The 115,343-nt window shown below is 42.9% G+C and carries 118 protein-coding genes, 8 tRNA genes, 4 rRNA genes and 1 pseudogene (2 of these 131 only partly in view); 19 read left to right on the top strand and 112 right to left on the bottom strand.

The genetic code is table 11. The features are described 5' to 3' along the window. A protein-coding gene (aadD2, locus tag V5G21_RS10680) for an aminoglycoside O-nucleotidyltransferase ANT(4')-Ib (protein WP_073305856.1) crosses the window boundary here: on the top strand, positions 1 to 466 show its 3' portion. It extends 305 nt beyond the left edge of the window; 466 of the gene's 771 nt are visible here — the last part of the coding sequence; its start codon lies off the left edge, out of view; its stop codon occupies positions 464 to 466. Between the two features lie 75 nt (positions 467 to 541). On the opposite strand, the gene blaI is transcribed toward aadD2, so the two are convergent. Together blaI and V5G21_RS10670 are read right to left on the bottom strand one after the other, a co-directional pair. Then, positions 542 to 922 carry a penicillinase repressor BlaI gene (gene blaI, locus V5G21_RS10675; RefSeq protein ID WP_035202389.1) on the bottom strand — a complete coding sequence of 127 codons (381 nt, stop codon included), beginning with the start codon at positions 920 to 922 and terminating at the stop codon, positions 542 to 544. A 27-nt stretch (positions 923 to 949) separates the two neighbouring features. Further along, positions 950 to 2,704, bottom strand: a complete 1,755-nt coding sequence (locus V5G21_RS10670; protein ID WP_073305862.1) for a BlaR1 family beta-lactam sensor/signal transducer — start codon at positions 2,702 to 2,704, stop codon at positions 950 to 952. A 157-nt stretch (positions 2,705 to 2,861) separates the two neighbouring features. Between V5G21_RS10670 and blaBCL the strand changes: the two genes are divergently transcribed. Both blaBCL and gluQRS read left to right on the top strand, forming a co-directional pair. Next, the gene (blaBCL, locus tag V5G21_RS10665; protein ID WP_035202387.1) at positions 2,862 to 3,785 is read left to right on the top strand and encodes a BCL family class A beta-lactamase; all 924 of its coding nucleotides are present in this window, start codon (positions 2,862 to 2,864) and stop codon (positions 3,783 to 3,785) included. A gap of 343 nt (positions 3,786 to 4,128) precedes the next feature. Next, a complete protein-coding gene (gene gluQRS / locus V5G21_RS10660) occupies positions 4,129 to 5,085 on the top strand; it encodes a tRNA glutamyl-Q(34) synthetase GluQRS (protein WP_011245126.1) in 957 nt (318 codons plus the stop codon). Between the two features lie 55 nt (positions 5,086 to 5,140). Here gluQRS and V5G21_RS10655 read toward each other — a convergent pair whose 3' ends face one another. The 27 genes from V5G21_RS10655 to sigW form a co-directional block, all read right to left on the bottom strand. Then, entirely contained in the window at positions 5,141 to 5,746 is a 606-nt protein-coding gene (locus V5G21_RS10655) for an ABC-2 transporter permease (RefSeq protein ID WP_073305855.1), read from the bottom strand. After that, complete coding sequence (locus V5G21_RS10650; RefSeq protein ID WP_011245124.1) at positions 5,739 to 6,605, bottom strand: ABC transporter ATP-binding protein; 867 nt, start codon at positions 6,603 to 6,605, stop codon at positions 5,739 to 5,741. Before V5G21_RS10650 ends, V5G21_RS10655 begins: the two co-directional genes overlap by 8 nt. 4 nt (positions 6,606 to 6,609) lie before the next feature. Beyond that, on the bottom strand, positions 6,610 to 6,981 hold the full coding sequence (locus V5G21_RS10645) for a GntR family transcriptional regulator (protein WP_011245123.1): 372 nt from the start codon (positions 6,979 to 6,981) through the stop codon (positions 6,610 to 6,612). Positions 6,982 to 7,796: 815 nt separating this feature from the next. Beyond that, positions 7,797 to 8,027 (bottom strand): hypothetical protein, encoded by a 231-nt coding sequence (locus V5G21_RS10640; RefSeq protein WP_095317481.1) that lies wholly within the window; start codon positions 8,025 to 8,027, stop codon positions 7,797 to 7,799. Between the two features lie 406 nt (positions 8,028 to 8,433). Then, positions 8,434 to 8,949, bottom strand: a complete 516-nt coding sequence (locus V5G21_RS10635) for an HNH endonuclease (RefSeq protein WP_095317482.1) — start codon at positions 8,947 to 8,949, stop codon at positions 8,434 to 8,436. A gap of 161 nt (positions 8,950 to 9,110) precedes the next feature. Further along, positions 9,111 to 10,094, bottom strand: coding sequence for a hypothetical protein (locus V5G21_RS10630; RefSeq protein WP_095317483.1), 984 nt, complete (start codon positions 10,092 to 10,094; stop codon positions 9,111 to 9,113). Between the two features lie 167 nt (positions 10,095 to 10,261). Next, positions 10,262 to 11,029, bottom strand: a complete 768-nt coding sequence (locus tag V5G21_RS10625; protein WP_095317484.1) for an ABC transporter ATP-binding protein — start codon at positions 11,027 to 11,029, stop codon at positions 10,262 to 10,264. Between the two features lie 55 nt (positions 11,030 to 11,084). Then, positions 11,085 to 13,439, bottom strand: a complete 2,355-nt coding sequence (locus tag V5G21_RS10620) for an ABC transporter permease (protein ID WP_338465504.1) — start codon at positions 13,437 to 13,439, stop codon at positions 11,085 to 11,087. A gap of 38 nt (positions 13,440 to 13,477) precedes the next feature. Beyond that, positions 13,478 to 14,803, bottom strand: a complete 1,326-nt coding sequence (locus V5G21_RS10615) for an MFS transporter (protein ID WP_338465503.1) — start codon at positions 14,801 to 14,803, stop codon at positions 13,478 to 13,480. Then, complete coding sequence (locus V5G21_RS10610; RefSeq protein WP_338465502.1) at positions 14,796 to 15,443, bottom strand: TetR/AcrR family transcriptional regulator; 648 nt, start codon at positions 15,441 to 15,443, stop codon at positions 14,796 to 14,798. The genes V5G21_RS10615 and V5G21_RS10610 overlap by 8 nt, the downstream gene beginning before the upstream one ends. A gap of 166 nt (positions 15,444 to 15,609) precedes the next feature. After that, positions 15,610 to 16,647, bottom strand: a complete 1,038-nt coding sequence (locus tag V5G21_RS10605) for a sensor histidine kinase (RefSeq protein WP_095316738.1) — start codon at positions 16,645 to 16,647, stop codon at positions 15,610 to 15,612. Beyond that, the gene (locus V5G21_RS10600; protein WP_094424247.1) at positions 16,644 to 17,318 is read right to left on the bottom strand and encodes a response regulator transcription factor; all 675 of its coding nucleotides are present in this window, start codon (positions 17,316 to 17,318) and stop codon (positions 16,644 to 16,646) included. The genes V5G21_RS10605 and V5G21_RS10600 overlap by 4 nt, the downstream gene beginning before the upstream one ends. A gap of 28 nt (positions 17,319 to 17,346) precedes the next feature. Further along, positions 17,347 to 19,512, bottom strand: a complete 2,166-nt coding sequence (locus tag V5G21_RS10595) for an ABC transporter permease (protein ID WP_095316737.1) — start codon at positions 19,510 to 19,512, stop codon at positions 17,347 to 17,349. Then, the gene (locus tag V5G21_RS10590) at positions 19,502 to 20,281 is read right to left on the bottom strand and encodes an ABC transporter ATP-binding protein (protein WP_095316736.1); all 780 of its coding nucleotides are present in this window, start codon (positions 20,279 to 20,281) and stop codon (positions 19,502 to 19,504) included. The genes V5G21_RS10595 and V5G21_RS10590 overlap by 11 nt, the downstream gene beginning before the upstream one ends. Positions 20,282 to 20,610: 329 nt before the next feature. After that, positions 20,611 to 20,880 (bottom strand): nucleotide disphospho-sugar-binding domain-containing protein, encoded by a 270-nt coding sequence (locus tag V5G21_RS10585; RefSeq protein ID WP_251225727.1) that lies wholly within the window; start codon positions 20,878 to 20,880, stop codon positions 20,611 to 20,613. Beyond that, entirely contained in the window at positions 20,877 to 21,782 is a 906-nt protein-coding gene (locus tag V5G21_RS10580; RefSeq protein ID WP_257007104.1) for a glucosyltransferase, read from the bottom strand. Before V5G21_RS10580 ends, V5G21_RS10585 begins: the two co-directional genes overlap by 4 nt. Further along, the gene (locus tag V5G21_RS10575) at positions 21,779 to 22,216 is read right to left on the bottom strand and encodes a helix-turn-helix transcriptional regulator (protein ID WP_011245113.1); all 438 of its coding nucleotides are present in this window, start codon (positions 22,214 to 22,216) and stop codon (positions 21,779 to 21,781) included. Before V5G21_RS10575 ends, V5G21_RS10580 begins: the two co-directional genes overlap by 4 nt. A 197-nt stretch (positions 22,217 to 22,413) precedes the next feature. After that, the gene (locus V5G21_RS10570) at positions 22,414 to 23,709 is read right to left on the bottom strand and encodes a phosphotransferase (protein WP_095316735.1); all 1,296 of its coding nucleotides are present in this window, start codon (positions 23,707 to 23,709) and stop codon (positions 22,414 to 22,416) included. Between the two features lie 653 nt (positions 23,710 to 24,362). Then, positions 24,363 to 25,373, bottom strand: coding sequence for a serine hydrolase domain-containing protein (locus tag V5G21_RS10565; RefSeq protein ID WP_095316734.1), 1,011 nt, complete (start codon positions 25,371 to 25,373; stop codon positions 24,363 to 24,365). Between the two features lie 3 nt (positions 25,374 to 25,376). After that, positions 25,377 to 26,324 carry a proline dehydrogenase family protein gene (locus tag V5G21_RS10560; RefSeq protein WP_095316733.1) on the bottom strand — a complete coding sequence of 316 codons (948 nt, stop codon included), beginning with the start codon at positions 26,322 to 26,324 and terminating at the stop codon, positions 25,377 to 25,379. 50 nt (positions 26,325 to 26,374) lie between these two features. After that, entirely contained in the window at positions 26,375 to 27,199 is an 825-nt protein-coding gene (locus V5G21_RS10555; RefSeq protein WP_035202372.1) for an AraC family transcriptional regulator, read from the bottom strand. Positions 27,200 to 27,443: 244 nt separating this feature from the next. Further along, positions 27,444 to 29,246 (bottom strand): glutamine--fructose-6-phosphate transaminase (isomerizing), encoded by a 1,803-nt coding sequence (gene glmS / locus V5G21_RS10550; RefSeq protein WP_011245108.1) that lies wholly within the window; start codon positions 29,244 to 29,246, stop codon positions 27,444 to 27,446. A 420-nt stretch (positions 29,247 to 29,666) separates the two neighbouring features. Beyond that, positions 29,667 to 31,007 (bottom strand): phosphoglucosamine mutase, encoded by a 1,341-nt coding sequence (glmM, locus tag V5G21_RS10545; RefSeq protein WP_338465501.1) that lies wholly within the window; start codon positions 31,005 to 31,007, stop codon positions 29,667 to 29,669. Between the two features lie 36 nt (positions 31,008 to 31,043). Beyond that, on the bottom strand, positions 31,044 to 32,267 hold the full coding sequence (locus tag V5G21_RS10540) for a CdaR family protein (protein ID WP_011245105.1): 1,224 nt from the start codon (positions 32,265 to 32,267) through the stop codon (positions 31,044 to 31,046). Beyond that, positions 32,260 to 33,084 carry a diadenylate cyclase CdaA gene (gene cdaA, locus V5G21_RS10535; protein ID WP_011245104.1) on the bottom strand — a complete coding sequence of 275 codons (825 nt, stop codon included), beginning with the start codon at positions 33,082 to 33,084 and terminating at the stop codon, positions 32,260 to 32,262. Before cdaA ends, V5G21_RS10540 begins: the two co-directional genes overlap by 8 nt. Before the next feature lie 161 nt (positions 33,085 to 33,245). Further along, positions 33,246 to 33,911, bottom strand: coding sequence for an anti-sigma factor family protein (locus V5G21_RS10530; protein WP_035202370.1), 666 nt, complete (start codon positions 33,909 to 33,911; stop codon positions 33,246 to 33,248). Between the two features lie 18 nt (positions 33,912 to 33,929). Further along, positions 33,930 to 34,493, bottom strand: coding sequence for an RNA polymerase sigma factor SigW (gene sigW, locus V5G21_RS10525; protein WP_011245102.1), 564 nt, complete (start codon positions 34,491 to 34,493; stop codon positions 33,930 to 33,932). A 148-nt stretch (positions 34,494 to 34,641) separates the two neighbouring features. On the opposite strand from sigW, the gene V5G21_RS10520 reads away from it, so the two are divergent. Continuing rightward, positions 34,642 to 34,827 (top strand): aspartyl-phosphate phosphatase Spo0E family protein, encoded by a 186-nt coding sequence (locus V5G21_RS10520; RefSeq protein ID WP_035202369.1) that lies wholly within the window; start codon positions 34,642 to 34,644, stop codon positions 34,825 to 34,827. A gap of 53 nt (positions 34,828 to 34,880) precedes the next feature. Here the strand turns inward: V5G21_RS10520 and V5G21_RS10515 are convergent. The 7 genes from V5G21_RS10515 to V5G21_RS10485 all read right to left on the bottom strand — a co-directional run bounded on the left by V5G21_RS10515 (position 34,881) and on the right by V5G21_RS10485 (position 36,025). Further along, positions 34,881 to 34,953 (bottom strand) — tRNA-Ala (locus V5G21_RS10515). A gap of 48 nt (positions 34,954 to 35,001) precedes the next feature. Then, a tRNA-Lys gene (locus tag V5G21_RS10510) sits at positions 35,002 to 35,074 on the bottom strand. 3 nt (positions 35,075 to 35,077) lie between these two features. Further along, positions 35,078 to 35,152: transfer RNA gene (locus V5G21_RS10505), tRNA-Gln, on the bottom strand. 12 nt (positions 35,153 to 35,164) lie between these two features. After that, positions 35,165 to 35,249 (bottom strand) — tRNA-Tyr (locus tag V5G21_RS10500). A gap of 23 nt (positions 35,250 to 35,272) precedes the next feature. Then, positions 35,273 to 35,348, bottom strand: a tRNA-Val gene (locus tag V5G21_RS10495). A 421-nt stretch (positions 35,349 to 35,769) separates the two neighbouring features. Further along, positions 35,770 to 35,885: ribosomal RNA gene (gene rrf / locus V5G21_RS10490) — 5S ribosomal RNA — on the bottom strand. 68 nt (positions 35,886 to 35,953) lie between these two features. Next, positions 35,954 to 36,025, bottom strand: a tRNA-Glu gene (locus tag V5G21_RS10485). A gap of 200 nt (positions 36,026 to 36,225) precedes the next feature. Here V5G21_RS10485 and V5G21_RS10480 point away from each other — a divergent pair. The 3 genes from V5G21_RS10480 (at position 36,226) to V5G21_RS10470 (ending at position 39,057) form a co-directional block, all read left to right on the top strand. After that, positions 36,226 to 36,396: a YjcZ family sporulation protein gene (locus V5G21_RS10480; protein WP_094424268.1), complete on the top strand. Its 171-nt coding sequence runs from the start codon at positions 36,226 to 36,228 to the stop codon at positions 36,394 to 36,396. Positions 36,397 to 36,713: 317 nt separating this feature from the next. Further along, positions 36,714 to 38,285, top strand: a complete 1,572-nt coding sequence (locus V5G21_RS10475; protein WP_338465500.1) for a glutathione ABC transporter substrate-binding protein — start codon at positions 36,714 to 36,716, stop codon at positions 38,283 to 38,285. Positions 38,286 to 38,460: 175 nt separating this feature from the next. Then, positions 38,461 to 39,057 (top strand): SGNH/GDSL hydrolase family protein, encoded by a 597-nt coding sequence (locus V5G21_RS10470; RefSeq protein WP_338465499.1) that lies wholly within the window; start codon positions 38,461 to 38,463, stop codon positions 39,055 to 39,057. 124 nt (positions 39,058 to 39,181) lie between these two features. Here V5G21_RS10470 and V5G21_RS10465 read toward each other — a convergent pair whose 3' ends face one another. The 5 genes from V5G21_RS10465 to V5G21_RS10445 all read right to left on the bottom strand — a co-directional run bounded on the left by V5G21_RS10465 (position 39,182) and on the right by V5G21_RS10445 (position 42,206). Continuing rightward, entirely contained in the window at positions 39,182 to 40,231 is a 1,050-nt protein-coding gene (locus tag V5G21_RS10465; RefSeq protein WP_095295466.1) for a 2,3-butanediol dehydrogenase, read from the bottom strand. Between the two features lie 213 nt (positions 40,232 to 40,444). Beyond that, complete coding sequence (locus V5G21_RS10460; protein WP_035202360.1) at positions 40,445 to 40,993, bottom strand: GNAT family N-acetyltransferase; 549 nt, start codon at positions 40,991 to 40,993, stop codon at positions 40,445 to 40,447. A gap of 123 nt (positions 40,994 to 41,116) precedes the next feature. After that, positions 41,117 to 41,584, bottom strand: coding sequence for a hypothetical protein (locus tag V5G21_RS10455; RefSeq protein WP_095295464.1), 468 nt, complete (start codon positions 41,582 to 41,584; stop codon positions 41,117 to 41,119). 2 nt (positions 41,585 to 41,586) lie between these two features. Then, positions 41,587 to 41,778 carry a helix-turn-helix transcriptional regulator gene (locus tag V5G21_RS10450; RefSeq protein ID WP_035202355.1) on the bottom strand — a complete coding sequence of 64 codons (192 nt, stop codon included), beginning with the start codon at positions 41,776 to 41,778 and terminating at the stop codon, positions 41,587 to 41,589. Between the two features lie 161 nt (positions 41,779 to 41,939). Then, on the bottom strand, positions 41,940 to 42,206 hold the full coding sequence (locus V5G21_RS10445; protein ID WP_073305844.1) for an antibiotic biosynthesis monooxygenase family protein: 267 nt from the start codon (positions 42,204 to 42,206) through the stop codon (positions 41,940 to 41,942). Between the two features lie 345 nt (positions 42,207 to 42,551). On the opposite strand from V5G21_RS10445, the gene V5G21_RS10440 reads away from it, so the two are divergent. Continuing rightward, the gene (locus V5G21_RS10440; protein WP_063609067.1) at positions 42,552 to 42,869 is read left to right on the top strand and encodes a PadR family transcriptional regulator; all 318 of its coding nucleotides are present in this window, start codon (positions 42,552 to 42,554) and stop codon (positions 42,867 to 42,869) included. Continuing rightward, positions 42,866 to 43,588, top strand: coding sequence for a DUF2812 domain-containing protein (locus tag V5G21_RS10435; RefSeq protein WP_073305842.1), 723 nt, complete (start codon positions 42,866 to 42,868; stop codon positions 43,586 to 43,588). Before V5G21_RS10440 ends, V5G21_RS10435 begins: the two co-directional genes overlap by 4 nt. 400 nt (positions 43,589 to 43,988) lie before the next feature. On the opposite strand, the gene V5G21_RS10430 is transcribed toward V5G21_RS10435, so the two are convergent. Beyond that, entirely contained in the window at positions 43,989 to 45,209 is a 1,221-nt protein-coding gene (locus tag V5G21_RS10430; protein ID WP_073305840.1) for an MFS transporter, read from the bottom strand. 385 nt (positions 45,210 to 45,594) lie between these two features. On the opposite strand from V5G21_RS10430, the gene V5G21_RS10425 reads away from it, so the two are divergent. Together V5G21_RS10425 and V5G21_RS10420 are read left to right on the top strand one after the other, a co-directional pair. After that, positions 45,595 to 47,487: a sigma 54-interacting transcriptional regulator gene (locus V5G21_RS10425; RefSeq protein ID WP_073305830.1), complete on the top strand. Its 1,893-nt coding sequence runs from the start codon at positions 45,595 to 45,597 to the stop codon at positions 47,485 to 47,487. Between the two features lie 283 nt (positions 47,488 to 47,770). Then, positions 47,771 to 48,931, top strand: a complete 1,161-nt coding sequence (locus V5G21_RS10420; protein WP_073305829.1) for a mandelate racemase/muconate lactonizing enzyme family protein — start codon at positions 47,771 to 47,773, stop codon at positions 48,929 to 48,931. Between the two features lie 215 nt (positions 48,932 to 49,146). Here V5G21_RS10420 and V5G21_RS10415 read toward each other — a convergent pair whose 3' ends face one another. After that, positions 49,147 to 50,025, bottom strand: a complete 879-nt coding sequence (locus V5G21_RS10415) for a GNAT family N-acetyltransferase (protein WP_073305828.1) — start codon at positions 50,023 to 50,025, stop codon at positions 49,147 to 49,149. Positions 50,026 to 50,326: 301 nt separating this feature from the next. On the opposite strand from V5G21_RS10415, the gene V5G21_RS10410 reads away from it, so the two are divergent. From V5G21_RS10410 to V5G21_RS10395, 4 genes are all read left to right on the top strand, one after another. Beyond that, entirely contained in the window at positions 50,327 to 51,124 is a 798-nt protein-coding gene (locus V5G21_RS10410) for a MerR family transcriptional regulator (protein WP_073305827.1), read from the top strand. Next, positions 51,121 to 51,555: a hypothetical protein gene (locus V5G21_RS10405; RefSeq protein ID WP_073305826.1), complete on the top strand. Its 435-nt coding sequence runs from the start codon at positions 51,121 to 51,123 to the stop codon at positions 51,553 to 51,555. Before V5G21_RS10410 ends, V5G21_RS10405 begins: the two co-directional genes overlap by 4 nt. A 103-nt stretch (positions 51,556 to 51,658) precedes the next feature. Beyond that, positions 51,659 to 52,342: a GAP family protein gene (locus V5G21_RS10400; RefSeq protein ID WP_051881127.1), complete on the top strand. Its 684-nt coding sequence runs from the start codon at positions 51,659 to 51,661 to the stop codon at positions 52,340 to 52,342. 73 nt (positions 52,343 to 52,415) lie between these two features. Continuing rightward, the gene (locus tag V5G21_RS10395) at positions 52,416 to 53,291 is read left to right on the top strand and encodes a phosphotransferase family protein (RefSeq protein ID WP_035202343.1); all 876 of its coding nucleotides are present in this window, start codon (positions 52,416 to 52,418) and stop codon (positions 53,289 to 53,291) included. A 321-nt stretch (positions 53,292 to 53,612) separates the two neighbouring features. Here V5G21_RS10395 and V5G21_RS10390 read toward each other — a convergent pair whose 3' ends face one another. From V5G21_RS10390 to V5G21_RS10350, 10 genes are all read right to left on the bottom strand, one after another. Then, positions 53,613 to 54,398 (bottom strand): MerR family transcriptional regulator, encoded by a 786-nt coding sequence (locus tag V5G21_RS10390; RefSeq protein WP_063609063.1) that lies wholly within the window; start codon positions 54,396 to 54,398, stop codon positions 53,613 to 53,615. 341 nt (positions 54,399 to 54,739) lie between these two features. After that, positions 54,740 to 54,877 (bottom strand): polysaccharide biosynthesis C-terminal domain-containing protein, encoded by a 138-nt coding sequence (locus V5G21_RS21435; protein ID WP_095317491.1) that lies wholly within the window; start codon positions 54,875 to 54,877, stop codon positions 54,740 to 54,742. A 235-nt stretch (positions 54,878 to 55,112) separates the two neighbouring features. Beyond that, the gene (locus V5G21_RS10385; RefSeq protein WP_073305818.1) at positions 55,113 to 55,676 is read right to left on the bottom strand and encodes a class D sortase; all 564 of its coding nucleotides are present in this window, start codon (positions 55,674 to 55,676) and stop codon (positions 55,113 to 55,115) included. Positions 55,677 to 55,695: 19 nt separating this feature from the next. Then, the gene (locus V5G21_RS10380; protein ID WP_338465498.1) at positions 55,696 to 63,192 is read right to left on the bottom strand and encodes a SpaA isopeptide-forming pilin-related protein; all 7,497 of its coding nucleotides are present in this window, start codon (positions 63,190 to 63,192) and stop codon (positions 55,696 to 55,698) included. Positions 63,193 to 63,797: 605 nt separating this feature from the next. Further along, positions 63,798 to 63,870 (bottom strand) — tRNA-Thr (locus V5G21_RS10375). A gap of 7 nt (positions 63,871 to 63,877) precedes the next feature. Continuing rightward, a tRNA-Asn gene (locus V5G21_RS10370) sits at positions 63,878 to 63,952 on the bottom strand. Between the two features lie 22 nt (positions 63,953 to 63,974). Continuing rightward, a 5S ribosomal RNA gene (gene rrf, locus V5G21_RS10365) occupies positions 63,975 to 64,090 on the bottom strand. Between the two features lie 347 nt (positions 64,091 to 64,437). After that, a 23S ribosomal RNA gene (locus V5G21_RS10360) occupies positions 64,438 to 67,374 on the bottom strand. A 459-nt stretch (positions 67,375 to 67,833) separates the two neighbouring features. Next, a 16S ribosomal RNA gene (locus V5G21_RS10355) occupies positions 67,834 to 69,384 on the bottom strand. The 16S, 23S and 5S rRNA genes sit together here with 2 tRNA genes alongside, the layout of an rRNA operon. A 326-nt stretch (positions 69,385 to 69,710) precedes the next feature. Further along, a complete protein-coding gene (locus tag V5G21_RS10350) occupies positions 69,711 to 69,947 on the bottom strand; it encodes a hypothetical protein (protein ID WP_073305892.1) in 237 nt (78 codons plus the stop codon). A gap of 120 nt (positions 69,948 to 70,067) precedes the next feature. Here V5G21_RS10350 and pdaB point away from each other — a divergent pair, with 120 nt between their 5' ends. Further along, positions 70,068 to 70,829, top strand: coding sequence for a polysaccharide deacetylase family sporulation protein PdaB (pdaB, locus tag V5G21_RS10345; protein WP_073305890.1), 762 nt, complete (start codon positions 70,068 to 70,070; stop codon positions 70,827 to 70,829). Positions 70,830 to 70,851: 22 nt separating this feature from the next. Here pdaB and V5G21_RS10340 read toward each other — a convergent pair whose 3' ends face one another. After that, a complete protein-coding gene (locus V5G21_RS10340) occupies positions 70,852 to 71,436 on the bottom strand; it encodes a KinB-signaling pathway activation protein (protein ID WP_073305888.1) in 585 nt (194 codons plus the stop codon). Positions 71,437 to 71,574: 138 nt separating this feature from the next. Here V5G21_RS10340 and gerD point away from each other — a divergent pair, with 138 nt between their 5' ends. Beyond that, on the top strand, positions 71,575 to 72,159 hold the full coding sequence (gerD, locus tag V5G21_RS10335) for a spore germination lipoprotein GerD (RefSeq protein ID WP_011245063.1): 585 nt from the start codon (positions 71,575 to 71,577) through the stop codon (positions 72,157 to 72,159). Between the two features lie 52 nt (positions 72,160 to 72,211). Here the strand turns inward: gerD and V5G21_RS10330 are convergent, their stop codons facing one another. The 12 genes from V5G21_RS10330 to V5G21_RS10275 all read right to left on the bottom strand — a co-directional run bounded on the left by V5G21_RS10330 (position 72,212) and on the right by V5G21_RS10275 (position 83,854). Beyond that, complete coding sequence (locus V5G21_RS10330; protein ID WP_073305886.1) at positions 72,212 to 73,021, bottom strand: MurR/RpiR family transcriptional regulator; 810 nt, start codon at positions 73,019 to 73,021, stop codon at positions 72,212 to 72,214. A 19-nt stretch (positions 73,022 to 73,040) separates the two neighbouring features. Beyond that, positions 73,041 to 74,576, bottom strand: coding sequence for a DUF4127 family protein (locus V5G21_RS10325; RefSeq protein WP_169715913.1), 1,536 nt, complete (start codon positions 74,574 to 74,576; stop codon positions 73,041 to 73,043). A 31-nt stretch (positions 74,577 to 74,607) separates the two neighbouring features. Continuing rightward, positions 74,608 to 75,399 (bottom strand): Cof-type HAD-IIB family hydrolase, encoded by a 792-nt coding sequence (locus V5G21_RS10320; RefSeq protein ID WP_073305884.1) that lies wholly within the window; start codon positions 75,397 to 75,399, stop codon positions 74,608 to 74,610. 87 nt (positions 75,400 to 75,486) lie between these two features. After that, positions 75,487 to 76,797, bottom strand: coding sequence for a PTS sugar transporter subunit IIC (locus tag V5G21_RS10315; RefSeq protein WP_073305882.1), 1,311 nt, complete (start codon positions 76,795 to 76,797; stop codon positions 75,487 to 75,489). A gap of 22 nt (positions 76,798 to 76,819) precedes the next feature. Next, positions 76,820 to 77,140, bottom strand: a complete 321-nt coding sequence (locus tag V5G21_RS10310; protein WP_084140108.1) for a PTS sugar transporter subunit IIB — start codon at positions 77,138 to 77,140, stop codon at positions 76,820 to 76,822. Positions 77,141 to 77,150: 10 nt separating this feature from the next. Beyond that, positions 77,151 to 77,819, bottom strand: a complete 669-nt coding sequence (locus V5G21_RS10305) for an N-acetylmannosamine-6-phosphate 2-epimerase (RefSeq protein WP_073305880.1) — start codon at positions 77,817 to 77,819, stop codon at positions 77,151 to 77,153. Positions 77,820 to 77,831: 12 nt separating this feature from the next. Then, positions 77,832 to 78,143 carry a PTS lactose/cellobiose transporter subunit IIA gene (locus V5G21_RS10300; RefSeq protein ID WP_095253759.1) on the bottom strand — a complete coding sequence of 104 codons (312 nt, stop codon included), beginning with the start codon at positions 78,141 to 78,143 and terminating at the stop codon, positions 77,832 to 77,834. Between the two features lie 244 nt (positions 78,144 to 78,387). Then, the gene (locus tag V5G21_RS10295) at positions 78,388 to 79,440 is read right to left on the bottom strand and encodes an Mrp/NBP35 family ATP-binding protein (RefSeq protein WP_011245058.1); all 1,053 of its coding nucleotides are present in this window, start codon (positions 79,438 to 79,440) and stop codon (positions 78,388 to 78,390) included. Between the two features lie 98 nt (positions 79,441 to 79,538). Further along, positions 79,539 to 81,584: a glucose-specific PTS transporter subunit IIBC gene (gene ptsG / locus V5G21_RS10290; protein WP_073305876.1), complete on the bottom strand. Its 2,046-nt coding sequence runs from the start codon at positions 81,582 to 81,584 to the stop codon at positions 79,539 to 79,541. Between the two features lie 133 nt (positions 81,585 to 81,717). Beyond that, positions 81,718 to 82,557, bottom strand: a complete 840-nt coding sequence (gene glcT / locus V5G21_RS10285; protein ID WP_279626614.1) for a glucose PTS transporter transcription antiterminator GlcT — start codon at positions 82,555 to 82,557, stop codon at positions 81,718 to 81,720. Between the two features lie 68 nt (positions 82,558 to 82,625). Further along, positions 82,626 to 83,357 (bottom strand): N-acetylmuramoyl-L-alanine amidase CwlD, encoded by a 732-nt coding sequence (gene cwlD / locus V5G21_RS10280; protein ID WP_035202245.1) that lies wholly within the window; start codon positions 83,355 to 83,357, stop codon positions 82,626 to 82,628. A gap of 59 nt (positions 83,358 to 83,416) precedes the next feature. Next, on the bottom strand, positions 83,417 to 83,854 hold the full coding sequence (locus V5G21_RS10275; RefSeq protein ID WP_035202244.1) for a YbaK family protein: 438 nt from the start codon (positions 83,852 to 83,854) through the stop codon (positions 83,417 to 83,419). 352 nt (positions 83,855 to 84,206) lie between these two features. Between V5G21_RS10275 and V5G21_RS10270 the strand changes: the two are divergent. Continuing rightward, positions 84,207 to 84,340: pseudogene (locus tag V5G21_RS10270) on the top strand (IS3 family transposase); the annotation flags it as partial. A gap of 435 nt (positions 84,341 to 84,775) precedes the next feature. Here the strand turns inward: V5G21_RS10270 and V5G21_RS10265 are convergent. Then, positions 84,776 to 85,042 carry a hypothetical protein gene (locus V5G21_RS10265; protein ID WP_142237606.1) on the bottom strand — a complete coding sequence of 89 codons (267 nt, stop codon included), beginning with the start codon at positions 85,040 to 85,042 and terminating at the stop codon, positions 84,776 to 84,778. 278 nt (positions 85,043 to 85,320) lie between these two features. On the opposite strand from V5G21_RS10265, the gene V5G21_RS10260 reads away from it, so the two are divergent. Then, positions 85,321 to 86,022, top strand: a complete 702-nt coding sequence (locus tag V5G21_RS10260; RefSeq protein WP_011245051.1) for a ferritin-like domain-containing protein — start codon at positions 85,321 to 85,323, stop codon at positions 86,020 to 86,022. Between the two features lie 17 nt (positions 86,023 to 86,039). Here the strand turns inward: V5G21_RS10260 and V5G21_RS10255 are convergent, their stop codons facing one another. The 45 genes from V5G21_RS10255 to rpoC all read right to left on the bottom strand — a co-directional run. Then, positions 86,040 to 86,315: a hypothetical protein gene (locus V5G21_RS10255; protein WP_011245050.1), complete on the bottom strand. Its 276-nt coding sequence runs from the start codon at positions 86,313 to 86,315 to the stop codon at positions 86,040 to 86,042. A 960-nt stretch (positions 86,316 to 87,275) separates the two neighbouring features. Next, the gene (locus tag V5G21_RS10250; RefSeq protein ID WP_035202239.1) at positions 87,276 to 87,488 is read right to left on the bottom strand and encodes a helix-turn-helix domain-containing protein; all 213 of its coding nucleotides are present in this window, start codon (positions 87,486 to 87,488) and stop codon (positions 87,276 to 87,278) included. 12 nt (positions 87,489 to 87,500) lie between these two features. Beyond that, entirely contained in the window at positions 87,501 to 88,031 is a 531-nt protein-coding gene (locus V5G21_RS10245) for a DUF2975 domain-containing protein (RefSeq protein ID WP_035202238.1), read from the bottom strand. 143 nt (positions 88,032 to 88,174) lie between these two features. Further along, positions 88,175 to 88,567: a 30S ribosomal protein S9 gene (gene rpsI / locus V5G21_RS10240; protein WP_011245047.1), complete on the bottom strand. Its 393-nt coding sequence runs from the start codon at positions 88,565 to 88,567 to the stop codon at positions 88,175 to 88,177. A 19-nt stretch (positions 88,568 to 88,586) separates the two neighbouring features. Beyond that, positions 88,587 to 89,024, bottom strand: a complete 438-nt coding sequence (gene rplM, locus V5G21_RS10235; protein WP_011245046.1) for a 50S ribosomal protein L13 — start codon at positions 89,022 to 89,024, stop codon at positions 88,587 to 88,589. Positions 89,025 to 89,203: 179 nt separating this feature from the next. Further along, positions 89,204 to 89,989, bottom strand: coding sequence for a tRNA pseudouridine(38-40) synthase TruA (gene truA / locus V5G21_RS10230; RefSeq protein ID WP_011245045.1), 786 nt, complete (start codon positions 89,987 to 89,989; stop codon positions 89,204 to 89,206). Positions 89,990 to 90,009: 20 nt separating this feature from the next. Then, entirely contained in the window at positions 90,010 to 90,804 is a 795-nt protein-coding gene (locus V5G21_RS10225) for an energy-coupling factor transporter transmembrane component T family protein (protein WP_073305870.1), read from the bottom strand. Continuing rightward, entirely contained in the window at positions 90,801 to 91,649 is an 849-nt protein-coding gene (locus V5G21_RS10220) for an energy-coupling factor transporter ATPase (RefSeq protein ID WP_073305868.1), read from the bottom strand. The genes V5G21_RS10225 and V5G21_RS10220 overlap by 4 nt, the downstream gene beginning before the upstream one ends. Further along, the gene (locus tag V5G21_RS10215; RefSeq protein ID WP_073305896.1) at positions 91,625 to 92,443 is read right to left on the bottom strand and encodes an energy-coupling factor transporter ATPase; all 819 of its coding nucleotides are present in this window, start codon (positions 92,441 to 92,443) and stop codon (positions 91,625 to 91,627) included. Before V5G21_RS10215 ends, V5G21_RS10220 begins: the two co-directional genes overlap by 25 nt. Positions 92,444 to 92,544: 101 nt before the next feature. Next, positions 92,545 to 92,907, bottom strand: a complete 363-nt coding sequence (rplQ, locus tag V5G21_RS10210) for a 50S ribosomal protein L17 (protein WP_011245041.1) — start codon at positions 92,905 to 92,907, stop codon at positions 92,545 to 92,547. Positions 92,908 to 92,941: 34 nt separating this feature from the next. Then, positions 92,942 to 93,886 (bottom strand): DNA-directed RNA polymerase subunit alpha, encoded by a 945-nt coding sequence (locus V5G21_RS10205; RefSeq protein ID WP_035202235.1) that lies wholly within the window; start codon positions 93,884 to 93,886, stop codon positions 92,942 to 92,944. Between the two features lie 173 nt (positions 93,887 to 94,059). Further along, positions 94,060 to 94,452: a 30S ribosomal protein S11 gene (gene rpsK / locus V5G21_RS10200; RefSeq protein ID WP_035202254.1), complete on the bottom strand. Its 393-nt coding sequence runs from the start codon at positions 94,450 to 94,452 to the stop codon at positions 94,060 to 94,062. A 21-nt stretch (positions 94,453 to 94,473) separates the two neighbouring features. Continuing rightward, positions 94,474 to 94,839: a 30S ribosomal protein S13 gene (rpsM, locus tag V5G21_RS10195; protein WP_011245038.1), complete on the bottom strand. Its 366-nt coding sequence runs from the start codon at positions 94,837 to 94,839 to the stop codon at positions 94,474 to 94,476. A gap of 22 nt (positions 94,840 to 94,861) precedes the next feature. Further along, a complete protein-coding gene (rpmJ, locus tag V5G21_RS10190; protein WP_003333770.1) occupies positions 94,862 to 94,975 on the bottom strand; it encodes a 50S ribosomal protein L36 in 114 nt (37 codons plus the stop codon). Positions 94,976 to 95,007: 32 nt separating this feature from the next. Continuing rightward, complete coding sequence (gene infA / locus V5G21_RS10185) at positions 95,008 to 95,226, bottom strand: translation initiation factor IF-1 (protein ID WP_011245037.1); 219 nt, start codon at positions 95,224 to 95,226, stop codon at positions 95,008 to 95,010. An 84-nt stretch (positions 95,227 to 95,310) separates the two neighbouring features. Continuing rightward, a complete protein-coding gene (gene map / locus V5G21_RS10180) occupies positions 95,311 to 96,057 on the bottom strand; it encodes a type I methionyl aminopeptidase (RefSeq protein ID WP_011245036.1) in 747 nt (248 codons plus the stop codon). After that, on the bottom strand, positions 96,054 to 96,707 hold the full coding sequence (locus tag V5G21_RS10175) for an adenylate kinase (protein WP_011245035.1): 654 nt from the start codon (positions 96,705 to 96,707) through the stop codon (positions 96,054 to 96,056). Before V5G21_RS10175 ends, map begins: the two co-directional genes overlap by 4 nt. Before the next feature lie 66 nt (positions 96,708 to 96,773). Next, entirely contained in the window at positions 96,774 to 98,084 is a 1,311-nt protein-coding gene (gene secY / locus V5G21_RS10170; RefSeq protein ID WP_011245034.1) for a preprotein translocase subunit SecY, read from the bottom strand. Then, complete coding sequence (rplO, locus tag V5G21_RS10165; protein WP_011245033.1) at positions 98,084 to 98,524, bottom strand: 50S ribosomal protein L15; 441 nt, start codon at positions 98,522 to 98,524, stop codon at positions 98,084 to 98,086. Before rplO ends, secY begins: the two co-directional genes overlap by 1 nt. A gap of 36 nt (positions 98,525 to 98,560) precedes the next feature. Next, positions 98,561 to 98,749 carry a 50S ribosomal protein L30 gene (gene rpmD / locus V5G21_RS10160; protein WP_011245032.1) on the bottom strand — a complete coding sequence of 63 codons (189 nt, stop codon included), beginning with the start codon at positions 98,747 to 98,749 and terminating at the stop codon, positions 98,561 to 98,563. Positions 98,750 to 98,762: 13 nt separating this feature from the next. Then, positions 98,763 to 99,263, bottom strand: coding sequence for a 30S ribosomal protein S5 (rpsE, locus tag V5G21_RS10155; RefSeq protein ID WP_011245031.1), 501 nt, complete (start codon positions 99,261 to 99,263; stop codon positions 98,763 to 98,765). Positions 99,264 to 99,287: 24 nt separating this feature from the next. After that, complete coding sequence (gene rplR, locus V5G21_RS10150; RefSeq protein ID WP_011245030.1) at positions 99,288 to 99,650, bottom strand: 50S ribosomal protein L18; 363 nt, start codon at positions 99,648 to 99,650, stop codon at positions 99,288 to 99,290. A gap of 30 nt (positions 99,651 to 99,680) precedes the next feature. Further along, a complete protein-coding gene (gene rplF / locus V5G21_RS10145) occupies positions 99,681 to 100,217 on the bottom strand; it encodes a 50S ribosomal protein L6 (RefSeq protein ID WP_011245029.1) in 537 nt (178 codons plus the stop codon). A gap of 30 nt (positions 100,218 to 100,247) precedes the next feature. Continuing rightward, on the bottom strand, positions 100,248 to 100,646 hold the full coding sequence (gene rpsH / locus V5G21_RS10140) for a 30S ribosomal protein S8 (RefSeq protein WP_011245028.1): 399 nt from the start codon (positions 100,644 to 100,646) through the stop codon (positions 100,248 to 100,250). A 26-nt stretch (positions 100,647 to 100,672) separates the two neighbouring features. Next, positions 100,673 to 100,858: a type Z 30S ribosomal protein S14 gene (locus V5G21_RS10135; RefSeq protein ID WP_011245027.1), complete on the bottom strand. Its 186-nt coding sequence runs from the start codon at positions 100,856 to 100,858 to the stop codon at positions 100,673 to 100,675. A 24-nt stretch (positions 100,859 to 100,882) separates the two neighbouring features. Then, positions 100,883 to 101,422 carry a 50S ribosomal protein L5 gene (gene rplE, locus V5G21_RS10130; RefSeq protein WP_011245026.1) on the bottom strand — a complete coding sequence of 180 codons (540 nt, stop codon included), beginning with the start codon at positions 101,420 to 101,422 and terminating at the stop codon, positions 100,883 to 100,885. 27 nt (positions 101,423 to 101,449) lie between these two features. Next, the gene (gene rplX, locus V5G21_RS10125) at positions 101,450 to 101,758 is read right to left on the bottom strand and encodes a 50S ribosomal protein L24 (protein ID WP_011245025.1); all 309 of its coding nucleotides are present in this window, start codon (positions 101,756 to 101,758) and stop codon (positions 101,450 to 101,452) included. 40 nt (positions 101,759 to 101,798) lie between these two features. Continuing rightward, positions 101,799 to 102,167, bottom strand: a complete 369-nt coding sequence (rplN, locus tag V5G21_RS10120; RefSeq protein ID WP_011245024.1) for a 50S ribosomal protein L14 — start codon at positions 102,165 to 102,167, stop codon at positions 101,799 to 101,801. 31 nt (positions 102,168 to 102,198) lie between these two features. Next, positions 102,199 to 102,459 carry a 30S ribosomal protein S17 gene (gene rpsQ / locus V5G21_RS10115; protein WP_011245023.1) on the bottom strand — a complete coding sequence of 87 codons (261 nt, stop codon included), beginning with the start codon at positions 102,457 to 102,459 and terminating at the stop codon, positions 102,199 to 102,201. Between the two features lie 15 nt (positions 102,460 to 102,474). After that, positions 102,475 to 102,678: a 50S ribosomal protein L29 gene (rpmC, locus tag V5G21_RS10110; protein ID WP_011245022.1), complete on the bottom strand. Its 204-nt coding sequence runs from the start codon at positions 102,676 to 102,678 to the stop codon at positions 102,475 to 102,477. Further along, the gene (gene rplP / locus V5G21_RS10105; RefSeq protein ID WP_011245021.1) at positions 102,665 to 103,102 is read right to left on the bottom strand and encodes a 50S ribosomal protein L16; all 438 of its coding nucleotides are present in this window, start codon (positions 103,100 to 103,102) and stop codon (positions 102,665 to 102,667) included. Before rplP ends, rpmC begins: the two co-directional genes overlap by 14 nt. 2 nt (positions 103,103 to 103,104) lie before the next feature. Further along, a complete protein-coding gene (gene rpsC, locus V5G21_RS10100; RefSeq protein WP_073305866.1) occupies positions 103,105 to 103,767 on the bottom strand; it encodes a 30S ribosomal protein S3 in 663 nt (220 codons plus the stop codon). A 3-nt stretch (positions 103,768 to 103,770) separates the two neighbouring features. Then, positions 103,771 to 104,115 (bottom strand): 50S ribosomal protein L22, encoded by a 345-nt coding sequence (rplV, locus tag V5G21_RS10095; RefSeq protein WP_011245019.1) that lies wholly within the window; start codon positions 104,113 to 104,115, stop codon positions 103,771 to 103,773. A gap of 23 nt (positions 104,116 to 104,138) precedes the next feature. After that, positions 104,139 to 104,414, bottom strand: coding sequence for a 30S ribosomal protein S19 (rpsS, locus tag V5G21_RS10090; protein WP_011245018.1), 276 nt, complete (start codon positions 104,412 to 104,414; stop codon positions 104,139 to 104,141). A gap of 60 nt (positions 104,415 to 104,474) precedes the next feature. Continuing rightward, complete coding sequence (rplB, locus tag V5G21_RS10085; RefSeq protein ID WP_094424298.1) at positions 104,475 to 105,305, bottom strand: 50S ribosomal protein L2; 831 nt, start codon at positions 105,303 to 105,305, stop codon at positions 104,475 to 104,477. A 28-nt stretch (positions 105,306 to 105,333) separates the two neighbouring features. Continuing rightward, positions 105,334 to 105,621 carry a 50S ribosomal protein L23 gene (rplW, locus tag V5G21_RS10080; RefSeq protein WP_011245016.1) on the bottom strand — a complete coding sequence of 96 codons (288 nt, stop codon included), beginning with the start codon at positions 105,619 to 105,621 and terminating at the stop codon, positions 105,334 to 105,336. Continuing rightward, positions 105,621 to 106,244, bottom strand: a complete 624-nt coding sequence (gene rplD, locus V5G21_RS10075) for a 50S ribosomal protein L4 (protein WP_011245015.1) — start codon at positions 106,242 to 106,244, stop codon at positions 105,621 to 105,623. The genes rplW and rplD overlap by 1 nt, the downstream gene beginning before the upstream one ends. Positions 106,245 to 106,268: 24 nt before the next feature. Then, positions 106,269 to 106,889: a 50S ribosomal protein L3 gene (gene rplC / locus V5G21_RS10070; RefSeq protein ID WP_011245014.1), complete on the bottom strand. Its 621-nt coding sequence runs from the start codon at positions 106,887 to 106,889 to the stop codon at positions 106,269 to 106,271. 37 nt (positions 106,890 to 106,926) lie between these two features. Continuing rightward, a complete protein-coding gene (gene rpsJ / locus V5G21_RS10065) occupies positions 106,927 to 107,235 on the bottom strand; it encodes a 30S ribosomal protein S10 (protein WP_011245013.1) in 309 nt (102 codons plus the stop codon). Between the two features lie 290 nt (positions 107,236 to 107,525). Then, the gene (tuf, locus tag V5G21_RS10060) at positions 107,526 to 108,716 is read right to left on the bottom strand and encodes an elongation factor Tu (RefSeq protein ID WP_095327382.1); all 1,191 of its coding nucleotides are present in this window, start codon (positions 108,714 to 108,716) and stop codon (positions 107,526 to 107,528) included. A 121-nt stretch (positions 108,717 to 108,837) separates the two neighbouring features. Next, a complete protein-coding gene (fusA, locus tag V5G21_RS10055; RefSeq protein ID WP_011245011.1) occupies positions 108,838 to 110,916 on the bottom strand; it encodes an elongation factor G in 2,079 nt (692 codons plus the stop codon). Positions 110,917 to 110,954: 38 nt separating this feature from the next. Further along, positions 110,955 to 111,425, bottom strand: a complete 471-nt coding sequence (gene rpsG, locus V5G21_RS10050; RefSeq protein ID WP_011245010.1) for a 30S ribosomal protein S7 — start codon at positions 111,423 to 111,425, stop codon at positions 110,955 to 110,957. A 43-nt stretch (positions 111,426 to 111,468) separates the two neighbouring features. Beyond that, a complete protein-coding gene (gene rpsL, locus V5G21_RS10045) occupies positions 111,469 to 111,888 on the bottom strand; it encodes a 30S ribosomal protein S12 (RefSeq protein ID WP_338465497.1) in 420 nt (139 codons plus the stop codon). 99 nt (positions 111,889 to 111,987) lie between these two features. Then, a complete protein-coding gene (locus V5G21_RS10040; RefSeq protein ID WP_011245008.1) occupies positions 111,988 to 112,236 on the bottom strand; it encodes a 50S ribosomal protein L7ae-like protein in 249 nt (82 codons plus the stop codon). A gap of 100 nt (positions 112,237 to 112,336) precedes the next feature. Further along, a protein-coding gene (gene rpoC / locus V5G21_RS10035) for a DNA-directed RNA polymerase subunit beta' (protein WP_011245007.1) crosses the window boundary here: on the bottom strand, positions 112,337 to 115,343 show its 3' portion. The gene runs 614 nt beyond the window's last position; the window shows 3,007 of its 3,621 coding nt (coding positions 615–3,621); its start codon lies off the right edge, out of view; it ends in the stop codon at positions 112,337 to 112,339.

Genomic DNA, 115,343 nt, shown 5'->3' with positions numbered 1-115,343 from the left:
GACACATGGGCCTTACTTCTCTCCGCTTCGTCTCTATGATCCTGAAGGCTTCTTTCAACGCTTGCGGCTCGCAGCGGAATCGCCGACAAAAGAAGATTTCCGCCAAGCTATTCATGAAATTCTTGTAGCGGAAATGTATGAATATGTTGGCAAGCTTCGAAATGTAAATCGAAATGGCCCTTCTACCTACTTGCCATCCTTGGCATTGCGCTTTGCCCACTATGGCGCAATGTTGATCGGCCTCCACAATCAGACACTCTTTTCTACGGGCGCTATGGTTTTGCCTGAAGCGCTAAAACTGCCCCATCGGCCAAAAGGGTTCGACCATGTTGCTGAGTTAGCGATGTCTGGAGACTTAGCACAACCAGCGAAGATCGTGTCAGCGTGCGAAGATTTCTGGAAAGGCCTAGTCGCGTGGGCAGCAGAGCATGATTACGTCATTCACTCAAAACGAATCCCGTTTTGAGCAATCTAAAACCGAACATTCTCTGTAAATGAACGGAGGCAGCTTCTCATACGGAGAAGCTGCCTTTCAAATTTATTATTCTTTCCGTTTTTGATCTAAGATCGCATATAGTTCATCCAGCTCTTCTTTTGTTAGTGATTCTTCCTCCAAGAACTGGACCAACAATGGTTTTACTGTTCCCCCGTAAACTCTTTTTACGAAAGACTGTGCTTCTGCATGCTTACACGCTTCTTCTGAGTATAGGGGAAAGAAGACATAGATTTTCTGCTCTTTATCCACGCCTACTACTTTCTTCTTCGTTAATCGATCGAGTAACGTCCGAATCGTTTTTGGTTTCCAGTCCGTTTGCTCTTGGATCGCGGAAATGACTTGATTGGCTGTTTGCGGCCCCTTTTTCCACAAAACTTTCATAACTTCCCATTCTGCTTCCGATATGCTAGGTGTTTGGTTTGACATCTTTCCCTCTCCTTTTGTCACAACTAATCAATAAATTCCTTTGCTTGACAGAATGGATAAAGTGATTTCAGCAGCCGTGCTTCCATATGCATGATCTTGCTGTTGAATGTTTGTCGCAAAAAAGTACGTATCCGTTTCAGTTTCGACAAATCCAATAAACCAACCATTTATTGCATGGCCGTTCACAATGCCAGTCCCCGTTTTTCCATAAAGCGTTCCCTTTTGATTTTCTTCAAGTTTCATAACCTCTTTAACGAATTGCACATGCTCTTCTTTAAAGCCCAGTTGGTTTGTATAGAAGGAATGGAGAAGCTCCACTTGTTCTACCGGTGATATCTTCAAGGAAGATTCCAACCAATAGTGATTTAATCCACCGGAAAGATCTTTATTCCCATAGTCTAATTGGTTTACAAAAGATTGAATGTTCCTTTGTTTGATCCGCTCGTCTAACTCTTGAAAGTACCAAGTGACTGACTGGCTCATCGCCGATTTCAAATCTTGCCCGCTATTCCAGGCTTCATCCTCGTATTCGACTCCATCCCACTCTAACCATGAATCATCTCGCCCAATCACGCCTAATTCCAATGCCATGAGCGCGGTGTAAATTTTATAGGAAGAATTGGGGGAGACTCTTCTTACACTTTTTTCTTTATTATAGATTTCGAACTGGTCGCTGTTTAAGCTATATAATACAAAACTACCCTCATTTCCTGCAAAATAAGTGCTGTAATCTTCAACAACCGCCTGGCTTTCATCAAATTGGTAGCGCTCTGTAGAAACAGCGGTTGCCGTTAAAAAAGGAAATTGAGCAATGACAAAAACGGTGAGAACAGCAAAAACAACCATGCTTTTTAATTGGCGCCGCTTTGACTCGCCAGTAAAAGAAGCAATGTTCAAGATTCGTATTTTTAAAGCCTTTTTCGAACTATGCAGTTGGTTCGTTAAGTATAAAAATCGAGAATTTCTTTCCAGAAAACGCATGATCGTCTGGCCATACGCTTTATACTCCCGCTGTCCCAATGTAAGCAAGACCTCCGTATCACAAGCTAATTCCCGATCAAGACGCATCTCTTTAAAGGCTTTCCATACTAAAGGATGAAACCAATAAACAATTTGGTAAACGACAAATATATAGTTCACTTTAATATGTTTGCTTTTATAATGGTGCAACTCATGCAACAACACATGTCTGATTTCATCATCAGATAGATACAATTCGATATTTTTGGGCAACAAGATGTACGTCTTTAACCATCCAAAGGTCATTGGCGTTTGAATGGCAGTAGATTCTAAAATTGTTAATTTATTCGTTATTTGCAATTGTGCCATACAATCGCTAAACGCGTTTTCGACTTTTTGATTTTGTATACGACTTGCCGCTTTTACTAGTCGTTGTAGCTTTGCATAATGGTATAAAGTCAATAAAAGGAAAAAAATCATTCCACCAATCCAGATGGAAACAAACGCTGCATGAATGAATGTATCGTCAAAGCGACTAACAGACGTGCCAAAATCAACCATCCATTGCTCATTTTGATCCGCAAAACCGAAACGCTCCTGTGCTGAAGGGGTAATCTGTTGACGCCCCTTGTCAAAAAAAGACAAGCCCGTCAATAGATGAATTGGTATAAACGGAAGCGTCAACACAGTAATGAGTAAAAACCATAAATGATAACGCCATTTTGCTGATAATTGTTTATAAAAAACCGCTCTTACAAAAAAGATCACTAGAATCGTTGCCGTTATTAATACAAGAGAAAGTAAAATATGCGGTAACGTCATTTTTATCCCCATCTTCCATCCTTTTGCTTCTGACTCCCCACACTTCATAACCACAAAAAATTGTAGCATTCCCATCCGTGAATGTAAATTTCTGTTGACAAAATAGACTACAAATGTAATATTGGATTACATGCGTAGTCGAATCGCATCACATGCTATGAAAAGGAGTTTTTTTATGCTGAAAACAAAAATCACGTCGTCTATCCTTGTAGGTGCCTGTTTACTGATTGGTTGTTCGAATGGCAATGAGCAACCGGTTTCCAACGAACCTGAACCTGAAGAGTCTGTCGAGACGGGAGAGGCGGTTTTTAAAGCGTTAGAAGAAGAGTACGCTGCCCGCCTTGGCGTATTTGCTTTAGACACCGGGACAGGACAAACCGTTTCCTACCGCTCCGATGAACGCTTCACCTATGCGTCTGCCCATAAACCACTTGCCGTTGCCGTTCTGCTTCAACAAAAATCAATCGAAGAGTTGGAACAATTGATTACGTACTCGGCCGATGATTTAGTAAACTACAATCCAATTACCGAAAACCACGTTGAGACAGGCATGACACTAAGAGAGTTAAGCGATGCTTCGATTCGTTATAGCGATAACACGGCTGCAAACTTCATTTTCGATGAAATTGGCGGGCCAGAGGGCTTTAAAGAAGGACTTCGAGCGATTGGAGACACGGTAACCGAACCTGAACGAATCGAACCTGAGCTCAATCATGTTGAACCTGGAGAGATCCAAGATACGAGTACACCAGAGGCGTTGGCCAAAAGCTTGCAAGAATTTGCTTTAGGAGAGGCGCTGCCAGCTGACAAACAGGAACTGTTAATCGATTGGCTAATAGGAAACACGACTGGAGATGCTTTAATACGTGCTGGGGTGCCGGAAGGTTGGGAAGTTGGCGACAAAACAGGCGCAGGTTCCTATGGGACTCGAAATGATATTGCCATTCTTTGGCCACCTGAAAAAGAGCCCATTATTTTAGCCGTCCTATCGAGCAAAGACGAAAAGGATGCCGAATATGATGATGAACTGATCGCGAAAGCGACAGAGGAAGTGATCAATCTCCTCGCCCAAACAGAATAGGAGCGTCCCATTTGGGGGAACTCTCTCCCCTAATGGAATACCATTTTGACCAGCAAGAAAGGCTGGGACCCGTTTCATCTCTCCCCATTCTTAGCCGAGGCTATGATGCAGCAACCATGGGAAAACTATATGGGATTGCAGGGGTGCGGCGTTCTACACAAACGCCTCCTCCCACTCTTCACCCATTGAGCAGCAAAAAAATTGCCCAGACAGGCAGTCCATGATATGATTTTTCTGTACGAACATGCCTGTCACACAGGCAACGGCAAGTTTTTGTTGCTAAAACCGATAAAACGAGCAAGGATAACGATCCTTCGCTCGTTTTTTGTACAAGGTGATTACAATGAATCAACTGAGAGGCCGGTTCGCGCCCACCCCGTCAGGCGAGCTCCATCTCGGCAACCTTTACGTTGCCTTGCTCTCTTGGCTGCAAGTGCGGCAAGGAGGCGGACAGTTCATTTTACGTATGGAAGACATCGATCGTCCACGGTCAAGGAACGAGCTCGTTGGGCCGATGATGGACGATTTGCACTGGCTCGGCTTGGATTGGGATGAAGGCCCAGATCAAGGCGGAGAAAACGGCCCCTATTACCAATCGAAGCGGCTGCACCTTTATGAAGAAGCCCTACACAACTTGCAACAGCAACAGTTGCTATACCATTGTTATTGCAGCCGAGCGGAGCTGCAAGCAGTCGCTAGCGCTCCCCATGGCGTTGCTTCAGAAGGCCAAGCCTATCCTGGAACATGCAAAAAGCTGACCGCGGCGGAGCGAGCGGCCAAAGCGGCCAAAAAGACGCCGTCATTGCGCTTTGCCGTGGACAAAGGGCCCACTGCTGAAAAAATGGACGTAGAAATGGAGAAGCTGCTACGTCGCGGCGGCGATTTTGTCGTTCAGCGTGCAGACGGCATCATAAGCTATCAACTTGCTGTTGTCGTCGACGATGCGTTAATGGGCATTACGGATGTCCTCCGTGGCCAAGATTTATACGACTCCACACCAAGACAGCTATTGCTATATGCCGCGCTCGGATATACCGCTCCCCGATTTGTACATGTGCCCTTGCTTTACGGGCCGGATGGGCGGCGGCTGGCCAAACGGCATCGTGATTTATCATTGGCAGCGATCCGCGCAAATGGGTGCCGGCCAGAGAACATCGTTGGTCTACTGGCAGCGTTGAGTGGTTTAATTGAGCGCCCAGAACCGCTGACGGCAGCGGAATTAATTCCAGAGTTCCGGCTAGAAAAGCTGACGACAGAGCCGATTTTATTGGACACGCATTTGCTGCAACTGCTCAACTAGCCGATTGATTTGGCTGGACGCAGCCATCGCACGATTGCATCATGTGGGCCAGGGCTTAGAACACTTTTCGTTGGTAAACCACATGGGTAATTGTCCAAGAAAGAACATAGACTGGCAAAATAATGAGTGCCGCTCCTGAATATAAAGCCGGGACTGATAAATGGCCAATAAAGTCGGTAATGGCTGAAAATTTTTCAGCTAAAGACAGTACAATAGATGGGCCCATTCCTACGAAAAGGAAGAAACTAATCAGCACAACGATGGAAATAAAGCCCGGTTTAAATATATAAAATAAAGGAAAAGTAAACGAGACAAACAATAAGAACAAGCCACTGCCCATGGCCATATCCGCCATCGTAAAAGGTTTATTAAAAACAAACAACGCCAAACTAGTAATTACAATTGCTAAACCCATATAAACAATCGCACCAATGTAACGGGAGGCGATAATTTCTGTCCGTGTATAAGGCAAGGAATTTAATAAGATGTTGGTTTCAGCTTTTTCATCGTAAGCATGCGTGTTAAATGGAATAAAGAGACTGGCGACAAGAAAAATCAAAACTGGATGAGCATCCATAAAAATAAAAAATAAAATAAAGGGAAGATACACGATTAGTTGCCTTTTCTGTAAGATAAGATCACGTTTAATTAAATTAAACATCGTGTGTACCCTCTTTCAAATAATACATAATATCCTCCAAAGAGGCTTGTTCAATCACAACCATGTCACCGAAAATATCGTTCACTACTTCAATGTTATCCGTTAATGCTTCAAATCCAGTAGATGCACGATGAGTATGAACAAAGGCCCTTTCTGTGTCCCTATCCAAAAGTTCGTTTCTTCCTTTAACAAGGGCATAACTTTCAGCGATATCGTGGACCGACTTATTAAATACCAGTTTTCCTCTCCGTATAAAAGCGATATAATCAGCAATTCGATCCAAATCAGTCGTTATATGGGTAGAAAAGAAAATCGTTCGATTGCCGTCAATCATCAATTCTTGTAAGAGATCCAACAGTTCCCGCCTAAAAATAGGGTCTAAGCCTGCTGTTGGCTCATCCATAACGATCAGTTCTGCATGATGGGATAGCGCAATCGCCAATGAAGCCTTCATTTGCATCCCTTTCGAAAATGTCTTTATCGCTTTATTAAGGGGTAACTCAAATTGGTCCACATATTGATAAAACGATGTGTCATCCCATCGTTTGTAAGCTGGCGCCACAATGCGCTTAATGTCTTTTAAGTTCAGCCCTTCAAAAAAAACATTCGCATCATAAACGAATCCAATCCGGTCCTTGATCGCCTTTTCATGCGTTTTATAGTCGTGCCCAAACACCTTAACTTCCCCGGCATCAGGCTTTAATAAATTCATCATTATTTTTAACACTGTCGATTTACCAGCTCCATTGGCACCAATGAATCCCGTTACAAAGCCTTGTTTTACTTGTAAATCAATATCTTTAATGGAGAAATCTTTAAATGTCTTCGTTACATTTTTTAACTCAATTACATGTTCCATTCCTTTACTCCTCATATAAAATCTTCAATAATTCCTGCAGATCTTCAAGAGACAACCCAATTTCTCTGCTATTTGCAATAACCGTACTCAGCTGCTCCTCAATCACTTTTAACTTCTTCTCCCTCATAACCTCCAAATTTTGCTCGGCAACAAAAGAGCCTTTTCCGACAATGGAATAAATAAAACCCGCCTTTTCTAACTCCTCATAGGCACGCTTTGTTGTTATTACACTAATTTGTAAGTCCTTTGCAAGCTTACGCATAGAGGGGATTGCCGTTCCCTCTGGCAGCTCACCTGATAAAATAGCCGATTTAATCTGATTCGTAATTTGTTCATAAATTGGCTCCTTTGAACGGTTGGAAATAATGATTTGCATGCCAATCCCTCTTCTTTATTTTGTGAACTACCCACACTTATCACCCTTGTAGGTCATTAAGTGGGGGCTTCTTGTGTAATCGCCCCTTTTGGTAGCGGACGAATGGACCAAGCGAACCCTCTTGTTCCAAGAGTTTATCGATTCATTAGGCAGTGGCTAATAAACGAATTCCTTCTTTTTTGATATTGATTGCTGAATTGTAATTTTGCTAATCAACCAGCATTTGACGATAGAAAGGATAATGTTTTACCGATATTCCCCATATCTTCATATAATGTATATATACTATATGCCCATCATATACAGCCATGATCCGCCATGCAACCTTTATTGCCTAATAACCGACGTTGTATAACAGAGATAATAACCCCTTTTCAATCGATTTTATCGAGAGAAAAGGGGTTCCTTATTTCTACTAACCATTGTGGACAATCCCGATGGCTTACTTTGCTTTCATAAAGTAAATCCCTATTCCAACGTTATAGACAGCGTGGGCAAGGATGGGGTATGATCGATCCTGTAACATAAAACAACAAAGCAAAGAGGAGCGCGTTTATAAATACGCCTACTAATGCTCAAGAAACGCCTTTATATTGGGGCACATGAATCACCCAAAATAAAAACGTGCTAATCAAATAACAGCCCAATCTGCCAATTGAGCATAACCAATAAATAACCCGATTCAATACACCTCTAAAGAAAAATTCTTAAAAAAACCGCCACCTAATGAACTAACCGCAACTCCACTAGGCGTCTTCATCATATGTTGGATCATTTCTGTACTTTCGGTCTCAGGAAGCTCTGTATTCGTCCATTTAACAAGAACTAACTGTTACCACTACAATAATGAAACCAACAATCACACCTAATACAGCCACAGAAAAATAAGAGAGCTGATCAGGAACAAACAATAAAAGGGGAAACGGTCCGAACTCGCCCCATCTGAAAAGCGCTACAAGCAATAAACCTATAATTAAAAACGGCGTTAGCCCTAACAACATTTGAATGAGCAACTTCCAATGTTGTCGATTATTCCTATTACTCATCTTTTTCCCCTTTACGTTGCAGACGATTAAGCGCCACCTTACGTTTTTCCAACCCTACGATTGAAGCATAATCTGTGACGTAACATACTACGCAATCATTTTTTAAAGATGGTGATACGGATTATATTGGCTGATATATGCGCTCAACACTTTTGTCTGGCTACAAAAGATTCTTGTTTAAAAGAGATTCCTTTTTGTTGTCACTTAATATTAATGGCCTGCTTTAGGGGCGTTTGTTTTGGTTATCCCCTATCTAATGCTCGACATTTCTTACTTTTCTTCCCAACATAAAAACACCCTTTTGACAAAATATCAAAGGGGTGAGCAAACTCGGGATGAGGAACTAAAGTGGTATTTATATACTTTTTGTCTTATTTTTTCACTTATCCTTCATTACATTATTTTATTAAAGAGCATCCTTGTCATATTTTTTTAGCACCATACGTATAACTCCAGCCAGTGTAGCCCTATTAAAGTATAGATGACCAAAATGAAATGAAGCTTTCTTGAATTCCTCATTTATTATCCGTTCAATTTCTTCTACATTTTTAATGTTTCTTTCTTTAACTTCCTCATAAAATGATTTCCCATATATAAATTTATATTCCTTAAATCCTTCTATCGACCAAAAAGTGTCGTAGATAGGAGTTCCATATGCCCTAATCCAATCCCACATTATTTCAGGATCGTTTACATTTGGATTCTCTATGTGACAGCGTTTACAAAGCAAAACTAGGTTATCAGGAGAATCACCGCCCCCGAGCGATTCAGGAACAATGTGACAGCGTTCTAACCGAGCCTTATAGCCACATCTCCAACATCTTTCAGTCGCTTCACTTGCATCTACACTTAAGCCACATTCATCTACAATCTTAAACCAATAATTTGCAATTTGTTCTTTTGTTGTTCTTATACTACCCATAATCATCGCCCCGTTTATTTATTATTATAGAAATACTCACACTACCGCATGGCCTTCATAAAATGTGCAGTCTCAAAGAAAGAATCTTGTTCGTTTTACATATGTTTAAGACAACAATTCAATTCGACACTTCTTAAGATCGTTATTTTAATAATCACTAATCATCTTTCTATTTCTCCTACTTCGCTTTCCTCTAGTTTAAAACAATTAATAAATAAACCTAATAGCTCATCTGAATTTTTTAATGGAACTTTCTCATCACTTTCCTCCAGCAAATATCTATTGCCTATCTCAATACTTATTTCAAAACATGATGCTGCAATATCTTTAATAGGAGAACATAAAGAAAGGAATAAATCTAAAAAGGCTACTAGTTCTCTCTGCCCCCAATCAGTATTTATGTCATACCTTGGTGTAATTGTAACTCCATGTACTAACTGATTCCGCATATCAAGGAATAAAGTGAGTGCGTTCTTTATCTCTGTGTCAATTTCAAAAGCCTCTTGCATTGCATAAATTAATCCCCCTAATGTTTTCTTCTCCCATCCTTTGAAGAAATCATTAAATGTTTTATACTTTTTCTGTTGTTTTTCTGATATAGCAAAAATAAACGACTTTGAGAACAGATATTCAATTTCCTGACATTGTACTAAAGCCATTCCTATAGCAGTAAAAAGCTGTTCAGTAATGTCGATCCTTGGCTCCTCGTCATAATTGTTATAATGAGGAAGCCACTCGTTCTTTTCAGCAATAGCTTTAGCACCGATATTATATGTATAACATTCTCCATTAACCTTTCTTGCATAAACAACATCTCTTAACAGTGTTTGCTCCTCTTCCTCTAGAATTCGAAACTGCGCTCCTAGTTCTTCTAACAGCCATTTGTCAGAATACCATGGCCATTGGTGTAAATCATGGTTTGTAGCTTGCTCCGGTGCATGCACCTTCGACCATTTCCTAAACTTCTGATCAGCTTTCTCTTCATATTCATCAGGGATATCAATTATTCGAGTAGCCTTAGTATCGGAAATATGAAAACCGTTCATATTTGCCTCAACAGACCTTGCACTACGACTATTTTTAGCGACAACAAAACAATCCTCATATCCATCGGATTCCACCCAGTATAACTTCCATTTTGCCATATATAAACCTCCAGTTTATAATGATTACTTGTTAATACGAATTACCAAAGAAAAGATACAACCCTATGAATAGCAGAATACGAGAATCCCTGATCCAAAAATATACTACTTATAAAAGATATTCTATGCTCTCATTCATGCGCTACAAAATGAAAAACTACAACTCATCAAAACCCATTTTCGACTAACCACTTCATTATGCTTTCTTCCCTTGTCTTTATATCATCATGCTGCGGATCGTACTTACCCAATTGCTTTTCGGCCACAACATGGCCATCAATCATAAACAATACTCTTTCAGTTTTTGCAGCCACCTTTGCGTCATGTGTTACAAGAACGATCGTTGTCCCTTGTTGATTTATGTCTGCCAGAATGGACATCACTTCTGCTGACGATTTGGAATCCAATGCGCCAGTCGGCTCGTCTCCAAAAATGATGTCTGGATCATTGATCAATGCTCTACAAATGGCGGCTCTTTGTAATTGGCCGCCTGAGCCTTGATTGATGGGGCGATTGGCAAGCATGTCTATTCCCGTCATTTCCAACAGTTTTTTTGCTTTTTGGTGCACCGCTTGTTTATTAGCACCTTTTGATACAAGAGCAGGAAACATCACATTATCAATCAGAGACAGATTCTTCAGTAAGTTCATGTGCTGAAAAATAAATCCTATGTGATTCAAGCGGATTTGTGCCAGTTCCTCTTCAGCCAGACCTCCGATTTCAATGCCTTTAAATGTCACATTTCCAGAAGAAATGCGGTCCATACCGCTTAGATGATAAATCAGCGTCGACTTCCCGCTTCCTGACGGCCCCATTATCGATACGAATTCCCCTGCTTCAATTTCTAAGCTTACATTCTTTAAGATGTAGAGCGACTGACTGTTTCCAAGTTCTACTGATTTGTTTATATTTCTTGCCTCTAATAAATTCCCCATTTATATTCCGCCTTTGCCAATAGTCATTTTCTCTGGACGCTCCGCCATTAGACCTTTAAACTTTCAGCCTGGCAGATAAATCTCCTTTTACAGCTGGCTTACACGACACGTATAGCGTTATTGCAACGGCGACCATCAGCAATAATGGCCATAGCAACCAAGTCTGCCAAACCACTTGAACCAGTTCAATTTTTGCAGCCCCCATAAAGGACATCGCCAAGCTTACTAGGAACTCCCCTATATAATTGGACGCTAAAGCCCCAAATAGGGTTCCTAAAACCAATACCATCAACGTGGCCGCCATATATTGATGACGAATTTGTTTCGAAGTAAGTCCTATACTTCGCATAATGGCCATTTGCGACATATCCTTGGATACTAACATCCGTAAGAACAAGGCAGTAATCAATACAATCATAAGAACAGTTATAATCATTCCACCAATGACAATAACCCCCATTTGATCGATGATGTTCCCGAGCGTTTGTTGTGTATAGTCCCTGACATCAGTGACTTTTGCAAATCCATACGTAGTCTGGTAGTTGTTCATTTTTTCCTGGATGTTTACACCGGCAGCTACATTCATGCTCACATGCATCCAAAGAACAGCGTCGTTATTTATGCCAAGATCCGTATGTGCTTTTGCGGTTTTCCCGCCATTGGTAATATCCTGATAAATGCCCGTTACTGTTAACGTCTTTTCCTTCCCGCCAGCCTTTATGACGACTTCATCGCCCACTTTCTTATTTAATCCGCTAGCGGAAGCATTGGCATAAGACAGCGTGATTTCTCCCTCTCCTTGCGGGGCCCTCCCTTCTAAATAGTTTAATGGAAATAGGGAAAAATCGCCGATCTCGATATAAATATAGTCCCATGAACCCTCTGTATTTTTGACCTGGTATGCACTGGTGATGTAAGCTGCATGCTTTTCGATATCCGAATCGTTCACTAGCTCTTCGTGCAATCTTGTAAAATCCGCTGTGATCGTGTCTGTCATTCGAAGGTCTATTCTCATATCCGACTTTCCTATTCCCATATACGTAGAAAACTCCGGTGAATTCATGGTGTTATATACATGTAAAGGAAGAATCGCCATAAACGTGGATACGATATAAATTAACAGCAGTAACCTGTATATTTTAAATCGTCTCCACACATCTCGGAATCCCATGTAATAATTGAGGCAAAAAAAACGGTTGTGAAGCAAGGGAAAACGGTATTTCTGTTTTTTACCCGGTGCCGTCATATTGGAGCGCAAAGCTTCCACTGCAGAGACTTTATCAATTCGTTTTAATACGCTCTTGCAGTACATCACAATGAGAAAATAGATCACGACTGGAGCAGCAAAAGATAGTACATATGGTAAAATTCCTGCCGAGTCCGAAGAGAGGTATAGCCTCATATTTCTGTTAAACAGATGGACTACGAAGAAGGAGAGGAGATAACCTGTCAGGCCAGCAATGACTGACATGATTCTGTATTTAGTCAGATACACCTTCCTGATCTCCCTTTTGGATATGCCTATTGCTTTCATGATACCGATTTCTCTTAAGTCCTCATCCATCGTGGCCAGAAACGTAAGCCTGATACATAGAAAAGCAATCACAATCATCAGCATACTGATAAGGATGATCACCAACGCTACAGCTGCATCTGAGAGCGCATTAAATAGCAAAAAGACTTCCCCTTCGACAGTCGGCCCGTTTGCTGGAAGCCCAGCTTCGATATAGGCAGTCTGTACGGCTTGGGAATCACCGTTCTCTGTCAGCTTGAATTCAATCAAGTATTCCCGTTCCCCAGCCTGCATCGTGTACATTTCATCATAGTCTGCCTGATTGAGAACAAAACGTTTCGATGAAGTAAGGGAAGCATTCATCTCATAATCTCTTGCATAGTCAGAAATGACAAAGTCTTTCGCGTATTCTCCGCTTTTCACGGTAATCGTGTCGCCGATTTTCAAGTGATAGTGCTGCATGAAGTAGATGGGAACGGCGACTCCCCCTTCCATGACATCGAGCTTTTCATTATTCAAATCCAATATAAAATCGAATTTTTCATTCTGTACAACAAATGAAATATCCTGCACCGTTCCAGCCATCGTTTGATTGTCGCCAAAGTGGATATGGCTGCCATCCAACGTTAGCAGCACCATTGTCTCCTGCATCGCGATATGCTCACGCTGTGCTTCAGTAAATCGATCAATGTCTTCCTGAACAAACTCGCCAGAATGCATCTGCGTAATATCTGCTGGGACTGCACGCTTTTGCAGATCCGCCATCGAGGGAATCAAATGGGCGATGTTATGGACAGCACTCGCCGCTAACATAACGGCGAACATAATAAATAGAAAAACGGCGGCTGTGATGATTTTATTCCTTCGAAAATCGTCCCTTACCATTTTTAAGAACACAAAATTCCCCCTGACTATGGCATTCGTTTTCTTGCTATTCACGTTTTTGAAATGCCCGTTCTATCTGTCCCGACTCTATTTGGGGTATCCATGTCTCTAATGCCCCTTGACCTAGAGACAAACAGTGCCGTAATGATAAGCCCTAGTCCAGCAAGAATAATTAAAAATCCGATTCCTCTCGCTTCACCTGTCCCAATTATTTTGCCAACCGTACTTGCAAGCACACCACCTTCTGCAAAGGCAGGATTAAATACATGGTCTGCAAGAAAGCCGCCAATGACAAAAGCAACAACAAATCCTACTTGTGATATTAATGAAATAAGCCCCCATGCTCTTCCTTGTTTATGATTATCAATTGATTTTCTAATGAGCACATCGATACTTGCATTCGCAAATGGCAGCGAGGCAAAGAATAAAAAACCTGAGAGAAGGATGACCGGAATGCTTGTTGTAGCACCAAAACCCGCCATTGTAACCCCAGCGACGATAAAGCTTCCTACCATGACATTGACATAGTTTTTCTTAAGGATGCCGTTGCCTATGACAATGCTGGACACCAACATTCCGCAGGCAATGATCGTAAGTAGAATGCCTGTTGTTTTTTCATCTGTAATTGCGAGGAGCAGCGGTTTGGACAGTACTTGGATCATTCCCATATAAAACATTAAGAAAGATACAAGGACAATTAATCGCAATACTCCTTTCGATTCAAGAATAATCAACCATCCTTCCTTTAAATCGTTGAAAAAATTCAATTTTTCCTTGACCCGCGGCTTTATCGCAAGTGATTTCCTTATCAAAAAAATAGCAATAACCGCTATTACGAAAGTCAGAATATCAATGATAAGCACCACTTCAATCGTAGAAAAGGCTAGAATGACCCCCGCTAAAATAGGGGAAATCAAAAACTTTGAAGACGATGCAATGCCCACCATTCCACTTGCTTTGGCATACTCTTCCTCTGTTAGGAGGTCGGTAATCGTAGCTTTATAGGCTGGATTTAACAATGCCGAAAACAAAGAACTAACCCCAATACAAACACAGATTTGCCACACTTGAATATGTCCATTGATAATAAGTACGAGCAACACAACTAGTGCAAATCCAGACACAATATCCCCTAACATCATAAGCAGCCTCCGATCAAAGCGGTCTGCAAGAACCCCCGCAGCTGGAGCTAGTAAAATCATCGGCAACAGTGCCGCCATTTCCACCATTGCCACATCCACCGCTGATTGTGTCATTAGCCACACATACACGCCAAGAGCGAATGCGGTCAATCCAGTACCAATATTAGAAATCAATTCACCCATCCAGAGGACTAAAAATTTGTTCAATCCATTTTCTATTTTTGGATTATTCATGGTTGCCTCCATCCTTGTTAGCAAACAACTGCAATACATACATGAGACTTCCGCGCTCAGCACCGAGCAACCGTTCTAGGTTGAATACAAACGCGTGTACGCGTGTTACACGCTGCTCGTCCGTCATCTCTACCATATCGTCATCGAAAACGGTATTAAGATAGATTACAACCATTTCCATGCATTCATACGGGAATGGCGTGTTAAACAAGCCTAGTTCGATGCCCTCGCGGATGATTTCCGTCAATATTTGCGGCACGTTGGAAATAATGACCTTTTCAATTTTCTGATGCATAAGCGCGTTTTGCGGCTTATGAATATGGTCCTTTATTTCTTGGCCGCTTCCGCCACTTACGTTTAAAGCCATGACGACGCCAATGATACGTTCGCTAATAGATATGCTCTTATCAGCAGCAATTTCCCGTGCCGCGCTTAAAATACGAGTACTATAACGCTCAATCAGCGCGTCCATAATCGCCTCTTTCGAGTTGAAATGATAATAGAGCGTTCCTCGTGCGATTCCGACTTTTTCAAGAATGTCTTTTGTGCTTGTACCTTCAAAGCCCTTCTCTCCAAAAAGCTCATCCGCGGCGACAAGAATTTCGTTTTTGCGTTCTTCCGCTTCTTTTACAACTCTCATGACTACATCTCCTCTTTATAGACCGACTGCCTGTCGGTAATAGAATAACATAAGATTTTGAGATGTCAAGATGTCGTACTGAGTCCCTCCATGCCTTTCACATGGAAGCAAGGACGTATGAAAGGCAGAGCCATAAAAAATGGGTTATCAGGATCAGTACGACATCCTATGTTTTCACATTCGGAAATTTTAACGACAACGTAAAACCCGAGCCAGGCTCTGACGTCGCCTCCAACTGAATCGCTAAATCATCAGCCATCTTGCTCACTAAAAAAAGCCCCATCCCTGTTGCTTGCCTTGTGTAAGCCCCTCGCCCTCCAGTAAAACCTTTATCAAAAATAAACGGTAAATCTTCTCCCGAAACACCCGGTCCATTATCACAAATATGCAAAATCGTTTGGTCTCTGTTTTCGTCATACACGGTTTCAAATGTGATCAATGGATCATCCTGATGTTGTGTAACGTGTTTTGTACTATTGGCAATAACCTGTTCTATAATAAACGCTAACCCTTTGCGGTCGGAGAGAATTTCCATCTCTTCGCCTTTGAACTGGATTTGAAAACCAGATTCATCAAGGAGTGTTTGGTAATCTACAATTGTCCGTTTACAAAACGCTAGAATAGGAATCGACTCAAACAGATAATCTTTATGGGCAGCTCCAAGTCTGGCATAATATAAAATTCGCTCGACATCTCCACGCATTTGATCTCTGACATGAAGCATACGCTGTCGAACGAGGGGAGACATTTCGTCACTGCGGTTATCTAAAACCAATGTCATCAATGACAAAGGTTTTTTCATTTCATGAACCCAACCTTCAATGTAATTTTCATAATCGGCGAGCTCAAGCACTTGTTGATTTCGTTCCTCTTGGTGGGACCTTAGAACGCTTCCAATTCTGCGGATAAATGGCCAATGTGTTTTCGGAGATACCCGGCATAACATTTCTTCGTTTGCCTCATTCGGTTCTAACAAAAAATCTTCAAAGGCAGCTTCGATTCTTCTTTCCTTTCTTATAATCAGAAATACAGATACCGATATCATCGCTAACGTAAAAACAACCATTAAGCTTACTAAAACGTTAAACGTTTCAGGGTAAGCTAACCAAGCGAAAAAAATAAATAATAGATTGGTTAGCATTAACATAAAAAACCATTGCTTATGCGCATGAAAACACGCATAAATGTGTTTGATCCGATTCATCGTCTATACTCCTTCAGTCGATACCCTTGGCCCCTTACCGTTTCAATTTGGTCTTCCAAGTTTAATGGCCGCAGCGTCTTTCGCAAACGCGTGAGATTAACTTGAATGGCGTTTTCGTCTATAAATTGGTCGGTTCCCCATAAAAGCTCACTCAACGCTTTTTTTGACACAATCTCAGGACGATTCTGTACTAATGCCAATAAAATTTTTCCTTCATTCGCCGATAAGACGAGCGACTCGGATCCCTTATATAACGTATAGGTATTGGGATCAAGCGAAAAATCGCCGCCATCGACCAAGCCTGGCTGTCTCGCAAATCTTCTTAACAAGTTTTGAATGCGGGCCAATAAGCGATCACGATTGCATGGTTTCGTCAAATAATCATCCGCACCTAAATGAAAGCCATGTAACTCATCTTGTAACTTGTCTCTCGACGTCAAAATCAATATCGGTCCAATCCCTTTCGATTTTAGGCTTTTGCATAGATCAAATCCAGACTGCCCTGGTAAATTGATGTCTAACAAGACTAAGTCAGGTGCCAAAGTGGCAATTTGATGGGCAATGTCATGGAAATCTGTAACCGCTACGACATCAAATCCTTCTTTTTTCAAAATATCCATTAACTCTTCTCTCATCCATGCATCGTCTTCAACGATTGCAATCCTCGCCACTTTAGCACCTCCTCTGTACAGATACTCGTTAATCGATGTTTGGCTTCCACCGTAATTTATCGATCTCATGGTCAGCCGAACGGGCAACAGCGACTCCATAAATCGCTACAATGGCGATCACGATACAGGCAAAGGCAATCGCGATAGGATACAGGAGGGGATCGTCCTCAAAGCGAATGACCACAAATGAAATCATTGCCCTTATCCCAACAGCTGCACTTACGCATGCGAGAGACATCGGCAACAAAAAGGCCCACAACACCTGTTTATGCATCGATTTTTTCATTTGATCGCGTTTGGCGCCTAACATCGACAGGGTGACATAGCGCCCTCCAGTCTGCTTCATTTGCGTCAAAAATTGTAAAGCCAATACCGTGCAAGCAATGATTAAAAACAAGAATCCCATATACAAGACAGTATAACTCCCAGCAACGACATAGAAGAGCCGGCGCCCGAAGTTTTGCAAGTAACTTTCAAACGCGAAGCCTGAAGTTTTTAATATGTCCCTAGCCTCCATTAATGGTTTCATTAAACCTTGCTGCTCCTGCAACTTTTGCGGGATTCGGAAATTCCAATAGGACACATACGTTTCCTTATTGACTAATTGTTCAAACATCCGGTCAGTCACAATAAAGGCTGAAAAGATCTCCACGGAACGGTCCGCTACCAATCCTCTCATAGGAATCGATGGGCGTATGAACATGTCTTGATTATCAATACGCAGCAAACGTTGCCCCTCTTTTGCCGCCTTATCAAGAATCGAATCAAGTACAGGCATGCGATCAAGATTTTCCATAGGGACAAAATCCGGGTTAAAGTACAAGGCGATTTCATCTGAATCAAGGTTCAGGGGTTGTTCTCCTATCGCTGTTAAGTGTCCATTATATGACGATTCAGGAATTAGATAAGGTGTCGTTGTATCCATTTCTAACACCCCTAGCAAATTAAGGGCTTCGGGGTTCTCTGAACTAATATCGTAACTTTGCATTTCTCCAGACAAAAGTTGCTCCTTATAGTGGCTAGGCAAAGCTAGGATGAGTTGCTCTTTTAATTTAGACCAATCAACCAATGACAGTGGCATCCCATCTTCCGCGCGCTCTCCCTGATCGTTCATCTTTCCCATTTCCAACAGGTTTGAGTCTTCGACATAAGGGCGCATTTTTTCGGAAGCCAAAAATGGCTCCACTTTTTGACTCTCTCCGTTAACCGTAAAATCATATACCGAGGAATCTCGATTATACAAACTGTCTAAACTTAAAATCGTTGAAGCACCATTGGCAATCAAAATAATCGACAACGTGAGCAGAATCGATGTGACCGCAACAGCAGTTGAGCGGTTAGCAACATTCTCTTGAAACTGCCTTAATGTAAAAGTGTGCAGCCCTTTCATCGATTTACGCTTGGACAAACTTGCCCAAATGCCTAGTAGTTTTCCAAATCCCCTTATAAAAAGGATCGTTCCTAAGCTTCCAAAAAGGAGTGCCGCAAACAGAAGCAGTCCGCCAAAGTCCGCAAACCGATATAAGGCGATCCAATAGGCAACACCTAGTAAGACAGAACCTAGTCCTACATGGAGTGCGTTGCCTTTCACATGACCCATATCCGTTTTCTTATCCATTTGCTCATACAGTAATTGATGGACTTCCTGTTGAAACAATCTTCCACCAAGCATGACCAATGCGATAAACTGGATCAATAAAAAACCAAGAATCGTAAAAACAATCGCCTCTACGGACAAACTAAACTGATGGCCGATGATCCCCTGTCCAACTAACTTAGAAACGGTCAAACTAATGATTTCTGCTAAAAAGCCTCCTACTAAAAGGCCTCCAGCGAGTGCCAAAATCGAAGTCATCAGCCCCTCAGCCAAAAGCTGGACAATTAGACGCTCCTTGCGCATTCCTAACATAAGGTAGAGCCCAAACTCTTTACTTCTTCGATTTAATTGGTACCGATTAGCAAATAAAACCAAGAAGAACAATAAAAATAACGCAAACAGATAGACAATCCGCATTTCAGCTAGCAGCTTATCAATCGCATCACTCTCAAACTCCCTTAAAAATAAGATAACATCTTGTTTCCCGAGCGAAAGAATGATATAAAACGAAGCGACCGCTGTTACAAGGGTAGCAAAATAAATCGCATTTTCCTTACGGCTTCGTTTGGCATTACGAAAAACCAGCCTAGAGAACATTGGCGCTTCCTCCCCCAAGCTGAGCTAATACCTGTAAAATTCGTTCATAAAATCGTTCTTGTGACTCATCCTGTTTTCGACGCAGTTCATGAAAAATGACACCGTCTTGAATAAATAGAATTCTTGAACAGAAGCTTGCTGCATTCGGGTCATGGCTAACCATTAAAATCGTTCTTCCACTACTCCGGTTAATCCCTTCCAACTTGTTCATTAACGTTTTTGCCGAGCGTGTGTCCAAAGCCCCTGTCGGCTCATCAGCAAGGACGATATCAGGGTCAGAAATCAAACAACGAGCAGCGGCAACTCTTTGCTTTTGCCCTCCAGACATCTGCGCGGGAAATTTGTTAAGAATGTCGGTTATTTCTAAAAAACCTGCTAGCTCATTTATTTTCGCTTGTGCTTTGGCAAAATCAATTCCATGAATAGACAATGGCAATAATATGTTCTCTTGCCCCGTTAAATTATCCAGCAGTTCAAAGTCCTGAAACAAATAGCCAATACGACTGCCGCGATACGCTGCCAAATCCTTGCTGTCAAAAGCGCTAATGTTCTGCCCATTTAAAAGGACGCGCCCCGATGTCGGTTTGATAATGGTCGCAATGCAGTTTAACAACGTCGTCTTGCCAGAGCCACTCGGCCCCATGATTCCTAAAAATTCTCCAGGAAGAATATCAAACCGAACACTGTTTAAGGCTTTCGTTCTATTGTTTTTCTTTCCGTAGTGTTTTTGTAAGTCTTGCACCTCTAATAATTTCCCTTGGCTACTCATGTATAACTCTCCCTCTTTGATTCTCATTTTCCGGAATGATCATCGATCGATGAAGCTATACACATTATAACCAGCCTAAAATCAGAAAAATACTTACAGATGGTGTAAGGGACCTAGCTTTCATTACGGTGCCCTGACTTACAACGTATGGGGGCAGGATCGATACACGGAAAATCGAGTCTTGTAATTTCAGTGGAAAAACATTAACGCCTTGTCCTTCATAAAAATAAATAAAGCGTTCGGCATTTTGACCAAACACTTTACGAATGTGGACAGCGATATTGATTTCACTGAATATAAACCTAGTACTTTGATTTTCCATTAGATTTCTAGCTAATTTTACTCAGAATCACACTGGCTGCTTTGGCAGCACCGCCTGCCTCCCGAAAGCTTTTTGCCAATTTCTGTGCTTCTTTTTTATAGGTAGGATTCACAAGCACTTCAGCTACTGCTGCCGCTAAATGCTTTGGCTTATTAGAGTTAAGTTTAAATCCTGCGCCTAGCTCTGCAACCCGATCAGCTACCATTCTTTGTTCGCCATGCTGTGGAAATAAAATCAATGGAACGCCAAAATAGAGGCCCTCACTTGTGCTATTCATTCCACAATGGGTAATAAATACATCTGCTTCCTTAATACAGAGATCTGCTCCACCACGTTTTTTACTGTGAAGTTTTCAGGTATACGACCAAGAGACGAAATATCCGTTTTATCACCAACAGACATCACCACATCATAATCCGCGTTTGCAAATGCAACAAGGCAGTTTTCGTAAAAATCTTGATTTTGATTGAGTACCGTTCCAAGGGAGATATAGATTGTTTTTCTCCCTCTTATACCATCCTGTAGTGGCTCCGTTTGCCTTATGGATGGTCCGACAAACGTATAGCGTTCTGAAAAAGTATCCGCCAGAGGCTGAAAATCCTTCGACGTGTACACAATGGTGTCCGTTTCATTATCATTTTGAATTAAGGACACTACATTCTTTACTCGATAACCGTGATCGTTTAATTGCTTAATCTTTTTGTTTACCCTTCGCATGCCTACAATCATTCTCCAGATTTCTATGAAGCTCCTCTTCATCAATTTCGCTGTATGTTGATTAAAAGCAAACGAAGTAGTCGAACAAATAGAGGGTATTCCTAGTTTATCAGCAAATAATTTCCCCCACATGCACATCGAGTCGTACACAATACAGTCTGGTTGAATTTCTTTTAATTCTTTACAAACCTTTTGATCCAAGGCCATTGTTGTCTCGGCTGTCATTTCAATCAATGCTGCAAAGTCTTTACCTACTTTACTATCCAGCTCTTTTTGTGAAACTTGAGGTAAAAAATTATCACAAGCAATAAATATAGCGCCAGCTTCTTTTATTTTATGTTGAAACTCTAAAAAAGAATAATACCAAACTTGGTGCCCTTTATTTACTAATTCGCTTACCACCGGAATAGTGGGGTTCGTGTGGCCATGTGCTGGTATCGAGAAAAAAACGATTTTACTCATTCCGTTTCACCCTTCAGTTCAGCCTTTCGAATCATGTCGGCAAATTCCAGAAAGCCTTCACTTTTCAAAATAGCGATTCCCTTTGTCGCATCTTCTCCCAAGACAACCAGTTTGTCTCCTGCATGAATTTGATACATTTCTCGTGCCTGTTTCGGAATCACCATTTGTCCCCGTTCTCCCACCTTCACAACACCAAAAAACTGCTTTCCCTTAGGACGAAGCTGGTTTGCTTCTTCTTCACTCATATCTCGGGATAATTGATCAATCGTTACTTGAAATATATCACTAAGCATCTTGCATTTAAAAATATCTGGAAAAGCTTCTTCGCTTTCCCACTTTGCTACAGTCTGTCGTGAGACATTTACCTTTTCAGCCAATTGTTCCTGACTCAGTTTATGCTTTTTACGTAAAACACGTATATTGATACCAATCATTTCTTCCGTCCCCTTCTATCTCCAATCTACAGACGATTTAACGTAAAGTCTATCAACTTTACATAACAGTTGTTGTTAAAAATTGTGGCATATACGTAGCCATGTTCATACCCAAGCTATAATGGAACTAGGCGACAAGAAGCAATGAACAAAGACTGCAAGGTAGACACTAGTCTCTACAGCTTGAAAAAGAGAATTTATAGCATTGGCATAGTCAACCACTCCGTGATGTAACCCTCTATTATTTGTTTTTTATCCCAATTGTCGTTAAAAGCAGGAAAGATAAACGTTTGATAAATCGTTAGATAATAAACAGGAGCAATGACCTTCAGCCAATTATATTCCTCAATGAGATGGGGCTTAGAATCAAAGCCACTCCATTTTTCCAAATAGTCATTTAACAATGACTTAGCAACTTCTTCTGAAAAAAACTGTTCCACTTCTTTTAGGATGACCATTATACTCAGAAACGGGTGTGATAACGTACAATCAGACCAGTCATAAATAACCGGTTGGCCGTTTTGCACCATTATATTTCCACCAAAAAAGTCACCATGCTCTAAGGCGAGTGGAATATTCGATTTTTCTATCTTGTCGCATATATTTATGATGGTTGGGATACTCGTGTTCAACTTTTGATAGGTCTCCCTCGAAATATGATGGCTCTCATATAAATCATCGAATGAACACTTTACATACGATTTAATTACCTTTGCTACAGGCCTAACTGGACAATTTCGTTTTTTCAATTCGTCAATATGTCGAGTAGATTGCTTTTGCATAACTGCTAACTGTTCAATCGCTTGTCTCCAGTAAGCGATTTTTCCGGTCTGGCCAAGTAAAGAACCTTGTATTTCTCGCATGATATACCAGTTTTTGTTCGGTTCGACTTGTACAATTTCAGGTACGTACAAAGGATAATGTTGAAATAAGTAATCGCTCAATAAAGGTTCATGATTAAATACATCCGGTACTGCTTTAAAATAGTAGTTCTGTGTATCTGAAATGATTCGAAACAAAGCCGACCTTTCCCAGCTTCTAATTTGTGCAAATGTTAAAGAACTGTTTGACAAAACATTGGCTGCCCATCTCTCCATTTGGTTTCTCCATCCTACATGAAACCATGGAATGCCAACTGACCTTTGAGTGTCTATCCAACTTTTCAGTATCGTTTGGTCATCACTATTCAATTTTTTCAAATCACTCGGTTGTGATAAAGTTAGCCATACGTGATTAGCAAATTGGACGCTTTCTTCTTCCAGAATCTCTACTTCATATATTCGTATATTCTCGAGTTGACGACAGCACCTTAGTACAGTCGTTTTCAGCTGAAAATGCTCTTTTACAAATTCATTTATATGTCCTACTATTGCCACATGAGCCAATTCAGGTTGGTAAGAAGGTAGGGAGAATTCATTTTTGTCATAAGTAAGCATTAATTTATTCTTAAGTTTCGAATATACAATTAGCTTATATACCCAATGGCTACCCATAACTCTCACCTTTTCACATGAGTCATCGCTCTAAATTATGCCATTCTATGCTTTATGCCTAGTTAGCGAAAACGCGTCCCGATTAAAAGGAAGGGGGGCTGGGCTGTAGAAACTGAAACATAGAGATGGGGAACCTCTCCTCAATTGGATGTTATGCGAATCAAACTTCATAAGTTCTCCATAGAGGATTCCTGTATAATCACATTAACACATTCAGCAAGCCTATTGTATTACAGGAATTCCATGATATCCTAAAAAGGAATGCTTAACTACTAACGTTATCTTCTTTTTCTAGACAGAGATACAATTCTATCTTAGCAACAATGTGGACGAGAGCTTCTGTCCTTACAAAGTCAGGTGGTGCTTACGATGTTACAACGAACACTTGGACTTAATTGCATTAATACGAATGGGGAAGGAGCTAACTAAATGCCTTGGAATACAATGATGTTGTTTGGTACGTTCATAGCGGTTCCTTTAATTATGGTCATCATTGTTTTAACTATTTATAAAGGAGCTAAGAAAAAGGAATCGAATTAACGAAGTAACGAATAGAAGCGGCTATATGCTGCTTCTATTTTTGCGGCAATGTATGTGTTGTTCATGCTAAGCGATTTATATCAAAAGGTAGAGTGATCAGTCAAAATACCGATCTATACCATCATTAAAAGATCATTTGCCAGATTGCCAAATTGCCTCACATCGCTTAAATAATCGTATCCGCGCGGATTGCTTAACTGATTATACATTCTTACTACCACTGCATTGTATTTCGGGACTACTAAACAAGCGCACCCGGTAATGCCAAGTATTTGATAAGAACAACTTGGTAAGCGTTCCCCTATTTGATTTAGAGGGGTGTCACTTTGTAACCACCATATAAAACCATTTCGTGGTAGATGAGCAGGAACGGTATTAGGAGTTTGAAGTGTTGTTATTCGTTCAAACACGCTTTTCGGTAACACTTGTTTGCCGCCTAAACAGCCTTTTGTGAGATGGATATATCCCCACATCGCCAAGTCGCGTGCGCTAATGAATAAATTGCTCTGGTCTCCTTCATCACTACTATTTGGTCCAACCCACGTATCTTTATCCTTATAGTAATTGTAAATAAGGTTTTCATGATACTCGGTTCTCCAACCTGTTTCTATAAGTTGAAAAACATCAAATACGTTATTTCTCATAAAAGTGCTCAAATGTTGGCCTGACAAATGATGAACAAGTTTAATAAGCATACTGATACCAGGACTTCTGTACGCCCAGTTTGCACCAGCTGGGAATTCCCTTACAAACCTACCTCGTTCCTCCATTAATCCGTGGGTATGTGTAAGTAGATGGCGCAAGGTTACCCCATTTGCAATCTTTTTATATTCGTGTAGATATGTCCCAATTTCGTCATTAATGCTCCTAATTCGTCCTTGCTCAATTAACAAACTTATCGCTAGAGCGAGATATGTTTTACGGATTGAACCAACGTTAAATTGGGTTTTTTCATCCACGGGGCGTGAATTTTCAGGATAATCATGCCTACCTGAATACCACTCATTTACGATGCTATTATCTTTTATAATGTATGTTGCTGCTGCTGTTGCCCTGACCGTCAATTGGATTTTATACACATAATCATTAAGAGTTTGGAAATGGTTGTTTTCTATTCGTTTCATGTCCTATTCCCCGACAGTATGTTGTCCAATCACATCTGAAAGGAACGTATAAATATTTGGAGGGTATTCAGCAATACGATGAACGACATACAAATACCACTCGCTACCATATGTTACATACACTTTAGCCTGAATGCCATCCTCTTTTAAAGATCTTAATAAGTCAGGTCGTACACCATCCAACATCTCTACTTCAACATTTGGCCTGTAAAGAATCCCTTTCGCTTTTAATTCCGTCAATAGATTTTCATCATGTGTTGCAATAGATAATGGTTGATTCCGCTCTACACACATAGATACAAATTCTATATACCGTTTATTTAATTCTTCCGATCTTGGAATATAGATGCCTTCAGGCTCTTGATAAGCGCCCTTTACTAAACGGATTCTACCTGGAGCCTTCAATAGATCGTTTAGGTCCATCGATGAACGTTCCAAATGAACTTGTAAGGTTATTCCAACATTTGAGAATGACTTTGCTATCCGTTTGTATAGTGATAAAATGGTATCTGTTTTTTGCGATTCTTCCATACTTATCATTAGTTGAATATTATGTTGATGTGCTACTTTTGCTAATTCTTCTAAATTCGTAAATGCCACTGAGTCAGAAATCATCATTCCAATATGGGAAAGATCAAATGACACGGTAGCTTTCATTTGCTTATGCCCGAGGTCTTTGATTAGTTCTATGAATTCATTTTTGGCATCCATGCATTCTTCTTCAGAAGTTGTATTTTCGCCAATAAATTCTAGTGAAACCTGGTATCCTTTGTTATATAGCTTTATAACACGTTCTATCCCTTCCCTGCGTGTCTCCCCAGCTACAAATCGGTTCGCACCTTTCATTAAAATCGGGAAAAGCTCTTTGGAATTTTGAATATATGCTTTGAGTTCCTGATTTCTAGCAATCGATTTTAAAGCTTTAGAAAAGCGAGCTTCTTCATTAATCATAAGATCATCACATCCACATTTGATTTAGAATGAAAACGTCCATACGGAAGCTATTTACGATTCTGGATAAAAATATCCCTGTATTGCCCAGGTGTTAATCCAATAAAATCCATAAAAAACTTACTAAAGTGACTTTGGTCTACAAAACCTGTCTCGATTGCTGCATCAAGTGGTTTTAAACCCTTTTCCAACCGTTTCTTTGCTTCACTAATACGTACGGTTTGTAAGTAACGATACGGGGTAATCCCTCGAATTCGCGTAAATGAGCGTAACAAAGAATATTTGTTCATGTTCGCTATTTTTGCTAAATGGTCTAACGTAATTTGTTCTGCATAATGGACTTCTAGGTAACGACAGACCTGTTCAATTTCTTGCTTAATCGCTATCGATTCAGTATCTGTGTTCGCTTCGGTATATTCTTCAATAAGTTGCTGAATCAAGAAATAAAACGTTTCTTCTTTCTCCAAATCTATAACTTCATCCATAATCATCTGGTGAAGATGATGCAATAATTGAGCTTGTCCACTCCGATAAGCAACCGGAGAAGAAAAGGAAGGAAGATAATCTTGCCCTGTAATCTCTTTTGTGACTTTTCGCATGATTTCAGGCTTAATATTCAAACAGCGATAATCAAGTGTTTGGTTGTCAACGGATTCACAGGCATGATTGTCCAGAGGGTTAAAAAAGATAACATCACCGGTACCTATTAGATAGTCGCTGTTTTTACAAGATAACCGTCTTTGTCCACTCTCTATATAGCCAATTACATAATATTCATGGAAGTGGTTGGGAAACTTTTGCATGATTCCTTCAAATCGATAGGCTTCTATTTGTAAATCATGATCAAAACGTACCGTTCTTTCTTCTCGTCCCACCGAACAACCTCCTTTTCATTTCTAATACTGAGTGTAGCACATTTGGGTAAAGCGCTCTTGTAAGATATTGACTCAAAAACATCTCCTTTGTACATGTCTAGGAGTCGGAAAAATTCGATTACAATTAGAAAACAACGGTTCTTTGTTCGCCTACAAAAAACACCCCTTTGGCTAAGCATAACCAAAGGGGTGAACCTTCACGATTTTTTAAAAACCGGATTTCTCATTCAGGATAACTACAACCTTACTCCACCGTCACGCTCTTCGCTAAGTTCCGCGGTTTGTCAACGTCACAGCCTCTGTGCAGCGCGGCATAGTAGGCAATCAGCTGTGTCGGAATGACCGAGACAAGTGGCGTCAGCAATTCGTGTACGCGCGGCAAGACGACCGCATCGCCTTCTTGGTCTAAACCTTCCATCGAAATGATCGCAGTGGCTGCGCCTCGGCTTGCGACTTCTTGCACATTGCCGCGAATGCTTAAGTTGACATGCTCTTGCGTAGCGAGGGCAATGACAGGCGTTCCGTCTTCAATAAGCGCGATGGTGCCATGCTTCAGTTCGCCGCCGGCAAATCCTTCTGCTTGAATATACGAAATCTCTTTTAGCTTCAATGCGCCTTCAAGGGCCACGAAGTAATCAGCTGTGCGGCCTATAAAAAATGCATTGCGTGTTACGGATAAGTAATCGCGGGCAATTTGTTCCATTTCGTCTTTTTGGTTGCAGAGCGACTCCATTGCATTGGCAGCAATGGCTAGCTCTTGCAGCAAGTCAAAATCAAGCGTTTTTCCTGCTGCGTTGGCTACATCAACGGCAAGCAAGGCGAGAACAGCAATTTGTGCTGTGTATGCTTTCGTAGAAGCAACAGCTATTTCTGGCCCTGCAAACGTGTGCAGCGTATAATCGGCTTCACGGGAAAGCGTCGATCCTGGCACATTTGTAATCGTAAGCGTGCGGTGGCCTTGTTTTTTGACATTCACAAGCACGCCGCGGGAATCAGCCGTTTCGCCGCTTTGTGAAATAAAGACAAAGAGTGGTTTTTCAGATAAGAGCGGCATATTGTACAAAAATTCACTCGCAATATGCACTTCTGTCGGTTTGCCGGAAACACGTTCGAGCAGCTGTTTTCCAACTAGGCCAGCATGGTAGCTTGTTCCTGCTGCAACAATGTAAATCCGGTCGCTATCTTTCATTGCTGCGCGGATGTCTTCATCGAGGCGCGTGCTGCCATCTTCGTGTTGGTACTTTTGGATGATGTTGCGAATGACGAATGGTTGTTCATCAATCTCTTTTAGCATAAAGTGGGCGTATGTGCCTTTTTCAATGTCGCTTACATCAAGCTCGGCTGTGTAAGGCTTGCGCTCTTGCACATCACCGGCCAATGTTTTGATTTCAATGCGATCGCGTCTGACTATCACGAGCTCTTCATCCATGATTTCAATAAACTGATCAGTGACGGTAAGCATCGCCATTGCGTCTGAGGCAACCACATTCGCATTTTCGCCAACACCAACTAAAAGCGGGCTCTTGTTTTTTCCGACAAAAATCGTGTCTGGGTCGTCCTTATCAAGAAGAGCAATCGCATAAGAGCCCTTCATAAGCGAGAGCGCTTTGCTGACAGCTTCTTCCGTTGTAAGTCCTTCCCCAGCCAATTGTTCAATAAACTGAACAATTACCTCCGTGTCCGTATCGCTTTTTAGCTGTACATCGGCTAAATAATCGCGCTTAATTTGCTCGTAGTTTTCAATGACACCATTGTGTACGAGCGTATACCGTTCTGTGGCGCTTTGATGAGGGTGTGCGTTTAATTGGCTTGGGACGCCATGAGTCGCCCAGCGCGTATGCCCGATTCCGACTGTTGAGTGGACATTTTCATCAACAGCCTTGCGCAATGTGGCGATTCGGCCCTTTTCCTTAAACACCTCGGTATCGCTTTCTGTCCGGACTGCAATGCCAGCGGAGTCGTAGCCGCGGTATTCCAGTTTTTCCAGACCACTTAGCAAGATTTCCTTTGCATCCTCATTTCCGATGTACCCAACAATTCCACACATATTTTTCGTATCCTCCCGCAGTGGGAGCATCGACCTGCAGGGGCAGACGTGCCCCCACTCTTTGAATTTGTTGCGTGCTGCTTTTGTTTTTGTGCAACAGGTCACCCCATTGTTTTGACAAAAGCTTGCGGCTGTCACACGCAGCCGGAGGGAACCCGCCGAAAGTTCGATTAGCCCTCTCCTCGTCAACTGGCGTCATGCCAGTCCTGGCGCTTTGGTGTATGAAATTCATACAAGACTCATAATAAAGGAATGGAGAATTGCCGTCAATCGATTTCATAGGTTCTCCACAATTTTAAAATATGCACCTGTTTCATTCGGGGGAACGGTTTGTTATCGAAAAGGGCAAAACAGCCCTTGTTCTAGCGGGAATTTGGCTACATAAAAAAGGCACTGCCTCATGCGGCAATGCCTTTTTTATCAAGCTCCAAGCTGTTCTTTTACGACATCGACAATTTGGTTTGCGTACTGTTGGCACAACTCGTCGGTTTTGGCTTCGACCATCACACGCACAAGTGGTTCGGTGCCAGATGGGCGTACAAGGATCCGTCCCTCTCCAGCCATTGCCTCTTCCACACGTTTGATTTCTTGTTGGACGAGGGCATTGTTTTTAGCTGCATCTTTATCCGTAACGCGGACGTTGATTAAGCATTGCGGAAATGTTTTCATGCCTGCCGCCAGTTCGGACAAAGGCTTCCCTGTTTGTTTCATAATGTTTAATAGCTGCACGCCTGTAAGCAAGCCATCGCCTGTCGTGTTGTAGTCAAGGAAAATAATGTGGCCAGACTGTTCGCCGCCAAGGTTGTAATTTCCTTTACGCATTTCCTCCATCACATAACGGTCGCCTACAGCCGTTTGCTTCGTCTCGATCTGTTTCTCCTCGAGTGCTTTGTAAAAACCGAGATTGCTCATTACAGTAGTGACAATCGTATTGTTGTTCAGGCGCCCTTGTTCTTTCAAGTAGGAAGCGATAATATACATAATCTTGTCGCCGTCCACAATTTCGCCCTTTTCATCGACTGCGATCAAACGATCGGCATCGCCGTCAAACGCCAGGCCGACATCTGCCTGTTTTTCCACAACTAGCTTTGCCAGCTCTTCAGGATGGGTCGAGCCGCAGCATGCATTAATATTGGTTCCGTTTGGCGAAGAGCCCATCGACGATATATCAGCATCAAGATCAGCCAGTACGTGCGTAGCTAACGATGAGGCAGCACCGTTGGCACAGTCAATGGCGACGTGGATTCCTTCAAAACCGCCTTCAACCGTTTGTTTTAAAAACTGCATGTATTTCTGAGAGCCCTCAAAATAGTCATTTAACTGGCCGACATCGCCACCAATCGGACGAGGCATCGTATCTTCGCCATCAATGAGTGCTTCTATTTCCTCTTCTTGTGAATCAAGCAGCTTAAATCCGTCAGAACCGAAAAATTTAATGCCATTGTCTTCAACCGGATTATGAGAAGCAGAAATCATAATTCCCGCAGTTGCGCTTAGTTGTTTGGTCAGGAACGCAACGCCAGGGGTTGAAATGACCCCAAGGCGCATAACTTCGGCGCCAATGGAAAGCAAACCTGCCACTAAGGAAGCCTCAAGCATTTCTCCAGAAATACGCGTATCCCGGCCAATCAACACCTTAGGTTGCGCTGCCTCTTTTGTTAGCACATAACCGCCAGCGCGCCCTAACTTAAACGCGAGTTCAGGCGTAAGCTCTGAATTGGCTACCCCCCTGACGCCATCTGTCCCAAAATATTTACCCATGATTGATCGCTCCTTCTTTATGCGTTCTCATTGCTTTCACTCTTCGAATTGCAACATCGCCTCGTCGTCTAGTTCGAAGCGGATATGCGGCGGTCCACTTACCGATATAGGAAGCGACTGTTCTCCTTTATAGGAACCACTCGCATCCACCTGCAATTGTATATCGTTCATGCTCAAACGATCTAGCCTGGCTTTAGTCCCAAATGCTGTTACTGGGACTGTCGATGGCTGGTCTGCTGCGAAACGGACAGTGCCCTCTGCACCGACAATTTCAATCGGCACGTCGGAAAACGCTTGCCTTTCTTCCTTTCCGACACTAAAGTGGACACGGACTTCTTTCGGTTCAATTCGTTCGGCATCCGTTGGTGTTTTCAGTTTTGCCGTTACCTCGCCGTTTTCTTCAACTTTGCTTAAGTCAACTGGCTCGCTCTCTACGAACTCAATATCTTCCAGGACATCCGTCGGCCCATAAACGGTTACTTCATTTGGTTCAATCGTCACTTCATCAATGCTAATTCCGTCCGGCAACTCATTCTCCTTTACCATTTTCACTGGCACAAGTTTATTCGGGCTCGTGATTGGCACTGTCACCGAAACGAAATTAGGGTTTGATTCAATCTCCAGTTCTTGCCCTGACTCATCGTAAAAATGGACAGGGTAGTCATCTTCAACCGTTTCTTTGACCCCTTCAAGATCTACAAACACTTTGGCCTCTTCAATTTGGTCAATCGTGTCTCCATCTGCGGTCACTTCCACATTCACTGGGTTGGCGATTGGTGAACCGGCAGCAAACTCGTCTCCTAGTTCACTTTCATTCTCAAGCTCCACGCGTACCGGGATCGAGACCGTTTGTTTTTCTTTTAAAGTGATGCGCACTACTTGAGGCTGCGTCGTTACTGACAAATCGCTCGGAAAATTGCGTGTGTTGACAGCTAGCACATGTTCCCCTTCAGTCGTCACATCAGTCGCGTCCACAAACACTTCTGTCGACCGGTTGCTTGTCAACTGGAATAGCGAAATCGACACTTGCGAACCTTGGAGTTGCACACTCACTGTTTCCGGTTGGTCAACTAGTTCAAAACGAGTTTCATCATAAAACACTTCAAGCGGTTGGTCTTCGATTGTATAAGGAGCGTTGGTGACTTCAGGCAAAAGAGAAGGTGTGCCAACATTATCTTGGTTGACCATAATAAATAACATCAATGCAATGAAGAAAGCTAGAATCCGCACAAACCAAATGCTATTAAACAGTTTATCCATTTTTTCTACCACCCCACTGCCAGCGGTTTTCAGAAGAAGTCGCGCGAAGCAAATTCTGCTCAAGCATCTCCCTCAACTGTTCTGCGCTTAAGTTACGGTAGAGCGTGCCGCTTTTTGATATTGATATGCCTCCCGTTTCCTCGGAGACAATCAATGTCAAACAATCGGTTACTTCACTGATCCCGAGAGCGGCCCGGTGGCGCGTCCCTAGCTCTTTTGATATGGTATTGTCTTCAGACAGAGGCAAATAACAGCCTGCGGCCAAAATTTTATCATTCTTGATGACAACGGCGCCATCGTGCAACGGTGTATTGGGGATAAAAATATTAATCAACAACTCTGAAGTAAGGACAGCCTGCATTGGAATACCCGTCTCAGCGTAATCGTTTAAGCCAGTCTCCTTTTCAATCGACACGAGCGCACCAATGCGTCGCTTCCCCATATAAGAAGTCGCTTTAACGAGGGCATCAATGGTCGTTTGCATCGAATCATTTTTAGGAGCTGAACGGCTTGTGAACAGGCGGCTTCTCCCGAGTTGTTCCAACCCCCTGCGCAATTCAGGCTGAAAGATAATAATGATCGCCAGCAATCCAAACGTAGCGGTTTGCTTGGTAATGAACTCCAATGTGCTTAACCCTAGAAAGTTGCTGACAAACCATATCATAAAAATGACAGCGATCCCTTTGACCAACTGTACTGCCCGAGTGCCGCGAATAATCATAATGAGTTTATACACAACATATGTAACAAGCAAAATGTCGACAATTTGGCCAATGTAAGCAAGCCATGGCAAATTTTCGAAGTCTATCGTAAACATGTATGCCCCTCCATGTTTAATCGTCTAGTCTTACCTTTGACAAGTCCAGCGCATCTTAAACGAAACGCAGTGCCAAACGTAACAAGTATACACCGATCCAAGCGAAATAGAAAGGGAGTTCCCGCTTTACGACAGGAACTCCATTATTTTTCATGCTTCTTCTAATTGTCGGTGGAATGTGGATCGTCTTCCCCGGCATCGAAAACAGCGACAACTTCACTAAAAAACTCTTTCATATTGTACCACGCCCAAGACAGGGCTTTGTCGACTTCTTCAATTTCCCCAGTTACTTGATTGGGCGAAGCGTAAAGCGTGTCTTTGTTGAAGCGGCTATTAATGAGAAGGACATTGCCGCGCACTTCCCCTTCGAGCACGAGCGTGCCATTTCGGACAACCAAATCACCATCAATCACTTCGCCTTCAGGCACAACGACCACGCCTGCTTCTTTATCAATCACAAACGGTCCATTCCCTGATACGGCAATTCCGTCGGTGGTATGGCTCCATGCGGAAAAAAAGGCAGCTGACATCATAATGAGGAATATCGCTGCTGCAACCAAGATGGGATGGCGTTTTGCTTTTAGCTTCCATTTTGCTGTTTTTTTCGTCTTAGGCAATTTGGCCATAACGCCGGCAGTAAACCCTTCAGGTGCCTCTATATGAGAAGAACTTTGGATAAACGCAATGGATTTCTTCAGTTCTTGCAAATGCTCTCTGCATGACGGGCACGATTGCAAATGGGCATAAAGTTCCTCTTTCTGCTCTTTCGTCGCATCTCCGTCTAAATAAATGTGTATCAATTCATCGTGAGAATGACAGGTTTTCATCTTGTCACCCCTTTACATTTATAAGTGCCGCATACGTTTACGCAGCGCTTCACGCCCCCGATGAATCCGCGTTTTAACGGTGGCAACAGGCATATCCATAATCTCGCTAATTTCTTTTAACGATAGATCCTCTAAATACTTAAGCACAATGGCCGTGCGATATTTAATGGGAAGCTGGTTAATCTCTGATTGTATCCACTCTTGAAGCTCCATTTTCACAACCTGGTCTTCAGGCAGTTCATCTGTTGCGGCAAGTTGGGATTCATAGGTCACTTCCTCCATCCCTTTTACCGCATCTTGCAAATGCATATCAGGCTTCCGCTTCCGCAAACGGTCAATTGACACATTTGTGGTAATACGGAACAACCAAGTCGAGAACTTTCGAGTGGTATCAAATTTATCTAAATTGGTATAAGCACGCAAAAACGCCTCTTGGGCGATATCTTGGGCTTCATGGACGTGGCCGACCATTCTATAGGCAACTTGGTACACTTTGTCTTTGTAGAGGTCTACCAATTCGGCGAAAGCCTGCTCATCCCCTTGTTTGATATCTGCAATTAATCGATTCGTTAACGAGTCCATTTCATCCCCTACCTAAATTAAACATACGGAACTCACTGACAGATGGTTTCGTGTAATCTAATCATAACACGAAAAAATATCTTTTTTTTAAAAAAGAAGGAATTTTGTCCTAAACCGAGTAATGTAATTTAGAAAGGGAGGGAAGGATATGGCAAATGCGCATGACATTCACCCACTGTCGCGTTCGATTGAAGACACACGGACGCAACTTAATGATTCGGCTGCTGCTTATCCGCTCAGCTCACCGCACATTGTAACAATCAGCCAGAAACTCGACGCTCTGCTAAATGAATACTCCAATCTTTCTGCAAAAAAACCGCCCAAACGCGTATAAATCGATTTTCAACATAAAAAGAGCAGCCTGTACAGGCCGCTCTTTTCTATTAGTGGAGCCTAGCGGGATCGAACCGCTGACCTCCTGCGTGCAAAGCAGGCGCTCTCCCAGCTGAGCTAAGGCCCCGATAAAAAACGGCTTTTGCCGTCACAGCTTTCGCCGTCTTTAAAGAAGTGAGCCATGAAGGACTCGAACCTTCGACCCTCTGATTAAAAGTCAGATGCTCTACCAACTGAGCTAATGGCTCTAATGGCTGGGCTAGCTGGATTCGAACCAGCGCGTCACGGAATCAAAATCCGTTGCCTTACCGCTTGGCTATAGCCCAACAAAAGAAAAATGGTGGAGGGGGACGGATTCGAACCGCCGAACCCGGAGGGAGCGGATTTACAGTCCGCCGCGTTTAGCCACTTCGCTACCCCTCCACAATAGAAAGACAATATGAACATGGTGGAGGATGACGGGATCGAACCGCCGACCCTCTGCTTGTAAGGCAGATGCTCTCCCAGCTGAGCTAATCCTCCATTTTGACTGCAGATAAGCGGCGAATTTCTTCGTCCAATTCGTGTCACTCAGTCAGTCACGTACGGTTGTACGATCCTTTCCTCGAGCACTTCTTGTCCTCGAACTTCTTGCTTCTCTTTGTCAAACAATAATGCAGATAAGCTGCAAATCTCTTCGTCTAATTCGTGATTCTCTGTCAGTCACGTACGGTTGTACGATCCTTTCCTCGAGCACTTCTTGTCCTCGAACTTCTTGCTTCTCTTTGTCAAACAATAATGCAGATAAGCGGCGAATTTCTTCGTCCAATTCGTGTCTCTCAGTCAGTCACGTACGTTTGTACGCTCCTTTCCTCGAGCACTTCTTGTCCTCGAACTTCTTGCTTTGTCAAACGTTGATGTTGAGGAGCCTCGTTTTACACTAGAGGCGTATCTATGAAAAATGGTCCGGCAGCGTTCTACTCTCGCAAGGGGAAGCCCCTAACTACCATCGACGCAAAAGAGCTTAACGACCGTGTTCGGCATGGGAACGGGTGTGACCTCTTTGCCATTGCCACCGAACTTAAAAAGGCAAGTAAAAAGCAAGGAGTTGAGAAGCCAACTTCTTGCTTTGCCTTCTACTCATAAAATGACCCGTACGGGATTCGAACCCGTGTTACCGCCGTGAAAGGGCGGTGTCTTAACCGCTTGACCAACGGGCCTCCTGACTGACAAATAATATGATAACAAACGTTTTTTTAGATTGCAACTGTTTTTTTTCAATTTATTATTGCTCTAATAGAATAGCCGAGAAGGGCTCGTTTTATTCGCTGAGGTTTTACCGTGAAAGCCCAGTTTTGTCGCCAAAATTGGATTGACGCATAAGGTATATTATTCCTAATTGTAAAGGTGGTGTACACGCATGGGTTACTATGGCGGAGGCTACGGCGGCTACGACGGCGGCTATGGCTACGGTCCAGCTGGCGGCGGTTACGGTGGCGGCTGCGGCGGCTATGGCTACGGTGGCGGTTTTGCGCTAATTGTTGTGCTTTTCATCCTTCTTATCATCATTGGCGCAGCTTACGTTAAATAATTGTGCAACCACAACGTTTAAAGAGCAGGCTAAAGGGTGCCTGTTCTTTTTCCTTCGTTGGTTCCTAATATTTCGCTGCACCAACACAAAACGATCGAATTGCAAAAGACACACTGCCCTTCCTGAAAAACATAGGCTTGCGACCGTTTGTTACTAGTGAACGACTGAGCAAAACATTTGATTAGTTTGCCATAAACACTCACAAACATAAATAGGTGCTCGGCAAAACCAATCTCTTTGACAGAGAATTTAAACACATGTATATTAAACATAGTTTTTTCATCGGTTTACAGCATTTTTACAAAAGGAGACAACTTATGCCACACATCACGAAGTTAGCGATAGCTACCTCTATTGCCACTGTATTGGCTTTAGGGGCATGCACCCATGATGCAAGCCAAAGTCCCAGTGAAGAAAATCGTTTTATTGAATACGGCATAGCAACCGACATTCGTCTACTTGACCCCCATACACAGAACATTGTCATCAATTGGCGTGTCGGTGCCAATATATACGACCGCTTAATTGAACAAGATGAAAACTTGGAGTTGCAACCGAGTTTGGCGACAGACTGGGAAATGCTCGATGAGTTAACGTGGGAATTCTCTTTAAGAGAAGACGTCGTTTTTCATGATGGAAATGTGTTTGATGCCGAGGCGGTAAAAGCAAATTTCGAACGCAATCTAGCCGATGAAACAACGTCCCCGACTGCATACTTGTTTCAAGCTGTCGAAGAAGTAGAAGTTATTGATCCGTCTACCGTCCGCTTTCATTTAAACGCTCCGTTTGCTTCATTGCCAGCGCATTTGTCACACCACGGAGCTTCTATTATAAGTCCTGAAGTGATAGCCGAGGACAACGAAGCAGTTGCTAACGGAGAAGCGCCAGGGTCCGTCGTAAGCGAAAAGCCGATTGGCACAGGTCCTTTCCAATTTGAATCTTGGACACCTGATGAAGAGCTTGTCCTGACAGCAAATGATGATTACTGGGGTGGTACCCCACAAGTAGCTGGCGTTCGTTTCACTATCATTCCAGACGCTGCTACACGTTTAGCGAATCTACAATCAGGCAATTCCGACATTATTGATGCCGTTTCGCCAAGCAGCATGCCCGAAATCGAAGGAGACCCAGACATAAATGTAATCGAAGTAGAGTCAACCTACGTTAACTTCCTTGCCTTTAACACCAATGAAGCTCCGTTTGATGACGTACGGGTACGCCAAGCTTTTGCCAAGGCGATTGATAAAAATGAAATTTTTGATGGCATCGTCAACGGCTACGGCTCTATCGCAAACAGTCCGCTTTCGCCGTTTGATTTTGGTTTTACGGAAATAGACGGCCTTTCCTTTGATCCAGATGAAGCGAAAGCTTTGCTCGCAGAAGCAGGGTATGGAGAAGGCGATCTCGATGTTACATTAACTGTCAGCACAGAAGGAGATCAAGTCAATATCGCTACATACATCCAGCATGCGTTAGCGGAAATTGGCGTCAATGTGGAAATTGAGCAAATCGAATTTGCTACATTTGTCGAGTATACAGGCGAAGGCAAAACGCAAATGTTCCTTTTAGGACGCTCTAGCCCAACAGGCGATGGTTACAACGGTTTCTTTACGATTTTGCATTCCAATAAACAAACGAGCAACCAACTTCGCTATCCTTATGCCAACCAAGATCTCGACCAACTCATCGATGCAACGTTGGCGACTGAAGATGAAGCAGAAAGAAGCGCTTATTTCAAAGAAGCCCAACAATTAGTTGCAGAGGCAGTTCCATTTCATTTCCTTTACTACCCTTCAACTTTGACTGGGGTAAGCAATGAATTAGAAGGCGTAAACGTTATTCCCACAGGAGTCGTTTTCTTAAAGGATGCTGCTTTTACAAACGATTAAGATCACTCGGATAGCTAAACATCTCTTTGTTTAGCTATCCTCCTTTATTTATTCATGTTTGATATTTTACGCTTCATTATTTTCATATTTTTCTGTTATACTAACATCGTCATGATGATCGCCTTTCCGATTGTACCTAGCTCATTACCTTTGAACAAAGAAAGGATCTTTGCTTATGAAACTAGTATGCTTTGGCGACAGCATTACTGCCGGCCATGAAGGGTTAAACGAACCAATGTTAACCGCTTTTCTCAAGAAGAAGTTGCCACCGACAGTTGAAATCATAAACGCTGGCGTTTCTGGCGACACAACCGTTCAAGCTTTAGCACGAATTGTAACCGATGTCATTAGCCATCAACCTGATCTTGTAACCGTGTTGTTTGGAGCCAATGACGTAGCCACCCATAAGCGAGTGGAACAAGACGACTTTGCTCATAATATCGACAAAATCGCTAGCCTCATTTCGCCAAAGAAGACAATTTTGATTACCCCTGCTCCTGTCGATGAATCACTTGAGCAAAATAGAACAAACGAAGACCTTAAGGCATACAGCGATTGCATCAAGGAAATAGCACAAAGGCGTGACTGCCACTTCATTGACTTTTTTACCACCTTTTTCTCAAAGCCAGATTATCAATGGCGCTTAAAAGGCACAAGGGATGATGGCTTGCATTTTGGTGAAAAAGGGTACGACTTGCTTTCTGATTTGATTGCAGAAAAAATTGCTGCCCTTACGAAAGCAGGTAGGGTTTTTAAACAATCGGGCAACTGAAACAAAAAGGGACCCCCTTACTTGTTTAAATAAGGGGGTCATTTTTATCTTATTCTGTTCTATCACGAGAAGCCATTCAAGCCTCGACTTGCTCCCTTTCGAATGGCCTTCCCAATAAACTCTTTTATTTCTCGCCGCTAAGTTTCACGAGAATTTTAGCCTGGCGTTTATCGTTTGTTAACACTTCAAACCCAGACTCTACAATATTTTCTAGCTCAATCCGATCGGTTATAACGCCTTTCGGATTTAAAGCTCCCTCTGCCATTAAATCAATGGTCGTTTGGAATACTTCCGGTTCATAAGCCAAAGTGGACGTAATCTTAACGCCACTGCCCGTAAGATCCATTGGATTGAATTCAATCGGTTTGGCAAAAATGGAAACCACGACGACGACTCCCCGTGACTTGGCTACTTGGATAGACTGGTTAAATGTTGCATTTACGCCAGCCACTTCAAAGCTTACATCGACCCCATCTGGAACAAGGCTTTTTACTTTTTCAACGGGATCGACTTCGCCAGAATTAAATGTATGGGTGGCGCCGACAAGCCGTGCTTTTTCCAGCCTTTCTTCCGATAAATCAAAAACGATGATTTTGCTAGCCCCTGCAGCCTTAGCAGCAATAATGGTAAACAAACCAATTGGCCCCGCCCCAAAGACGGCAACTGATTGTCCAAATTTAAAATCGGCTTCTTTTACCGCTTGCACCGCCACTGCCATCGGCTCAACGAGTGCTCCTTCTTCCAACGTTAAGTTATCAGGCAATTTATATACATTTTTCTCTGGGAGTACTGCAAAATCAGCAAATCCTCCATCTGTAGCAAGACCAGCAAACGAGAAACCATCATAGAGATCAACTGAAGCAGGCTTATTTCCGTAGGTAAAGAGTGGATTAATGACGACACGCTCCCCCTTCTGAAAGGATTTAACCTCCGTTCCTACTTCCTCAATCACACCGGCAAATTCGTGCCCTAATGTAAGGGGTGATTCGCCGCCAGTAATAGGATCAGGTTCTCCTTTTGGGATAATCACCGGACCGTGCAAGTATTCGTGAAGGTCACTTCCGCAAATACCAGCCCACGCTACGCGCACTTTTACATCACGGGCGCCTAGTTTCGCAGGTTCTCTTTCCTCTACACGGATATCTTTCTCTTTGTACCATACGGCTGCTCTCATCAAGAACATCTCCTTATTATGCTATGGTGTTTTGTTTACACCTTTATCATAGCACTGTAAAAGGAAAAATGGTCATATATACGGAAATGTCCACTAAATCTCCTTAATGTATTAAATAACCTTTCATTGGCTTTTTCTATATATTCCGCTTACAAAAGGATTGGTTCCCATTTCTAAACTTCAGCATTTGCTCGGCTCCATTCAAAGGAAATCTTATTTATAAGGATTGATTATTCCATAACAAAAAACGTCCTCAAACGCATCAATTTTATAAATATGTTCTTTTAACGTTCCCTCATATTTCATTCCGCACTTTTCCATGACTTTCCCAGACGCAGGATTTTTTTTGAAATAGTGTCCATAAACACGGTGATAATGCTTTTCTCTAAAAGCAAATTCAATAACCGCTTTGGCCGCCTCCGTTCCGTACCCCTTCCCCCAATAAGGTTCTCCGATCCAGTAACCAATCTCGCCGTTTTTATGTTCTTTATCGTTTGTAATGGCAATGGCACCATACAGCTGCCCGCTCTCTTTATCCGTTATAGCAAATTCATATGACTGCTCTAATTCAAAGTTTTGCTCATGATTTGCTATCCATGAAAGGGCACAATCGATTGAATACGGATAGGGCAAATGTAATGTGCTCTTATAAAGGTTATAATTATTGCACAGCTCAACGACATTCTGTGCATCTTCCTTTGTAAACAAACGCAAACGCAATCTCTCTGTCGTGATTGTTCTGTCCCCACGATTATAGACCATGTAGTCCATCCTCCTAAAATCATTGTCATCTTGAGTCTTCTTGGTACTGAAATGAAAGAGGCATGCTCGTTGACACTCCATCCTTGCCAAGGAGGCTCAGATTGTTTCACCCCTCTTATACTATTAATCATCGAGTAAGTCTTTATTTTTTTTATAAGATCGGTGTAAAGAAAACATATTTAATAAGAACATCAGGACAAACGCTATGACGCCTAGGCCTGCCAAAGTTAAGAAATCTCCAATTGTTTTTGGGAGACCAGTTACCAAGATGGAGAGTAGAGAAAATATAAAACCGAAAGTGATTGAACTGCCTACTATCTTTCTTCTTTCACTTTGGAAATCAGCGCTAGTAGCTACATTAGCAAATTCTGTACCACTACCCACATAACCTATTAGAACATATGTGATCGATACAACAACCGGAATAAATAATGCTATTGAAGCATCCATATTCAAAGAGAATATAGTTTGTGTCAATATGAACACAACACTTATAAAAATACTTATTACCAAACCCTCTGCTAAAAAATTTAAAAGCTTTTGCTTTTTATATTCATCGTTTGGAAGTAAATCTTTTATCCATGACCTCATCTTTAAACCTCCCAAAATAATTGGTCTAATGTTTTATTTAGTGCCTTGGCGATAGCTATACATAGTTTAAGAGACGGATTATAGCGATTTTTTTCGATCAACCCAATCGTTTGTCTAGAAACATTTACTTTATCTGCAAGTTCCCCTTGAGTTAGTCCTAAATCCCTTCTTGCCTGCTTCACTCTGTTCTCCAAAAAAACACCAACCTTCTTTATTACACGTTTACTGTAACATAGACAATGCCAAATGTAAAATATATGTTGCATTTTATAGATTAATTGTTTTTTCCGCCTTCCTACATTTCAAACGAATAATCACGCTCTACTTTGCATACACGTACTGTGAATCGACTATACTACTCTTTTTTGCCACGTTCTTGAGCGACTTGGTGAGCTGCATGTGCTTTCCAAGCGGCAATATCCTCGAGTGTTTTCCAGTAAGAAACGGTAATGCCCAAATTTGAATCTCTTGCACTTTCGATCCCTAAATAGCCTTCTTGTTTACTTGCTAATTCGACCATTTTTGCTGCCATAACACCATACCCATTGTCCCCTTCCGTTCGCTCTGAAGCAAAGACAACCGCATAATAAGGCAATTTATATGTATTTGCTAAGTGACTCATCTCCAACCACACTCCTAACTTATCAATACTCGGACGAAAATTCTTACAATTATTATACATTAACCGGAAAAAGCCGCAAAACCTAACCTCTTCTTTTCATTTGCTCTTTTTGCGAAAATGATTAGGTCTTTCTGCGTCTCACTACTGCTTACGCTATTCGAGAAGTCTTTATGGTGCGGCTTTCCACTTCTGCGAAGGATCAATTGTACGGATCTTTTTTAAACGTATCACAAATTGATGTATCAAATTATGATATAACTATTGCCATCTATATCAGATAATGATATATTGTTATTGGATATATCGCGGCTTGATACAATTTCATTAGAGAGAAGAGGTGATCGTTTGAAAACGACTGAACCGCTAACAGATTCAATGTTTTATATTATGGCTGCTTTAACGAAGCCGCGGCATGGTTACGCTATTATGAATTTAATTGAAGAAACAACAACTGGCGCGATCACGATAGGCCCGGCTTCGATGTATACGATTATAAAGAAGTTATTAAAACAAGAGTGGATTTACTTATATGACGGATCGGATTCAAGACGTAAAACATATTTACTTACCAAAAGAGGCATAGAAGTGCTAGAGGAAGCTGTGAAAATTCGAAAAACGGTCATTCAATTGGCAGAAAAAGGATTACAGGAGGCTGGAGAATGAGACAAACAAAGTATATGATGTCAGGTGGGTTAGCCTTTTCTGAGGACAAAGACATGGAGAAGTTACGGCAATTTTCTTTAAAGGGCTGGCATGTCAGCGGCTTTAAGTTTATGGGATATACACTTAAAAAAGGACAAAGCGCAGATTATATCTATAGTATTGATTACCGTTCATTAAATGAGGAGGAAACGGAAGAATATTTCGACTTTTTCTCTTCTGCTGGGTGGACCCATATTGCCTCAGAAGAAGAATGTCACTTGTTTCGAGCATCACCTGGTACAAAGCCTATTTATAGTGATCAGGAAACAGTGGTTGAAAAACATAACAACGCTGGAAACTCGATAAAATGGACCGTACTCCCAACACTTTTATTAACAGTGCTCTTATGGTTTGGAACATTCATAAGCTCAGGTTTTTTACATACCACGCTGGTTGTAATAGCTACCATTCTCACTATAATTGCCATTCCAACTGCTTGGACTGTGCTTGCAATTTACAATAACAAATGGAAGGCAGAAGGAAGAAAAGGTTTAGTGAAGCTAACGAAGATGATCCCACCTCTTCTTTTCCTAGTTGCGATGACTACATTAATAATTGCCGTCGGCACTGACAGCTCCGTTCGCCTTTTAGCCTATATAGTAATTGGGGCAATTTCATTTCCGACTGCTATTTGGATGATTATGTCCCTTAAAACTAGATTGGGAGGAAGGAGAGCATAGGGAAATTCCGTAACATATGTAGGGAAGTCTTGGGGAAAACACAGGCATCCCTACTAAATGAGCTTATGCTTATCTAAAATAGAAAAAAGCCTGTCTCAAAAGGTCGCTTTACTATGGCCTTTTAAGACAGTTTCTCTATAGCCCAGTCTCCACTAGGATGATTCTTGGTGAATAAATACGCTTACGTGCTTACCATCCTTGATTCGCTCCTTCTCTAATTAGTTCAAAGTGACTGCCCGCTTGATTTTCTAAGCCGCCAAGTGCAGCGTCTTGCGGTGCCTAGTAGATTATACAGACTATAAGTACTGTACTGCCCTCGAAATAAGAACAATGGGTTCAAGAAAGTACCTATTTTTCCATTTTAGCTACATATCCCAAAGAGATCTTTTCACGCCGTGTATTAATAGTTAGAAGTATAGCTTTTGTACGTTTTCCCTTTCCATAAAGTGATAAGAGCAATCATTAAACCAACAATCGAAAAGGACAAAATTACGTGTTGAACGTCAATACCCTTAGACACGAGGAATGTTACGCTTGCATAGGCAAGGGGATCGAAGCCGTTCATGGCTAAGAAGACAATGCTCATGACTTTCCCCATAATACGGGGATCCGTATCTTCTTGTGCTGAAGTAAAGAATGGGATTGAAACAAATGTCATGGTAAATCCAATTAGGAACGCTAATGCCGTCAAAATATACAAATTAGGAATTTGGCTAAATGCGATAGCTACGAATAATGTTGCAATCAATCCAGCAATTGAGGTTAATCCCCTGCGGCGTATTTTAACGATGCCAATTATTGCTGTGCTTACTAGCATTCCAACCCCTAAAGCAGCCTCAATGTAACTAAGATTAATGGGCGATCCTCCATACGTTTCCACTAAAATAGGAATGGCAATCGATATTGCTCCGAAGGCAAAAAAGTTTAACGTAATTAAGATCAGAATTCCTGTGAGTAAAAATTTACTTGCTTTGACGTAGGAAAAACCTTCTATTAAATCTTTAAGGGGTGTTTGTTTGACTGTATTGTCTACAGGACCTTCTTTTAAGAAAGGTGGAAACATAAAAAAGGCAGACAATAAGACGATAATAGCTGAAACGAAATAACCAGTTGTGACGCCAGCGTATTCCATGACACTTCCAGAGATCATAGGGCCGACAATAAAACCAATCTGGCCCAATCCCTGAATAACGGCATTTGCTTGTTTTATTTGGTTTTTCTGTACCATTTTAGGGATTAATGATGTGCCTGCTGGTCCAGAAAACGCATCTAATGTTCCAAAGAAGAATCCCAAAATGATGAGATATTCAAATGTTAATTGATTGGCATTGTTCAATAAAAATATGATAACTAGTAGGACTCCTTGGATGAAACTTGTACTGAACATGATTGTCGTCTTCTTGAATTTATCCGCAAGGACGCCACCAAATGCCATCATGAGAATACGTGGCACAGTAATGGCAATGAGTATAATCCCTAATGAACTGGCAGAACCTAAGTCAGAAATGACAAACCAAGTTGTTGTCATAAAAAACATGCTAAAGCCGATAATCGCTAAAAAACTTCCGAGAAACAGAAGTATAAACCGGCTGTTTTTAAATAATGATGGTTGTTGTGCCATAGCATAACCTTCCTCCTCGTTTTAATCTATAAGCAATCATAGATTGTGACGTAATGTCGTACGCAATCTTTTTTTAAAAAAAATCCTGTGTTTTCGTTACTATGAGCAAGTGTATTGATTGTGACCTTACGTAACAAATTTTGCAAAAGTAGTGGGGCAACGGTGAGATCATTATGCTTACACTGAAGGATTACATTCCATATAAATAAAAAAGCTCCAAGAGCACTCAAATGTGAAGAGTTTACTTGGAGCCTTTGAACAACTGCCCAAATAGAATTAACATTGTTATAATATACATACATTTCTTATGGCCAGTTACTAAAATGCAACATAGTAAGTCTACATATTTGAATCGTAATCAGTAAGATATAGTTGGAGGGTTATTATGAAAGAAATTTTAGTAATAGCACCGTTTGATTTAACAGATGCTCAAATCGTTAAAATGGAAAACTCTCTAAAAGAACTCCCTTATCAATTCCGTTTCATGGAAACGTTACTTCCTTATGAGAAAAACCTCGACGCCATATCTCCATCGACCAGCGCGATTGTTTCAAGAGGCGGGTTAGGTGAATTTCTCCGAAGCCATACCTCTATACCATTCATTAAAATTCCCGTTACCCCCTATGATCTGCTCCGTTCCATTACCTCTGTATACAATAAAGGCTATCAACGGATTCAGGTCATGTTTTTTGCAGGGATATTTAATGATATGGATTTTATTGAATGTGACTTCGGTGCATTACAAATTAAAATAGAAAGTTATCGAGACCAAGCTTATGCAAAAGAACACATTAAACAGTTAACTAAAAGGAAAACAGTAGATGCCATTATCGGGGACAGGTTTGCTACTGATGCAGGTAATGAAGCAACTATTCCTTCTTTTTTAGTGAAATCAGGTGAAGAAGCACTTGTTTTCGCTGTTGAACAAGCGATTGAAACATTAAACATTCAATTAGAAGAAGAAGCTAAAACAAAAGAACTTGATTCCATTCTTCAAGTTGTCCCTCAAGCGGTTATAAACGTAGATGCAAATGACAACATTAAAATGTTTAATGAACAAGCTAAGCATATTTTTCCAGAATTGAAGGAAGCGTTGCCTGAATTTAATTACACCGATATCTTTAAGAGTAAGGAATTGCAAGATCAACTTAAAGCCCGAACGATTCAACGAAACATCCTGACACCTATTAACAATCAACAAATGCTCGTAACGACCACCCCTATTTTTTCTAACGATATGTACGTTGGTGCGATTCAAGTATTCGAAAGACTAGCGGACTTTCAGAAGCTTGAGATGAAAATTCGAAAAGAAGTATACAAAAAAGGACTTACAGCAAAGCATACTTTTGCAGATATCGTTTGTGAGAATAAGGAAATGAAGAGATTGGTTAGTGAAGCTGCTGCCTTTTCACGCTCAGAAGGTTCTGTCTTAATCTATGGAGAGACAGGGACAGGCAAAGAATTATTTGCTCAAAGCATTCACAATGCAAGCGATCGACATGCCCAACCTTTTGTGTCATTAAACTGTGGGGCTTTAAATGAAAACTTACTTGAAAGTGAATTATTTGGTTATGAAGATGGTGCTTTTACCGGCGCACTAAAAGGAGGGCGTGCAGGGCTATTTGAAATGGCCCATGAAGGGACACTATTCCTTGATGAAATCAATGAGATGCCCCGTAGTTTTCAGATAAAGCTTCTAAGAGTATTGCAAGAAAATGAAGTCCGTAGAGTCGGAGGGACGAAAAACATCCCTATCAACGTACGTATTATCTGTGCAACCAATCAACCAATGGAAGAGCTAATACGTCATGGGAAATTTAAAGAGGATCTTTACTACCGCATTTCTACTTTAACATTGGACTTATTGCCTTTACGAGACAGAAAAGAAGACATTATCCCTCTCGCTACTGTTTTTTTAAATAAAGAAATGGAAAGAGAAAACCGTTTTTTAAAAATCAATGATGCCAAAAGCGCACTTCGGCCATTACTCTCGATGAGATGGGATGGGAATGCACGTGAACTACAAAACTTCATGAAAAGATTGGTCATTACTTATCAAGGAAGTGTGATTACAGCAGACGGAGTTCATTTGCTATTAAACAAGGCGAAAAAAAAGAGCGGAGAAGTAACCATTCCGATTTCAACCTCTTTCAAAGAAATGGAAAGTCACCTTTGGGCACAACTATACAGCCAATTTAATGGAACAAAAGAGGAATTCTGCAACCACTACAAAATTAGCCAAACCACTTTATGGCGAAAACTATCCGTTCAAAAATGAAATCATAATTTCATTTTTGAAATGAATATCTGAAATAAAACCGCAGAAAGATTCTTTCTATAAAAAATGAAGTTGAGTTGTCTTTTGATGACTCAACTTTTTTATTGGCACATAAATTGCATATAAGCAAAGAAAAGAGGTTTGCAATCCCTCTGATAGTATCCACGTAATTTATTGCAAACTCGTTTACTCAAACCAAAATAGAGTTTTTGGCACAGTTATTGCATGAACATAAGTGAGCATTCCCCCACGAATCATATTTTTCTAAGGAGAGGATTTGAAAATGAAAATTGTCGATGTTGTAGAGAGAGCAGTGCCAATTAGCAGTAATATCGCAAATGCTTTTATTGACTTTAGTAAAATGAATGCCTCAATTGTAGCGGTAAAGACAGATGTTATTCGAAACGGTAAACCAGTAGTAGGCTACGGTTTCAATTCCAATGGTCGTTATGCGCCGAGCGGCATTTTAAGAGAGCGATTTATTCCTCGTTTATTAGAAGCAAAATCAGAAGATATCTTAAATGAATCAGGGACCAACTTCTCGCCCGAAAAGATTTTTGACATTCTAATGGCAAACGAAAAACCAGGAGGGCATGGCGAAAGAACAGTTGCGGTTGGAACACTAGATATGGCTATTTGGGATGCAGTAGCCAAAATTGAGGAAGTGCCCCTTTATAAACTATTGGCTGATCAATATGGAGACGGCACGATTGACGAGAAAGTCTTTGTCTACGCCGCTGGCGGTTATTACTTCCCAGGTAAAGGGTTGCCGGAACTTCAAGATGAAATGAAATCCTATTTAGATATGGGTTACTCAAAAGTCAAAATGAAAGTTGGCGGTGTCCCTTTAAAGGAAGACCTAAAACGGATTGAGGCAGTTATTAATGTCGTTGGTACGGGACAAAACCTAATGGTTGACGTGAACGGCCGGTTCAATCTAGAAGAAGCGATTGAATTTGGAAATGCGATAAAGGACTATCATTTATTTTGGTATGAAGAAGCGGGAGATCCGTTAGATTACCAATTGCAGGAGGAATTATCGAAAGTTTACCCACACGCAATGGCGACTGGTGAAAATTTGTTCTCCCTTCAAGACGCGACTAACTTAATCCGTTACGCAGGGATGAATCCAAAGACGGATTTCCTGCAATTTGATTGCGCACTTAGCTACGGACTAGTGGAATACATGAAGATATTAAACATGTTAGAAGAAAACGGATGGTCTTCTCGCAATTGCATTCCACACGGTGGCCACCAAATGTCATTGAACATTGCCGCAGGATTAAAATTGTATGGCAACGAATCATACCCTGGTATTTTCCAACCATTTGGCGGATTTGCTGATGGGCATGCAGTGGAAGACGGCTTCGTTACATTGCCAGATGCGCCTGGTATTGGGGTTGAAGCGAAAGAGCAATTATATGACCTATTAAAAACACTATAACCAGTATGTAGATCAAAGAGATATATGGCTTATATATCTCTTTGATCTATTTTTTAAACAGGCAAAGAGAGTGTTTAGTTGAAAACGGTTAAATAAATCACCAAGTTCGGGGTTAATTTCTTTTACATTAGTGCCTCCTTATTCAGGCGACAAGGTCGTTAAAAATGCTTAAAAACGAATGGTTTTTTAATGGCCACGGTCTTGAACTGTCTTCTTTAATGCCGCACAATGTCATAACTAATTAATTTGTACTTCTCCAAGAACCCAACCGATTTGTATAAATGAATGGCGGCTAGATTGTCTCCTCCAACACATATAGTAATTTCCATAATTTCAGAATAAGAAAAGAGATGGTCGGTTGCCACTCTTATTAGAGTTTTACCTATCCCTTGTTTTCTTAGTTTCGTTGATACAGCAATATATTCAATATTGGCTTCCATATGTTTAGGGTTTGCTTCAATATATACATACCCCTTTATATCATGTTCATTTTCCGTAACGAAGAATAAATGGTTAAAGTCATTTAATCGACTAATAATGGTATGTGCATCAAAATAGGTTGTGGGAAAGACTTCATTATGTAGATTGATAAAAGATTGACGGTAGGCATCAGAGTACGTTTCAACATCGCTAGGCGTGTGATTAATAAATCGATCTCTAGTTATGCTCAAAACCAAATCCGACCCTTGATCTATGCCTTTATTTTGTAACACAAACTCTTTTCCAAAGTGGTTATCCTCATTCAAAAAGAAAGAAAATGTCTTTATCATAGGAGGTGTTTTCGAAGCAATCGTTTCCCACAATTCTTGAGCCATGTCGATATCTTCCCCCTCAACAAACGGCCCCCATACGTCCGCACATCCTCTTTTTAAGTCCATATCCAAACCGATTGCACCCACGATACGAGAGTGATTATAAGCAACTAAAAATGAATCTTTCACTTCCAAATCAGAAAAATCATTCATTAAATGATCGTATATTTCTTCCCTATCTTCCCCACAAAAGCCAATATGAGAACTGCTTTTATTGTTCATTTTTTCTAGGAAGATAGCAAGGTCTCTTATATGGTCTGGGGGTGTTATAAGAGTTTTCATTGGGATCAACCCTTTCTAAACAAATGATGTTTAGCTATTCGTTCGATTAAACCTAATACAAATAGTAAAGAATGTCAATAGACTGCTTTTTATTTTTTCTGAATTTATCATAAAGAAACTGCCCCTGTGCGAGTGCGTCCCATTAATCATTTTTTCACCTAAGCTTCCAAGCGGACTTGAACCGCTGGCCCCCACCTTACTCTCTTGCTCTCGAAAGAATAAGTTAGCCATTATCGTTAAGACTACTATTGACTATTCCCTTAACGTCATTGTTTATAATCATTATATGGAGGGTGGCAATATGATAAAAATTGGACAGTTAGCTAAGAAAATTGGTATCAGTAAAAAAACACTTTACCATTACGAAAATGTAGGCATTTTAAAGCCTTCTTTAATAAAAGATAATGGTTACAGGTATTATGATGAACAAGCCATTTCACAATTACAAAGAATTTTGTTATTAAAATCAATCGGATATACGTTAGAACAAATAAAGATCCTTTTTGACTCTGAAAGTGAGACAGGGGAAAATCAAACATGGATTCATTCACTATCAGAGCAAGTTAAATTAATTGAAGCCGAAAAAGAGAGATTAAGCCGATTACAATACTATTTAAATGCGACTATACACGTTATTAAATTAAAAGGGCATTTGGAACCACAGGAAATGCTTGACGTTATAGAAGATTTAAATAGAAGAACTTTGGTTAATGGTATTATCCCTGCTCGTTTTGATGAAGCATTAGAAATTACAAAAGAACAAAAGGAGATACTTGAAAGGCTACCTGTTATCGGTAGTGACGATCCGAGACTGGAAGAAATATTGTCTATTTTCAACGAAGTTCGTGACATTTTGCACATGGATCCGAAATCGAATACTGTCCAACAAATAGCTCATACTCTTTATATAAAAACACTTGAATTGTTTGAAGGCGATGAAGAATTAATGAATTTTTATTGGGAACTAATAAACCCTTCCAGCGATAATGAACTAGTACTTGGCATGAATACTGAAGTAACAGCTTATATTGATAAAATGTTCTACCACTATGAAAACAACAAGGCCAAAAAAGAAGAACGAAAGGAGAAAAACGAATGAAGAAGCCTAAGCGCCTTTATTTTTTACTAATCTGTGTAAGTACTTCTCTTGCTTCATGTGGAGTAGTTGAGAATAAAGACAACAGTAGCCCAAATAATGAAAATGAGGAATTAATCATACAAGTTATTATCGAAAGTAACGCTTCGTACGCCTCTGACTTGGAGGTGGAAATTAATAGTAGAAATAGCCCTCAAACAGTTAACGAACTATCAATTGAGGTCCCTTATTCAAAAACATTTGTAATACCCACCGATGCAGCATTTCCAATAAGTTCAACCAAAGTTAAAGCTACAGCAGGAGAAGATGGCGATAGGATATCCTGTAAAATTTTATATGATGAAATAGAAGTAGCTACTCACGACAGCGAAGGAGAATTAGCAACAGCTGTTTGTGAGAATAAGTTTATAGATAACATATTGTCCTATCAGTAAAACACTAGAAAATGGAACGGTGGTGGAATAAATTAACGACCTATCTTATTTAATATTTTTAGCTTTAATCGATTCCCTGAGTTTCGGGACTTTGTTAATCCCGTTGTGGCTATTAATAAGTTCAAAAGAAATAAAAATTAAAAGATTTTCTATCTATATAGTCACTGTAGTGCTTTTTTATTTTATCACTGGATTAGTACTTGTAATTAGTGCTGAAGCTTTGCTAAATCTAGGTGAAACATTCTTCCAATCGACTACGTTTCAGTATTTCCAACTTATTTTAGGTGTGGGTTTAATCATTATAAGCTATAGAATGGACTCAAAAACAATAGATAGACGAACAGAGAAACAAGAGAAAACAAACCCATCTGTTTGGAGAGATCAGCTTTTAAGTGACTCCAATACTGCTAAACAATCTTCAATTATGCTCATAAGTCTTGCATTTACCGCATGTCTATTAGAGGTGGCTACCATGCTACCATATCTATTAGCAATAGGAATAATTTCTTCTAATGATTATTCACTTCAACAATCTGGATTTATACTGTTTGGTTACTGCATAATCATGATTCTGCCCGCACTAATTTTATTAATGGGAAGAGTGTTTGCCCATAACTTGCTAAAAAAACCCCTTATTCATTTAGAAATATGGTTATCAAAGAATGCCAGAAACACAACAGCATGGATAATTGGCATTGTTGGATTTATCCTAGCAGCTAATGCCATTTATGAGTTAGAACTTTATCATCTCATGGCTTGCATTCTAAACGTCTCTTTTGTAACCTAGCCTCAATTTACATTGAAAATGATCTAAAGCTACGGGGCAAGAAACTTGGGAATAAAAAAGGAGATAGTATTCAATGATAAACAACTATATGAAAAACGTTAAATCGATTTATCCTAGTATATCCATTGAAAACTTTTATCTTAATGAAATGGGACAAAATAATGATGTATTAATTGTAAACCATTCTCTAGTTTTTAGATTTCCCAAATATAAAAATGGAATTATTCAATTAAAAAGAGAGACAGAAATTCTACAATACATTAAAGATATCATTTCCACTCCTATTCCAAATCCAATATATCAGTATTTTGAAGAATTAGAGCCCGGTAAGGTCTTCACTGGCTATCATCTAATCGATGGTGTGCCTTTGTGGGGGGAAAGTTTAAGCGGTATAAAGAATCATGAATTGGTGAAAAGCTTAGCTACACAACTTGTTTCTTTTCTTGTAGAGCTGCATTCCATTTCGGAAGAGAAACTAAGTCGAGAGTTGAAACTAAAGGTTAATAACCCTCGTGAAGAAATAAACAAACTATATAGTAAGATTCAAAAAAATTTATTTGCTTTTATGAGAAAAGAAGCACAAAAAGAAATATCACACTCCTTTGAGAAGTTCCTAAATGGGGAAGCATTATCAAAATTACATTTATCCCTTATACACGGAGATTTCGGGTCATCCAACATTTTGTGGAACCCAGAATCAAGTAGAATTACAGGTATAATAGATTTTGGTGGTTCTTGCTTAGGAGATCCTGCGTATGATTTTGCTGGGATACTTTCCAGTTATGGTAGACATTTTTTTGATATGTGTATTAGTCTATATCCTAATGATAGCGAATTATCAGACCGAGCTAATTTTTATAAAAGTACATTCGCTTTACAAGAAGCATTACACGGGATTGAGAACGATGATAAACAGGCCTTTGAAAGTGGGATTAAAGGATTTAGATAAATTCCTATTTGTCTAACCCCTCTGATTGAAAGGATTTGCTCTCACATACATTTCGAGTTAACCCCGTATAGAGGAAAGACTAAATTTCCTATTCCCTTTCCTAATTAAAATGATGAGACTACTCAAGCTGTTTCGAATGCCAATAGCGTTAGGATATAGGAGTATTGGTACGGCTTGTAGCAAAAAGATTTAGTCAGAAAAGATTCAGTTATAACAACAAAAGTATGGAATACTGATCACGGGTTTGAAAACTAGAGGGAAAACGATTGAAAAAGCATACCCGATTTGAAAAGGTATGCTTCTCAATTTCCATTAAAGTGCTCATTCTTTCTTATCTTCCTGTTGAAGGGATCCTTTACTAAGAATCAGTTCATTAATAACCTTTTCAATAAACAATTCCTCTTCTTTGTTAAAAGCACTAGGGAACAAATAAGGATTAGACTCAAATAAAGAACTTTCACCTTTTTCGAGTTGTTCCAGCGCTACTTCGTCTAAAAGTGGGGCGACTACTGGTTTCAAAATAGAGATCATGGCTTCGGCATGTGCCAGAACTTCAGGGTCATTCGGTGCTTTTCCTGCTTGAATGAATCGTTTCATTACACTAGTCCATACAGTCATTTCTTTATCCAACTCAAGTTCTTGTGTATGTGAGTGTAGTTTATTATACACAGAATCGGACTCATGTTCAGTTATCCAGCGATTTCGTACCTCTGCATTTTTTAAAGCATGAATAAGGACAAGCAATGATTCTTCATCTACAGGATCTGAACCTGAAACAATCCCTTGAACACGAGTAATGATGTGTATCACTGTATCAATCTGTTTTTTCTTTTCTAGCAGCATATTTTTCTGCTCAACCATTGTCTGTGCTAAATCTTGTTCCGGACGCTCTAAGTGTTCTAAAATTTCTCCAAGTGATAAATCCAAAAATTTCAGCACTAATATTTTCTGAAGCTGGGCAATGGATCTGTTGTTATAAACTCGATGCCCATGTTCCGTGTAGTCAAAAGGTTTCAATATCCCTGTTTGATCGTAGTGTCGCAGTGTTCGTTGAGTAATCCCAGTCAGTTTCGCAAATTCCCCAATGGAGTATTTTCTTTCCATCATCAATGTTCTCACTCCCTTTCTGTTTAAACTCTAACACTTGACGTTATGTCATTAGCAAGTATTTTTTTCTTATGGCATTGTGTAGTAATGAGGAAGTAACAATGGACATTTCAATTTATAAATGCACGACAGTTTGTTCATATTCACAGAGGATTCCCGCTCTCGGCTTTCGGGAAGCATAAAGTTGCACAAGCTGTTTCTTAAATTCGACTGTGAACTTTCTTCCTTCCAGTCGCTGCTCCATACTCGCTACCTTTTTCATGTAAATAATTCAACTCATTCTCATTTAACTCAGTAACAAAGGACCCTCTTCTTTTGAAATTGCCATTGTTTCCTCCTTTTTAATAAAAGATTCTTTTTACTGAGAATGTATTGATACCTACTTTTTTTCTAACTAATAGGTATAATACTAAGTTCCAAAAGATCATCGTTGCAACGGTTGAAATTGCAGCCCCTAGGACACCTAAAGAAGGGATCAAAACTATATTTCGTAATAAATTCCGACATTTATACAGCTTGATTTTGGGTGGTACTTACCGGTACTGCTGGAGACTAAAAAAGTACCAAAGCTTCGCAAGCCTTGGTACTACAGGTATAGGTTGACTAGAAGAAGCACATCATACAAAAAATGCTCTCATCGGTTATCATTTAGAAGAACTTTCTTCTAATTAATTGGTCAACAATGGACTTTTTGATGAACATTTTCCTCTCATTTTATGTTATAAGAAGTCCTTTGAGAGCAATTCTTTTATGACCATCCACCGTACATGTGATTAGTGTTATCTCGTTTTTTCCTTCTTCATCTAACAAAATGTCTGTTTGTGTCGGTTCAATTATTTGAGATGAGGTAATTTCATAGGTATACGTTTTGTTATCTGCAATTAATCTCACTGTTGCCCCAATAGCTACGTCTGGGAGATTTCGAAAAAAACGATCTCCTCTGTAGCCTCTATGACCTGCTATTGTGAAATTGCCTTCTCCTGGAATTTGATTAGGTTTAATCTGTGTTAAACCTACATTAAGGTTGTACTCGGTTGTTTCCGGCAAAACCATTTGATTAAGGTCAATATCAGGAATCTCTAACCAGATAACGTCTTTCGCATACTCGAACTCTTCCTTCATCACCTGCGCACTTGCTTCATTTGAAATAAGATTTACAGCCTGCGTTAATCGATCTATTTCTTTTCCAGTCTTCCATTCATGATAAAAAGGAATGGAGACAAGAATGAGTCCAATTAGTATGGACACAATTCCTGTCATTACTTTCACATTTCTCATTGAACTCATCCCCTTTCAATTAAGAAATAGCCCCTTTTCTTCGATTAAACACTACGAGCAAGCTTCCAACGATAATGAATAATGAACCTACTATTAATAGATATCTAAACCATTCCTCACCAGTTTGAGGTAATGTTTTAGGCAAGTCCTCTGTTTTTTCACTCGTTGGAGGTGTTTCGGATGGTTCTGGTGTTTCAGATATCGGTGGAGGAGTCAGCTCTTCCGATGGCTGTTTCGTGTTTTGCACGAATAGCTCTAGAACTTCTTCTGCTCCAACCTTCACCGTAAATTCAATCGCATGATCTAACTGCTGGTAACCTTCAGGCGCTTTAGTTTCAATTAATTGATAATCGCCCGGGGTTAAATCTTTAACATCTGCTAAACCAAGATCATTTGTAATAATCGTCTCTACTACTTGATCCTTATCATCTCGAATTTCAAATTCTGCCCCCTGCAACGTTGCATCCGTTTCTGAATCAACTTTAATAATGGTTACACTACCTAAAATCAAGTGATTGATTGCCTCTAGCATTACAACTTCCTGCTGATTGAACTCAATTTCGAATGTTAATGGCTTCTCATCTAACTTGTAGCCAAACGGCGCTTCGGTTTCCACAAAATAGTAGCTGCCTGGCACTAAGTCACTTACCACCAGTTTACCTTCCTCGTCCGTTGTGAGACCCGTTTGAAGATCTTCACCTTCAGAATCGTATAAAGTGAAGACTGCTCCTTCAAGTGTCTCTCCGTCTTCATCAACTTTTGTCAGTTCAACTGCGCCTGGTAGTATGGTGTTTTCTTTTATAACTTCCACCTGTGCTTCTTGATTAAATACGATCTTAAATTCAAGTGGTGTTGCATCCAGTTCATACCCTATTGGTGCTTCGGTTTCTACAAAGTAATAGCTGCCTGGTGGTAACTCTTCTACTATTAGTCGACCCTCTTCATCCGTTGTCAGATCGGTTTTAAGTACATTGCCTTCTGCATCATATAATGTGAAGACCGCTCCTTCAAGAACGTTCCCATCTGCATTGACCTTTGTCAGCCCAACTGATCCTGGCGTAAACTCGTTTACAAAACTCAATTCAATGGTTTCTGTTTGGCCTCGTTCAATCTCAAATGGGATTGGCGTAGGGTCTAGCTCATAACCTGGAATCGTTGCCGTTTCAACCAATTGATAGCTGCCTGGCTCTAAATCATCCAATAACAGCACACCATTCTCTCCTGTGAGCAACCCTTCACGCAGTGTATTTCCTTCACTGTCCTGAAGTTCAAACTCTACACCTTCAAGAAGCGTTCCATTTTCATTTTCTTTTGTTAATTCAACGGCACCTAGAATCAACACATTTTCCTTTGTTAGTTCTAGCTGCGCTTCTTGATTGAATACAATCTCAAACTCTAACGGTGTAGAGTCTGGCTCGTATCCAAACGGTGCTTCGGTTTCTACAAAGTAGTAGCTGCCTGGTGCTAAGCCCTCTACTACTAATCGACCTTCTTCATTTGTTGTTAGTCCTGTTTCCAGTTCATTATCTTCTGCATCGAATAAGCTGAAGACCGCTCCTTCAAGCGTTTCTCCTCCTTCATCGACCTTAGTCAGTCCGACAGAGCCTGGCGTGAATTCATTAACAAAACTAAGTTCTCCTACCGTTGTTTCTCCTAACCCAATTTCAAACACAATCGGTGTTGGATCTAGCTCATAACCAGGAAGCGTCGCTGTTTCAATGAGTTGATAATTTCCTGGTGCTAAATCATCAATCAACAACTTGCCTTCTTCATTTGTAAGCAATCCGTCACGCAGTGTGTTTCCTTCGCTGTCCTGAAGTTCAAATTCAACCCCTTCAAGAAGGGTGCCATCTTCGTCTTCTTTCGTTAACTCAATAGCTCCTGGAATCAAGGTATTTTCTTTCGTTAGTTCCAGTTGCTCCTCTTGATTAAAGACAACTTCAAACTCTAACGGCGTGTCATCCAGCTCATAACCGAACGGCGCTTCCGTCTCTACGAAGTAGTAATTGCCTGGTTCAAGATTTTCAACGACGATTCTTCCATCTTCATCCGTTGTTAGTCCAGTTTGAAGTTCATTGTCTTCTGCATCATATAGGCTGAAAACAGCTCCTTCAAGTGTTTCTCCAGTCTCTCCAACCTTTATCAGGCCGACAGACCCTGGGCTGAACTCATTCACAAAGCTTAGTTCTACGGTTTCTGTTTGACCCAGTGTAATTTCAAATGGGATTGGTGTTGGATCCAATACATATCCTGGAATCGTGGCTGTTTCGACTAGCTGATAGTTGCCTGGTACTAGACCATCAATAAACAGCGTACCTTCTTCATCCGTTAGCAGTCCCTCTTGTAATACATTTCCTTCACTATCCTGGAGGGCAAACTCTACACCTTCTAGGACGGTTCCATCTTCATCTTCTTTCGTCAATTCAACAGCACCTGGAATCACCGTGTTTTCTTTCGTTAATTCTAGCTGCGACTCTTGATTAAAGATGATCTCAAACTCTAAAGGAGTATCGTCCAACTCATAGCCGAATGGCGCCTCTGTTTCTACAAAATAGTAGGTGCCTGGTGCTAAATCTTCTACTACTAATTGACCTTCTTCGTTTGTTGTTAAACCTGTTTGTAATTCATTGTCTTCTGCATCAAATAAGCTGAAGACGGCTCCATCAAGCACTACCCCGCCTTGCCCAACTTTTGTTAAGCTAACAGAGCCTGGCGTAAACTCATTAATGAAACTAAGTTCTCCTACAGTCGTCTCCCCTAAACCAATTTCAAAAGGGATCGGTGTTGGATTCAGTTCATATCCTGGGAGCGTTGCTGTTTCCACCAATTGATAGCTTCCTGGTGTTAAATCGTCAATAAAGAGTGTTCCTTCTTCATCAGTGAGTAATCCTTCACGTAGTACATTTCCATCACTATCCTGAAGCTCAAACTCTACACCTTCAAGAAGGGCCCCTTCTTCATCGACTTTCGTTAATTCAACAGCGCCCGGAATTAAGAGATTTTCTCTTGTTAATTCCAGTTGTGCCTCTTGATTAAAGTCGATTTCAAATGCTAATGGCGTATCGTCTAGCACATAACCAAACGGTGCTTCAGTCTCTACAAAGTAGTAGCTGCCTGGTGCCAGATCTTCTACAACCAATCGACCTTCTTCATTTGTGGTTAGATCTGTTTGTAGTTCATTATCTTCTGCATCATATAGGCTGAAAACAGCTCCTTCGAGCGTATCCCCATTTTCTCCGACTTTTGTTAAACCGACAGAGCCTGGCGTAAACTCGTTCACAAAGCTTACTTCAGTTACAGTTGTTTGTCCTAAGCCAATCTCAAATGAAATCGGTGTTGGATCCAGCTCATAGCCTGGGAGTGTTGCTGTTTCAACCAATTGATAGCTTCCTGGTGTTAAATCGTCAATGAAAAGTTTACCTTCTACATCTGTAAGCAAGCCTTCACGTAATGTATTGCCATCACTATCTTGAAGCTCGAATTCCACGCCTTCAAGAATCGTTCCATCTTCATCTTCCTTTGTTAGTTCAACCGCACCTGGTATTAACGTGTTCTCTTTCGTTAATTCTACCTGCGATTCTTGGTTAAAGTCGATTTCAAATGGTAACGGTGAATCGTCTAACACATAACCAAAAGGTGCTTCAGTCTCTACAAAATAGTAGCTACCTGGCACTAAATCTTCTACGACGAGTCGACCTTCTTCATTTGTGGTTAGGTCTGTTTGAAGTTCATTGTCTTCGGAATCGAATAGACTGAAAACAGCTCCTTCAAGCGTTTCGCCATCCTCTCCCACTTTACTAAGTCCCACAGAGCCTGGTAACGGGCTATTCTCTTTTGTCAGTTCAATTAGTTCTTGAACCGCCAAATCAATGGTAAAAGGAATAGGTGTAGCATCTAACACATAACCCGTTGGCGCCTGTGTTTCAACTAATTCGTAGTTTCCAGGCAAAAGATCCTCGATGAAAAGAATTCCGTTCTCATCAGTTGTTAAGCCGGTAGCTACCTCATCGCCTGCCTCATTAAATAGTGTAAACACCGCCCCCTCAAGGAGCTCTCCGTCCTCACTCTGCTTTGTTAGTTGAACAGAGTTATCCAGATCCATGTACACGCCAACTCTTGCTGGTTCGACAGGTTGTCCTTGATCAGTCGCGATCGCAAAAGAGTTCCATGCGGCTCTTTGAGTAGGATTTACTGTTTTATCCAATACACTCGGATCCACATCCGCTGCTTCTGGAGCTATCATAGTGAAAGTAATGGCAATATCTTCTCCATCAATCCATTCTACTCCATCTCTAAGCTCAATCTTAAAGGAATGAATGGAAGACCAATCATCTACCTCAGATGCCAAGACCCAATTCGGCACCTGTGCCCCTTCAGGATTAGAGAGTTGCTCTGTTGTGTCAGGGTAATTGGTATGTCTGATTAAGTCATCTCGTTCTGGAGTGAGTGCAGTACTATAATACACATCCACTCGATCTGTCCATTGTGACGGAAGCTGAATCGCTTCTGTCAGCTGCGGTGTGAATTGACTACCACGATCAATATTATCAGTGATACCTAAGTCACCAACAGATGGCAAAACATCCATTAATGTCATCGTAGAAATTGTACTTCCCGTTGTATTCGTTAGGGTTAATTGATAATCAATTGCTCCTCCAGGAACCGTTCTTCCAAACCTAGTAAACTCATCATCTAATTCTCCTCTGACAAGTTTCTCTGTCTGGATATTATACTGACCACTCATATAATATTCGTTACTCGATTTCAAACGAGGTTGATCAACATTGCCATTTCCGTTTAAATCCTCTGAATCCGTTTGTAAAACGGTATCTGTTAGTCCTGGATTATCAACAGACGGTACAGTTAACGCCTCATCACCTGAGAACCCATATACATCAAAGGTGAGTACATTCGCTGCCCCTTCATTGATCTGAATATTAATCTCAGAGGCTACGTTATTACCTGGTCTAAGTAGACGATCCGTCCAATTAAACTTAACAAGCTGTCGACCTGTATCATTGTAATTATCACTTACAATTTCAAATGACCCATCTGAAGCTCTTCCGTCCGCATCGGTAAAATCAGCGTCTGGATTATCGGATATGGTGACACCAGGCGGTAACAACACCATAGCCTCTAATGGCTCATTCATCGCCAACGTAGAACTATTCTCCGTATTTAAGTTTACACGCATACGGTTTTCACCAAAATCTACATAGGCACCTTGATGATTCGTTAATTCTACATCAACCGTAGCAATTGGCGGTTGATCTGTCGGTCGTGGAGCAATTTGTGCAGAACGGGGACCGGCGATGTTATTAAAGAATTCTGCGGACCCATATTTCCTACCGTTTGTGTTATTTCCAAATACTGTGCCATCTCCACCGGTACCATATACGTCAAATTCATTTGTCACACTTCCTACATAGCCTGGTTCTACTTCAAAATAGTATGTCGGATGAGCTCCACTCATGCCACTAGGAGCATACGTGAAATTAAGATAAATCGCACTTACTCGTGCGCCTTCTTCAATTCCTAAATCTGCTCTAGTGTAAGTCTGTTGAACACTAGCATTTTCGACTAAAACCAAACGTTCTCCATCCACATCTGCCTCAATATTAAAACGAGGTGGATCTATAAATGGAACACCAGGAGGAAATTGGTTAGTAGGTCTATAAACAAAATTATTACCTGTTTTCATTTCTTTGAACACTAAATGTTCATCAATGTTCATTACGGTTGTATACGCTTGGAAATCCCCTTCGCTACTTTCATGTAAGGGTGAGACATTATGAAAAAAGGCTAATAGCGCATCGTCATATACAAGAGGATTCGGGTCTCTATTTGTATTTGAACCGATATTCCCCTTATCATCTATAGGTCCAATATGCCCAGGAACAAACACATTTCCTCGAATTTCTCCACTCGCAAGATCAGAATTAGCTATCGTTACACTGTGATTTGCGTTAACAGTGGTATCATTATCATTACCAATAAACTGAGCAGTAACATCAACATTATTTGTCAACGTTTGATCAACTGTATTATTACCTACTCTTAATACAACTTCTAGCTCCGTGTTAAACAATGTGTCTTCTGCCGCTTCTTGTTCTTCAATACTTGGCGCCTCAAATGTCCAAGTTAAAGTATTTCCAGTTTGTTCTGGCTCGGGACCAGTGATCGTTGAATGGTATGTTAAACCATTTGGAAGCGTATCAACGACAGTAATTTGAGAGCCGGGCTCTAAATAATTTTGTCCTATATTGTTTTTCGGAATGTCTACTTTCATTTTCCATACCGTTTGTGCATTAGGGATTGGTAAGTTCCTATCATTGCCTCTGGCTTCCGTATATCGTTTAGAAGCAGAAATAGTAGTAGAAGCATCGATTACGACTGTTGCGGTATCTTGCACCTCACCGAATTGATCCGCTTCAAATGAGGCTTGCACGCCAAGCTCTGTACCATTAGCCATCAAACCATTTGTTGTCGCCAATTTGATAATATTTTCATACGTTTGACCTGCTTGTAACCGTTCAAATTGATACACTAACTGGCTTGTTTCCGAATCAAATGTTGGTTCTACACCAGCTATTCTTAATTCTGATAACGATTGATTAAAGGTCACTTCATTTGAAAGTGGCAAATCGATTGTTATTCTTGCATTCGTGTATTCTGTAATAGAACCGGTTGTTTTAAACACTAACTTATAAGCTGCATCGTTCCCAGCCAAGACACTCGCATTCAATGGTGAAATATCAATATCTACATTTAAATCTCCTGCCATTGGTGTAAAGATAGGCTTATCTTGATCTTCATTACTCTCTTCTTCATGTTGATTTGTTTCTTCTTGCTGTTGGGATTCTGTTTCACTGTTTGTGGGTGAGGATTCTTCTTGATTATCACCATTTGTTTCATCAGCGTAATTGTCTTCAGATTTATTTTCTTCTAGTTGTTCATCCTCATTTAAGTTATCTGACTCTGGTTGATCCGAATGGTTTTTTTCAAATTCTTCTACTTCCGCTTCCGTATCAAGTTCTTCTAAATCTTCATTCCCACTGGAACTATCCGATTCCACGGAAACCTTAAACTCTACAATTTCAGTGCCACCGTCTTCAAATTGGCCTCTAACTTGTAGAATATTATCGCCTACATTGAACCCTGTTAAAATGATATTTTCAGAGATTGGAGACCCTTTTTCTTTCGGGATATTTAAACGATTCTCCTCATAATGATACGTAATTTCACTATTAGAATTTAACTCTTTCGTGCTCTCTTCATCATATTCAATTCCTTTTGGAAGAACAAGCTCCAAATTGTTTAAATCCGAGTAGTCTGTTACTACATTAAGAATAACTTGTTCTTGGGTTGGTGTCCCTTCAACAGAGATATCAAGTTCGTTCTCAAACTTTCTTTCCGAAGCTTCCGTTAACCCAACTTGTCCAAACGGCAAGAAAAGAATTAAGAAAATAAGCATTACTATAAAGCCTTTTCTTATGTTACCCTTCTGCTTTCTCATAGAGCCCTCCTTAAATAAAATTAATAACTATATAGAGCCTTACATGCTATTAAGCGTCAATAGATGCGTTATTAGCCCATATATTTACACAAAATCATAACATCGTTAAAAAATCTGTCAAATTATACATAGTAATATCATCTTATCAAGATAAGTTAATTGTAAAAATAAGAATTTTATATAGTTCTAAATAATCATTTTGCATAACTTATTATGATGTTCTCTACAGCATTTACTGAAAAGCTATTTTTAGTGCGTAGCCTGTATTAAAAGTTAAATTACCAACCTAAATTGCTCTTGTTATAACAAGGATTAATTAATTCTATAGTAAGTTAATCTCACTTTAATATATATTGAAATAAAACTCACGAAAATAGATAAAAATGGTAAAAAAGAAGTGCTTTGGACTTGTGTGTTTTATACTTTTTTTATGTGGTATTTTATAAGTGAATTTGAGAATTCGTTTCCTTGTTTTTTTAGTTGATATCCGTCATCCATTTTATGTGGTTTGGCTGAAGGACTCGCAATGTTTCATAGGAAAACTTTTGGTTTAAAAACAAAAAAGCTTCTCCATCGACGGAGAAACTTTATTATCAGTATAAGAAAGCTTCCAAGCGGACTTGAACCGCTGACCCCCACCTTACCATGGTGGTGCTCTACCGACTGAGCTATGGAAGCACAAAAATGGCTCCACAGGCAGGATTCGAACCTGCGACCGATCGGTTAACAGCCGATAGCTCTACCACTGAGCTACTGTGGAACGAAAAAAATATATAGAAAAAGCCCGGCAACGTCCTACTCTCGCAGGAGGAAGCCTCCAACTACCATCGGCGCAAAAGAGCTTAACGACCGTGTTCGGCATGGGAACGGGTGTGACCTCTTTGCCATTGTCACCGGACTCTACTTGACTTCAGATAAGCGGCGAATCTCTTCGTCTCGTTCGTGATTCTTCTTCAGTCACGTACATTTGTACGCTCCTTCAGTCGAACACTTCCAATCCTCGACCTTCTTGCTTCTCTTTGTCAATCGTTTAAGCTTCGGATTTCTTCGTCCAGTTCGTGTCTCTCAGTCAGTCACGTACGTTTGGGTACGCACCCTTCTTCGAGCACTCCTGTCCTCGAACTCCTCGCTTCTCTGACTTCAGAATAAGCGGCGAATCTCTTCGTCTGCTCTGAAGTGTAAGTATGGAAAGAATCGGTGATTCTTTCAAAACTAAATCCGAAATACTCAAGTGTCAAGAATGTATAGGATAAGTCCTCGACCGATTAGTATCAGTCCGCTCCACGTGTCGCCACGCTTCCACTTCTGACCTATCAACCTCATCATCTCTAAGGGGTCTTACTGGCTTACGCCATGGGAAATCTCATCTTGAGGGGGGCTTCATGCTTAGATGCTTTCAGCACTTATCCCGTCCATACGTAGCTACCCAGCGATGCTCCTGGCGGAACAACTGGTACACCAGCGGTATGTCCATCCCGGTCCTCTCGTACTAAGGACAGCTCCTCTCAAATTTCCTACGCCCGCGACGGATAGGGACCGAACTGTCTCACGACGTTCTGAACCCAGCTCGCGTGCCGCTTTAATGGGCGAACAGCCCAACCCTTGGGACCTACTTCAGCCCCAGGATGCGACGAGCCGACATCGAGGTGCCAAACCTCCCCGTCGATGTGGACTCTTGGGGGAGATAAGCCTGTTATCCCCAGGGTAGCTTTTATCCGTTGAGCGACGGCCCTTCCATACGGCACCGCCGGATCACTAAGCCCGACTTTCGTCCCTGCTCGACTTGTAGGTCTCGCAGTCAAGCTCCCTTCTGCCTTTGCACTCTACGAATGATTTCCAACCATTCTGAGGGAACCTTTGGGCGCCTCCGTTACTGTTTAGGAGGCGACCGCCCCAGTCAAACTGCCCACCTGACAATGTCCCTGGCCCGGATCACGGGTCGAGGTTAGAATGCCAGCACCATCAGGGTAGTATCCCACCGACGCCTCCACCGAAGCTAGCGCTCCGGTTTCCAAGGCTCCTACCTATCCTGTACAGATGATACCAACACTCACTATCAAGCTACAGTAAAGCTCCATGGGGTCTTTCCGTCCTGTCGCGGGTAACCTGCATCTTCACAGGTACTATAATTTCACCGGGTCTCTCGTTGAGACAGTATCCAAGTCGTTGCACCATTCGTGCGGGTCGGAACTTACCCGACAAGGAATTTCGCTACCTTAGGACCGTTATAGTTACGGCCGCCGTTTACTGGGGCTTCAATTCAGAGCTTCTCACCATTTGGGATGACCCTTCCTCTTAACCTTCCAGCACCGGGCAGGTGTCAGCCCCTATACTTCGCCTTACGGCTTCGCAGAGACCTGTGTTTTTGCTAAACAGTCGCTTGGATCCTTTCACTGCGGCTCTCTCGGGCGGTTAACCCTACTAGAGCACCCCTTCTCCCGAAGTTACGGGGTCATTTTGCCGAGTTCCTTAACGAGAGTTCTCCCGAGCGTCTTAGAATTCTCTTCTCGCCTACCTGTGTCGGTTTGCGGTACGGGCACCTGTATTCTCACTAGAGGCTTTTCTCGGCAGCGGAGGATCAGGGATTTCGGACCCGAAGGTCCTTCACGGTCACAGCTCAGCCTTACGGAACACGGATTTGCCTATGTTCCAGCCTCGCATGCTTCGACGCGCACAGCCAGCGGCGCGCTCACCCTACCTTTCTGCGTCCCCCCATCGTTCAAACGAATACGAGGTGGTACAGGAATATCAACCTGTTGTCCATCGCCTACGCCTTTCGGCCTCGGCTTAGGTCCCGACTAACCCTGAGCGGACGAGCCTTCCTCAGGAAACCTTGGGCTTTCGACGGATAGGATTCTCACCTATCTTTTCGCTACTCATACCGGCATTCTCACTTCCAAGCACTCCACCAGTCCTCACGATCTGGCTTCGCTGTCCTTGGAACGCTCCCCTACCCAATCCCATACGGGATTGCCATAGCTTCGGTGATACGTTTAGCCCCGGTACATTTTCGGCGCAGAGTCACTCGACCAGTGAGCTATTACGCACTCTTTCAATGATGGCTGCTTCTAAGCCAACATCCTGGTTGTCTGGGCAACTCCACATCCTTTTCCACTTAACGTATACTTGGGGACCTTAGCTGATGGTCTGGGCTGTTTCCCTCTTGACTACGGATCTTAGCACTCGCAGTCTGACTCCCGAGTTAAAGTCATTGGCATTCGGAGTTTGACTGAATTCGGTAATCCTGTGGGGACCCCTCGTCCAATCAGTGCTCTACCTCCAAGACTCATCACTCGAGGCTAGCCCTAAAGCTATTTCGGGGAGAACCAGCTATTTCCGAGTTCGATTGGCATTTCACCCCTACCCACACCTCATCCCCGCAATTTTCAACTTGCGTGGGTTCGGGCCTCCAGTCGGTGTTACCCGACCTTCACCCTGGACATGGGTAGATCACCCGGTTTCGGGTCTACGGCATCGTACTTATGCGCCCTATTCAGACTCGCTTTCGCTGCGGCTCCGCTTCATCAGCTTAACCTTGCACGATACCGTAACTCGCCGGTTCATTCTACAAAAGGCACGCCATCACCCGTTAACGGGCTCTGACTAGTTGTAGGCACACGGTTTCAGGATCTCTTTCACTCCCCTTCCGGGGTGCTTTTCACCTTTCCCTCACGGTACTGGTTCACTATCGGTCACTAGGGAGTATTTAGCCTTGGGAGATGGTCCTCCCGGATTCCGACGGGGTTTCACGTGTCCCGCCGTACTCAGGATCCACTCTGGAGGAAACGAAGTTTCAGCTACAGGGCTGTTACCTTCTTCGGCCTGCCTTTCCAGACAGTTCACCTACTCCGTTTCTTGATCACTCCGTTGTTGAGTGTCCTACAACCCCAAGAGGCAAGCCTCTTGGTTTGGGCTGTTTCCGTTTCGCTCGCCGCTACTCAGGAAATCGCATTTGCTTTCTCTTCCTCCGGGTACTTAGATGTTTCAGTTCCCCGGGTCTGCCTCTCGACATCCTATGTGTTCAGATGCCAGTACCATCCCATTACGGATGGTGGGTTCCCCCATTCGGAAATCTCCGGATCGAAGCTTACTTACAGCTCCCCGAAGCCTATCGCGGTTCGTCGCGTCCTTCATCGGCTCCTAGTGCCAAGGCATTCACCGTGCGCCCTTTCTAACTTATCCTTTTTTCACGTCAGATAACCGTCGCATCTCTTCGTCTGGTTCATGATTCTCAGTCGGTCACGTAGGCAACTACGCTCCCTCCTTCGAACATTTCCCATCCTCGACCTGCTTGGTTCTCTTTGTGAAATGAAAAAAATACATAAAAAAGGTATGCATTGAATTCTTGACGTCTCGTTCAAACAGTTATACAACCGATGAACAAAGATCAATTTGAGTTATTTCTGGATTTAGTTTTCAAAGAACCTGAGAGTTTTGAGTCCTCTCAAAACTGAACAAGGCTACTGATTTCAATTACATCATGTAACACTTCTCAGTTTATGCTTCGTGCTGCCTTGCGACGAGTAACCGCAGGAGCAAAAGCATTTTAATCGAGAGTATTGAGTCCTCTCAAAACTGAACAAATAGCCTAAGCGTTATATGACCGAAGGTCATACATCGACTAGAGTAAAAACTCCATAGAAAGGAGGTGATCCAGCCGCACCTTCCGATACGGCTACCTTGTTACGACTTCACCCCAATCATTTGTCCCACCTTAGGCGGCTGGCTCCAAAAGGTTGCCTCACCGACTTCGGGTGTTACAAACTCTCGTGGTGTGACGGGCGGTGTGTACAAGACCCGGGAACGTATTCACCGCGGCATGCTGATCCGCGATTACTAGCAATTCCGGCTTCATGCAGGCGAGTTGCAGCCTGCAATCCGAACTGAGAATGGCTTTATGGGATTGGCTTCACCTCGCGGTTTCGCTGCCCTTTGTACCATCCATTGTAGCACGTGTGTAGCCCAGGTCATAAGGGGCATGATGATTTGACGTCATCCCCACCTTCCTCCGGTTTGTCACCGGCAGTCACCTTAGAGTGCCCAACTCAATGCTGGCAACTAAGATCAAGGGTTGCGCTCGTTGCGGGACTTAACCCAACATCTCACGACACGAGCTGACGACAACCATGCACCACCTGTCACTTTGCCCCCGAAGGGGAAGCCCAATCTCTTGGGTGGTCAAAGGATGTCAAGACCTGGTAAGGTTCTTCGCGTTGCTTCGAATTAAACCACATGCTCCACTGCTTGTGCGGGTCCCCGTCAATTCCTTTGAGTTTCAGCCTTGCGGCCGTACTCCCCAGGCGGAGTGCTTAATGTGTTAACTTCGGCACTACGGGCATCGAAACCCCTAACACCTAGCACTCATCGTTTACGGCGTGGACTACCAGGGTATCTAATCCTGTTTGCTCCCCACGCTTTCGCGCCTCAGCGTCAGTTACAGACCAGAGAGTCGCCTTCGCCACTGGTGTTCCTCCACATCTCTACGCATTTCACCGCTACACGTGGAATTCCACTCTCCTCTTCTGCACTCAAGCTCCCCAGTTTCCAATGGCCGCTCGGGGTTGAGCCCCGAGATTTCACATCAGACTTAAGAAGCCGCCTGCGCGCGCTTTACGCCCAATAATTCCGGACAACGCTTGCCACCTACGTATTACCGCGGCTGCTGGCACGTAGTTAGCCGTGGCTTTCTGGTGAGGTACCGTCAAGGTACCGCCCTATTCGAACGGTACCGCTTCTTCCCTCACAACAGAGCTTTACGACCCGAAGGCCTTCCTCACTCACGCGGCGTTGCTCCGTCAGACTTTCGTCCATTGCGGAAGATTCCCTACTGCTGCCTCCCGTAGGAGTCTGGGCCGTGTCTCAGTCCCAGTGTGGCCGATCACCCTCTCAGGTCGGCTACGCATCGTTGCCTTGGTAAGCCGTTACCTTACCAACTAGCTAATGCGCCGCGGGCCCATCCCTTAGTGATAGCCGAAGCCATCTTTCACCCTCTCTCCAGGTGGAGAAAGGGATTATCCGGTATTAGCTCCGGTTTCCCGGAGTTATCCCAGTCTAAGGGGCAGGTTGCCCACGTGTTACTCACCCGTCCGCCGCTAACGTCAAAGGAGCAAGCTCCTTATCTGTCCGCTCGACTTGCATGTATTAGGCACGCCGCCAGCGTTCGTCCTGAGCCAGGATCAAACTCTCCGTTAAAAAAGTTTACTTACACACGGATGTGTTGGCTTCGGTGTTGCGACAGGACGTCGCGACCTTAACCGAAGATCCTTAGCTTCATTGCACAACCGAAGTTGTGGCTCACTATCATTGACGAGATACCTTGTATCTCTTTTACGCTTGGCTTTTGTTCAGTTTTCAAAGGACTCGTTTGTCGCCGTTCTCTCTTGGCGACTCTTAATAATTTACACTACATCCAACCATTTGTCAACGGTTTTTAAAAACTTTTTTATACAACCGCCCAAAAGAATGAAGACGGTACATAAAAATATACACCTAGTATGCCTTTTCGTCAACGCCTGTATTTAAGACTTTTTATTGGTTTGTGTCCGAAATGAAGAGAGAGCATAGCGAACATGGTCCTGTGGAGGAGCGACACGTTTATATAAATGAAAAAGAATGCTGTATTTTTCAATCATGACGTTTTTTATAACACCATCAAGCCGCTCATCGGAAAGATCAATCAATAGGGCTTCCAGCTCACGCTTTACTAAGTATTCCATTTCTTTTACTTCTTTATCAGACAACATCATTCCTAACATCGATCTCACCGCTTTCATGGGTTCCTAGTTGGACAGTCTTTTCGTTTTGCTGCTTTTTTATTCATATCTTCCGCGGACAAACATATCTTGTCTTTGAGAACAATTGAAGGAGCGGTGTACATGAAAGGAATTTGGGTGTTTAATTTGAAAAAATGGAAGCCACTGCTGTTTATTTGCATCGCTTCTCTATTCGTTGCTAGCTGGCTGTTTATCCAGCGTGACCATATTTCCGTCTTTACAACTCCAGATGGTCCGCAAGCTTTTTACCGGGCCGAAAACGCTGACCATAAAATTGCGCTTACGTTTAACATAAGCTGGGGAGAACAAAATGTACTGCCGATTGTAAACATATTGAAGGAAAACGATGTGGAGCACGCAACTTTTTTCGTTTCGGCTTCATGGGCCGAAACATACCCCGAATTAGTCAAAGAAATTGCAGATTCCGGTTTCCACATTGGCAGCCATGGGTACCGCTATAAAAATTATACCGCTATGGATGATGAGCAAGTCATTAAAGATATGAGAAGAAGCAAACAAGTGTTGCAAGAATTAACAGGTGAAACACCGACACTCCTTCGCCCTCCAAATGGCGCATTTACAACACGCACACTTGCTTTAGCGGAACAGCAAGGCTTCGACATTGTCCATTGGAGCGTGAATTCTTACGATTACAAAAATCCTGGAACTGCGCAAATCATTGACAATGTTTTAAATGCGACTAATTCTGGCGATGTTTTAATGTTCCATGCTTCAGACACCGTTAAGCAAACTGGGGCAGCATTGCCAACTATTTTGAAAGAGTTGGAAAAACGCGATTATGAACTTGCCACCTTAGAAGAGCTCATGAACAGCGCCGATGCAACGAGCAATGAAGTAAATTAAAAAACGCCTGTACAGGCGTTTTTTACGGTTTAGCGATTAGCCGGTGCAACATCAACAGCTGCCATGTATTTGCCACAAGCAGAGGCGTGATGTATAACACCAACCACCTGCCGTCGTTTGCTACTAAAGCTGGCACCCACTCAATCGTTGTAATGACAAACATAAAGAAAAGCGCGGGGACAAATGCGCCTTTGTTTGTTTCTTTTGCCTTAATTCGTGCCACAATAAACGCATAAATAAATAGCAATGTCGGGATTACTAAATATCCCCAAAAGGAGTGCTCTTTTCCGAATGCAATGTATCGGAAATAGACAAGGTCAAAAAAGACAAACGCGATTAGTACCCACTGTATCCGATTCCATAACGTATGCGATTTCGATAATCCTAAACCAAATCGGTGTAAAAACAAATAAGCAAAAAACCCCATTTGGGCGACCAAGCTAAAAGCGGCGCTAATGCCAAGCATATAGATAATGCCTACGATTAGGTTGCCAATGCCATCCCCAAGATATACCTCTAAATTGATAAAAAAACCGACGATCCCGCCGCTAACGCTTCCAAAAAGCAGCGTCGACCAAAAAAGGAAAACAACTTTTTTGCTGTTCACAAGCCTATCCCCCAGTTCGTTATGCCTCGCTTTCATTGTAGCAACCCTTTTCATGAAACGCCAGCGCGTTATGCATATTTTGTCGCAGGCAACAAACACTAAAGCCATCATGATAATGCAGAAAGGAATCATTCATCCATGAGCAAAAAGAATTGGAAAGTTTTGTTGGCATTGCCGTTGCTCGGTCTGCTCGTGTTGGCTGGGTGCGCCCAGACAGAGGCGCAACAGAACGCCGATTATGAGGGCACCAAAAAAATGGTCATTGATTTGTTAAAAACGGATGAGGGCAAAAAAGCGTTCCATGAATTGATTGCCGAGGAAGATATGCGGGAAGAACTTGTCATGGATAGTGACTTTGTCAAAAAAACCATCCAAGATACGTTAACATCTGAAGAAGGCAAAACCTTTTGGCAAGAAGTCATGAAAGACCCTGAGTTTGCCAAAACATTTGCAGAGAGCATGCAATCGGAAAATGAAAAGATTTTAAAGTCATTGATGAAAGACCCTGAATACCAGCAAATGATGATGGACATCTTAAAAGATCCGCAAATGGGCGAGCAAGCGCTGGAACTGATGAAGTCAAAAGAGTACCGTGAACAAATTATGGGCATCATGAACGAAGCGCTGGAAAGTCCTTATTTCGCCTCAAAAATGACTGATTTAATGAGCAAGGCAATGGAAAAGCAAACAAAAGGACAAGATCAGAATAAAGAAGGTTCGTAAAAAAAACTGCCCACCAGGTCGTAGATCGCGGCCTGCTGGGCTTTTTTCAAATTCAATCAATCGATTCAGATATTTTCTTTTTGGCTAATTCGATATTGTCTTTATCTAACTCATATAGATGTTGACAAATTTGTTCGGTTACAAAAAGCTGTGACATTTGTGTAATTAACGTACTACCTTCTTGTTCGATTTCTTTTCCTGCTGTATGAATAATCATCTCTCCGATATTCGTGATCGGCGAGTGGGAATGATTTGTGATCGCAATGGACTTTGCCTTGTTTTTCTTCGCATTTTCAAGCCAGCGAATGGTTTCTTTCGTATCTCCAGTAATGCTAAAGGCAATCGCTAAGTCGCCCTCAGAGATCAGATGGGAGCTAATAAATTGTGTATGTTGATCCGAAAAAGCATACGCTTTATAGCCGAGGCGCATGAGTCTAATTTGCGCGCCTTGAGCTGCTAGCCCTGAAAACCCAATCCCAAATAGATAGATGGATCGGCTTTCCATTATCCAAGTGGCAGCCTTTTTGAGGACCTCATTATCAGCCAAATTCCGTGTGTCATTTAGCATTTGAATAATCTCTTCATAGGTTTCTTGGACCTCAGTACTAAAAGTGGACGGTGTTGGGTTTCGCAGTTGTTTCACCATATTCGTTTTGAATTCATGGTACCCGGAAAAACCAAGCTTTTTAAAGAAGCGAAAAACGGTCGCTTCCCCCACCCCGCATTCCCTAGCGAACTCCGTTAGTGATGGAAAAACAAAGTGATCGTAATGTTCTGTTATATATTGGGCTACCCGTTGTTCACTTTTCGTTAAGGAAGGGTAAATACTTTTGATCACTGTTAACACGTCGGTTACATTCACTCCATGCCCCCCTCATCTATCAATGAGTTTCCCGAATGTCTAGATGAATGCCGATTTCAAACATCCGCTTCCAAGGGAATGTAATCTCTAGATTGGATACTACTATATTTTTAAAACTATGTCGAATGTTTGTATCAAACGCTTCTTTCAAGAGCGTTACTATTTTTTCCCCGACCACTTCTTCTTTTCCTTTCACATCGAAATAGTTAGCTCCAATGCCCGGCAGGAATGTATCAGTGACCGATTTCCTTATAGCACCCTGGTAAAACCCATCATCCAACAGGTGATAGAGAATGTTTTTCTTTAAGTTGACCGTATGCCGATTGGTGCTCTCAAAGCCGAAAATTGCTGCTGCTATTGAAGTCCCGATCGTATTGCAGTTTGTGTTCCACGCTTTGTACGAAATAATGTGGTCTAGCAGCCTACTGTCATCTAAAAGTGCAATTAGCTCTAGATCACCCCCATTAGCAAAAGCACTATCCACGACCGCTACAGGGATGCCCTCTTGTACATATCGCTCAATCGTATGGACAAAAACCCTCAATTGACGAAAGCTATTGTACGTACTATCTTTTGCCATTTGATCGGACGATTCTTGCATGATTTTTCCAGCCGTATTCACAGCCAAAATAAAATCGGCTTGCTCTGGATTCGAGACCCAAATACAATCCGTGACAAACAAGTGTGATTTTAAACTTTCTGCCAGCGGCCTGTCTTCATATAACGGAATGATATTGGCACCCAAAGTTGAGCTAAAGAATGGATAAACTTTCATTGTTCGTTTGTTTAAATGATTAAATGCTTTTGCTACTAAAGAGGAACCGGCCTCATCAGCTCCAGGGTACACGGCCACTTTCGATTGCAGCCTCTTGCTTACAATTTGGTCATAGACTCGTTTTTGGTCCTGTGATGTATAGCCGTATTCGGCAGAATCGTCTTGTGGTATCGCTAAAAAGTCAATGACGCCGTTCTCGACTAATTCCGTAATCTTGACATTCATATTTAAGTTAAACGCTCGTCTGTCTTCATAGTCTTTAATGATGTCTTTTGGAACCTCATGTCGAATCGTTTGAAGTTCCTCTTGCTCTTTTTGAGACAAGCCGCTTCGTTCCCATTTATCGGTTAAATAGGCCTGTTTATATATACGTTCTCCGTACTGTTCATAATAATCGGGCTCCTCATCAGCGCTGTTATAACGAGGCGTTCGCATAATTAAACTAAACGCGAATATCGGTTTATTCCCAACCACTTTCCGTAATGTTCGAAAATAATTGATACGCTTCAACCCTTCATCTTCGCTTAAATGATGCAGCCGAGAGGGAAGTAGCCCTCCATAAAGCAGCATATCAGTAGATAATACAAGGGCATCCGCCGTTTTTGCTTGATCAAACACAAACTTCCATAAAGCTTCCGTGTCAGCAGGCTTCTTCTTGTCTCCCAATAGATGGATAGGCGGCATGCGTAATTGCACATCTGACCTAGTGTTGGCTAAGAACGACGGATAAGCATAATTGCATGGACGTTCATCTAACGGGATATAAACGATCGTGTACAAATGTTTCACACTCCTTTTAGGAAAACGCAAGTTACTTCGATTTTAACTGTTCAAGGATCTCTTCCATGCAGGTTTTGACACTTGTCTTCACTACGGTTGCCTTTTGTTTTACAGCTTCTGGGGCATGTTCCATCGCAAATGAATAGCCAGCGACGTCAAATAATGATAAATCGTTTTCAGAGTCGCCTATTGCAACGACTTGCTTCGAGTTGGCCTTTAGCTTTTCCATCGTTTTTTCTAGGGCAGTCCCTTTTGATACGCCGTGGGGTAAAATTTCTAATGTATGTGGACTCGTGGCGATGAAATCAACATAGCCATCGTATTTTTTAGAAAGACTTTGTTTGATTTCAGCAAAGATCCCTACATCACCAAAAATGAGGAAAATGATTGGTTGAATTTGGACGCCTACCTTTTGCTCAAGATCAGGTTCAATAATTGAGGAGTCGATAAACTCAGCTACTTCCCCTTCCTTCCGTGGGGATGGAAAATAGCGATGATTTATATCGGATACTTCAATACGAACATCCCATTCTTTAAGGTCTCTCATTAATCTTTGTGCAACGTCTGAATGGATCTCTTTTTTTAATAAAATTCGGTTCTCTTTATCTTTAATCACCGCGCCGTTTTGACTGATGCGAAACTCTCCAGCAATCCCTAGTTGATTTTCAACATAAACAATATCGTGGTCCAGCCTTCCTGTCGCAATCATGAATGAGCCGCCTGCATGATGGAATGCTTGGATGACATCTTTTGTGCCAGCCATAATGCGATTTTGTTTATCAAGTAAAGTTCCATCTAAATCACATGCTACAAGGTTTGTCATTGACATCCTCCTGAACGATCGTTTTTCGAATAAAGAACCAATAGGTTGTATCGGCCGTCGATACAACCTAACTGATTTAAAAAAGATTTAGTGACTTCTTTCCTCGTTCGCAACTTTATTCGCTGCGATAACAAAAGGAAGGTAAATGAATACGGAAATACCAATTAACAGCACCGCTAAAAGCGCAGCCCTCCAGTCACCTGCCGTTGATAAAAAAGCAGATAGTACAGGAGGTGTTGTCCAAGGAACCATGACAACGGTTTTTGATATGAACCCTAACGAAGTAGCCATGTAAGCAATATTTAAATTAACCAATGGCACAAGGATAAGGGGGATCGCTAAAATAGGGTTTAGTATAACTGGCAGTCCAAACATTAATGGTTCATTAATATTAAACAAACCTGGTGCCAGCGAAAATTTAGCAACCTCTCGATATTCTGCTCGTTTTGAGGCAATGAAAATGGCAATGATCAATCCGATCGTACATCCGCCGCCTCCAAGCATGGCGAAACTATCAATAAATGGTTTTGTAACAATATTAGGAATTTCTATATTAGTTTGAAAGGCATTGATATTTTCCTGAATCGCTGTGAGCAACGTCGGTTCTGTTATCGGCCCAAGAACGAACGTCCCGTGGATACCCATTCCCCACAGTAGATTTTGAAAGGTCATCACAACGTTAATGCCGACTAAACCTTGGAAAATGGCCTTAAGAGGCACCTGGATAACCTCTGTTACGATTTCTTGCAGTCCTAAGCCAAACATTGATTGTAGGAGAAACACCAATGTTCCAAAGAACGACAGTGTAACAAAGGCTGGAATCAACGCTTCAAATGACCTAGATACTGCAGGTGGGACACTTTCAGGTAGCGATATTCGGAATCTCTTGTTTTCTTGAAGCTTTAAAAAGAGCTCTGTTCCGAGCAACGCAGAAATGATCGCAAACAGCAAACCTGTTGCTGATGTCTCTGTCTGTGTAATCATCCCTGTTACTTGTACGGCGGCCTCGCTATTAAGAGGGGTCACTTCTAATACAGAAGGGAACATCGTCACAAGGACAGCTACAGACATGACGCCAGGAATGACCCCGTCTTTGCCGTAGCTTACCGCCAGCTTATAGGCAACAGTAAATGCAACAAATATCGAGAGAAACCCTAGCGTTCCATTATAAACTTGGGTTCCAATCCCTTTAAATTGACTTAAATCGATGACATTTTTCAAAATGCCATTGTCTGGGTCTAGCACAACATTGTTAATTAATATGAAGAATGAAGCAACAATGACTAAAGGAATTAGTAAAATAAAACCATCACGGACAGCTCCTAAATGGCGCTGATTGGCGAATTTGTTCGCAACAGGTGCCAGCCAAGTTGCGATCTTATCGGATAGTTTGTTCACCCACAATCCCCCCTTAAGCCTATTATTTAGACTGCTCAATCGTTTCTACAATATCTTGAAGCACTTTGTCTCCCCGCAGCATGCCATAATCAGCTTGGTTGATCACTTTCACTGCCATGCGGCCATCAACGAACTCTTCCATTTGTTTTTGCATAAATGCGACTTGCGGTCCTAATAGCAAAAGATCATAATCATGTTTTTGAACTAACGTTTTTCCTTCAGTAATGGATACAGCCTCAATTTTCAAGTTTACCCCTTGCTTTTCGGCCTCGTTCTTGACCTTTTGTACGAGCATGCTCGTCGACATTCCAGCACTGCAGGTCACCAACACGTTATACATCATTCAACCCCTCCTATTGTTTTAACTTTTCGGCAAATGTGTGTGTAATCAGTTGCGGCCGAGTAATTGCAGACCCAACCACGACTGCATGGGCGCCTAATTCTATCGCTTTTTTAGCTTCTTCAGGTGTTTGAATGCGCCCCTCAGCTATGATCGGCATGTTTAGTTCGCGAACCAATTGTTCGAGCAGATGAAAATCCGGCCCTCGCTGTTGTCGCGAATAAGGCGTATACCCTGATAACGTCGTCGAAATGCAATCAACCCCTAGCTTGGCTGCCTCCACTCCTTCATCAAATGTAGAAATATCGGCCATCACTAAGCAGCGATTTGCCTGAATGTGCCGGACTAACTGGTCCACACGCCCACCATTTGGCCTTTTCCTGTTAGTGGCATCGATTGCAATCATGTCAACACCTGTACTTAAAAGTTCATTTACCTCTGCTTTGGTAGGTGTAATATATACTTCTGATTCGGGATACTCCCGTTTAATAATTCCGATTACAGGAAGGTCTACTTCATTTTTTATCGCTTGAATATCTTCCACCGAATTTGCGCGAATGCCAACTGCGTTTCCCCACTTCGCTGCTTTCGCCATTTTTGCCATGATCATCGATCCATGCAAAGGCTCATCCTCTAAAGCTTGACAAGAAACAATTAGCCCACCTTTTATCTCATTTAGCATGATCAACTTCTCCTATTTTTGAACTTTCTCTTTATGCAACAATAGAATTTCTTTCGCTAAGTCTATCGCCAACATAGCGGTCATTAAGTGATCCTGTGCATGGATGAGCAGAATAGAAAGGTTGATTTCCTCCCCCCGCGCATTGCTTTGGATCATCTCGGTTTGCACTTTATGGGCGACATTGATTTCCTTCTCTGCTTCCTCTAGCAAATTGTCTGCTTCTGAAAATTGCTGTTCTCTAGCGGATTGTAATGCTTGCATCGTTTTGCTCCTTGCATTTCCGCTATGCAAAATAATGGAAAAAGCGTTTTCATGAATATTCATTGGAATCCTCCTTTCTCTAATGGAAATGACAATTATAGTTTAAAAGAAGAATATAAAAATGTAAAGTTATTTTCACCATAATAATTATTTTGGAGAAAATATTTCATTTTGGCGTTTTTAAACTTGTACTCTCCTAACGAAGAGCTTTTCAAGAAAACGATAGAAATGGAAGAGGAAAAGCCAACAAAAAAAGCGGGAGAAGCACATCAAATGCTTCTCCCGCTTTTAAGCCAACCTCTTTCCATCACTCTGTTTTTTCAACAATTCGTTCTGCCAAACGGTGGTAAATCTCACCAATTGGATGTTCTTGTGCATAAACGGACGGGGCAAAATCATTTTCATCAATCTCAGGCTGCCCGAGAGGAATTTGCGCAAGCAATTCCGTTTTTAATTCTTCCGCCAAGCGTTCGCCGCCGCCCGTTCCAAACACATATTCTTTCTCCCCAGTCACTTTGCTTTCAAAGTAAGCCATATTCTCTACAACGCCAAGCATTTCGTGGTTTGTTTTTATCGCCATTGCACCAGCACGGGCCGCAACAAATGCTGCTGTTGCGTGAGGAGTGGTCACAATCAGTTCCTTTGAACCTGGCAGCATGGAATGCAAATCGAGAGCGACATCGCCTGTACCTGGCGGCAAGTCCAAGATGAGATAGTCAAGCTCGCCCCATTCGCATTCAGAGAAGAATTGGTTGATCATTTTCCCGAGCATCGGTCCCCGCCAAATAACAGGGGCATTGTCTTCCACGAAAAAGCCCATGGAGATGACTTTAACGCCAAAGCGTTCAACAGGATGGATACGCTTGTTGATCACTTTCGGCCGTTCCTCTATCCCCATCATGTCAGGGACACTGAATCCGTAAATATCGGCGTCAATGATGCCGACTTTTTTGCCGAGGCGGGCAAGCGAGACTGCTGTGTTGACAGAGACGGTCGATTTGCCAACGCCGCCTTTTCCACTCGCCACTGTAATAAACGTTGTTTTGCTCGTCGGCGCAAGCAAAGCAGGACCGTTAAAGGGCTCTTCTTTTAGGCCGCCGAGTGCGTCTAGTTCTTCTTCAGTAAGGGTATCAAAACGGAGTCCGACTGATTCAGCGCCCTCGCTTTTAAGGACATTGACAATTTCTTGTTGGACTTGCATTTGCTCCGCTGTTCCCGTTTTTGCTAAAGCGACTTTTAGGCTGACATGGCCGTTTTTGTTTTTTAGCTCACGGATGCCGCCTGTTTCTACAATACTCTTGTTTAAGTCACGATCTTTTATTCGTTTGAGCGCTTCCATTATTTCTTGATCCGTTATCATCGAGGCACCTTCCTTTAACAATCGATCCTATTTTCCCCAGTATAGCATACATAAATAGCAGAAAGAACTAGAGCGCTTCGCCCTAGTTCTTATCCTTTTTAGCCGTTCACCGCGACAATGCCTTTTTCTTTTGCCAGAACTCGTCCTTTTTTGTTGATGACGACAGCCTTGTCCGCTCCTAAGTTGGTAAACACGACTGGCGTAATCGTAGAACCAGCATGGTTACGGATATAATCTAAATCAAATTCGGCCAATTTGTCACCTGCGCTTATTTGATCGCCTTCTTCCACAAGGACGTCAAATCCTTCTCCTTGAAGTTTAACTGTATCGATGCCGATATGGATCAACACTTCCATTCCCGTAGAGGTCGTCAGTCCAATTGCATGTTTCGTCGGAAAGACGGTCGTCACTTTTCCTTCAACAGGCGAATAAACCATGCCGTCTTCTGGATCTATCGCAAAGCCGTCGCCCATCATTTTTTCGGAAAAGACTTGATCGGGCACCTCCGCGAGTGGCATCAACGTACCTGCCATTGGTGCAAGGAACGCCCCCTCATTCATCAATGCGTCTGGTTGAATTTCTTCCAGTTGCTCACTGACTTCTTCTTGTTGATTCGTTTTTAGTGGCCGAGGCGTTTTTCCCGCCATGACATCTTGAATTTGGCCTTTAAGCGTCTCTGAGCGAGGGCCAAAAATCGCTTGGATGTTGTTGCCTACTTCTAGCACTCCAGCTGCACCAAGGGCCTTCAGTTCGTCTTTATTGACAGCTTTAATATCATTCACCGATACTCGCAGGCGCGTAATGCATGCGTCAAGATGAGCAATATTGTCTTTCCCGCCCATCGCTTGCAATACTTGTCCTGCTAGCTCGCCTGTTTTTCCTTTGCCTTTGTAATCATTAGCCGTGTCATTTTCTCGCCCTGGCGTCATTAAATTAAATTTTTGAATCGCAAAGCGGAAAACGACATAATAAATGGCCGCAAATACGAGACCAATGAGAATCGTAATCCACCATTGTTCTTCATTCGGCAAGATCCCGAATAGGAAAAAGTCAATCGCTCCGCCTGAAAAGGTGAACCCAACATGAACATCGAATAACGTCATCAAAACAAACGATAAGCCATCGAGGATTGCATGTAGCACAAACAGTACTGGCGCGATGAACAAGAACGTAAATTCAATCGGTTCTGTGATTCCTGTCAAAAACGATGTCAGCGCCGCAGAAGCAAACAAACCGGCAACCAGTTTTTTCTTCTCAGGCTTGGCACAATGGTACATCGCCAGTGCTGCAGCTGGCAGGCCAAACATAAAAATCGGAAATTCGCCTGCCATGAAGTGGCCAGCCGTCAACTCCGCGCCATCACGGAGTTGGGCGAAGAAAATCAGCATATCGCCACGGACAATTTCCCCTGCCGCATTGGTGTATGAACCAAATTCATACCAGAACGGAGCATGGAAAATATGGTGCAGTCCAAAAGGAATTAAAAGCCGTCTGATAAAGCCAAACAAAAACACAGCTACATACAAGCTCGACCCTAACAAAAACTCAGAAAAGCTGTTTAAGCCGTGTTGGATCGGCGGCCAAACAACAAGCAAAAGAAGCGCCATTAAAAATGTAGCAACTGCTGTAATAATAGGGACAAACCGTTTGCCGGCAAAAAAGCCAAGAAAAGCAGGCATTTCTATATCATAGAAGCGGTTATAGCAGTAAGCCGCAATTAAGCCGACAATAATCCCGCCAAATACGCCTGTTTGCAGGGTGTCAATTCCTAGAATATTGGCAAAGCTCGGGTCTTCGGCTACCATTTCCGCGCTCACCCCAAGCCATTGGCCCATCACGGTATTCATCACCAAATAGCCGACTAATGCTGCAAGTGCAGCTGCACCGTCACCGGCAAGGCCGATCGCGACCCCGACAGCGAAAATAAGAGACAAGTTGTCAAAAATAACGCCACCAGCTGCTTCCATCACACCAGCCGTATGTTGAATCCAGCCTGCTTCTAAGAACGGCATGTAGTTCAATGTGTTTTCCATTTGCAAAGCGGCACCAATGCCCAGCAGCAATCCGGCTACAGGCAACATCGCAACCGGGAGCATCAACGCCTTCCCAATTTTTTGCAATTTGCCAAATGCATTTTTAAACAATAAAATCCCCTCCTAAATTGGTTTTTTATGGTATGTAGAAACACAAAAAAGGCATGAGCAAAAAGACACTGGATTGGTTTTAAAACCCAGCCATTTCTTTTTCCTCATGCCTGATCGAATCAGTTACACGAATTTATTTGCTTTTGCTCTGCACCCTCTGCAAGTGCATCGTCAAGTAGACAGCCTCAGCATCATATACTGGTTTACCAAGCGTCCTTTGCATGACTTTAATGAGCTTCCAAGAAAGATTATAACATACAGGATATTCTTGTTTCAACAGTTTTGCAACCGTTTTCGGCTCTTCGACTTTTTCACCAGTCATCACCCGTTCAATCGTAAAGCGCAAATGCCTCACAAGGCGAAGATAATCCATGCTTTCTTTGTCCAATTTAATTGCAAACTGGCTTTCTACAAGCGACACCAGATGACTAACCAATTGCGAATGGCTATTAACGATATTCATGCTTTTATTTTGAATGGCGCTATGAATATGAAGAGCAATAAAGCCAATTTCTCCTTCAGGAAGCTCGACACCGGTCTGCTTGCCGACAAGAGCTACCACTTCTTTGGCAATTGCATATTCACGGGGATAAAGCGCTTTCGTCTCTGCCAAAAAAGGGTTTTCAATCGCCATTCCTTGGGCAATACGAGCATGGGCAAAGGACAAATGGTCCAGTAGCCCGATATGGATATGCTCGTTTAAATCCATCCCTGCTTTTTTCCCAATTAGAAAAATCGCTTCCACCGTCACATCGATCATTGTTTGCGAAATATGTGGAAGCAGCTTCAAATAGCTTTGTTGCTCTTTTTCATCTTTTAAAACAAACAGTTTCTCAATGTCTTGCTGCTCAAGCCAATCCCCATTTTTGCGGGCAAAGCCGATTCCTTTTCCAATGACGACCACTTCTTGGTTGTCACGCTCAGCAATGACCACATTATTATTAAGCGCCTTTTTTACTTTGTACTCCCCCACATTCATCACTCCAACAGCATCTTCCCTTTCATGGTAATCCAGGGACAGACTTACGTCAACTTAATCGTTCACTCGTGAGGATTGCTGTTCGGCGCTTTTTCATCGGTAAAAAACCGAAGCATCCCTTCGTAAATGGAAGCAGCCATTTTGTCTTGGTACTCCTCTGTGGCAAGCAATGCCGCCTCCTGCGGGTTAGACAGAAAACCTGCTTCAACTAGCGCTCCAGGAATTTCGGCTTCTTTTAACAAATACACATGGTGGATCGGTTTTGGGTATCGATTAGTATTTTGCAAATTGCGTTTGATTTCCTCCTGGATAAAAACAGCCATATCTTCATTGCGTTGGTTTTTTAAATGATAAAATGTTTGTGCCCCGTTCCAACGTTCAGACGGAATCGCATTCATATGAATCGATAAAAACGCGTCCGCTTCCGAATCGTTGATAATCATTGCCCTTTTTCTTAAATCTTCAGTTTTTCGCTGCCGTATTTTCGCCGTGCCAGCATCAGCCAAATCAACGTCTTCCTCCCGCGTCATGATGACAAGCGCCCCAGCTTCCTGCAAATAATCACGCAACTTTAATGCCACTGCCAACGTAACTTCTTTTTCAAGCGTGCCCGTCTTTGAAACGGCTCCCCCGTCCATCCCACCGTGGCCAGGGTCAAGGACAATCACTTTCCCTGACATCGGCAAGTGCCAAGTAGAAGATGAATCTTTAAGCGTGCTGTCATATTGAACCCATAATAATACAGCTGCAAACAAAAGCGCCCCAATAAAAATGCTCCATTTATGTTTCTTCACAGTCCGTTCCCCCTTGTCCTGTATTTATATATACGAGGACAAGGAGAAGTTATGAACGATTAATGAAGGCGAAGCTTGTACGCTTTGCTCGCTTCCCGAAAGCCTTTTTCCCACCACGTGCCAATCAGCATGTCTGAAGCAGCAAGAAGCGCTTCAGTCGGCGCTCTTTCTTCTTTAGACCAACCGGTCAAAGTCGCACATAGGCAATGGGACAAATCAGTCAACTCTTCCTCACAACGTTTGCGCGCCTCCTGCGCCGGTTCGCCATAATAACCAAAACGGCCAAACTCTGTGCCAAGCAAATAAGCATCAATCGTCATATCCAAACATTGGTCAATTAAGAAAGGATACGCTTGAAATTGGAACGGAAGGATCGGAAACATCCATTCCTTTATTGCCTTCTCCATTTCCTTCATGCTAATATGGCGCAACATCTTCTTTTCAAAATTCCACTGTTTTTCTCGTCTTCTTTCGGTGAGTGTCGTAATTACATTCATTGGTCGTTTCCCCCTTTTTTCTTTTTAGTATGGTCGTCCCCATTTGCACCATACACGTAAGAAAAGGTCAAATAATGTTGGGATAACCATTATCTGCTGGGCAACATTTGCGACGTGCATTTTAAAAAAGGGATATATTTTTGGTGATGATACAAACTATAGGAAGGGATAATGTCGATTGAACGCCGCTAAAGACATTGCATACCTCGGGATAATCATCCGCAATATGTTGACCGTTTTTCAGTGCGAACAGAGGATGGGACATTTCATTGCCATCACAACCACCCTTGATGCCATGGATAGGTTTGTCTACTAGACTTGATGGAATCATCCAATGAAGAGATGGGCTATCATGACTGAAGCAAAACGTCCACGAAAAAGGTTCACAGTCGAATTTAAGAAACAGCTTGTGCACCTTTATGGGTCCGGAAAGCCGAGAGCGGAAATCATCGGACTCCATCTGCATTTGATAAATGGGTTCGTCAATAGTAGTATATTTTATTATGAAGCCAAACAACGAGATTACGCGGGAGAGGAAGAAACCGCTAACCACATTCATTAGCGATCTTTTTTATCAAAGCCAAGACATCTATGGCCATACAAAAAAGTACCTCGACACTCTTCTAGCCACATTAACCAAACAAAAATACCAAGAGCACTTGGCCCTTGGCAACCTAAAATTTACAAACATACGGCAAAGAAGGTTCTATCTTCCGGATTTACTTCCCCTAATTGTGAAAGCCAGCACTTTCTAAACACGCGATTACATTTAAAACAATCCTACACTAACACGATCTATTTCAACTTTAAGTGATAGAAAAGCTGCAATAGCTAACACAATTCCACCTATTAACGCTAAAACCCTTGAAAATATCGCCAGTTTATCGACGTCTGTTAGCATGGAAATATCATCCCTTGTTTTTAACTTCTTTGATTAGTGCTGAAGTTCCCAAACACCTCACCAAATCTCATGTTATATATATCTTTCACCACCGGGTTAAGCTTACCATTATTAGATAAGTCTCCCTCCAGTATAATTTCTACTCTTTGGTCATTATCAACTAATACTGCTTGCACGATTAATGCATCCAGCAAAATCCCAGTTACTACTGCAATTTGTTGAGGGGACAAACTATACTTTTTAAATAAACTTTCAAAATGATTGTGTTCTTTCCCCAAATTTATCACCGACCTCCAAATTTATGAAGATAATATTTGTCCACTTCCCTCTGTTCTTTCCGACTTTCTTAAATTGCTCGAACCTAAACTAAAGATACCAAACAAAAAGAGCGCTATAAAAAAAACAACGTAGCTTTTAAAAGATTGCGAACTCATTTTATCCCCCTAGGCGTTTAACTCATTTTATGAGCTTGATGAAGATATGTGACTATTCATTGGAAGTATTCACATTTATTTAAGCCCAACATATTTTAAATTGTTACTACAATTACTGGAGGTACGGCAACATGGAAATAAAACAAACTGAAGATCATAGTTTGCAAGTCCCACATCGCTATTATTCATATGGCACCCCTTTTCCTTACCAAGCTCAATATTTCTACCCAAGCTATACAGGGGTACAACCATATTATAGCTATTACCCGTACAATCAATATGGTGCACAGCCATATCAGACCTATAATCCCTCCCCCCCATACGGGCAACAGATGTACCCAAGTCCATATACTCAGCAAGATGATGATGGCGTCGAAGAAGTGTTACCTTATTTATTTCATCACCATATAAGCCACCATCGCGATCTCGAATGGACAAATGAACAATTGAAAACCAGTCTTTACAACGCAATCTTAGGTGAACATAATGCAATTGCATGTTACGATCAACTTGCTCAAATGGCTCCCGATGAACCCTCAAAGAGAATAATATTAGAAATTCGCAAAGATGAGATAAGACATTATCAATCATTTTTAAAGTATTTTGTGAACCTATTCGGAGAACAACCATCCTTTTCAACACAAGAGAAATGCCCAAATAGTTATCACGAAGGCTTAACAATAGCCTTCGAAGATGAGCAAAACACTGTTGATGAATACTTGAACATTTCCGATTACATTAATCATTATCCTGAAATTAGAAAAGCATTTAAAAGAGCAGCTAAAGACGAACAGAATCATGCCGTTTGGTTTTTATACTTGTTGTTTAAATAGGCTTATTTCAGCTCAAGTCACGTCACTTTTTGCGACAAGGTTTCCAACAGATCAAGCATATCCTCACTTAATGTTTCTACTTTTTCAAACAACTCGTCCCCATTGTCCTTGGAATTGGGTATAATGGGGAATTTCCATTTCTCATTTCTTGTAGAACCGTTGTTAAAACCAATTTCTAAATAAGAAGATTTCACTACAATATCCTCTTCTTTTACTTGTTTTTCCCATCTTTTCAGCGCTTGGTTGAAACGAGCTGTATACAATTGTTTAAGGAGTTCAATTTTTATGTCCATAAAAGTGCCTCCTATAAAGGTAGTCATAAGCAATAATATGAAATTAAAGTGTTCATTAGAACATCTTTAATTAAAGTTAAGTCTTTATAAATGGTCATCCTAAAAATAAAGAAGCCCTTTTCAACATCCTTTGTTAGAATGCATTTAAGGACTTCTTGTCTCTTTTATATATGTTAGGCTTTACGGATCTTTTGGTAAACGAATAAATCAAGCGGTTTTTTATTAAAAGTAAAGGATTCTTTCTCAGCCTGTGTAGCCCTAATTGATAAAGGCCAAATTCCATGCAACCCTTTGCTGCTTCAGAAGCGAACCCTTGCGACCAATGTTATTTATTAATTCAACAAATTGCTTCTACATGGCAGTCCCTCTGAAAATTTATAAAAATTTTATAAATTTTGTCTGGTAATGAAGGCACATCGTAATATAATGAAAGAGCACCATATTGGAGGATAATGAACGTTAAGCCTTACGCAACTACTGGTTCCGAGCATTACAGGGAGTTAAATTTTAAACAGGCGGATGGACATATGAAAAAGAAATCAAAGAAATTCTGGCGTTCTTATTTAATATTTATGTTATGTTTTGCTGTCATTTTCTTTTTTCCTGATGATATTCGATTTATCTTTGTTGTTGCATTCCCAATCCTCTTTTGGGGAATGTATGGTTTTCTGAATAACCGTACGACGTAGCATGGAATACAGAGGTATGGTTCGCAGATAGCTGGCTTGTTCACCCTAAAAAATCGTCCACCCTTGAGTGTCCATGCTCGTTTAGGGTGGATTTTATTCCTAATAGGGCCGATCCTCCTGGATAGAACCGAGCTATTGTATAAATGGTGACACAACTTCCATATACCTTCTCTAAGGCTTAACGTTCGATCCCATTCCGCTAATGAACTGGAAGAGGACAAACGAGACCAAATTGCGCACTAGTTGAAAACCGCATCTAACCAATGCTTGGCTATATGTCGGAGTTTTCTTCGTATTCGAGTATATCACCAGGCTGACAATTTAATGTCTGACAAATTTTTTCTAACGTAGCAAAGCGAATCCCACGCGCTTTGCCTGTTTTTAGTATTGATAAATTAGCTTGAGTAATATCAATTTTTTCTGCTAACTCTTTTGAAGAAATGTTTCTTTCTAGCATTACTCGATCTAAGTTAATTTTTATCATTAGGCCTCCCACCTAAATCACGTTGTTAGAATCGTCTTGCAAAGATATGCCATATTTAAAAACCACATAAAGCGTATAAATGATGGCTAACAGAAGAATGTTTCCGATTAAACCTGGTGAAGAATCTGAAAAGACATCACTGACATTGTATACATGCGCCTGTGCAAAGAACAACTGACTAATGATCTGCAAAATGGTAAAGCTCGTGATCGAGATTAAGATTAGTTTGAGATACGTAAGATTTTGGGAAACAAAAAAGTGTTGTTTATAAATATTACCAATCATTTTATGTAGAGCGTACATAATGATAAACAAACAAGCAATGATGGCTAGTGCGACTAAGCAAGAAAGTACTAAAAACCATACTGGTAGGTTTGTGTTTAACCCTGCATACTGTAGCAATTGCGTTTTGACCCCGTTCGACACGACCAATAAAGCTCCAGCCGCAAATAAGAGTATTAATCCAGCAAACGCAAATAAAAATTGAGCAATTAGCGACACAATTGACAGGAATTTTAGAACGGTCTTGGTAAAAAGATTCATTATATGCCCCCCTTAACTATTTATTATTGTAAAACGATAACACATTATTGTCAAACAATAATTTTTGGTTTTAAGGGGGTTCCAATTTCCGCACTAAAAAACCTCTCCCCGATTTCCTCGGGAAGAGGCTGTAAACGTTGATATTAACGCTTCGAGAACTGAGGCGCACGACGAGCGGCTTTAAGACCGTATTTTTTACGTTCTTTCATGCGGGCATCGCGTGTAAGGAAGCCTGCTGCTTTTAGTGTTGCACGGTTGTCAGGATCGACTTGTAGTAGGGCGCGGGCAATGCCGTGGCGGATTGCGCCTGCTTGGCCGGTGAAGCCACCGCCATTGACATTAACGTGGACGTCATATTGGCCAGTTACGCCTGTTTCAACAAGTGGTTGTTTTACGATCAATTTTAATGTTTCAAGACCGAAATATTCATCAAGGTCACGACCGTTTACAACAATTTTGCCTTCGCCAGGAATGAGGCGAACACGGGCAACAGAGTGCTTACGGCGACCTGTGCCGTAGTATTGTACTTGAGCCATAATCATTACCTCCTAAAGATTAACCGCGAAGCTCGTATGCTTCTGGTTTTTGTGCATGGTGATTGTGTTCTGAGCCTGCATAGACGTGCAGTTTCATTCCTTGTTTGCGGCCAAGAGTGTTTTTCGGAAGCATCCCTTTGATCGCCAACTCAAGCATACGCTCTGGCTTGTTCGCACGCATGTCTTGTGCTTTTGTTTGTTTCAAGCCGCCTGGGTGGTTCGTGTGGCGGTAGTAAATCTTATCTTGGAGCTTGTTTCCAGTTAGTTGAATTTTGCTTGCATTCAAAACAATCACATGGTCGCCAGTATCGACGTGCGGCGTGAATGTTGGTTTGTGCTTTCCGCGAAGGATAGATGCTACTTCTGAAGCAAGACGCCCAAGCGTTTGCCCTTCAGCGTCGACTACATACCATTTACGCTCAACTTCGTTTGGCTTTGCCATATATGTTGTACGCATAGTTTAAACCTCCTAAATAATAAACACGTTTTTATCTGATCGTTTTGCCAAGAGAAACACGTTAAACTGGCTGTTTTAATGCGCATTCCCTTTAGCATAGTCCTTTATTCCGTAACCCGGGGCAGTGGGTCTTAAGAATTGCCATCTAATATCATACAATATCGGCTTAGTAAAGTCAATTAATTCATAGAAACTTGTCCGGGTGTTTCATTCACAAAAAGCGGCTGGCCGTAGTCCACCTCATACAGGCACAAGCCATGCGCAGGGGCTGTTTTCCCAGCCAGGTTGCGGCTTTTGCCTGCCAAGATGACTTTCATTTCAGAGGCTACCCGTTTGCCAGTGCCTATTTCTAGAAGCGTTCCGACTATAATGCGGACCATATTGTATAAAAAACCAGTGCCGCGGATTGAAATAAGCAGCCCTTCTTCGCTAGGCTGGACGGCTACATGGGTAATCGTCCTGACTTTGTCGGTCACGGTTGTGTTCGCTGCACAAAAAGCAGAAAAGTCGTGTGTCCCTAACAAATGCTTAGCCGCTGTCTGCATCGCTGGCACATCAAGAGCTTGTTTAATGTGGACAGCAAAATGGCGGCGGAACACATTTTCGAAAGGTCCGCATTGGATATAATAACGGTACTCTTTCGCCTGAGCCCCATAACGGGCATGAAAATCTGGTTCTACCATTGCCGCGTTTGTGACGACAATGTCATCAGGAAGATGGGTGTTTAAAGCAGATACCCAACGCTCAGGGGCAATCGTTAATTCTGTATCAAAATGGAGCACTTGGCCACAGGCGTGCACTCCTGCATCTGTGCGCCCTGATGCAACAACTGGGACTCGTGCCCCTTTATGAATCTCTTGCAGTGCTCTTTCAACTTCGCTTTGGACCGTGCGTTTGCCGGGCTGGACTTGGTAACCGGCAAAAGCTGTGCCATCATAGCTTAGTTTGCATGCCATTCTAGACATTTCCTTTTGTTCTCCTTCAACTAAAACCAGGCAAGCAGGAACGCTACAGTCGCACTAACAAGCAGCGCATACGTATCCTTAAACGCCCACTGGTTTGTTTTCCAGGACGACCGTTCCCTGTTGCGGCTGTATCCCCGCGCCTCCATGGCTTGAGCCAACTCTTCTGCACGCTTTAATGAGCGAACAAATAGCGGCACAAGCAGTGGCATGTACGCTAGTACGCGTTTCATGAATGGCTGGTCACGGACGCCAATTCCCCTTGCTGCTTGAGCCCGGGATATCATGTGTAATTCACCACTTAAAATCGGAATAAAACGTAATGTAATCGACATCATCATCGCAAGGTCTGAAACGGGAAATTTTACTGCCTTTAACGGCTTCAGGAGCGATTCAATTGCCCACGTAATATGCAACGGGCTTGTCGTCATTGTCAATAGCGTTGCAGCAAGAAAAAGACATAAAGTGCGCCATGCTAAAATCCCGCCTTCAGCAAGGCCTTCGGCATAAACGGGCCAGCCAAATAGGTGAAAAACCAAGTGGCCTTCCCGCGTTACAATCACTTGCAACAAAGCAAAGGCAATGACAAACCATATAATCGGTTTCAGCGATTTGACAAGGACAGGGAGCGGCACCTTGCTAGAGGCAATCGCTGCTACAAAATAGCACGCTGATACTGCAAGCGTTGCGGGAGAGGCAACAAAAAATAGCGCCAATGCGACAATGAACACGCTAAGCAGCTTGCTGCGCGGATCAAGGCGATGCACAAATGACTCGCTTGGTCTGTATTGCCCCATTAAAAGCGATGGTCCCTTCATTGCTGTCCTCCCTTGCGATCGATGAGCCAATCTGCCAACGTTGCTGCATCGCGTAAAAAAGGAATCGTCCCTTTTGATGCGATGGCTTTTTGTGCAAAAGCCATCGCTTTTGGCAAAGCCAGTTTTGCCGTTTGTAACACGTCTCCCGCTTGAAATACGGCAGCAGGCTCGTCCACCATTAGCGGCGTCCCATTATGCATCACCACGCAAAAATCGGCGTATTTGGCCACGTCGTCCATCGAATGGGTCACCACCCAAATCGATGCATTGTTTGTTTGGCGATAGTTGCAAAGCAATTGGAACAGCGCCTCTTTCGATGCTGGGTCAAGCCCGGCACCAGGCTCGTCTAACACAAGCATTTTCGGCTGCTGGACGAGGACAGAAGCAATGGCGACTCGGCGTTTTTGCCCCCCTGAAAGCTGAAACGGGGAAGCGCTGAGCAACGCAGGCGGCAGCCCGACTGTGTGAAGGGCCGCGGCCGCGGTTTTCGCCGCCTCGACTTTTGAGACGCCCTGCATCCGTAGGACATAGCCAATCTCTTTTTCAACTGTTTCTTCAAATAGCTGATGTTCCGGATATTGAAAGACAAAACCGACCTTTTTCCTTAACGGTTGTAGCTGTTTTTTTTGCTCAGGCAGACAAACGTCCCCAATTTCGACTGTTCCTTTTGTTGGCAGAAGCAAACCGTTTAAATGCTGGACCAATGTCGATTTCCCCGCTCCACTCGCACCAACTACAGCAACAAACCGACCTGCCGGCACACGGAGCGTAACGCCATGAAGCGCTTGGACCGTTGTGCCTGCATCGTTGTATTCGTAGCTTACTTCGTTAAATGCAACGTCCATAATGCCTGCAATAGCTCCTCTTCCGTTTGGGGATTGCCTATCGCCGCACCGCGCTTGTGTAATTCAGCTTGGAGCTCATATAAAAAAGGAAGTGCGATATCGAGCTGTTCTACTTGGTCGTGGTTAAAAAATAGCTGGGCCGGTGTGCCATCAAAAACCAAACGGCCCTCTTTAAGCGCTAAAACACGGTCTGCAAAGAGCAGTTCTTCTGGATCGTGGGTAATGGACAAGATGGTCTTGCCTTTGCGATGGAGTTTCTTTAATAGCGAAAGCCCTTCCCTTTGCCCAGCCGGATCTAGCATGGATGTGGCTTCATCGAGAACGAAAATGTCTGGGTCAGGTGCTAGCACACCCCCAAGGGCGACTCGTTGCTTTTGACCACCTGATAAGCGGCTCACATCCCGTTTTAGCAATGCTTCAATGCCTAGTTCCTTTGCCACTGCTGCAACACGCCGTGAAATTTGGTCAGGTGGCCACCCACGGTTTTCCAGCCCAAACGCAAGATCATCTTCCACAATGGTTGTGACAATTTGATTGTCTGGATTTTGAAAAACAAACCCCACTGCTAGGCGGATTTTCTCGGCATTTGCTGCCGTTGTCCACTTTTGCACCGTCACTGTTCCGGAAGAGGGCAGCAATAAGCCATTTAATAGCCTTGCCAACGTCGATTTCCCTGAGCCGCTGTGCCCGACAACGGCAACCCACTCACCCTTTTGAACGTGCAGCGAAATATCCGTGAGCGCGTCGGCAGCATGATTGGCATAACGATAGGAAACATGCTCACAAACAAGCATCCCCACACCCCATTTTTTTACGTAACAAAAAAGGGCATAGAGTGAAAGAAGCACCTTGCTCCTATTGTCTCCTGCCCTTAATCGCCGCTTACCTGAGCTTTTTAAACAAACTCAATGATTGCCATTGGTGCACCGTCACCACGACGAGGACCAACTTTAAGAATGCGTGTATATCCACCTTGACGCTCTGCAAAGCGCGGAGCGATATCTGCAAACAGCTTTTGGATTGCATCTTGCCCTGATTCAACGTCTGCTATTTCGTTGCGAACGAACGCTGCAGCTTGACGGCGGGCATGCAAATCACCGCGTTTTCCAAGCGTAATCATTTTTTCAACGATTGGACGCAGCTCCTTTGCTTTTGCTTCAGTTGTTTCAATGCGTTCGTTGATGATAAGGTCTGTCACCAAATCACGAAGCAACGCTTTACGTTGTGAGCTCGTACGGCCAAGTTTTGCGTATGCCATGCTAATTCCCTCCTTTGAGACAAAAACCTATTCCTTATTCTTCATTGCGAAGCCCGAGGCCAAGTTCGCCCAACTTCTCTTGTACTTCTTCAAGTGATTTACGGCCAAGGTTGCGGACTTTCATCATGTCTTCCTCTGTTTTGTGCGTCAATTCCTGTACAGTATTAATGCCAGCACGCTTCAAACAGTTGTACGAACGGACCGATAAGTCAAGTTCCTCAATGGTCATTTCAAGTACTTTTTCTTTTTGGTCCTCTTCTTTTTCGACCATGATTTCCGCATTTTGCGCTTGGTCTGTTAAACCTACGAAAATATTTAAGTGCTCCGTAAGAATTTTCGCGCCAAGAGAAACGGCTTCTTCTGGGCGAGTACTCCCATCGGTCCACACATCAAGGGTTAGTTTATCATAGTTTGTGACTTGCCCGACACGCGTGTTTTCAACTTGGTAGTTAACGCGCGCCACCGGTGTATAGATCGAGTCAATCGGAAGAACGCCAATTGGCTGGTCATCATTTTTGTTGCCTTCAGCAAGAACGTACCCACGACCTCGTTTCGCCTGCAAGCGCATGCGGAACGATGCTCCTTTTGTAAGCGTAGCGATATGAAGATCAGGATTTAATACTTCAACGTCACTGTCATGAGTCAAATCACCGGCAGTTACATTGCCTTCACCTTGGACGTCAATTTCAAGCGTTTTTTCTTCATCTGAATAAATTTTCAAAGCCAATTTTTTCAGATTCAAGATGATTGTCGTAACATCTTCTACAACGCCTTCAATTGTCGAAAATTCGTGAAGGACACCGTCAATTTGAACAGATGTAACCGCAGCTCCTGGAAGCGAGGACAAAAGGATGCGACGCAAGGAGTTTCCTAGTGTTGTTCCATAACCGCGCTCTAGAGGCTCTACGACAAATTTGCCGTACTTCGCGTCTTCGCTAACTTCCACCGTTTCAATATTCGGCTTTTCAATTTCAATCATTAAACAAACCCTCCTTCAAAACGTCGAACTCCGGCAAACGCAAGGATTGCCCAAAGAGCTCCTTTATTTGGGCTTCCACCTGAGCAAATCCTATTAGTCTTACCTTCATTGTCTATAGATCTCGTCTTATCCATTATAGACATTAGCGGGAAATCTATACAATGACGAATTTCTTACACTCTACGACGTTTCGGCGGACGGCAGCCATTGTGTGGAACTGGTGTCACATCTTTAATCATGTTCACTTCAAGCCCTACAGCTTGCAATGAACGGATTGCCGCTTCACGGCCAGCTCCTGGGCCTTTAACTGAAACTTCGATCGTTTTCATGCCATGCTCCATCGCTGTTTTGGCAGCTGATTCAGCAGCCATTTGCGCAGCAAATGGTGTTGACTTACGAGAGCCTTTAAAACCAAGTGCGCCAGCGCTAGCCCAAGAAATCGCATTGCCATGAGGATCTGTAATCGTCACAATTGTGTTGTTGAATGTAGAACGGATGTGAGCCACACCACTGTCAATGTTTTTTCTTTGACGACGTTTTGGACGAGTATTCGTTTTTTTAGCCATGTTTTTCATTTCCCTCCTTGCTTATTTTTTCTTATTCGCAACCGTACGTTTTGGACCTTTGCGCGTACGAGCATTGTTTTTTGAATTTTGGCCGCGGACCGGTAAGCCACGACGATGACGAATTCCACGATAGCTGCCGATTTCGATTAGACGTTTGATGTTCAAGGAAACTTCACGGCGCAAATCGCCTTCCACTTGATAACCTTCAACTGCTTCACGAATACGGCCAAGTTCTTCTTCCGTTAGGTCACGAACGCGTGTATTTTCGTCAACACCAGCTGTTTCAAGGATTTTTGCTGCTGTTGATTTACCAATACCAAATACGTAAGTGAGTGAGATTACAACGCGCTTATCGCGAGGAATGTCAACACCTGCAACACGTGCCATGGGCTAGGCACCTCCTTATCATTTAACCTTGTTTTTGTTTGTGTTTCGGGTTTTCACAAATTACCATAACATTGCCTTTGCGGCGAATAACCTTGCATTTTTCGCAAATCGGTTTGACTGATGGTCTTACCTTCATTGTATAAACCTCCTTATATACGGAGAGTGTTTTTATTTATAACGGTACGTAATCCGCCCGCGCGTCAAATCGTAAGGAGAAAGTTCAACCGTAACTTTATCGCCAGGCAAGATGCGGATAAAGTTCATGCGAATTTTTCCAGATACATGCGCAAGAATTTTATGACCGTTTTCAAGTTCTACACGAAACATTGCGTTTGGCAACGGCTCAATCACCGTGCCTTCCACTTCTATCACGTCTTCTTTTGCCATGAATGGATATCCTCCCTTCGAGTAGATGCAAGCAATACCTTTTTGTCTTCATCACTGTACAGACAGTCTATCTTACCTGAAAAATTATGCTTTCGTCAAGATCTCGTATCCTGTTTCTGTGATTGCAACCGTATGCTCAAAATGGGCACAGTTCTTTTTATCGACTGTCACCACTGTCCAGTTATCAGCAAGCGTCCGTACGTAGCGAGAGCCTGCATTGACCATTGGCTCAATCGCCAATACCATTCCAGGCTTCAACTTCGGCCCTTTCCCAGGAGGACCATAGTTGGGAATGTTCGGGTCTTCATGCAAGTCTTTCCCAATGCCGTGGCCGGCATACTCACGTACGACTGCGTATCCTGACTGTTCGACAAAAGTTTGAACCGCATGGGAAATATCCGATAGGCGATTGCCAGGGCGTGCCAGTTCTAACCCTTTGTACAAAGAAGCCTCCGTTGCATCAAGCAGCTTTTGGTCTTCTTCTTTAATCGTCCCGACTCCATACGTCCAAGCCGAATCGCCATGATAGCCATTGTAATAGGCGCCTATATCTAAGCTGATAACATCTCCATCTGCAAGCATGCGATCGCCAGGTATGCCGTGCACCAACTCTTCGTTCACCGACGCACAAATGCTTCCTGTGAAACCGCCGTATCCAAGAAAAGAAGGCGTTGCATCATGAGAACGAATAAACGCTTCAGCTAGTGCATCCAACTCACCAGTTGTAATGCCTGGCTTAATGTAAGGCTTCAAGTGGGCATGCGTTAGGGCGACAATCTGCCCGGCTTTTCGCATCACGTCAAGCTCGCGTTCCGTTTTAATGACAATCATGCACGCTTCTCCGATAGAATCGCTTTTATGTCAGCATACACAGTGTTCATGTCTTGGTTGCCGTCCACTTGTCTTAAGTAGCCTTTTGCTTCATAAAAGTCAATGAGTGGCTTCGTTTGCTTTTCATTTACTTCTAGGCGTCTTTTGACCGTTTCCGGCTTGTCGTCGTCGCGTTGAATTAAATCGCTGCCGTCAATATCGCATTTGCCTTCCACTTTTGGCGGGTTATACACAATATGGTATGTCTTACCCGTAGTAGGAGACACGCGGCGTCCCGTTAAACGCTCCATCAGAAGTTCTTTCGGGACTGCGATATTCAACACATGGTCAAGCTGTTTGCCGAGGGATGAAAGAATGCCTTCCAGCGCTTCCGCCTGGGCAATGGTACGAGGAAAACCATCGAGCAAAAACCCATTCTCGCAATCGTCTTCCGACAAACGCTCTTTGACTATTCCAATTGTTACTTCGTCAGGGACAAGATCACCTGCGTCTATAAACGACTTCGCTTTCAAGCCAAGCTCCGTTTCATTTTTCATCGCAGCGCGAAACATATCGCCTGTAGAAATGTGCGGAATGCCATAGTCGTTCACAATTTTCTCCGCCTGTGTTCCTTTGCCGGCGCCTGGCAATCCCATTAAAATTAAATTCATTAAGATCCCCTTCCTGCAAGTCAAAAAGACGAACGGGTAAGGCGTTTGTCCTGCCCGTCCTTCTTTTTAGTTAATGAAGCCTTTATACGAACGTTTAATGAGCTGCCCTTCGATTTGTTTCATCGTATCTAGCGCAACGCCAACGATGATTAACAAGCCCGTGCCGCCAATTTGCACTTGCTGCGGCAAGTCAAGTAGCGCAATAAACACAACCGGTATCGTTGCGATGGTCGCAAGGAATAGCGCACCAACGAACGTAAGCCGATATAAAATTTTCGTGATAAAAGACTGCGTTGCTTGACCAGGACGAATGCCAGGGATATACCCGCCTTGCCGTTTCAAATTATCGGCCATTTTTTCCGGGTTAACCTGTACAAAAGTGTAAAAATACGTAAACGCGATAATCAGGACAACAAAAAGGCTGCCTCCGATCCATGAACTCGGCACGAAATGTTCGACAATCCACCTTGCCCATGCCTTGTCCTCTGGCCCAACAAATGAAGCAATGGTTGATGGAAAATAAAACAATGCTGAGGCAAAGATGACCGGAATAACCCCTGAAGCGTTCACTTTAATCGGCAAATGCGTTGACTGTCCGCCTACTTGGCTGCGATTGACAACGCGCTTCGCATATTGGACAGGTATTTTCCGCAAGGCTTGGTGCACGTAAATGACGCCAATGATAATCAGTAATACGATTAAAGCGAGCAATGCAACGGTGGCGATGCTCAAAAATAACTGGTCGCCTGCGCCTTCAATTTCAGATGTATATAAAGCATTCAGCATGTTCGGAATGCCGGCTGCAATACCTGCAAAGATAATGAGCGAGATTCCATTCCCTACACCATGAGCCGTAATCTGCTCCCCTAGCCACATTAAAAATGCTGTACCTGCTGTAAGGACGATGGCGATATAGACATACGTCATCACAGATGGATTTTCAATTAAGCCAGGGCCTGCTCCTTGATACATTGAATTAAAACCGACTGACATGGCGATTGCTTGGACAAACCCTAATACAATCGTGCCATATCGAGTTACTTGCGTTAGCTTTTTCCGACCAGCCTCACCCTGTTTCGCCCATTCTGCAAACTTCGGCACTACATCAAGTTGAAGAAGCTGAACAACGATCGAGGCTGTGATGTAAGGCATGATCCCCATTGCAAAAATCGAGAAGTTGCTTAGTGCGCCGCCGCCAAAGGTGTCGAGAAACCCGAAAGCATTAGCGCCGCCAAAAAGCATCTCAAGCGCATCACTGTTCGTGCCTGGCACGGGTATGAATGCGCCGATTCGAAAAACAATAAGCATCAAAAGCGTAAAGATGATTTTTCGACGTAAATCTCTCACACGGAAGATGTTGGAGATCGCCTTAAACATTAAACCACCTCGGTTTTTCCGCCAGCAGCCTCAATTGCTTTTACTGCAGATGCAGAGAACTTATGAGCTTTTACAGTCAAGTTTTTGTCTAGGTTGCCATTGCCCAGCACTTTAATGCCGTGCTTAACATTTTTTACCGTTTTCGTTTCAATAAGAAGTTCTGGAGTCACTTCTGTGCCAGCTTCAAAACGATTCAGCACGTCTAGGTTCACAACTGTATACTCTTTACGGTGAATGTTCGTGAATCCACGTTTTGGCAAACGGCGATAAAGTGGGTTTTGCCCACCTTCAAATCCAGGACGAACGCCGCCGCCTGAACGGGCTTTTTGCCCTTTGTGGCCTTTGCCTGCCGTTTTTCCGTTGCCAGACCCGATACCGCGACCTACACGATTGCGGACTTTGCGTGAACCTTCTGCTGGTTGTAGTTCGTGAAGTTTCATGCTTCCTACACCTCCTCGTTATGAAAAATGATCTATTTACGCGTCGATCTCATTAACAGTAATCAAATGTTTAACTTTGTTTACCATTCCGCGGATCGCTGCATTATCTTCTTGTACGACCGTTTGGTGCAATTTACGCAAACCAAGCGTATTTACTGTCACGCGTTGATCGCTTGGGCGGCCAATCAAGCTACGTGTAAGGGTGATTTCTAATTTCTTCGCCATCGTAATCCCTCCCTTAACCTAACAGTTCTTCTACGGATTTGCCACGTAGTTTCGCTACTTCTTCAGCACGCTTCAAGTTTGTTAGGCCAGTTATAGTAGCGCGAACCATGTTGATCGGGTTGCTTGAGCCAAGAGATTTGGAAAGGACGTCACCGATGCCAGCGAGTTCAAGCACAGCACGTACAGGACCGCCAGCGATAACGCCAGTACCTTCAGAGGCTGGCTTCAAAAATACGCGACCCGCACCAAAACGCCCAACAATTTGGTGTGGAATCGTTGTATTAACGATCGGCACTTCAATTAAGTTTTTCTTTGCATCTTCTACAGCTTTACGAATGGCTTCAGGCACTTCTTGTGCTTTCCCCATTCCAAAACCGACGTGTCCGTTTTTGTCGCCTACGACAACAAGCGCGGCAAAACGAAAACGGCGTCCACCTTTAACCACTTTTGCAACACGGTTGATTGTGACAACTTTTTCTTCAAGTTCCAATGTGTTTGGATCGATAGAACGCATATACGATGTTTCCCTCCTTCGTAATTAGAATTTAAGGCCAGCTTCGCGAGCACCATCAGCCAGCTCAGCAATACGGCCGTGATATAAGTAGCCTCCACGATCAAAGACCACTGATTCGAATCCCGCATCAACCGCACGTTTTCCTACAAGTTCGCCGACTTTACGCGCAGCTTCTTTATTGCCGCCGTTCTCAAGCCCCAACTCTTTGTCAAGCGTAGAAGCTTGTGCAAGAGTTACGCCATTCACATCATCAATAAGCTGAGCGTAAATGTGCTTAGAAGAACGGAATACGTTCAAACGTGGACGCTGCGGCGTACCGCTTAGTGTGCGGCGTACGTGAGCGTGTCTTTTCTTACGGCCTGCATTTTTGTTAGGCTTCGTAATCATGAGACGTCATTCCTTTCTATACGAAACTAATTATTTACCAGTTTTGCCTTCTTTGCGACGCACATATTCGCCTTCATAACGAATTCCTTTGCCTTTGTAAGGTTCAGGCAGACGCACAGCGCGAATGTTTGATGCAAGCGCCCCAACTCGTTCTTTGTTGATTCCTTTTACAACCACTTTCGTATTGGAAGGAACTTCGATTTCAAGGCCTTCTTCAGGAGTGATTTCAACTGGGTGAGAGTAACCAACGTTAAGCACAAGCTTGTTGCCAGATTTGGAAGCACGGTAACCGACACCGTTCAGTTCTAGCGCGCGTTCAAATCCTTTTGTTACACCTTCAACCATGTTGTTTACAAGCGCACGCATCGTTCCGTGAAGAGCACGGTGCTCTTTATGGTCAGATGGGCGTTCAAATGTAATTTCGTTGCCCTCAACAGTAATCTTAATATCCGGGTGAAGCTCACGGCTTAATTCACCTTTTGGACCTTTGACAGTGCAAAGGTTTCCGTCGAATGTAACTGTGACGCCATCAGGAATAATGACAGGTTTTTTACCTACGCGAGACATTTATGTCCACCTCCATTCATTTAAAGCTACTTACCAAACGTAAGCGAGCACTTCTCCGCCGACTTGTTGTTGACGTGCTTCTTTGTCGGTCAAAACGCCTTTTGAAGTTGAAACAAGCGCTATGCCTAAGCCACCAAGAACACGTGGAAGTTCAGTTGATTTTGCGTATACGCGCAATCCAGGTTTTGAAATACGCTTCAACCCAGTAATTACACGTTCGTTAGATGGGCCGTATTTAAGGAAGATACGGATTACACCTTGTTTATTGTCTTCGATGAATTCGTAATCGCGGATGAAGCCCTCGCGCTTAAGAATATCGGCAATCTCTTTTTTAAGCATAGAGGCCGGCAGTTCTAGTTTTTCATGGCGTACAAGGTTCGCATTACGAATACGTGTCAGCATATCTGCAATTGGATCAGTCATGACCATTGATAATTACCTCCTTCCAATCGTTTTTACCAGCTTGCTTTTTTCACGCCAGGAATTTGCCCTTTGTAAGCAAGTTCTCTGAAGCAAATACGGCAAAGTTTGAATTTGCGCAGCACTGAGTGAGGACGGCCGCAACGCTCACAACGAGTATAAGCTTGAACATTATACTTCGGTGTGCGTTTTTGCTTTGCGATCATTGATTTTTTTGCCAACGTGTTCCCTCCTCTTCTTAGAGATTATTTTTGGAACGGCATGCCTACTTGAGTAAGTAATTCACGCGCTTCTTCGTCTGTTTTCGCAGTTGTGACGATGACAATGTCCATCCCGCGGACTTTATCGACTTTATCGTAATCAATCTCAGGGAAAATAAGTTGCTCTCTCACGCCGAGCGTGTAATTTCCGCGACCATCAAACGCTTTTTTGGATACACCGCGGAAGTCGCGAACACGTGGCAATGAAACAGATACTAATTTATCCAAGAAGTCATACATGCGCTCGCCACGCAATGTTACTTTTGCACCGATTGGCATACCTTCACGGAGTTTAAAGCCCGCAATCGATTTTTTTGCTTTTGTAATGACAGGCTTTTGACCAGTGATCGCTTGCAGTTCTTCAACGGCTTTGTCGAGCACTTTCGCATTTTGAACGGCATCGCCAATGCCCATGTTGACAACAATTTTTTCAATCTTTGGCACAGCCATTACAGATGGGTAATTAAACTTCTCTGTTAGAGAAGAAACGATTTCGTTTTGGTATTTCTCTTTTAAACGATTCATTGAAATGGTCCTCCTTTCACACACTGACTACTTGATGATTTCGCCAGATTTTTTTGCAACGCGTACTTTTTTGCCGTTTTCTTCTTTGTAGCCCACTCGAGTGCGTTCACCTGTCTTTGGATCAACAAGCATGACATTGGAAGAGTGGATCGGTGCTTCTTGGTTTAGAATTCCGCCTTGTGGGTTGTCTTGCGACGGCTTGGCGTGTTTTTTCACCATGTTTACACCTTCAACGAGCACACGGCTTTTTTTCGGGTAAGCTTCTAGTACCGTCCCTTGCTTCCCTTTGTCTTTGCCTGTAATGACAACGACTTTGTCGCCTTTTTTGACATGCATACAATGGCACCTCCTTCAGCTTAGTTCATCAATTCTCTGCTTAAAGAACTTCTGGAGCAAGAGAAACGATTTTCATGAACTGGTTGTCACGAAGTTCACGTGCAACTGGTCCAAAGATACGAGTTCCGCGCGGGCTTTTGTCGTCACGGACAATGACTGCTGCGTTTTCGTCAAACTTGATGTAAGAACCATCATTGCGGCGTACACCACTTTTTGAACGAACGATTACAGCTTTTACAACGTCGCCTTTCTTGACAACGCCCCCTGGTGTTGCTTCTTTTACCGAACAAACAATGACATCGCCAATGTTCGCTATCTTACGCCCAGAGCCACCTAGCACTTTAATGCAGAGCACTTCACGGGCCCCAGAGTTGTCGGCGACTTTTAAGCGGCTTTCTTGTTGGATCATTCAGTTTTACCTCCCTTCAACGGACGCATTGTCAAATGATGATCGCTTCTTCGACGATCTCTACTAAACGGAAACGTTTATCTTTTGAAAGCGGGCGTGTTTCCATAATGCGGACAATGTCGCCTACTTTTGCAGTGTTTTGTTCATCATGCGCTTTAAATTTCTTTGAGTATTTTACGCGTTTTCCGTAAAGGCGGTCTTTTTTATACGTTTCAACGAGTACAGTGATGGTTTTATCCATTTTATCAGAAACGACACGCCCTTGGTAAACTTTACGCTGGTTGCGGTCCATGCAGCAAACCCTCCTTTAGCCGTTGTTAATTCCGAGCTCACGTTCGCGCAAGACCGTTTTAGCACGAGCGATGCTTTTACGGACTTCACGGATACGAACTGGGTTGTCAAGTTGTCCAGTTGCGAGTTGAAAGCGTAGATTGAATAACTCTTCTTTAAGAGATTGTGTCTTTTGTTCAATTTCAGCAGTGGTTAAATCGCGGAGATCAGTTGCTTTCATTTGAGTCACCACCCACTTCTTCGCGTTTTACAAACTTACATTTAATCGGTAATTTGTGAGAGGCAAGACGTAATGCTTCGCGGGCAACTTCTTCAGATACACCGGAAATTTCGAACATAATCTTACCTGGTTTCACAACGGCAACCCATCCCTCAGGTGCCCCTTTACCAGAACCCATACGAACTTCAAGTGGCTTTGCTGTGTATGGCTTTGAAGGGAAAATTTTAATCCATACTTTACCGCCACGTTTCATGTAACGAGTCATCGCAATACGAGCTGCCTCAATTTGACGGTTTGTAATCCATGAAGCTTCAAGAGCTTGCAAGCCAAACTCGCCAAAGTGGACTTCTGTACCGCCTTTTGCACGTCCGCGCATTTTTCCGCGGTGTTCGCGGCGGTATTTTACACGTTTAGGCATTAACATGATTAGTTGCCTCCTTCCTCTTTGTTCGTTCCTTTCGTTGGAAGGACTTCACCACGATAAACCCAGATTTTTACGCCGATTTTACCGTATGTTGTATCAGCTTCAGCTGTACCATAGTCAATATCAGCACGAAGCGTGTGAAGTGGAACAGTTCCTTCGCTATAGTGCTCTGCACGAGCAATGTCTGCTCCGCCAAGGCGGCCTGACACTTGTGTTTTAATTCCTTTTGCACCAGCGCGCATAGTGCGTTGAATTGCTTGTTTCATTGCACGACGGAATGAAATACGGTTTTCAAGTTGACGAGCAATGTTTTCAGCAACAAGCTTTGCATCAAGGTCTGCTTGCTTGATTTCTGAAATGTTAATGTGCACGCGTTTTCCTGTTAGCTCATTAAGAGATTTACGAAGCGCTTCAACTTCTGTACCGCCTTTTCCGATCACCATACCTGGCTTGGCAGTAGAAATTGTGATGTTCACACGGTTCGCAGCACGCTCAATTTCAACTTTAGAGACAGAGGCATCTTTCAGACGGCCTTCTACATGCTCGCGAATCGCGATGTCTTCGTGAAGCAAGTCTGCGTAGTCTTTCTTGCCAGCATACCATTTAGAATCCCAATCACGGATGACGCCGACGCGCAGACCGACTGGATTTACTTTTTGACCCATATGTTATCCCTCCTTCTTTTCTGTTACAACCAATGTAATATGGCTTGTGCGTTTATTGATCCGGCTAGCGCGGCCTTGTGCGCGAGGGCGGAAACGTTTCAGCGTTACGCCTTCGTTCACGTACGCTTCAGATATTACGAGATTGTTTGGCTCCATTTCATAGTTGTGCTCAGCGTTCGCAATTGCCGAATTTAACAGCTTTTCAACTACTGGAGAAGCAGCTTTAGGCGTGTGTTTTAAAATAGCGATGGCTTCACCGACTTGCTTACCACGAATAAGATCGATCACAAGACGGACTTTGCGAGGCGCTATGCGGACTTGCTTCGCAACAGCTTTAGCTTGTTCCATGAGAAAAGGTCCTCCTTCCTTACTTAGCGTCTTGTTTTCTTATCAGCGGCATGCCCTTTGTACGTACGAGTAGGGGCAAATTCGCCAAGTTTGTGACCAACCATATCTTCAGAAACGTAAACCGGTACATGCTTGCGGCCATCATAGACAGCAAACGTGTGGCCGATAAAATCAGGGAAAATCGTTGAACGACGAGACCAAGTCTTCACGACTTTCTTGTCGTTTGTTGCGTTTAATGCTTCTACTTTTTTCATGAGATGACCATCAACGAAAGGTCCTTTTTTCAAACTACGGCCCATGTATGTTCCTCCTTTCGGGATTCGTCCACGGTTCTGCGTGAGAACCGCAGGCAAACCACGTTATTTTTTACGACGGCGAACAATGTACTTGTCGGAGTGTTTGTTTTTCTTACGTGTTTTGTAACCAAGCGTTGGTTTGCCCCATGGTGACATTGGTGACGGACGGCCAATTGGCGCTTTTCCTTCACCACCGCCATGCGGGTGATCGTTAGGGTTCATAACAGAACCACGAACAGTTGGGCGGATGCCTTTCCAACGCGAACGTCCAGCTTTACCGATGTTAATCAGTTCATGCTCAACATTCCCGACTTGGCCAATTGTAGCGCGGCAAGTAGATAAAATGTAGCGTGTTTCCCCTGAGTTCAAACGAACAAGGGCATAATCGCCTTCTTTACCAAGAAGCTGGGCTTCTGTGCCTGCTGAACGGACTAGCTGGCCGCCTTTTCCTGGACGAAGCTCGATATTGTGGATCACTGTACCTACTGGAATATTCGCTAACGGCAATGCGTTACCTGTTTTAATGTCGGCATCAGGACCGGACACGATAACAGTGCCAACTGTTAGGCCTTTAGGCGCTAGAATGTAACGCTTCTCGCCATCGGCATAGTTGATTAAAGCGATATTCGCGGAACGGTTTGGATCGTATTCGATCGTGGCAACGCGGCCCGGAATTCCATCTTTGTTGCGTTTAAAGTCGATAATGCGATATTGACGTTTATGGCCGCCACCTTGGTGACGTACAGTTAAACGACCTTGGTTGTTGCGTCCGCCTTTTTTATGCAAAGGAGCAAGCAACGACTTTTCCGGCTTGTCAGTCGTAATTTCCGCAAAGTCAGATACGCTCATATTACGACGGCCGGCACTGGTCGGTTTATACTTTTTAATTGCCATTTTTGTGATTCCCTCCTTCTCTTGTTACTTACACTTCAAAGAAGTCTAGTTCTTTACTGTCAGCAGAAAGCTGAACAATTGCTTTTTTGCGTTTAGGGGTAAAGCCCGTGTAGCGTCCGAAACGCTTCGCTTTCCCTTTATAATTTACTGTGTTAACGTTTGTCACTTTCACTTCAAAGATTTCTTCAATAGCATCTTTGATTTGCGTTTTGTTGGCGCGGACGTCAACTTCAAACGTGTATTTTTTGTCTTCCATCAGTTCAGTAGAACGTTCAGTAATGACAGGGCGCTTAATGATATCACGTGCGTTTGACATTACGCAAGCACCTCCTCTACCTTTTCGACTGCGTCTTTAGTGATGACAAGCTTGTCATGTTTAAGCAAGTCAAGTACGTTCACGCCGTCGGCTGTAAGGAACGTGATCCCTGGCAAGTTCCGTGCAGACAAAGCAACATTTTCGTTGTAGTCAGCTGTTACAACGAGTGCTTTTGAATCTACAGAAAGGCTTGCAAGCACGTCCTTCATAGCTTTCGTTTTGATTGCTTCTAATTTCAAGTCATCTAGTACAACCAACTCTGAGTCTTTCACTTTAGATGAAAGCGCTGATTTAATAGCAAGACGACGAACTTTCTTCGGCAGTTTATAGCTATAGCTGCGCGGTGTTGGGCCAAATACTACGCCACCGCCAACCCATTGTGGGCTGCGAATGGAACCTTGACGAGCACGCCCAGTTCCTTTTTGACGCCATGGCTTTCTTCCGCCGCCGCGAACTTCTGAACGGCCTTTTGTTTTGTGTGTACCTTGACGAAGAGATGCTTGTTGCATAACAACCGCGTCATGTAAGACACTTTCATTTGGCTCAACACCAAAAACGTTGTCCGCTAGTTCGATCTCTCCTACTTGTGAACCTGTTTGGTTAAAAAGTGATACTTTCGGCATTCGAATGGCCTCCTTTCTTAAGCGTTACGCCTTAACTGCAGATTGTACAGTTACATAGCTTTTCTTAGCCCCTGGTACGTTGCCTTTAACGAGAAGCAAGTTGCGCTCTTCGTCAACGCGAACGATCTCAAGGTTTTGCATTGTAATTTGTTCTCCGCCCATACGGCCAGGAAGCGCTTTTCCTTTAAATACACGGTTTGGCGCTACAGGGCCCATTGAACCTGGACGACGGTGGTAACGAGAGCCGTGTGACATTGGTCCACGGGATTGGTTATGGCGTTTGATCGCGCCCTGGAACCCTTTCCCTTTAGATGTTCCTGTTACGTCAACAAGATCTCCTGCTGCAAATGTTGTTACGTTAATCGCTTGACCTACTTCAACTTCGTCAAGATTAACGCCACGGATTTCCTTAATGAAGCGCTTAGGAGCCGTTTCAGCTTTAGCGGCATGGCCAGTAGCTGGTTTGTTCGGCTTTTTCGCATCAGCAAAACCGATCTGAATCGCCTCGTAGCCATCAGATTCCACTGTCTTCTTTTGAAGGACAATATTTGGTTCTGCTTCAATTACTGTTACTGGAATGACTTCTCCGTTTTCTGCAAACACTTGAGTCATACCGATTTTTCTACCTAAGATTCCTTTGGTCATCCGTTACACCTCCTACTATTGTTCGTTTTATATAGTCTTACAGTTTTATTTCAATATCAACGCCAGATGGTAAATCCAAACGCATCAATGCATCGACTGTTTGCGGCGTTGGATTAATGATGTCAATTAGACGTTTGTGCGTACGCATTTCAAACTGCTCGCGGGAATCTTTGTATTTATGAACCGCACGCAGAATCGTGTAGACCGATTTTTCAGTTGGAAGTGGAATCGGACCTGAAACGCTCGCACCTGAACGTTTTGCCGTTTCTACAATCTTCTCAGCTGATTGATCTAACACACGGTGATCATACGCTTTTAAACGAATACGAATCTTTTGTTTTGCCATGATAGCCCTCCTTTATCGTCCATTTTTAAAATAGACATACTCCGCGGAAATTTCCTCACCCTCCCATGGCAAAGGGGCCGGGTGTGTCAGCAACCTTCCGCATCATCGCTGTCAACGTGCAAACACGAAAATAACCGTTTCCTACCTTTCTCCTAGGCATGAAACGTAACCATCGGGCACACTTCTACTATTATATAGATTTAGGCCAATGAACGCAAGGGATTCAAGAAAAAAACATAAAACAAAAGAGGACGATCGATAACCGTCCTCTTTTTGGCATAAGCATCAGCTTATTCAGTAATAGTAGAAACAACGCCTGAACCAACAGTACGTCCGCCTTCACGGATAGAGAAGCGTGTACCTTCTTCAATTGCGATAGGCGCAATGAGTTCAACTGTCATTTCAGTGTTATCGCCAGGCATAACCATTTCCGTTCCTTCTGGAAGGTGTACAACGCCAGTTACGTCCGTTGTACGGAAATAGAATTGTGGACGATAGTTAGAGAAGAATGGCGTATGACGTCCACCCTCGTCTTTAGAAAGGACATACACTTCAGCAGTGAACTTTGTGTGCGGCGTGATTGTGCCTGGTTTTGCAAGCACTTGGCCACGTTGGATTTCTTCACGGGAAACGCCACGAAGAAGCGCACCAATGTTGTCACCAGCTTCTGCATAGTCAAGAAGCTTACGGAACATTTCTACACCTGTAACAGTTGTAGATTTTTTCTCTTCGTTGATACCAAGAATTTCAACCGTGTCGCCAACATTCAATTGGCCACGCTCTACACGGCCAGTCGCAACTGTACCACGACCAGTGATAGAGAATACGTCCTCAACTGGCATCATAAATGGTTTGTCTTTGTCGCGTTCTGGAGTTGGGATGTACTCATCAACTGCATTCATCAATTCGATGATTTTTTCTTCCCACTCAGCTTCACCTTGAAGAGCTTTAAGAGCAGAACCTTGGATAACAGGAACATCGTCGCCAGGGAAGTCGTACTCAGAAAGAAGGTCACGTACTTCCATTTCAACGAGCTCAAGAAGTTCTTCGTCATCTACCATGTCGCATTTGTTTAGGAATACAACAAGGTAAGGAACACCTACGTTACGAGAAAGCAAGATGTGCTCACGAGTTTGTGGCATTGGGCCGTCAGCAGCAGATACAACTAGGATACCGCCGTCCATTTGCGCAGCACCAGTGATCATGTTTTTAACATAGTCAGCGTGGCCTGGGCAGTCAACGTGTGCATAGTGACGAGCGTCTGTTTCATATTCAACGTGTGCTGTTGAAATGGTGATACCACGCTCGCGCTCTTCTGGAGCACCGTCGATTGCGTCATATGCCATTGCTTGGCCTTTACCAGAACGCTTTGCAAGTACAGTTGTAATTGCAGCTGTTAGAGTTGTTTTACCATGGTCAACGTGTCCAATTGTACCAATGTTGGCATGTGTTTTGGAGCGGTCGAATTTTTCTTTTGCCATGAGTCATTTTCCTCCCTTAAATACGGATTTGATTTTATGTCAATAAGAAAGGACGGCTGAATGGACAGCCTATTCCTCCCCTAGCTTACAACAAAAAATGTCGCAAAACAACGAGAAGTAATTAAGCACCCGTTTGTTTTTTGATAATTTCTTCGGCAATGCTCTTCGGCACTTCTTCGTAGTGGTCAAAAACCATTGAGTATGTGCCACGTCCTTGCGTACGAGAACGAAGGCTTGTTGCATAACCGAACATTTCTGCAAGCGGTACAAACGCTTTTACAACTTGCGCATTTCCACGTGCTTCCATGCCTTCGACACGGCCGCGGCGTGCTGTAACGTCACCCATAATGTCACCCATGTATTCTTCTGGGACGACAATTTCAACTTTTGAAATCGGCTCAAGCAGAACTGGGTCACATTTTGACTTAGCGTTTTTAAGCGCCATTGAAGCGGCGATCTTAAAGGCCATTTCAGAAGAGTCGACATCATGGTATGAACCGTCATAAAGCTTTGCTTTAATGTCGATGACAGGATAGCCTGCAATCATACCGTTTTGCAACGCTTCTTCAATACCTGCTTGAACGGATGGGATGTATTCACGAGGAACAACGCCTCCGACAATCGCGTTTTCAAATTCAAAGCCAGCGCCTTCTTCGTTTGGCGAGAACTCGACCCAAACGTGTCCGAACTGACCGCGTCCACCAGATTGGCGAACGAATTTTCCTTCCACTTGTGCAGCAGTACGGATTGTTTCACGGTAAGAAACTTGCGGCGCGCCAACGTTCGCTTCGACTTTAAACTCGCGGCGTAGACGGTCAACGATAATGTCAAGGTGAAGTTCACCCATACCACCAATAACCGTTTCACCCGTCTCTTCGTCCGTAAATGTTTTGAAAGTCGGATCTTCTTCAGCAAGCTTTGCAAGCGCAATACCCATTTTGTCTTGGTCGGCCTTTGATTTCGGCTCAACAGACAAATGGATAACTGGCTCTGGAAATTCCATAGACTCTAAAATAACAAGATTTTTCTCGTCGCATAGAGTATCGCCAGTTGTTGTATCTTTCAAACCAACAGCAGCTGCAATATCGCCGGAGTAAACAGTTGAAATTTCCTCACGGGAGTTTGCGTGCATTTGCAGGATACGTCCGATACGCTCACGCTTGTCTTTCGTTGCATTACGAACATAGGAACCAGAGTTAAGCGTACCTGAGTAAACACGGAAGAATGTAAGCTTCCCTACAAACGGATCCGTCATTACTTTAAAAGCCAATGCGGCAAACGGTTGGTCGTCACCAGGCTCACGCGTTACTTCTTCGTCTGTTCCAGGGACTTGGCCGCGGATTGCTGCGACGTCAAGCGGTGATGGCAAGTAGTCAAGCACTGCGTCAAGAAGCGCTTGAACCCCTTTGTTCTTAAAGGCAGTACCACAAACGACTGGGTAGAACTCAACATTACAAGTCCCTTTGCGGATAGCCGCTTTTAGTTCGTCTTTTGTTAATTCTTCGCCTTCTAGATACTTCATCATGAGGTCTTCGTCTAATTCTGCTACTGCTTCAACCAACGATTCACGAAGGCTTTCCGCTTCGTCTTTATAGTCAGCAGGAACTTCAGTAACTTCCCAATCTTGGCCTAAGTCGTCTTTCGAAATATGCGCTTGCATTTCGATCAAATCGACAAAGCCGACAAAATCGTCTTCAGCGCCAATCGGCAACTGGATTGGATGTGCATTGGCCTGCAAACGGTCACGCAAAGTACTTACAGAATACATGAAATCGGCACCGGTTTTATCCATTTTGTTGATGAATACAATACGCGGCACCCCGTATGTCGTCGCTTGACGCCATACTGTCTCTGTTTGCGGCTCAACGCCTGATTGCGCGTCAAGTACCGCAACAGCTCCATCAAGTACACGTAACGAACGTTCAACTTCAACCGTAAAGTCTACGTGTCCAGGTGTATCAATAATGTTGATACGGTGGCCTTTCCACTGAGCTGTTGTAGCCGCAGACGTGATCGTAATGCCACGTTCTTGCTCTTGCTCCATCCAGTCCATTTGGGAGGCACCTTCGTGTGTTTCACCAATCTTGTGCACACGACCTGTGTAGAACAAAATACGTTCTGTTGTCGTCGTTTTACCGGCATCAATGTGAGCCATGATGCCGATATTACGCGTATCTTTTAAGGAGAATTCTCTTGCCATAGGTTCGTTCTCCTTTCTCTATCGAGTGAATAAAATTCTTACCAACGGTAATGAGCAAACGCTTTGTTCGCTTCTGCCATTTTGTGCGTGTCTTCGCGCTTCTTGACAGCTGCGCCAGCATTGTTGGCTGCATCAAGAATTTCGTTAGCGAGACGCTCTTCCATTGTCTTTTCGCCACGAAGACGCGCGTAATTGACCAACCAACGCAAACCTAGAGTCGTACGACGCTCTGGTTTTACTTCGATTGGCACTTGATAGTTAGAACCGCCGACACGGCGAGCTTTCACTTCAAGGACAGGCATAATGTTTTTCAACGCTTGATCGAATACTTCCATTGGATCGTTACCGCTACGCTCTTTTACTAGTTCAAACGCATTATAAAGAATCGTTTGTGCTGTTCCACGCTTCCCGTCAACCATGATGCGGTTAATGAGGCGGGTAACAAGTTTAGAATTGTATATTGGATCAGGCAATACGTCACGACGTGCAACTGGACCTTTACGAGGCATGTTTCCCCCTCCTTTCAACATTTATCTACATTAAAAACGTAGGTTATTTCTTATCTTTTGGCTTTTTTGTACCGTATTTTGAACGGCCTTGCATACGGTTTTGAACACCAGCAGTGTCAAGAGCGCCACGCACGATGTGGTAGCGTACCCCTGGCAAGTCTTTTACACGGCCACCGCGGATAAGCACAACACTGTGCTCTTGCAAGTTATGGCCAATGCCTGGGATGTATGCAGTAACCTCAATTTGGTTTGTCAAACGCACACGCGCATATTTACGAAGAGCCGAGTTCGGTTTCTTCGGCGTCATTGTGCCGACACGAGTACAAACACCGCGTTTTTGCGGAGAAGACACATCCGTTTGTGACTTCTTGAAACTGTTGTACCCTTTGTTCAAAGCAGGCGAGTCAGACTTTTTCAATTTGTCTACCCGACCTTTGCGGATTAACTGGTTAATAGTAGGCATGTTGTGTTCCTCCCTTCCACATTTTTAAGACCACTGATCCAGGTGGTTCATGTTTAGGCAAAAGAATATATTGTAAGGCGTAAGCGCCAAACAATATCGTTACTTCCTTAACGCTACAGCAGCAGCGCCAACATCAATTCCGCAAGCTTTTCCTAGCCGTTTCATTGAGTCGACATACACGACCGTCACATCTGTATCTTTCGCGGCTTCCACTACGTCTGCCACAACTCGTGGGTCAGCGTCTTTTGCCACGTACAATTCACTGACTAAACGAGCGTGTAAAGCTTTTTGTGTCTGTTTCTTACCGATAATCGGATCTTTTGCCTGCTCCACTTTTTCATAAGACATCATTCTCATCCTCCAAAGCAACAGGCCTCATCAGGCACACTTTGATATATTATCACCGCCTGATAGGCTGTGTCAACAGCCTATCGCGGCGATTCTAAAATTAATCTTGGACAAGCACTTCTTCTGGCGTACCCGCTTCTTCATTCTCCGCTCTTTCATCATGCGCGGAATGAATGCCGAGCGTTTTATAGCGAGCCAGCCCTGTTCCAGCAGGAACGAGTTTGCCGATGATGACATTTTCTTTCAAGCCAAGCAACTCGTCGCGTTTTCCTTTTATGGCGGCATCCGTCAAGACACGTGTTGTTTCTTGGAAGGAAGCAGCAGACAAGAAGGAATCCGTTTCAAGTGACGCTTTCGTAATGCCTAACAGCACTGGGCGGCCGGTAGCCGGACGCATATTGCTTAACAATACTTTCTTGTTTGCTTCGTTAAAGCGTTGAATTTCAACGAGAGAGCCAGGAAGAATGCCTGTATCTCCAGCATCAACGACACGCACTTTGCGAAGCATTTGCCGAACCATTACTTCAACGTGCTTATCGCCAATTTCTACCCCTTGGAGACGGTATACTTTTTGGACTTCGCGGAGCAAGTATTCTTGTACGCCACCCATACCCGTTACTTTCAGAAGTTCTTTTGGATCAATCGAACCTTCTGTTAACGTTTGGCCAGCAACAACCTTGTCCCCGACTGCCACTTTCAGACGAGAGCCATACGGAATCGAGTAATTTTTCGTCTCGAGTTCACTTTGTACAGTAACTTCACGTTTGTCGCCGTCTCTGACATCAACCACATCGCCGTCAATTTCGGTAATAACGGCCTGACCTTTTGGATTACGGGCTTCAAACAGCTCTTGAATACGTGGAAGACCTTGGGTAATATCGTCTCCAGCAACACCGCCTGTATGGAACGTCCGCATTGTTAGCTGCGTTCCCGGTTCACCGATGGACTGGGCAGCGATAATACCAACTGCTTCGCCAACTTCTACATCGCTGCCCGTAGCAAGGTTGCGACCATAGCAAGCCTTACACACGCCGTGATGGGTGTTACAAGTGAAGACAGACCGGATTGTTACTGATTCCACACCAGCATCAACAATTTGTTTAGCTGTATCCTCATTCATCAACTCGCCACGGCGGACAAGGACTTCATCCGTTTCTGGATGACGCACCGTTTTGAAAGCAACACGGCCGACTAAACGGTCATAAAGGCCTTCAATCGTTTCGGTGCCTTCTTTGATCGCCGTTACTTCCAAACCTCGGTCTGTGCCACAGTCATTTTCACGAACAATGACATCTTGGGCTACGTCAACAAGGCGGCGCGTCAAGTAACCTGAGTCAGCTGTTTTGAGCGCTGTATCGGCAAGACCTTTCCGGGCGCCGTGCGTTGAAATAAAGTACTCAAGGACTGTCAGCCCTTCACGGAAGCTCGATTTAATTGGAAGTTCAATGATCCGTCCAGATGGGTTGGCCATCAAACCACGCATACCAGCAAGCTGGGTAAAGTTTGAGGCGTTACCACGAGCGCCTGAATCACTCATCATGAAGATTGGGTTGCGCGCATCAAGCGTACCCATAAGCTTGCTTTGGATTAAGTCTTTGGCGTCGCTCCAAATTGAGATAACGCGGTCGTAGCGCTCTTCTTCCGTGATCAAACCACGGCGAAATTGCTTCATAATGCGCTCTACTTTTTTGTCCGCTTCATCAAGAATTTCTTTCTTCTCGGAAAGGACGACAATGTCTGACACGCCTACCGTGATACCGGCTTTCGTCGAATACTTAAAGCCAAGGTCTTTCATCCGGTCAAGCATCTTAGACGTTTCCGTAATCTTGAATTTCTTGAAGACTTCCGAAATGATGTTTCCAAGAAACCCTTTCTTAAATGGCGGAACGAGATCCCGTTCTTTCAAGAGTTCTTTTACATTGGTGTTGCTTGGCACCAAGTATTTTTCTGGCGTCTTCACTTCCAAGTTCGACGCCGTCGGCTCATTAATGTACGGGAACGAGTCAGGCATAATCTCGTTAAACAAAAGTTTTCCAACTGTCGTCAATAGCAACATGTTCGACTCTTCATCAGCAAACGTCGGTTTATTCAGCGATGCCACTGGAACAGCGATGCGTGTATGCAAGTGGACGTAGCCGTTTTGATACGCGATCAACGCCTCGTTGGAATCTTTAAATACAGAGCCTTCCCCACGGGCATTTGCATTTTCCATGGTCAAATAATAGTTACCTAAAACCATATCTTGAGAAGGCGTTACAACAGGTTTGCCATCTTTAGGGTTCAAGATGTTTTGTGCAGCAAGCATCAGAATGCGTGCTTCCGCTTGCGCTTCTGCCGACAACGGCACGTGGACAGCCATTTGGTCGCCGTCAAAGTCGGCGTTGTATGCTGTACAGACAAGCGGGTGCAATTTAATTGCACGGCCTTCTACTAAGATAGGCTCAAACGCTTGAATTCCAAGACGGTGCAATGTCGGTGCACGGTTCAGGAGTACAGGGTGCTCGCGAATAACTTCTTCAAGCACATCCCACACTTCTGGCTGGACACGCTCGACTTTCCGCTTAGCGCTCTTAATGTTATGGGCAAGCCCTTTAGAAACAAGCTCTTTCATCACAAAAGGCTTAAATAATTCTAGCGCCATTTCTTTCGGAAGCCCGCATTGGTACATTTTCAAGTTAGGACCAACTACGATAACCGAACGGCCAGAGTAGTCAACCCGTTTTCCAAGCAAGTTTTGGCGAAAACGCCCTTGTTTCCCTTTTAGCATATGGGACAATGATTTTAACGGACGGTTCCCTGGGCCAGTAACTGGGCGGCCGCGGCGGCCATTATCAATCAAGGCATCGACCGCTTCTTGAAGCATCCGCTTCTCATTTTGCACAATAATGTTCGGCGCCCCTAAATCAAGCAACCGTTTCAAACGGTTATTGCGGTTAATGACGCGGCGGTACAAGTCATTTAAATCAGAAGTAGCAAAACGGCCACCGTCTAGCTGTACCATTGGCCGTAATTCTGGCGGAATGACAGGAAGAACATCAAGCACCATCCATGACGGTTCGTTACCAGAATTGCGGAATGCTTCCAGCACTTCTAGCCGTTTAATCGCA

The organism is Shouchella rhizosphaerae, assembly GCF_036700015.1.
Lineage (GTDB): Bacteria > Bacillota > Bacilli > Bacillales > Bacillaceae_D > Shouchella > Shouchella rhizosphaerae.
This window is presented reverse-complemented; position numbering and strand designations above follow the sequence as displayed.

Excerpts from the sequence above, each read along its gene's own strand:
- blaI (WP_035202389.1), bottom strand. The coding sequence starts at position 922 with ATGTCAAACCAAACACCTAGCATATCGGAAGCAGAATGGGAAGTTATG.
- V5G21_RS10670 (WP_073305862.1), bottom strand. The coding sequence starts at position 2,704 with ATGACGTTACCGCATATTTTACTTTCTCTTGTATTAATAACGGCAACG.
- blaBCL (WP_035202387.1), top strand. The coding sequence starts at position 2,862 with ATGAAAAGGAGTTTTTTTATGCTGAAAACAAAAATCACGTCGTCTATC.
- gluQRS (WP_011245126.1), top strand. The coding sequence starts at position 4,129 with ATGAATCAACTGAGAGGCCGGTTCGCGCCCACCCCGTCAGGCGAGCTC.
- V5G21_RS10655 (WP_073305855.1), bottom strand. The coding sequence starts at position 5,746 with ATGTTTAATTTAATTAAACGTGATCTTATCTTACAGAAAAGGCAACTA.
- V5G21_RS10650 (WP_011245124.1), bottom strand. The coding sequence starts at position 6,605 with ATGGAACATGTAATTGAGTTAAAAAATGTAACGAAGACATTTAAAGAT.
- V5G21_RS10645 (WP_011245123.1), bottom strand. The coding sequence starts at position 6,981 with ATGCAAATCATTATTTCCAACCGTTCAAAGGAGCCAATTTATGAACAA.
- V5G21_RS10640 (WP_095317481.1), bottom strand. The coding sequence starts at position 8,027 with ATGAGTAATAGGAATAATCGACAACATTGGAAGTTGCTCATTCAAATG.
- V5G21_RS10635 (WP_095317482.1), bottom strand. The coding sequence starts at position 8,949 with ATGGGTAGTATAAGAACAACAAAAGAACAAATTGCAAATTATTGGTTT.
- V5G21_RS10630 (WP_095317483.1), bottom strand. The coding sequence starts at position 10,094 with ATGGCAAAATGGAAGTTATACTGGGTGGAATCCGATGGATATGAGGAT.
- V5G21_RS10625 (WP_095317484.1), bottom strand. The coding sequence starts at position 11,029 with ATGGGGAATTTATTAGAGGCAAGAAATATAAACAAATCAGTAGAACTT.
- V5G21_RS10615 (WP_338465503.1), bottom strand. The coding sequence starts at position 14,803 with ATGAATAATCCAAAAATAGAAAATGGATTGAACAAATTTTTAGTCCTC.
- V5G21_RS10610 (WP_338465502.1), bottom strand. The coding sequence starts at position 15,443 with ATGAGAGTTGTAAAAGAAGCGGAAGAACGCAAAAACGAAATTCTTGTC.
- V5G21_RS10605 (WP_095316738.1), bottom strand. The coding sequence starts at position 16,647 with ATGAATCGGATCAAACACATTTATGCGTGTTTTCATGCGCATAAGCAA.
- V5G21_RS10595 (WP_095316737.1), bottom strand. The coding sequence starts at position 19,512 with ATGTTCTCTAGGCTGGTTTTTCGTAATGCCAAACGAAGCCGTAAGGAA.
- V5G21_RS10590 (WP_095316736.1), bottom strand. The coding sequence starts at position 20,281 with ATGAGTAGCCAAGGGAAATTATTAGAGGTGCAAGACTTACAAAAACAC.
- V5G21_RS10585 (WP_251225727.1), bottom strand. The coding sequence starts at position 20,880 with ATGAATAGCACAAGTGAGGGCCTCTATTTTGGCGTTCCATTGATTTTA.
- V5G21_RS10580 (WP_257007104.1), bottom strand. The coding sequence starts at position 21,782 with ATGAGTAAAATCGTTTTTTTCTCGATACCAGCACATGGCCACACGAAC.
- V5G21_RS10575 (WP_011245113.1), bottom strand. The coding sequence starts at position 22,216 with ATGATTGGTATCAATATACGTGTTTTACGTAAAAAGCATAAACTGAGT.
- V5G21_RS10570 (WP_095316735.1), bottom strand. The coding sequence starts at position 23,709 with ATGGGTAGCCATTGGGTATATAAGCTAATTGTATATTCGAAACTTAAG.
- V5G21_RS10565 (WP_095316734.1), bottom strand. The coding sequence starts at position 25,373 with ATGAAACGAATAGAAAACAACCATTTCCAAACTCTTAATGATTATGTG.
- V5G21_RS10560 (WP_095316733.1), bottom strand. The coding sequence starts at position 26,324 with ATGATTAATGAAGAAGCTCGCTTTTCTAAAGCTTTAAAATCGATTGCT.
- glmS (WP_011245108.1), bottom strand. The coding sequence starts at position 29,246 with ATGTGTGGAATTGTTGGGTACATCGGAAATGAGGATGCAAAGGAAATC.
- glmM (WP_338465501.1), bottom strand. The coding sequence starts at position 31,007 with ATGGGTAAATATTTTGGGACAGATGGCGTCAGGGGGGTAGCCAATTCA.
- V5G21_RS10540 (WP_011245105.1), bottom strand. The coding sequence starts at position 32,267 with ATGGATAAACTGTTTAATAGCATTTGGTTTGTGCGGATTCTAGCTTTC.
- cdaA (WP_011245104.1), bottom strand. The coding sequence starts at position 33,084 with ATGTTTACGATAGACTTCGAAAATTTGCCATGGCTTGCTTACATTGGC.
- V5G21_RS10530 (WP_035202370.1), bottom strand. The coding sequence starts at position 33,911 with ATGAAAACCTGTCATTCTCACGATGAATTGATACACATTTATTTAGAC.
- sigW (WP_011245102.1), bottom strand. The coding sequence starts at position 34,493 with ATGGACTCGTTAACGAATCGATTAATTGCAGATATCAAACAAGGGGAT.
- V5G21_RS10520 (WP_035202369.1), top strand. The coding sequence starts at position 34,642 with ATGGCAAATGCGCATGACATTCACCCACTGTCGCGTTCGATTGAAGAC.
- V5G21_RS10480 (WP_094424268.1), top strand. The coding sequence starts at position 36,226 with ATGGGTTACTATGGCGGAGGCTACGGCGGCTACGACGGCGGCTATGGC.
- V5G21_RS10475 (WP_338465500.1), top strand. The coding sequence starts at position 36,714 with ATGCCACACATCACGAAGTTAGCGATAGCTACCTCTATTGCCACTGTA.
- V5G21_RS10470 (WP_338465499.1), top strand. The coding sequence starts at position 38,461 with ATGAAACTAGTATGCTTTGGCGACAGCATTACTGCCGGCCATGAAGGG.
- V5G21_RS10465 (WP_095295466.1), bottom strand. The coding sequence starts at position 40,231 with ATGAGAGCAGCCGTATGGTACAAAGAGAAAGATATCCGTGTAGAGGAA.
- V5G21_RS10460 (WP_035202360.1), bottom strand. The coding sequence starts at position 40,993 with ATGGTCTATAATCGTGGGGACAGAACAATCACGACAGAGAGATTGCGT.
- V5G21_RS10455 (WP_095295464.1), bottom strand. The coding sequence starts at position 41,584 with ATGAGGTCATGGATAAAAGATTTACTTCCAAACGATGAATATAAAAAG.
- V5G21_RS10445 (WP_073305844.1), bottom strand. The coding sequence starts at position 42,206 with ATGAGTCACTTAGCAAATACATATAAATTGCCTTATTATGCGGTTGTC.
- V5G21_RS10435 (WP_073305842.1), top strand. The coding sequence starts at position 42,866 with ATGAGACAAACAAAGTATATGATGTCAGGTGGGTTAGCCTTTTCTGAG.
- V5G21_RS10430 (WP_073305840.1), bottom strand. The coding sequence starts at position 45,209 with ATGGCACAACAACCATCATTATTTAAAAACAGCCGGTTTATACTTCTG.
- V5G21_RS10425 (WP_073305830.1), top strand. The coding sequence starts at position 45,595 with ATGAAAGAAATTTTAGTAATAGCACCGTTTGATTTAACAGATGCTCAA.
- V5G21_RS10420 (WP_073305829.1), top strand. The coding sequence starts at position 47,771 with ATGAAAATTGTCGATGTTGTAGAGAGAGCAGTGCCAATTAGCAGTAAT.
- V5G21_RS10415 (WP_073305828.1), bottom strand. The coding sequence starts at position 50,025 with ATGAAAACTCTTATAACACCCCCAGACCATATAAGAGACCTTGCTATC.
- V5G21_RS10410 (WP_073305827.1), top strand. The coding sequence starts at position 50,327 with ATGATAAAAATTGGACAGTTAGCTAAGAAAATTGGTATCAGTAAAAAA.
- V5G21_RS10405 (WP_073305826.1), top strand. The coding sequence starts at position 51,121 with ATGAAGAAGCCTAAGCGCCTTTATTTTTTACTAATCTGTGTAAGTACT.
- V5G21_RS10395 (WP_035202343.1), top strand. The coding sequence starts at position 52,416 with ATGATAAACAACTATATGAAAAACGTTAAATCGATTTATCCTAGTATA.
- V5G21_RS10390 (WP_063609063.1), bottom strand. The coding sequence starts at position 54,398 with ATGATGGAAAGAAAATACTCCATTGGGGAATTTGCGAAACTGACTGGG.
- V5G21_RS10385 (WP_073305818.1), bottom strand. The coding sequence starts at position 55,676 with ATGAGAAATGTGAAAGTAATGACAGGAATTGTGTCCATACTAATTGGA.
- V5G21_RS10380 (WP_338465498.1), bottom strand. The coding sequence starts at position 63,192 with ATGAGAAAGCAGAAGGGTAACATAAGAAAAGGCTTTATAGTAATGCTT.
- V5G21_RS10350 (WP_073305892.1), bottom strand. The coding sequence starts at position 69,947 with ATGTTAGGAATGATGTTGTCTGATAAAGAAGTAAAAGAAATGGAATAC.
- pdaB (WP_073305890.1), top strand. The coding sequence starts at position 70,068 with ATGAAAGGAATTTGGGTGTTTAATTTGAAAAAATGGAAGCCACTGCTG.
- gerD (WP_011245063.1), top strand. The coding sequence starts at position 71,575 with ATGAGCAAAAAGAATTGGAAAGTTTTGTTGGCATTGCCGTTGCTCGGT.
- V5G21_RS10320 (WP_073305884.1), bottom strand. The coding sequence starts at position 75,399 with ATGACAAACCTTGTAGCATGTGATTTAGATGGAACTTTACTTGATAAA.
- V5G21_RS10310 (WP_084140108.1), bottom strand. The coding sequence starts at position 77,140 with ATGATGTATAACGTGTTGGTGACCTGCAGTGCTGGAATGTCGACGAGC.
- V5G21_RS10305 (WP_073305880.1), bottom strand. The coding sequence starts at position 77,819 with ATGCTAAATGAGATAAAAGGTGGGCTAATTGTTTCTTGTCAAGCTTTA.
- V5G21_RS10300 (WP_095253759.1), bottom strand. The coding sequence starts at position 78,143 with ATGAATATTCATGAAAACGCTTTTTCCATTATTTTGCATAGCGGAAAT.
- V5G21_RS10295 (WP_011245058.1), bottom strand. The coding sequence starts at position 79,440 with ATGATAACGGATCAAGAAATAATGGAAGCGCTCAAACGAATAAAAGAT.
- V5G21_RS10275 (WP_035202244.1), bottom strand. The coding sequence starts at position 83,854 with ATGAATGTAATTACGACACTCACCGAAAGAAGACGAGAAAAACAGTGG.
- V5G21_RS10260 (WP_011245051.1), top strand. The coding sequence starts at position 85,321 with ATGGAAATAAAACAAACTGAAGATCATAGTTTGCAAGTCCCACATCGC.
- V5G21_RS10255 (WP_011245050.1), bottom strand. The coding sequence starts at position 86,315 with ATGGACATAAAAATTGAACTCCTTAAACAATTGTATACAGCTCGTTTC.
- V5G21_RS10250 (WP_035202239.1), bottom strand. The coding sequence starts at position 87,488 with ATGATAAAAATTAACTTAGATCGAGTAATGCTAGAAAGAAACATTTCT.
- V5G21_RS10245 (WP_035202238.1), bottom strand. The coding sequence starts at position 88,031 with ATGAATCTTTTTACCAAGACCGTTCTAAAATTCCTGTCAATTGTGTCG.
- rpsI (WP_011245047.1), bottom strand. The coding sequence starts at position 88,567 with ATGGCTCAAGTACAATACTACGGCACAGGTCGCCGTAAGCACTCTGTT.
- rplM (WP_011245046.1), bottom strand. The coding sequence starts at position 89,024 with ATGCGTACAACATATATGGCAAAGCCAAACGAAGTTGAGCGTAAATGG.
- truA (WP_011245045.1), bottom strand. The coding sequence starts at position 89,989 with ATGTCTAGAATGGCATGCAAACTAAGCTATGATGGCACAGCTTTTGCC.
- V5G21_RS10225 (WP_073305870.1), bottom strand. The coding sequence starts at position 90,804 with ATGAAGGGACCATCGCTTTTAATGGGGCAATACAGACCAAGCGAGTCA.
- V5G21_RS10220 (WP_073305868.1), bottom strand. The coding sequence starts at position 91,649 with ATGGACGTTGCATTTAACGAAGTAAGCTACGAATACAACGATGCAGGC.
- V5G21_RS10215 (WP_073305896.1), bottom strand. The coding sequence starts at position 92,443 with ATGCTTGTTTGTGAGCATGTTTCCTATCGTTATGCCAATCATGCTGCC.
- rplQ (WP_011245041.1), bottom strand. The coding sequence starts at position 92,907 with ATGGCATACGCAAAACTTGGCCGTACGAGCTCACAACGTAAAGCGTTG.
- V5G21_RS10205 (WP_035202235.1), bottom strand. The coding sequence starts at position 93,886 with ATGATTGAAATTGAAAAGCCGAATATTGAAACGGTGGAAGTTAGCGAA.
- rpsK (WP_035202254.1), bottom strand. The coding sequence starts at position 94,452 with ATGGCTAAAAAAACGAATACTCGTCCAAAACGTCGTCAAAGAAAAAAC.
- rpsM (WP_011245038.1), bottom strand. The coding sequence starts at position 94,839 with ATGGCACGTGTTGCAGGTGTTGACATTCCTCGCGATAAGCGCGTTGTA.
- rpmJ (WP_003333770.1), bottom strand. The coding sequence starts at position 94,975 with ATGAAGGTAAGACCATCAGTCAAACCGATTTGCGAAAAATGCAAGGTT.
- infA (WP_011245037.1), bottom strand. The coding sequence starts at position 95,226 with ATGGCAAAAGAAGACGTGATAGAAGTGGAAGGCACGGTGATTGAGCCG.
- map (WP_011245036.1), bottom strand. The coding sequence starts at position 96,057 with ATGATTGTCATTAAAACGGAACGCGAGCTTGACGTGATGCGAAAAGCC.
- V5G21_RS10175 (WP_011245035.1), bottom strand. The coding sequence starts at position 96,707 with ATGAATTTAATTTTAATGGGATTGCCAGGCGCCGGCAAAGGAACACAG.
- secY (WP_011245034.1), bottom strand. The coding sequence starts at position 98,084 with ATGTTTAAGGCGATCTCCAACATCTTCCGTGTGAGAGATTTACGTCGA.
- rplO (WP_011245033.1), bottom strand. The coding sequence starts at position 98,524 with ATGAAACTTCACGAACTACAACCAGCAGAAGGTTCACGCAAAGTCCGC.
- rpmD (WP_011245032.1), bottom strand. The coding sequence starts at position 98,749 with ATGGCGAAGAAATTAGAAATCACCCTTACACGTAGCTTGATTGGCCGC.
- rpsE (WP_011245031.1), bottom strand. The coding sequence starts at position 99,263 with ATGCGTTCTATCGATCCAAACACATTGGAACTTGAAGAAAAAGTTGTC.
- rplR (WP_011245030.1), bottom strand. The coding sequence starts at position 99,650 with ATGATTACGAAGCCTAACAAAAATGCAGGCCGTAAGAAAAGACACGCT.
- rplF (WP_011245029.1), bottom strand. The coding sequence starts at position 100,217 with ATGTCTCGCGTAGGTAAAAAACCTGTCATTATTCCTGATGGCGTCACA.
- rpsH (WP_011245028.1), bottom strand. The coding sequence starts at position 100,646 with ATGGTCATGACTGATCCAATTGCAGATATGCTGACACGTATTCGTAAT.
- rplE (WP_011245026.1), bottom strand. The coding sequence starts at position 101,422 with ATGAATCGTTTAAAAGAGAAATACCAAAACGAAATCGTTTCTTCTCTA.
- rplX (WP_011245025.1), bottom strand. The coding sequence starts at position 101,758 with ATGCATGTCAAAAAAGGCGACAAAGTCGTTGTCATTACAGGCAAAGAC.
- rplN (WP_011245024.1), bottom strand. The coding sequence starts at position 102,167 with ATGATCCAACAAGAAAGCCGCTTAAAAGTCGCCGACAACTCTGGGGCC.
- rpsQ (WP_011245023.1), bottom strand. The coding sequence starts at position 102,459 with ATGGACCGCAACCAGCGTAAAGTTTACCAAGGGCGTGTCGTTTCTGAT.
- rpmC (WP_011245022.1), bottom strand. The coding sequence starts at position 102,678 with ATGAAAGCAACTGATCTCCGCGATTTAACCACTGCTGAAATTGAACAA.
- rplP (WP_011245021.1), bottom strand. The coding sequence starts at position 103,102 with ATGTTAATGCCTAAACGTGTAAAATACCGCCGCGAACACCGCGGAAAA.
- rpsC (WP_073305866.1), bottom strand. The coding sequence starts at position 103,767 with ATGGGTCAAAAAGTAAATCCAGTCGGTCTGCGCGTCGGCGTCATCCGT.
- rplV (WP_011245019.1), bottom strand. The coding sequence starts at position 104,115 with ATGGAACAAGCTAAAGCTGTTGCGAAGCAAGTCCGCATAGCGCCTCGC.
- rpsS (WP_011245018.1), bottom strand. The coding sequence starts at position 104,414 with ATGGGCCGTAGTTTGAAAAAAGGACCTTTCGTTGATGGTCATCTCATG.
- rplB (WP_094424298.1), bottom strand. The coding sequence starts at position 105,305 with ATGGCAATTAAAAAGTATAAACCGACCAGTGCCGGCCGTCGTAATATG.
- rplW (WP_011245016.1), bottom strand. The coding sequence starts at position 105,621 with ATGTCAAACGCACGTGATATCATTAAGCGCCCTGTCATTACTGAACGT.
- rplD (WP_011245015.1), bottom strand. The coding sequence starts at position 106,244 with ATGCCGAAAGTATCACTTTTTAACCAAACAGGTTCACAAGTAGGAGAG.
- rplC (WP_011245014.1), bottom strand. The coding sequence starts at position 106,889 with ATGACCAAAGGAATCTTAGGTAGAAAAATCGGTATGACTCAAGTGTTT.
- rpsJ (WP_011245013.1), bottom strand. The coding sequence starts at position 107,235 with ATGGCAAAACAAAAGATTCGTATTCGTTTAAAAGCGTATGATCACCGT.
- tuf (WP_095327382.1), bottom strand. The coding sequence starts at position 108,716 with ATGGCAAAAGAAAAATTCGACCGCTCCAAAACACATGCCAACATTGGT.
- fusA (WP_011245011.1), bottom strand. The coding sequence starts at position 110,916 with ATGGCAAGAGAATTCTCCTTAAAAGATACGCGTAATATCGGCATCATG.
- rpsG (WP_011245010.1), bottom strand. The coding sequence starts at position 111,425 with ATGCCTCGTAAAGGTCCAGTTGCACGTCGTGACGTATTGCCTGATCCA.
- rpsL (WP_338465497.1), bottom strand. The coding sequence starts at position 111,888 with ATGCCTACTATTAACCAGTTAATCCGCAAAGGTCGGGTAGACAAATTG.
- V5G21_RS10040 (WP_011245008.1), bottom strand. The coding sequence starts at position 112,236 with ATGTCTTATGAAAAAGTGGAGCAGGCAAAAGATCCGATTATCGGTAAG.